114 protein-coding genes and 7 pseudogenes (2 of these 121 cut by a window edge) are annotated in these 115,343 nt (G+C 35.0%); 80 read left to right on the top strand and 41 right to left on the bottom strand.

From position 1 onward, the window contains the following. From pcrA to tpx, 10 genes are all read left to right on the top strand, one after another. A protein-coding gene (gene pcrA / locus ACVRZD_RS00880) for a DNA helicase PcrA (protein ID WP_037624661.1) crosses the window boundary here: on the top strand, nucleotides 1–1,894 show its 3' portion. Its footprint begins 401 nt before the window's first position; 1,894 of the gene's 2,295 nt are visible here — the last part of the coding sequence; its start codon lies off the left edge, out of view; the stop codon is at nucleotides 1,892–1,894. A gap of 293 nt (nucleotides 1,895–2,187) precedes the next feature. Continuing rightward, nucleotides 2,188–2,430, top strand: a complete 243-nt coding sequence (locus ACVRZD_RS00875) for a GlsB/YeaQ/YmgE family stress response membrane protein (RefSeq protein ID WP_037624659.1) — start codon at nucleotides 2,188–2,190, stop codon at nucleotides 2,428–2,430. A 64-nt stretch (nucleotides 2,431–2,494) separates the two neighbouring features. Continuing rightward, a complete protein-coding gene (locus ACVRZD_RS00870; RefSeq protein WP_037624657.1) occupies nucleotides 2,495–2,740 on the top strand; it encodes a GlsB/YeaQ/YmgE family stress response membrane protein in 246 nt (81 codons plus the stop codon). A gap of 50 nt (nucleotides 2,741–2,790) precedes the next feature. Continuing rightward, entirely contained in the window at nucleotides 2,791–3,372 is a 582-nt protein-coding gene (amaP, locus tag ACVRZD_RS00865; RefSeq protein WP_037624655.1) for an alkaline shock response membrane anchor protein AmaP, read from the top strand. A gap of 11 nt (nucleotides 3,373–3,383) precedes the next feature. After that, on the top strand, nucleotides 3,384–3,572 hold the full coding sequence (locus ACVRZD_RS00860) for a DUF2273 domain-containing protein (RefSeq protein WP_447450175.1): 189 nt from the start codon (nucleotides 3,384–3,386) through the stop codon (nucleotides 3,570–3,572). 51 nt (nucleotides 3,573–3,623) lie between these two features. Continuing rightward, nucleotides 3,624–4,148, top strand: a complete 525-nt coding sequence (locus ACVRZD_RS00855) for an Asp23/Gls24 family envelope stress response protein (protein ID WP_037624653.1) — start codon at nucleotides 3,624–3,626, stop codon at nucleotides 4,146–4,148. Nucleotides 4,149–4,175: 27 nt separating this feature from the next. Beyond that, nucleotides 4,176–4,373 carry a CsbD family protein gene (locus ACVRZD_RS00850; RefSeq protein WP_037624651.1) on the top strand — a complete coding sequence of 66 codons (198 nt, stop codon included), beginning with the start codon at nucleotides 4,176–4,178 and terminating at the stop codon, nucleotides 4,371–4,373. Nucleotides 4,374–4,431: 58 nt separating this feature from the next. Continuing rightward, entirely contained in the window at nucleotides 4,432–4,929 is a 498-nt protein-coding gene (locus ACVRZD_RS00845; protein ID WP_037624711.1) for an Asp23/Gls24 family envelope stress response protein, read from the top strand. Nucleotides 4,930–5,082: 153 nt separating this feature from the next. Beyond that, on the top strand, nucleotides 5,083–5,727 hold the full coding sequence (locus ACVRZD_RS00840; RefSeq protein WP_037624649.1) for a GntR family transcriptional regulator: 645 nt from the start codon (nucleotides 5,083–5,085) through the stop codon (nucleotides 5,725–5,727). A 121-nt stretch (nucleotides 5,728–5,848) separates the two neighbouring features. Next, nucleotides 5,849–6,340 carry a thiol peroxidase gene (gene tpx / locus ACVRZD_RS00835; protein ID WP_037624647.1) on the top strand — a complete coding sequence of 164 codons (492 nt, stop codon included), beginning with the start codon at nucleotides 5,849–5,851 and terminating at the stop codon, nucleotides 6,338–6,340. A gap of 89 nt (nucleotides 6,341–6,429) precedes the next feature. On the opposite strand, the gene ACVRZD_RS00830 is transcribed toward tpx, so the two are convergent. Next, nucleotides 6,430–6,969, bottom strand: coding sequence for a TetR/AcrR family transcriptional regulator (locus ACVRZD_RS00830; protein ID WP_037624645.1), 540 nt, complete (start codon nucleotides 6,967–6,969; stop codon nucleotides 6,430–6,432). Between the two features lie 113 nt (nucleotides 6,970–7,082). Here ACVRZD_RS00830 and ACVRZD_RS00825 point away from each other — a divergent pair, with 113 nt between their 5' ends. The 19 genes from ACVRZD_RS00825 (at nucleotide 7,083) to ACVRZD_RS00735 (ending at nucleotide 26,865) form a co-directional block, all read left to right on the top strand. Beyond that, complete coding sequence (locus ACVRZD_RS00825; protein WP_447450174.1) at nucleotides 7,083–7,784, top strand: ABC transporter ATP-binding protein; 702 nt, start codon at nucleotides 7,083–7,085, stop codon at nucleotides 7,782–7,784. 16 nt (nucleotides 7,785–7,800) lie between these two features. Continuing rightward, a complete protein-coding gene (locus ACVRZD_RS00820) occupies nucleotides 7,801–10,428 on the top strand; it encodes an FtsX-like permease family protein (protein WP_447450173.1) in 2,628 nt (875 codons plus the stop codon). A 94-nt stretch (nucleotides 10,429–10,522) separates the two neighbouring features. Further along, nucleotides 10,523–11,119: a restriction endonuclease subunit S domain-containing protein gene (locus ACVRZD_RS00815; protein WP_037624643.1), complete on the top strand. Its 597-nt coding sequence runs from the start codon at nucleotides 10,523–10,525 to the stop codon at nucleotides 11,117–11,119. A 10-nt stretch (nucleotides 11,120–11,129) separates the two neighbouring features. After that, a complete protein-coding gene (locus ACVRZD_RS00810) occupies nucleotides 11,130–12,101 on the top strand; it encodes an aromatic acid exporter family protein (protein WP_447450172.1) in 972 nt (323 codons plus the stop codon). A gap of 77 nt (nucleotides 12,102–12,178) precedes the next feature. Then, nucleotides 12,179–13,600, top strand: coding sequence for a DUF2130 domain-containing protein (locus ACVRZD_RS00805; protein WP_447450171.1), 1,422 nt, complete (start codon nucleotides 12,179–12,181; stop codon nucleotides 13,598–13,600). Nucleotides 13,601–13,695: 95 nt separating this feature from the next. Further along, nucleotides 13,696–14,577: a tRNA pseudouridine(55) synthase TruB gene (gene truB, locus ACVRZD_RS00800; protein WP_037624641.1), complete on the top strand. Its 882-nt coding sequence runs from the start codon at nucleotides 13,696–13,698 to the stop codon at nucleotides 14,575–14,577. 21 nt (nucleotides 14,578–14,598) lie between these two features. Continuing rightward, nucleotides 14,599–15,531, top strand: coding sequence for a bifunctional riboflavin kinase/FAD synthetase (locus tag ACVRZD_RS00795; protein WP_037624639.1), 933 nt, complete (start codon nucleotides 14,599–14,601; stop codon nucleotides 15,529–15,531). Between the two features lie 42 nt (nucleotides 15,532–15,573). Then, nucleotides 15,574–15,978, top strand: a complete 405-nt coding sequence (locus ACVRZD_RS00790) for a Spx/MgsR family RNA polymerase-binding regulatory protein (protein WP_037624637.1) — start codon at nucleotides 15,574–15,576, stop codon at nucleotides 15,976–15,978. A gap of 1 nt (nucleotide 15,979) precedes the next feature. After that, a complete protein-coding gene (locus tag ACVRZD_RS00785) occupies nucleotides 15,980–16,258 on the top strand; it encodes a UPF0223 family protein (protein ID WP_037624635.1) in 279 nt (92 codons plus the stop codon). Continuing rightward, the gene (locus tag ACVRZD_RS00780) at nucleotides 16,248–17,006 is read left to right on the top strand and encodes an inositol monophosphatase family protein (protein ID WP_447450170.1); all 759 of its coding nucleotides are present in this window, start codon (nucleotides 16,248–16,250) and stop codon (nucleotides 17,004–17,006) included. Before ACVRZD_RS00785 ends, ACVRZD_RS00780 begins: the two co-directional genes overlap by 11 nt. Before the next feature lie 166 nt (nucleotides 17,007–17,172). Continuing rightward, nucleotides 17,173–18,039: a phosphate ABC transporter substrate-binding protein PstS family protein gene (locus tag ACVRZD_RS00775; RefSeq protein WP_447450169.1), complete on the top strand. Its 867-nt coding sequence runs from the start codon at nucleotides 17,173–17,175 to the stop codon at nucleotides 18,037–18,039. A gap of 10 nt (nucleotides 18,040–18,049) precedes the next feature. Then, a complete protein-coding gene (gene pstC / locus ACVRZD_RS00770; protein ID WP_037624633.1) occupies nucleotides 18,050–18,985 on the top strand; it encodes a phosphate ABC transporter permease subunit PstC in 936 nt (311 codons plus the stop codon). Then, a complete protein-coding gene (gene pstA / locus ACVRZD_RS00765) occupies nucleotides 18,975–19,862 on the top strand; it encodes a phosphate ABC transporter permease PstA (RefSeq protein WP_037624630.1) in 888 nt (295 codons plus the stop codon). The genes pstC and pstA overlap by 11 nt, the downstream gene beginning before the upstream one ends. A gap of 15 nt (nucleotides 19,863–19,877) precedes the next feature. Beyond that, nucleotides 19,878–20,681 (top strand): phosphate ABC transporter ATP-binding protein PstB, encoded by an 804-nt coding sequence (gene pstB / locus ACVRZD_RS00760; RefSeq protein WP_037624628.1) that lies wholly within the window; start codon nucleotides 19,878–19,880, stop codon nucleotides 20,679–20,681. A gap of 11 nt (nucleotides 20,682–20,692) precedes the next feature. After that, nucleotides 20,693–21,451 (top strand): phosphate ABC transporter ATP-binding protein PstB, encoded by a 759-nt coding sequence (gene pstB / locus ACVRZD_RS00755; RefSeq protein ID WP_037624627.1) that lies wholly within the window; start codon nucleotides 20,693–20,695, stop codon nucleotides 21,449–21,451. A 63-nt stretch (nucleotides 21,452–21,514) separates the two neighbouring features. Continuing rightward, entirely contained in the window at nucleotides 21,515–22,168 is a 654-nt protein-coding gene (phoU, locus tag ACVRZD_RS00750) for a phosphate signaling complex protein PhoU (RefSeq protein WP_037624618.1), read from the top strand. A 65-nt stretch (nucleotides 22,169–22,233) separates the two neighbouring features. Continuing rightward, a complete protein-coding gene (locus tag ACVRZD_RS00745; protein ID WP_037624617.1) occupies nucleotides 22,234–24,771 on the top strand; it encodes a M1 family metallopeptidase in 2,538 nt (845 codons plus the stop codon). Nucleotides 24,772–24,893: 122 nt separating this feature from the next. Further along, nucleotides 24,894–25,568 (top strand): response regulator transcription factor, encoded by a 675-nt coding sequence (locus tag ACVRZD_RS00740; protein WP_037624614.1) that lies wholly within the window; start codon nucleotides 24,894–24,896, stop codon nucleotides 25,566–25,568. Beyond that, nucleotides 25,561–26,865, top strand: coding sequence for a sensor histidine kinase (locus ACVRZD_RS00735; protein ID WP_037624612.1), 1,305 nt, complete (start codon nucleotides 25,561–25,563; stop codon nucleotides 26,863–26,865). Before ACVRZD_RS00740 ends, ACVRZD_RS00735 begins: the two co-directional genes overlap by 8 nt. A gap of 155 nt (nucleotides 26,866–27,020) precedes the next feature. On the opposite strand, the gene rpsT is transcribed toward ACVRZD_RS00735, so the two are convergent. After that, nucleotides 27,021–27,269 carry a 30S ribosomal protein S20 gene (gene rpsT, locus ACVRZD_RS00730; RefSeq protein WP_080730826.1) on the bottom strand — a complete coding sequence of 83 codons (249 nt, stop codon included), beginning with the start codon at nucleotides 27,267–27,269 and terminating at the stop codon, nucleotides 27,021–27,023. A 53-nt stretch (nucleotides 27,270–27,322) separates the two neighbouring features. Continuing rightward, nucleotides 27,323–28,243 carry a type I pantothenate kinase gene (gene coaA, locus ACVRZD_RS00725; protein ID WP_447450168.1) on the bottom strand — a complete coding sequence of 307 codons (921 nt, stop codon included), beginning with the start codon at nucleotides 28,241–28,243 and terminating at the stop codon, nucleotides 27,323–27,325. 249 nt (nucleotides 28,244–28,492) lie between these two features. Here coaA and ACVRZD_RS00720 point away from each other — a divergent pair, with 249 nt between their 5' ends. From ACVRZD_RS00720 to ACVRZD_RS00685, 8 genes are all read left to right on the top strand, one after another. Further along, nucleotides 28,493–29,092, top strand: coding sequence for a class I SAM-dependent methyltransferase (locus ACVRZD_RS00720; RefSeq protein ID WP_037624609.1), 600 nt, complete (start codon nucleotides 28,493–28,495; stop codon nucleotides 29,090–29,092). After that, entirely contained in the window at nucleotides 29,079–30,356 is a 1,278-nt protein-coding gene (locus ACVRZD_RS00715; protein ID WP_037624607.1) for a pyrimidine-nucleoside phosphorylase, read from the top strand. The genes ACVRZD_RS00720 and ACVRZD_RS00715 overlap by 14 nt, the downstream gene beginning before the upstream one ends. 12 nt (nucleotides 30,357–30,368) lie before the next feature. Next, entirely contained in the window at nucleotides 30,369–31,031 is a 663-nt protein-coding gene (deoC, locus tag ACVRZD_RS00710) for a deoxyribose-phosphate aldolase (protein WP_037624604.1), read from the top strand. After that, the gene (locus ACVRZD_RS00705; RefSeq protein ID WP_037624602.1) at nucleotides 31,018–31,407 is read left to right on the top strand and encodes a cytidine deaminase; all 390 of its coding nucleotides are present in this window, start codon (nucleotides 31,018–31,020) and stop codon (nucleotides 31,405–31,407) included. The genes deoC and ACVRZD_RS00705 overlap by 14 nt, the downstream gene beginning before the upstream one ends. 87 nt (nucleotides 31,408–31,494) lie before the next feature. Continuing rightward, a complete protein-coding gene (locus tag ACVRZD_RS00700) occupies nucleotides 31,495–32,550 on the top strand; it encodes a BMP family lipoprotein (protein WP_037624600.1) in 1,056 nt (351 codons plus the stop codon). A gap of 126 nt (nucleotides 32,551–32,676) precedes the next feature. After that, on the top strand, nucleotides 32,677–34,209 hold the full coding sequence (locus ACVRZD_RS00695) for an ABC transporter ATP-binding protein (RefSeq protein ID WP_037624598.1): 1,533 nt from the start codon (nucleotides 32,677–32,679) through the stop codon (nucleotides 34,207–34,209). Next, a complete protein-coding gene (locus ACVRZD_RS00690) occupies nucleotides 34,202–35,269 on the top strand; it encodes an ABC transporter permease (RefSeq protein WP_447450167.1) in 1,068 nt (355 codons plus the stop codon). Before ACVRZD_RS00695 ends, ACVRZD_RS00690 begins: the two co-directional genes overlap by 8 nt. 1 nt (nucleotide 35,270) lies before the next feature. After that, complete coding sequence (locus ACVRZD_RS00685; RefSeq protein WP_037624596.1) at nucleotides 35,271–36,227, top strand: ABC transporter permease; 957 nt, start codon at nucleotides 35,271–35,273, stop codon at nucleotides 36,225–36,227. Between the two features lie 112 nt (nucleotides 36,228–36,339). Here the strand turns inward: ACVRZD_RS00685 and ACVRZD_RS00680 are convergent, their stop codons facing one another. From ACVRZD_RS00680 to ACVRZD_RS00665, 4 genes are all read right to left on the bottom strand, one after another. Continuing rightward, nucleotides 36,340–38,061, bottom strand: coding sequence for a phospho-sugar mutase (locus ACVRZD_RS00680; RefSeq protein ID WP_447450166.1), 1,722 nt, complete (start codon nucleotides 38,059–38,061; stop codon nucleotides 36,340–36,342). Between the two features lie 135 nt (nucleotides 38,062–38,196). Further along, nucleotides 38,197–38,766: an ECF transporter S component gene (locus tag ACVRZD_RS00675; protein ID WP_037624594.1), complete on the bottom strand. Its 570-nt coding sequence runs from the start codon at nucleotides 38,764–38,766 to the stop codon at nucleotides 38,197–38,199. Between the two features lie 36 nt (nucleotides 38,767–38,802). Continuing rightward, nucleotides 38,803–39,345, bottom strand: a complete 543-nt coding sequence (gene coaC, locus ACVRZD_RS00670; RefSeq protein WP_037624592.1) for a phosphopantothenoylcysteine decarboxylase — start codon at nucleotides 39,343–39,345, stop codon at nucleotides 38,803–38,805. Beyond that, nucleotides 39,335–40,024, bottom strand: a complete 690-nt coding sequence (locus ACVRZD_RS00665; RefSeq protein ID WP_037624590.1) for a phosphopantothenate--cysteine ligase — start codon at nucleotides 40,022–40,024, stop codon at nucleotides 39,335–39,337. The genes coaC and ACVRZD_RS00665 overlap by 11 nt, the downstream gene beginning before the upstream one ends. A 264-nt stretch (nucleotides 40,025–40,288) precedes the next feature. Here ACVRZD_RS00665 and ACVRZD_RS00660 point away from each other — a divergent pair, with 264 nt between their 5' ends. The 6 genes and pseudogenes from ACVRZD_RS00660 to ACVRZD_RS00635 all read left to right on the top strand — a co-directional run bounded on the left by ACVRZD_RS00660 (nucleotide 40,289) and on the right by ACVRZD_RS00635 (nucleotide 46,782). Continuing rightward, a complete protein-coding gene (locus tag ACVRZD_RS00660) occupies nucleotides 40,289–41,959 on the top strand; it encodes a formate--tetrahydrofolate ligase (RefSeq protein ID WP_037624588.1) in 1,671 nt (556 codons plus the stop codon). Nucleotides 41,960–42,091: 132 nt separating this feature from the next. Next, nucleotides 42,092–42,370, top strand: a complete 279-nt coding sequence (locus ACVRZD_RS00655) for a DUF1905 domain-containing protein (protein ID WP_037624586.1) — start codon at nucleotides 42,092–42,094, stop codon at nucleotides 42,368–42,370. 54 nt (nucleotides 42,371–42,424) lie between these two features. Then, the gene (gene cls, locus ACVRZD_RS00650; RefSeq protein ID WP_037624584.1) at nucleotides 42,425–44,011 is read left to right on the top strand and encodes a cardiolipin synthase; all 1,587 of its coding nucleotides are present in this window, start codon (nucleotides 42,425–42,427) and stop codon (nucleotides 44,009–44,011) included. A 268-nt stretch (nucleotides 44,012–44,279) separates the two neighbouring features. Next, a complete protein-coding gene (locus tag ACVRZD_RS00645) occupies nucleotides 44,280–45,356 on the top strand; it encodes an aspartate-semialdehyde dehydrogenase (protein ID WP_037624581.1) in 1,077 nt (358 codons plus the stop codon). 37 nt (nucleotides 45,357–45,393) lie between these two features. Then, nucleotides 45,394–46,324: pseudogene (gene dapA, locus ACVRZD_RS00640) on the top strand (4-hydroxy-tetrahydrodipicolinate synthase). Nucleotides 46,325–46,443: 119 nt separating this feature from the next. Continuing rightward, nucleotides 46,444–46,782: an ATP cone domain-containing protein gene (locus ACVRZD_RS00635; protein ID WP_447450165.1), complete on the top strand. Its 339-nt coding sequence runs from the start codon at nucleotides 46,444–46,446 to the stop codon at nucleotides 46,780–46,782. A gap of 20 nt (nucleotides 46,783–46,802) precedes the next feature. On the opposite strand, the gene ACVRZD_RS00630 is transcribed toward ACVRZD_RS00635, so the two are convergent. Beyond that, nucleotides 46,803–48,050 carry an aminotransferase-like domain-containing protein gene (locus tag ACVRZD_RS00630; protein ID WP_037624579.1) on the bottom strand — a complete coding sequence of 416 codons (1,248 nt, stop codon included), beginning with the start codon at nucleotides 48,048–48,050 and terminating at the stop codon, nucleotides 46,803–46,805. Between the two features lie 233 nt (nucleotides 48,051–48,283). Here ACVRZD_RS00630 and ACVRZD_RS00625 point away from each other — a divergent pair, with 233 nt between their 5' ends. The 3 genes from ACVRZD_RS00625 (at nucleotide 48,284) to ACVRZD_RS00615 (ending at nucleotide 50,553) form a co-directional block, all read left to right on the top strand. Then, nucleotides 48,284–49,828, top strand: coding sequence for an ABC-F family ATP-binding cassette domain-containing protein (locus ACVRZD_RS00625; RefSeq protein ID WP_037624577.1), 1,545 nt, complete (start codon nucleotides 48,284–48,286; stop codon nucleotides 49,826–49,828). 217 nt (nucleotides 49,829–50,045) lie between these two features. Further along, nucleotides 50,046–50,375, top strand: a complete 330-nt coding sequence (locus ACVRZD_RS00620; RefSeq protein WP_447450164.1) for a hypothetical protein — start codon at nucleotides 50,046–50,048, stop codon at nucleotides 50,373–50,375. A 7-nt stretch (nucleotides 50,376–50,382) separates the two neighbouring features. Next, nucleotides 50,383–50,553 (top strand): hypothetical protein, encoded by a 171-nt coding sequence (locus tag ACVRZD_RS00615; RefSeq protein ID WP_230588919.1) that lies wholly within the window; start codon nucleotides 50,383–50,385, stop codon nucleotides 50,551–50,553. A gap of 179 nt (nucleotides 50,554–50,732) precedes the next feature. On the opposite strand, the gene ACVRZD_RS00610 is transcribed toward ACVRZD_RS00615, so the two are convergent. The 3 genes from ACVRZD_RS00610 to ACVRZD_RS00600 all read right to left on the bottom strand — a co-directional run bounded on the left by ACVRZD_RS00610 (nucleotide 50,733) and on the right by ACVRZD_RS00600 (nucleotide 52,840). Next, nucleotides 50,733–51,638 (bottom strand): diacylglycerol/lipid kinase family protein, encoded by a 906-nt coding sequence (locus ACVRZD_RS00610; RefSeq protein ID WP_037624575.1) that lies wholly within the window; start codon nucleotides 51,636–51,638, stop codon nucleotides 50,733–50,735. A gap of 109 nt (nucleotides 51,639–51,747) precedes the next feature. Beyond that, nucleotides 51,748–52,398 (bottom strand): PAQR family membrane homeostasis protein TrhA, encoded by a 651-nt coding sequence (trhA, locus tag ACVRZD_RS00605; RefSeq protein WP_037624572.1) that lies wholly within the window; start codon nucleotides 52,396–52,398, stop codon nucleotides 51,748–51,750. Beyond that, on the bottom strand, nucleotides 52,382–52,840 hold the full coding sequence (locus tag ACVRZD_RS00600) for a DUF1836 domain-containing protein (protein ID WP_037624571.1): 459 nt from the start codon (nucleotides 52,838–52,840) through the stop codon (nucleotides 52,382–52,384). The genes trhA and ACVRZD_RS00600 overlap by 17 nt, the downstream gene beginning before the upstream one ends. Before the next feature lie 247 nt (nucleotides 52,841–53,087). On the opposite strand from ACVRZD_RS00600, the gene ylqF reads away from it, so the two are divergent. From ylqF to topA, 5 genes are all read left to right on the top strand, one after another. After that, complete coding sequence (gene ylqF, locus ACVRZD_RS00595) at nucleotides 53,088–53,942, top strand: ribosome biogenesis GTPase YlqF (RefSeq protein ID WP_037624569.1); 855 nt, start codon at nucleotides 53,088–53,090, stop codon at nucleotides 53,940–53,942. After that, nucleotides 53,926–54,705 carry a ribonuclease HII gene (rnhB, locus tag ACVRZD_RS00590; protein WP_447450163.1) on the top strand — a complete coding sequence of 260 codons (780 nt, stop codon included), beginning with the start codon at nucleotides 53,926–53,928 and terminating at the stop codon, nucleotides 54,703–54,705. Before ylqF ends, rnhB begins: the two co-directional genes overlap by 17 nt. A 72-nt stretch (nucleotides 54,706–54,777) precedes the next feature. Continuing rightward, entirely contained in the window at nucleotides 54,778–55,323 is a 546-nt protein-coding gene (locus ACVRZD_RS00585) for a sugar O-acetyltransferase (RefSeq protein WP_447450162.1), read from the top strand. 62 nt (nucleotides 55,324–55,385) lie between these two features. After that, nucleotides 55,386–56,231, top strand: coding sequence for a DNA-processing protein DprA (gene dprA / locus ACVRZD_RS00580; RefSeq protein WP_037624564.1), 846 nt, complete (start codon nucleotides 55,386–55,388; stop codon nucleotides 56,229–56,231). A 98-nt stretch (nucleotides 56,232–56,329) separates the two neighbouring features. Next, nucleotides 56,330–58,465 carry a type I DNA topoisomerase gene (gene topA / locus ACVRZD_RS00575; RefSeq protein WP_037624562.1) on the top strand — a complete coding sequence of 712 codons (2,136 nt, stop codon included), beginning with the start codon at nucleotides 56,330–56,332 and terminating at the stop codon, nucleotides 58,463–58,465. A gap of 32 nt (nucleotides 58,466–58,497) precedes the next feature. Here the strand turns inward: topA and ACVRZD_RS00570 are convergent, their stop codons facing one another. Continuing rightward, nucleotides 58,498–59,382 (bottom strand): LysR family transcriptional regulator, encoded by an 885-nt coding sequence (locus tag ACVRZD_RS00570; protein ID WP_037624560.1) that lies wholly within the window; start codon nucleotides 59,380–59,382, stop codon nucleotides 58,498–58,500. 192 nt (nucleotides 59,383–59,574) lie between these two features. On the opposite strand from ACVRZD_RS00570, the gene ACVRZD_RS00565 reads away from it, so the two are divergent. The 5 genes from ACVRZD_RS00565 (at nucleotide 59,575) to trmFO (ending at nucleotide 64,592) form a co-directional block, all read left to right on the top strand. Next, nucleotides 59,575–60,633 (top strand): PTS sugar transporter subunit IIC, encoded by a 1,059-nt coding sequence (locus ACVRZD_RS00565; RefSeq protein WP_037624558.1) that lies wholly within the window; start codon nucleotides 59,575–59,577, stop codon nucleotides 60,631–60,633. A gap of 13 nt (nucleotides 60,634–60,646) precedes the next feature. Continuing rightward, entirely contained in the window at nucleotides 60,647–61,639 is a 993-nt protein-coding gene (locus tag ACVRZD_RS00560) for a D-lactate dehydrogenase (RefSeq protein WP_447450161.1), read from the top strand. A 107-nt stretch (nucleotides 61,640–61,746) separates the two neighbouring features. Then, nucleotides 61,747–62,415 (top strand): SatD family protein, encoded by a 669-nt coding sequence (locus ACVRZD_RS00555; RefSeq protein ID WP_037624555.1) that lies wholly within the window; start codon nucleotides 61,747–61,749, stop codon nucleotides 62,413–62,415. Then, nucleotides 62,412–63,125 (top strand): DUF3307 domain-containing protein, encoded by a 714-nt coding sequence (locus ACVRZD_RS00550; RefSeq protein WP_037624553.1) that lies wholly within the window; start codon nucleotides 62,412–62,414, stop codon nucleotides 63,123–63,125. Before ACVRZD_RS00555 ends, ACVRZD_RS00550 begins: the two co-directional genes overlap by 4 nt. Before the next feature lie 132 nt (nucleotides 63,126–63,257). Next, on the top strand, nucleotides 63,258–64,592 hold the full coding sequence (gene trmFO / locus ACVRZD_RS00545) for a methylenetetrahydrofolate--tRNA-(uracil(54)-C(5))-methyltransferase (FADH(2)-oxidizing) TrmFO (RefSeq protein WP_037624551.1): 1,335 nt from the start codon (nucleotides 63,258–63,260) through the stop codon (nucleotides 64,590–64,592). A gap of 21 nt (nucleotides 64,593–64,613) precedes the next feature. Here the strand turns inward: trmFO and ACVRZD_RS00540 are convergent, their stop codons facing one another. After that, nucleotides 64,614–65,099 carry a PASTA domain-containing protein gene (locus ACVRZD_RS00540; RefSeq protein WP_037624549.1) on the bottom strand — a complete coding sequence of 162 codons (486 nt, stop codon included), beginning with the start codon at nucleotides 65,097–65,099 and terminating at the stop codon, nucleotides 64,614–64,616. 172 nt (nucleotides 65,100–65,271) lie between these two features. Here ACVRZD_RS00540 and ACVRZD_RS00535 point away from each other — a divergent pair, with 172 nt between their 5' ends. The 14 genes and pseudogenes from ACVRZD_RS00535 to ACVRZD_RS00470 all read left to right on the top strand — a co-directional run. Beyond that, nucleotides 65,272–66,024 (top strand): ABC transporter ATP-binding protein, encoded by a 753-nt coding sequence (locus tag ACVRZD_RS00535; protein WP_037624547.1) that lies wholly within the window; start codon nucleotides 65,272–65,274, stop codon nucleotides 66,022–66,024. Between the two features lies 1 nt (nucleotide 66,025). Next, the gene (locus ACVRZD_RS00530) at nucleotides 66,026–67,981 is read left to right on the top strand and encodes an ABC transporter permease (RefSeq protein ID WP_447450160.1); all 1,956 of its coding nucleotides are present in this window, start codon (nucleotides 66,026–66,028) and stop codon (nucleotides 67,979–67,981) included. Between the two features lie 42 nt (nucleotides 67,982–68,023). Continuing rightward, nucleotides 68,024–68,689: a response regulator transcription factor gene (locus ACVRZD_RS00525; RefSeq protein WP_037624545.1), complete on the top strand. Its 666-nt coding sequence runs from the start codon at nucleotides 68,024–68,026 to the stop codon at nucleotides 68,687–68,689. Next, nucleotides 68,686–69,633, top strand: coding sequence for a sensor histidine kinase (locus ACVRZD_RS00520; protein ID WP_037624543.1), 948 nt, complete (start codon nucleotides 68,686–68,688; stop codon nucleotides 69,631–69,633). Before ACVRZD_RS00525 ends, ACVRZD_RS00520 begins: the two co-directional genes overlap by 4 nt. Continuing rightward, nucleotides 69,633–69,983, top strand: a complete 351-nt coding sequence (locus tag ACVRZD_RS00515) for a DUF5655 domain-containing protein (RefSeq protein WP_037624541.1) — start codon at nucleotides 69,633–69,635, stop codon at nucleotides 69,981–69,983. Before ACVRZD_RS00520 ends, ACVRZD_RS00515 begins: the two co-directional genes overlap by 1 nt. 14 nt (nucleotides 69,984–69,997) lie before the next feature. After that, the gene (locus tag ACVRZD_RS00510; protein ID WP_037624539.1) at nucleotides 69,998–70,516 is read left to right on the top strand and encodes an NUDIX hydrolase; all 519 of its coding nucleotides are present in this window, start codon (nucleotides 69,998–70,000) and stop codon (nucleotides 70,514–70,516) included. Nucleotides 70,517–70,632: 116 nt separating this feature from the next. Beyond that, nucleotides 70,633–71,445 (top strand): hypothetical protein, encoded by an 813-nt coding sequence (locus ACVRZD_RS00505; RefSeq protein ID WP_037624537.1) that lies wholly within the window; start codon nucleotides 70,633–70,635, stop codon nucleotides 71,443–71,445. Nucleotides 71,446–71,597: 152 nt separating this feature from the next. Next, complete coding sequence (locus tag ACVRZD_RS00500; RefSeq protein WP_037624536.1) at nucleotides 71,598–72,383, top strand: TrmB family transcriptional regulator; 786 nt, start codon at nucleotides 71,598–71,600, stop codon at nucleotides 72,381–72,383. Nucleotides 72,384–72,394: 11 nt separating this feature from the next. Beyond that, the gene (locus ACVRZD_RS00495; protein WP_447450159.1) at nucleotides 72,395–73,249 is read left to right on the top strand and encodes a sulfite exporter TauE/SafE family protein; all 855 of its coding nucleotides are present in this window, start codon (nucleotides 72,395–72,397) and stop codon (nucleotides 73,247–73,249) included. A gap of 15 nt (nucleotides 73,250–73,264) precedes the next feature. Continuing rightward, nucleotides 73,265–74,260 (top strand): ornithine cyclodeaminase, encoded by a 996-nt coding sequence (locus ACVRZD_RS00490; protein ID WP_037624534.1) that lies wholly within the window; start codon nucleotides 73,265–73,267, stop codon nucleotides 74,258–74,260. Between the two features lie 225 nt (nucleotides 74,261–74,485). Further along, a complete protein-coding gene (locus ACVRZD_RS00485) occupies nucleotides 74,486–74,860 on the top strand; it encodes a tetratricopeptide repeat protein (protein ID WP_230588918.1) in 375 nt (124 codons plus the stop codon). Then, entirely contained in the window at nucleotides 74,853–75,191 is a 339-nt protein-coding gene (locus ACVRZD_RS00480; RefSeq protein ID WP_037624533.1) for a MazG nucleotide pyrophosphohydrolase domain-containing protein, read from the top strand. Before ACVRZD_RS00485 ends, ACVRZD_RS00480 begins: the two co-directional genes overlap by 8 nt. Continuing rightward, nucleotides 75,188–75,808, top strand: coding sequence for a hypothetical protein (locus ACVRZD_RS00475; protein WP_037624532.1), 621 nt, complete (start codon nucleotides 75,188–75,190; stop codon nucleotides 75,806–75,808). Before ACVRZD_RS00480 ends, ACVRZD_RS00475 begins: the two co-directional genes overlap by 4 nt. Before the next feature lie 65 nt (nucleotides 75,809–75,873). Further along, nucleotides 75,874–76,800 (top strand): annotated as a pseudogene (locus ACVRZD_RS00470) (oxidoreductase); the annotation flags it as partial. Between the two features lie 73 nt (nucleotides 76,801–76,873). On the opposite strand, the gene xerS reads toward ACVRZD_RS00470, so the two are convergent. The 8 genes and pseudogenes from xerS to ACVRZD_RS00430 form a co-directional block, all read right to left on the bottom strand. Next, nucleotides 76,874–77,944: a tyrosine recombinase XerS gene (gene xerS / locus ACVRZD_RS00465; protein ID WP_447450158.1), complete on the bottom strand. Its 1,071-nt coding sequence runs from the start codon at nucleotides 77,942–77,944 to the stop codon at nucleotides 76,874–76,876. Nucleotides 77,945–78,461: 517 nt separating this feature from the next. Beyond that, nucleotides 78,462–78,989, bottom strand: coding sequence for a GNAT family N-acetyltransferase (locus ACVRZD_RS00460; RefSeq protein WP_037624531.1), 528 nt, complete (start codon nucleotides 78,987–78,989; stop codon nucleotides 78,462–78,464). A gap of 228 nt (nucleotides 78,990–79,217) precedes the next feature. Next, nucleotides 79,218–79,398, bottom strand: a pseudogene (locus ACVRZD_RS00455) (helix-turn-helix transcriptional regulator). 4 nt (nucleotides 79,399–79,402) lie between these two features. Then, entirely contained in the window at nucleotides 79,403–79,831 is a 429-nt protein-coding gene (locus ACVRZD_RS00450; RefSeq protein ID WP_037624529.1) for a threonine/serine exporter family protein, read from the bottom strand. Next, a complete protein-coding gene (locus ACVRZD_RS00445; protein WP_447450157.1) occupies nucleotides 79,822–80,604 on the bottom strand; it encodes a threonine/serine exporter family protein in 783 nt (260 codons plus the stop codon). Before ACVRZD_RS00445 ends, ACVRZD_RS00450 begins: the two co-directional genes overlap by 10 nt. Then, a pseudogene (locus ACVRZD_RS00440) lies at nucleotides 80,604–80,951 on the bottom strand (amidohydrolase); the annotation flags it as partial. The gene ACVRZD_RS00445 and the pseudogene ACVRZD_RS00440, both read right to left, overlap by 1 nt. A gap of 144 nt (nucleotides 80,952–81,095) precedes the next feature. Further along, a complete protein-coding gene (locus ACVRZD_RS00435; protein WP_037624526.1) occupies nucleotides 81,096–81,518 on the bottom strand; it encodes a cupin domain-containing protein in 423 nt (140 codons plus the stop codon). Between the two features lie 155 nt (nucleotides 81,519–81,673). Next, on the bottom strand, nucleotides 81,674–82,678 hold the full coding sequence (locus ACVRZD_RS00430; RefSeq protein WP_037624524.1) for an NADP-dependent oxidoreductase: 1,005 nt from the start codon (nucleotides 82,676–82,678) through the stop codon (nucleotides 81,674–81,676). 381 nt (nucleotides 82,679–83,059) lie between these two features. On the opposite strand from ACVRZD_RS00430, the gene ACVRZD_RS00425 reads away from it, so the two are divergent. Beyond that, complete coding sequence (locus ACVRZD_RS00425) at nucleotides 83,060–83,911, top strand: MurR/RpiR family transcriptional regulator (protein WP_037624523.1); 852 nt, start codon at nucleotides 83,060–83,062, stop codon at nucleotides 83,909–83,911. 133 nt (nucleotides 83,912–84,044) lie between these two features. Here the strand turns inward: ACVRZD_RS00425 and ACVRZD_RS00420 are convergent, their stop codons facing one another. The 4 genes from ACVRZD_RS00420 to ACVRZD_RS00405 form a co-directional block, all read right to left on the bottom strand. Further along, nucleotides 84,045–84,419 (bottom strand): pyridoxamine 5'-phosphate oxidase family protein, encoded by a 375-nt coding sequence (locus tag ACVRZD_RS00420; RefSeq protein ID WP_037624521.1) that lies wholly within the window; start codon nucleotides 84,417–84,419, stop codon nucleotides 84,045–84,047. A gap of 10 nt (nucleotides 84,420–84,429) precedes the next feature. Beyond that, entirely contained in the window at nucleotides 84,430–84,828 is a 399-nt protein-coding gene (locus ACVRZD_RS00415) for a YkvA family protein (RefSeq protein WP_447450156.1), read from the bottom strand. An 8-nt stretch (nucleotides 84,829–84,836) separates the two neighbouring features. Continuing rightward, complete coding sequence (locus tag ACVRZD_RS00410; protein WP_037624519.1) at nucleotides 84,837–85,289, bottom strand: DUF1801 domain-containing protein; 453 nt, start codon at nucleotides 85,287–85,289, stop codon at nucleotides 84,837–84,839. A gap of 135 nt (nucleotides 85,290–85,424) precedes the next feature. Next, complete coding sequence (locus tag ACVRZD_RS00405; RefSeq protein ID WP_037624518.1) at nucleotides 85,425–86,447, bottom strand: Gfo/Idh/MocA family oxidoreductase; 1,023 nt, start codon at nucleotides 86,445–86,447, stop codon at nucleotides 85,425–85,427. A 203-nt stretch (nucleotides 86,448–86,650) separates the two neighbouring features. Here ACVRZD_RS00405 and ACVRZD_RS00400 point away from each other — a divergent pair, with 203 nt between their 5' ends. From ACVRZD_RS00400 to ACVRZD_RS00390, 3 genes and pseudogenes are all read left to right on the top strand, one after another. Continuing rightward, entirely contained in the window at nucleotides 86,651–87,343 is a 693-nt protein-coding gene (locus tag ACVRZD_RS00400) for a LexA family transcriptional regulator (RefSeq protein WP_037624516.1), read from the top strand. A gap of 6 nt (nucleotides 87,344–87,349) precedes the next feature. Continuing rightward, nucleotides 87,350–88,276: pseudogene (locus tag ACVRZD_RS00395) on the top strand (Y-family DNA polymerase); the annotation flags it as partial. A gap of 47 nt (nucleotides 88,277–88,323) precedes the next feature. Continuing rightward, a pseudogene (locus ACVRZD_RS00390) lies at nucleotides 88,324–88,551 on the top strand (DUF5960 family protein); the annotation flags it as partial. Nucleotides 88,552–88,603: 52 nt separating this feature from the next. Here the strand turns inward: ACVRZD_RS00390 and ACVRZD_RS00385 are convergent. The 6 genes from ACVRZD_RS00385 to ACVRZD_RS00360 form a co-directional block, all read right to left on the bottom strand. Continuing rightward, a complete protein-coding gene (locus ACVRZD_RS00385; RefSeq protein ID WP_447450155.1) occupies nucleotides 88,604–89,881 on the bottom strand; it encodes an FAD-binding oxidoreductase in 1,278 nt (425 codons plus the stop codon). Continuing rightward, on the bottom strand, nucleotides 89,874–90,386 hold the full coding sequence (locus tag ACVRZD_RS00380) for an FAD:protein FMN transferase (RefSeq protein WP_052128091.1): 513 nt from the start codon (nucleotides 90,384–90,386) through the stop codon (nucleotides 89,874–89,876). Before ACVRZD_RS00380 ends, ACVRZD_RS00385 begins: the two co-directional genes overlap by 8 nt. Nucleotides 90,387–90,655: 269 nt before the next feature. Continuing rightward, a complete protein-coding gene (gene ffh, locus ACVRZD_RS00375; RefSeq protein WP_447450154.1) occupies nucleotides 90,656–92,221 on the bottom strand; it encodes a signal recognition particle protein in 1,566 nt (521 codons plus the stop codon). 11 nt (nucleotides 92,222–92,232) lie between these two features. Next, nucleotides 92,233–92,565 carry a putative DNA-binding protein gene (locus ACVRZD_RS00370; RefSeq protein WP_037624512.1) on the bottom strand — a complete coding sequence of 111 codons (333 nt, stop codon included), beginning with the start codon at nucleotides 92,563–92,565 and terminating at the stop codon, nucleotides 92,233–92,235. A gap of 122 nt (nucleotides 92,566–92,687) precedes the next feature. Further along, nucleotides 92,688–93,386, bottom strand: a complete 699-nt coding sequence (locus ACVRZD_RS00365; RefSeq protein ID WP_037624511.1) for a GntR family transcriptional regulator — start codon at nucleotides 93,384–93,386, stop codon at nucleotides 92,688–92,690. 90 nt (nucleotides 93,387–93,476) lie between these two features. Further along, nucleotides 93,477–94,871 carry a hypothetical protein gene (locus ACVRZD_RS00360; RefSeq protein ID WP_230588914.1) on the bottom strand — a complete coding sequence of 465 codons (1,395 nt, stop codon included), beginning with the start codon at nucleotides 94,869–94,871 and terminating at the stop codon, nucleotides 93,477–93,479. Nucleotides 94,872–95,136: 265 nt separating this feature from the next. Between ACVRZD_RS00360 and guaA the strand changes: the two genes are divergently transcribed. Next, on the top strand, nucleotides 95,137–96,699 hold the full coding sequence (gene guaA, locus ACVRZD_RS00355; protein ID WP_037624509.1) for a glutamine-hydrolyzing GMP synthase: 1,563 nt from the start codon (nucleotides 95,137–95,139) through the stop codon (nucleotides 96,697–96,699). A gap of 86 nt (nucleotides 96,700–96,785) precedes the next feature. Here guaA and ACVRZD_RS00350 read toward each other — a convergent pair whose 3' ends face one another. Beyond that, entirely contained in the window at nucleotides 96,786–97,853 is a 1,068-nt protein-coding gene (locus tag ACVRZD_RS00350; protein WP_037624507.1) for a hypothetical protein, read from the bottom strand. 196 nt (nucleotides 97,854–98,049) lie between these two features. On the opposite strand from ACVRZD_RS00350, the gene ACVRZD_RS00345 reads away from it, so the two are divergent. The 3 genes from ACVRZD_RS00345 to ACVRZD_RS00335 all read left to right on the top strand — a co-directional run bounded on the left by ACVRZD_RS00345 (nucleotide 98,050) and on the right by ACVRZD_RS00335 (nucleotide 101,462). Further along, nucleotides 98,050–99,189, top strand: a complete 1,140-nt coding sequence (locus ACVRZD_RS00345; RefSeq protein WP_447450153.1) for a cation:proton antiporter — start codon at nucleotides 98,050–98,052, stop codon at nucleotides 99,187–99,189. Nucleotides 99,190–99,405: 216 nt separating this feature from the next. Beyond that, nucleotides 99,406–100,878 (top strand): peptide MFS transporter, encoded by a 1,473-nt coding sequence (locus ACVRZD_RS00340; protein ID WP_037624506.1) that lies wholly within the window; start codon nucleotides 99,406–99,408, stop codon nucleotides 100,876–100,878. Nucleotides 100,879–101,033: 155 nt separating this feature from the next. Further along, nucleotides 101,034–101,462, top strand: coding sequence for a helix-turn-helix transcriptional regulator (locus tag ACVRZD_RS00335; RefSeq protein WP_037624505.1), 429 nt, complete (start codon nucleotides 101,034–101,036; stop codon nucleotides 101,460–101,462). A 71-nt stretch (nucleotides 101,463–101,533) separates the two neighbouring features. Here ACVRZD_RS00335 and ACVRZD_RS00330 read toward each other — a convergent pair whose 3' ends face one another. From ACVRZD_RS00330 to ACVRZD_RS00320, 3 genes and pseudogenes are all read right to left on the bottom strand, one after another. Next, nucleotides 101,534–102,016 (bottom strand): glutathione peroxidase, encoded by a 483-nt coding sequence (locus ACVRZD_RS00330; RefSeq protein ID WP_037624503.1) that lies wholly within the window; start codon nucleotides 102,014–102,016, stop codon nucleotides 101,534–101,536. 210 nt (nucleotides 102,017–102,226) lie between these two features. After that, nucleotides 102,227–104,416: a leucine-rich repeat domain-containing protein gene (locus ACVRZD_RS00325; protein ID WP_052128090.1), complete on the bottom strand. Its 2,190-nt coding sequence runs from the start codon at nucleotides 104,414–104,416 to the stop codon at nucleotides 102,227–102,229. Nucleotides 104,417–104,623: 207 nt separating this feature from the next. Further along, nucleotides 104,624–104,962 (bottom strand): annotated as a pseudogene (locus ACVRZD_RS00320) (nucleotide pyrophosphohydrolase). A gap of 537 nt (nucleotides 104,963–105,499) precedes the next feature. Between ACVRZD_RS00320 and ACVRZD_RS00315 the strand changes: the two are divergent. Next, entirely contained in the window at nucleotides 105,500–106,213 is a 714-nt protein-coding gene (locus ACVRZD_RS00315; RefSeq protein WP_037624500.1) for a DUF554 domain-containing protein, read from the top strand. Between the two features lie 38 nt (nucleotides 106,214–106,251). Here the strand turns inward: ACVRZD_RS00315 and ACVRZD_RS00310 are convergent, their stop codons facing one another. The 5 genes from ACVRZD_RS00310 to gyrA all read right to left on the bottom strand — a co-directional run bounded on the left by ACVRZD_RS00310 (nucleotide 106,252) and on the right by gyrA (nucleotide 113,744). Beyond that, complete coding sequence (locus ACVRZD_RS00310) at nucleotides 106,252–108,624, bottom strand: pneumococcal-type histidine triad protein (protein WP_447450152.1); 2,373 nt, start codon at nucleotides 108,622–108,624, stop codon at nucleotides 106,252–106,254. Between the two features lie 200 nt (nucleotides 108,625–108,824). Next, on the bottom strand, nucleotides 108,825–109,781 hold the full coding sequence (locus tag ACVRZD_RS00305; protein ID WP_447450151.1) for a DUF1002 domain-containing protein: 957 nt from the start codon (nucleotides 109,779–109,781) through the stop codon (nucleotides 108,825–108,827). Nucleotides 109,782–110,032: 251 nt separating this feature from the next. Next, a complete protein-coding gene (gene gloA2, locus ACVRZD_RS00300; protein WP_037624499.1) occupies nucleotides 110,033–110,446 on the bottom strand; it encodes an SMU1112c/YaeR family gloxylase I-like metalloprotein in 414 nt (137 codons plus the stop codon). Nucleotides 110,447–110,487: 41 nt separating this feature from the next. Then, nucleotides 110,488–111,231: a class A sortase gene (locus tag ACVRZD_RS00295; RefSeq protein WP_037624497.1), complete on the bottom strand. Its 744-nt coding sequence runs from the start codon at nucleotides 111,229–111,231 to the stop codon at nucleotides 110,488–110,490. A gap of 2 nt (nucleotides 111,232–111,233) precedes the next feature. After that, complete coding sequence (gene gyrA / locus ACVRZD_RS00290) at nucleotides 111,234–113,744, bottom strand: DNA gyrase subunit A (protein WP_447450150.1); 2,511 nt, start codon at nucleotides 113,742–113,744, stop codon at nucleotides 111,234–111,236. 190 nt (nucleotides 113,745–113,934) lie between these two features. On the opposite strand from gyrA, the gene ACVRZD_RS00285 reads away from it, so the two are divergent. Next, nucleotides 113,935–114,918 (top strand): L-lactate dehydrogenase, encoded by a 984-nt coding sequence (locus tag ACVRZD_RS00285; protein ID WP_037624495.1) that lies wholly within the window; start codon nucleotides 113,935–113,937, stop codon nucleotides 114,916–114,918. An 83-nt stretch (nucleotides 114,919–115,001) separates the two neighbouring features. Here the strand turns inward: ACVRZD_RS00285 and ACVRZD_RS00280 are convergent, their stop codons facing one another. Continuing rightward, nucleotides 115,002–115,343: the 3' portion of a dihydrofolate reductase family protein gene (locus ACVRZD_RS00280; RefSeq protein ID WP_037624493.1), read on the bottom strand. The gene runs 189 nt beyond the window's last position; 342 of the gene's 531 nt are visible here — the last part of the coding sequence; its start codon lies beyond the right edge, outside the window; its stop codon occupies nucleotides 115,002–115,004.

Below are 115,343 nucleotides of genomic sequence, written 5' to 3'. Positions count from 1 at the left end.
GAGTGAGCGATCAATTCTAGGAACGATTTCAAATGCTAAAAATGATTTGTTAGATGAAAAGAGTTATGAAGCGCAAGCATCTGATATGTACAGTCAGATTGTAGCTCGTTGTTACAAAGCTTATCAGGAAGAGTTACGTCGTAGTGAGGCAATGGACTTTGATGACCTGATTATGATGACTCTCAGATTATTTGATACCAATAAAGACGTTTTGGCATATTATCAGCAACGTTATCAGTATATTCATGTTGATGAATATCAAGATACAAACCATGCACAGTACCAACTGGTTAAATTATTAGCTTCACGCTTTAAAAATATTTGTGTTGTTGGAGATGCCGACCAATCTATCTATGGTTGGCGTGGTGCTGATATGCAAAACATTTTGGACTTTGAAAAAGATTATCCATCAGCTAAGGTCGTATTATTAGAAGAGAATTATAGGTCTACCAAAACCATTCTTCAAGCTGCTAATGATGTCATCAAAAACAATCAAAATAGACGTGATAAAAAGTTATGGACTCAAAATGATGATGGTGAGCAAATTGTCTATTACCGAGCAAATGATGAACGCGATGAAGCTGTTTTCATCGCCTCAACAATTTCTGATATGTGCCAAGGCAATGATAAAAACTTTAAGGATTTTGCTGTCTTATATCGCACAAATGCACAATCTCGTACAATTGAAGAAGCTTTCCTAAAATCAAATATCCCTTATACTATGGTTGGTGGGACAAAATTCTATAGTAGAAAAGAAATTCGAGATGTTATTTCTTATCTCAATATTGTTGCCAATCCTTCTGATAATATTTCTTTTGAAAGAATTGTCAATGAGCCAAAACGTGGTGTAGGACCAGGAACAATGGATAAATTACGTCTATTTGCTTATGAAAATCAGATGTCGTTAATGGATGCTTCGTCAAACTTGCTAATGTCTCCACTTAAAGGAAAAGCTGCGCAGGCAATAATGGACTTGGCGAATTTATTGTTAGATTTTAGATTACAATTAGATACCTTATCTATCACAGAACTAACAGAAGAACTGTTAGATAAAACAGGCTATCTTGAAGCTCTGCGTATTCAAAATACACTTGAGAGTCAAGCCCGAATTGAGAATATTGAAGAGTTTCTATCTGTCACTAAAAACTTTGATGAGAATAAACAAGATGTTGATCCTGATGAGAATGGTCTTGACCGACTTGGTCGATTCTTAAATGATTTGGCTTTGATAGCAGATACTGACGATGGTGAAACAGATGTTGCTGAGGTCACATTGATGACCCTTCACGCTGCTAAGGGGCTTGAATTTCCAGTTGTTTTCTTGATTGGGATGGAAGAAGGGGTCTTTCCTTTGTCACGAGCTTCTGAAGATCCATCAGAATTAGAGGAGGAAAGACGGTTAGCATATGTCGGGATTACTCGTGCGGAACAAGTCCTATTTTTAACGAATGCTAATACAAGAACACTTTTTGGTAAGACGAACTATAACAGACCGACTAGGTTTTTACGAGAAATTTCTGATCAGTTAATAGCATACCAAGGTTTGGCACGGCCAGCAAACTCCTCTTTTGGTGTTCGATTTAGTAAAGAAAGTAAGAGTGAGTTCGGACAGGGAATGAGTTTATCTCAGGCAATACAGGCACGTAAAAGCAAAGCGCAAATCCAAACAAGAGTCACTTCACTAAGTGGTGGTCACTTACCATTTGGAACCTCTCAAGCTCAACCTGAAGCAACTGAATGGCAAATTGGTGATATTGCTCAACATAAAAAGTGGGGTGAAGGTACGGTATTAGAGGTATCCGGAAGTGGTACAACCATGGAATTAAAAATCAAATTTCCAGAAGTTGGTTTAAAAAAATTACTAGCAAGTGTTGCACCTATCACGAAAAAATAATAGAAACAACTTGTTAAAACCCTTTAAAAGTAGGGGTTTAGCAAGTTATTTTTTTATTCTCAAAAAAAATAGAAAAAACGATGCTTATTTCTTGCAATATAAAATTAGTGTTGTATAATAACAATATAAGTTAAAAAATGAATGGTCACTTCTAAAAACGTTATAATAAAAGTATTTATATAAAATTTTATTATAATTTTTATTTATAAGAACACTATTTTTATAATTTATGTTGTCACTTTAGATGGCTAAAGTTTATTAGGGTTATAACCCAAAGAAAAGGAGATGTCATTATGGCTTTATTATGGACATTAATCGTCGGCGGTTTGATTGGTTTAATCGCAGGAGCACTTACCAAAGGTGGCTCAATGGGATGGATTGCTAACATCGTAGCAGGACTAGTTGGTGCATGGATTGGTCAAGCTTTACTCGGTGCATGGGGACCATCACTCGCAGGTATGGCATTGATTCCTTCAATAATAGGTGCAGTAATTGTAGTTATTGTTGTATCATTCTTACTTGGTAAATCACGTTAATATTTAATATATTGTAATTTTTTACTATGATTTGACATAGTAATAGAAAAAAGGAGAAATTATTATGGCTTTATTATGGACATTAATCGTCGGTGGTTTGATTGGTTTAATCGCAGGAGCATTGACTAAACATGGTGGTTCAATGGGATGGATTGCTAACATTGTAGCAGGTTTAGTTGGTGCATGGGTAGGTCAATCTCTACTTGGTGCATGGGGACCATCACTTGCTGGTATGGCATTGATTCCTTCAATTATCGGAGCAGTAATTGTTGTACTTGTTACCTCATTTATCTTAAGAAAAATGAACTAGTCTTTTCTTCTTGAAAATTAGTTTAGTCGTATAGTAGAAAAGAGGTAAGTATGGCAAAATCGTTAAAAGTATTTTACACATTATTAGGTCTGATTCTATTATCCGTTTTCTTACTGGTAATTGGTCTCACGCAAGGTTATCTAGGTATGTCTCACAGTTATGACTGGATGGGATTTGATTTAGATCGTCTACCAGACTTTTTAACACCAGGACTTCAGTACGTTTTCTTCTGGACTTCTGTTACCTTAGCTATTTTAACAATTATTGGGATTTTAGCAGTTATTTTCTACCCTAGAACCTATACTGAAATAAAACTTGATAAAGCTAATGGCAGTTTATTATTAAAAAAATCTGCTATTGAAGCATATGTTAAAACGGCCTTAAAAGAAACTGGTTTGATGTTGAATCCAAATGTCACAGCTACACTTTATAAAAGAAAATTTGATATTGATGTAGCAGGGCGACTAGATTCTCGTATTGGAGTTTCAGAGCAAGTAAGTGGTATTAAAGAAGGAATTGAAACTGGGTTTAACGAGTTCTTCGGATTAAATAAACCGGTAAATTTCCAAGTTCGTGTTAAAGATATTGCTGATTCTGAGATGATATTTGGTAAGAAGAATCGAGTAGAATAGGAGAGGTTAATATGGTATTTTTTGAAAAATATAAATATCCCATTATTGGCGGTATATTAGGGCTTGTATTAGCCATATTGCTGATGACTTTTGGTTTCTTTAAAACTTTAATTGCAATTATTTTTATTGCATTAGGAGTATATGGTGGTTTGTTTGTGAAACGAACAGGTATTTTGGACAATTATATTAATCGTCGCTAATCATGTAATCGTCATTGTTAAATTTGAGATATAACACAAAGGAGAAATATTATGACTGAAACTTATATTAAAAATACTCAATCTGTAACAACTGATCTCACTTCTGTACGTGGTGAACTAACTTATGAAGATAAGGTTATTGAAAAAATCGTTGGCTTGGCAATTGAAAAAGTAGATGGGCTCTTAGCTGTTACTGGTGGTCTTTTGTCAAATATCAAAGGTAAATTGGTTAATACAGATAATGTTCGAGATGGTGTCAACGTTGAAGTTGGTAAAAAACAGGTAGCTGTTGATCTTGATATTATTGCTGAATATCAAAAACATGTTCCAACAATTTTCAACGATATAAAGGAAGTTGTTGAAACAGAAGTTAAGAAAATGACAGATTTAGATGTTGTTGAATGTAATGTTAATGTTGTGGATATAAAAACACGTGCTCAACATGAACAAGATAAAGTGACATTACAAGATAAAATGGCTGAAGCTGCGCAATCAACAAGTCAATTTACAAAAAAACAAGTTAATAATGTCAAAGAAGGTGCTGAAAATATGCAAAGTGAGCCTCGCGTAAAATAAGAAAGTTCAAGATGAAGGAGAAAGCTTATGTCAGATGAAAAAATCGATGCTAAATTACATCAAATTAGCGGTAAAGTAAAGGAAACTTTAGGTAAGGTATCCGGTGATAAGTCACTTGAGACAGAAGGAAAGGTAGAACATACTTCTGGTAAAGTTGAGGAGTTTACGACTGACGTAAAAGATTCAATTGAGGGACTTTCTAAGGGGTTAAAAGATAATAAATAAGGAGAACTTTATGACTGATATTAATTCAACTTTCAATCAAAATTCCTCTGAAAAGACAATGTCAAATGCGACAAAATCAACTATAAAAAATAAAATTACGTATGATGATAAAGTCATTGAAAAAATAGTTGGTCATGCTTTAGATGACATTGATGGACTATTAGCTGCTCAAGGTGGATTCTTCTCTAATATTAAAAACAATATGATTAATTCTAATTCAGTTACTGACGGTGTCAGTGTTGAAGTTGGAAGCGAAGAAGTAGCGGTTGATTTAGATGTTATCGTTGAGTACGGAAAAGATATTCCGAAAATCGCTGAAAATATCAAGACAATCGTTGCAGAAAATGTTGATCAAATGACACACTTAAAAGTTATTGAAGTCAATGTTAATGTTGTTGATATTCGTACCAAGGAAGAACAAGAAAAAGCAGAGATAACTGTTCAAGACAGAGTGACGAGTGCTGCTTACTCGACATCAGAATTTGTCAGTTCCCAAACTGAAAAAATAAAAAATAGTTCATCTAGCGCAAACAAAGGCGATGGATTAGTTAACTAGTTTTTCAGAGAACTCACTGTTTTTAAAAAGAAAAAGCTGGTTATTGTGCCAGCTTTTTCTACAAGTTTAAAACAACCTTAAAAAGTTGTATTGAAAAAATAGGGGAAGTATGAAATAATAGGAATGTTTTAGTTAGTTTAAAGGAGCAATATTATGGCAAAGGGGAACACGAGCGAAATTACAAGCTCAAAATATCAACAAATTGCTATTTCAGTGGCCGAAAGAATTGCCAGTGGCGAATATGAAGTTGGAGACAAGTTAAAGTCAAGAACGACAATTGCCTCGACTTTTAATGTGTCACCAGAAACTGCCAGAAAAGGGCTCAATATTTTAGCAGATTTAAAAATTTTGACCTTAAAACATGGTAGTGGAGCAATTGTATTATCAAAAGAAAAGGCAATGGCCTTTATTAATCAGTATGAATCAACGCATTCTATAGCTGTCATAAAAGAAAATATCAGAAATAACATCCATCAGCAGAAGCAAGCAATGGATGATTTAGGTATTCTTGTCAATGACTTTTTAATGCAAAGTCAGTCTATCAGCAAGCAATACCCACTAGCCCCATATGAAATTATCTGCAGTCAAGATTCTGATCATTTTGGCAAATCAATTGGTGTCTTAAATTTATGGCATCAAACAGGTGCTACGGTTGTCGCAATTGAACATGAAGGGCAATTTGTTATTTCACCAGGTCCCTATGCTGTTATTGAAAAGGGGGACCACATTTACTTTGTGGGTGATGAATCGGTATTATCACGAATGAAGAATTACTTTAATTTAAGAATGGGCTTATAGTCCTCGTTCAATAGATGTCTCTAAATCAAACGTATCATTTTCAATAGATTACTTTCTAAGATAAAATTGAAGTATAAAGTGTGCTATCTATTTAGTTTTGGACTTTCAAAGGAGGAAAGATATGACAACTTTTATTGAAAAACCGGTAACACTTGTTGGGAAACAGTTTCAAGTTGGTGAAGTCGCTCCTGATTTCACACTTATCACGCCCGATTTAGTAAAAAAATCTTTGTCAGATTTTAATGGAAAAAAAGTTATTAGTGTAGTTCCATCAATCGATACAAGTGTCTGTTCAATTCAGACCCGTACCTTTAATGAAGAATTGACCAAGTCAGATGACACCTATGTTTTAACAATCTCAGTAGACCTACCATTTGCACAAGGACGTTTTTGCGCAGCAGAAGGACTAGATAAGGTTATCATGTTATCTGATTACTATGATCATTCATTTGGTAAGGCCTACGGCTTATTAATGAAAGAATGGAATCTACTAGCTAGAGCTGTTCTTGTTTTGGATCAAGACAATAAAATTGTTTATACTCAATACTTAGAAAACGTTAATAATGAACCTGATTATATCTCAGCAATTACAGCTTTGAAAGCTATCAGATAAATGAAAAGCACCCAATTTGAACTGCGCTTCAAAAGTTAGACAAGAAAATCTAACTTTTGATATGCAGTACATTTCTAAGGTGCTTTTTTTTAAGGCATCTTAATAGTCGTTAAAATATAGTTGGTAATTTGTTTTGGGTCCTCTTGACAACCATTACTTACCCAAAGTGAAATAATGGCGATGATAGTTGAAATATAGACTTCTAAACCATAATCAAAAGGCATTTGATAGGATTCGCTGATCATTATTTGGTAGCCATCAATACTAATCAAAACACTGTAAATAAAATCTGATAGAGTCTTTCTGAAATCAAGATGACTAGACCTTGATAAGGCAGTCACTAATAAAAGATGATGCTTAAATTCCTGAAGTGTCTTTTCTAAGATACGGGTTGTATCCGTGTAAATCGTCTTATGATCTAAAATAGAAAACAATCGATTGAACAAATCTGTTTTTAATTGATCTAATAAATCATACTTATCCTGATAATGAAGATAAAAAGTGCCCCTATTGAGGTTGGCTTTTTTTGTTAATTCAGAAATACTAATAGCCTCTAGATCTTTTTCTTGCATGAGCTGAATAAAGGCTTCAACAATAGATTCTTTTGAATGTGTTTGACGAATGCTCATTTTTCTCCTTAAATCAACAGATCCATTTAATCTGTACTTGAATATGCTTTAGCATCATTATATAATAGACTTAAAATTAAATCAACAGACTGTTGATATAAGGAGACTATTATATGGCATATATAGAGGTAAAGAACTGCTCAAAATATTATCAGATAGGTGAGAATCAAGTAACAGCAAATGATAAGGTTACTTTTGAAATTGAGAAAGGTGAATTAGTTGTTATATTAGGTGCATCAGGAGCTGGAAAATCAACAGTATTAAACATTCTAGGAGGAATGGACACGAGTGACCGAGGACAAGTTATTGTTGATCATCAGATTATTTCTGACTATAGTCGTCAGCAATTAACAGCATATAGACGTAATGATATTGGTTTTGTCTTTCAGTTTTACAATTTAGTGCCCAATTTAACGGCTAAAGAGAATGTTGAACTAGCAGTAGAGATTGTAAATGATGCCCTTGATCCTGAGACAGTTTTATCAGAGGTTGGATTGTCGCATCGCTTAGATCATTTTCCAAGTCAATTGTCTGGTGGTGAACAGCAAAGAGTTTCCATTGCCAGAGCATTAGCAAAAAAGCCTAAAATACTTCTTTGCGATGAGCCTACGGGAGCATTAGACTACAAAACAGGAAAGCAAATTCTAAACTTACTAAAGGAAATGGCAGTAAAAAAGAAAACAACTGTTGTTATTGTCACTCACAATTCGGCTCTTGCCCCAATGGCTGACCGAGTCATTCATTTGCAAGATGCTAAAGTAACAACTGTCAGTATTAATGATAATCCAATTCCAATCGATCAGATAGAATACTAAAGAGGAAGATGCAATGATGAAAAAAACCTTAGGTAAAGATAGTATACGTTCCATTAGGTCAACTAAGGGTCGGTTTTTGTCACTCTTTTTATTGATGGCATTAGGGTCATTTGCCTTAGTTGGTATAAAAGTTTCGGGACCTAACCTTGAAAAAACAGCACAGAAATACATAAAGGAGCATCGCATAATGGATGTCTCCATAAAAGCTAGTCATGGTTTTTCAAAAGATGATATTGAAGAACTGCATTCAATACCAGATAGTAAGGTTGAATTGAGTCACCAAGTTGATGCAAATTTTGAAAAGGATGCTATAGCTATTCGCTTACAATCCCCAACTAAACAGCTATCGCTCAGTGATGTTAAAAAGGGGAAATTACCCCAAACAAGTCAAGAGATTGCTTTATCAAGTTGGTTTCAAAATAAGTATAAACTTGGAGACATAGTTAGAATTGGTGGGGATCAAAAAAAGCTTCTTAAAAATGACACTTATCGCCTTGTAGGTTTTTATGACAATCCAGAGATTTGGTCACGTAAAAATTTAGGTATATCACAGTCTGGTGACGGTAACCTAGAGATATATGGATTACTTGATTCAAGTGCCTTCTTGGGGAAAAAAAACTTAGCTAGAATCAGCTACAATGATTTGGAACAGCTTAATGCGTTTACGAGTCAATATGACAGGCAATTGCAAACAAAGGAAAGAAATTTAGAAAAGGTTTTTCAAGATAACAGTAATAATCAATTAAAGCAAATTCAAGAAAAGGCTTTGTCACAACTTTCTATCAATGAAGAAAAATTAGTAAAAGCTCAAGACGAGATCAGAAATAAAGAAAAAGCGTTACATTTATTGAGCGGTGAGTCTTTAAAACTAGCACAAACCCAACTAACTATTGAAAAGAAAAAACTTGAAATAGAAGCTCAAAAATTAAAACAAAGCAAAACTGATATTTTAGCACTGCCAAAGCCTATTTATCTTATTTCTAATCGACAAACCCTACCAGGAGGAGAAGGGTATCAAGTTTATCATTCTTCGACACTATCAATTGCAAATGTGGGAAATATTTTTCCTGTCGTACTCTATCTCGTTGCAGCCTTGGTTACTTTTACAACAATGACACGCTTTGTTGATGAAGAACGAACCAACTCAGGTTTATTGCTAGCAATTGGCTACGACAAAAAAGATGTCTTTAAAAAGTTTCTCTATTATGGATTTCTTTCAGGTGCTTTTGGTACCCTTCTTGGCGTTTTTGGAGGGACTTACGTTTTATCAGCTATGATCGTTAAGATTTGTACCAACAATTTGATTCTAGAAAATATCGCTCCTCGTTTTTATTGGTCTTATACCGGTATGGCATTTCTTCTAGCTACTTTATCTTCCTTATTGCCAGTATATCTGGTTGTCAAAAAAGAACTTAAACAAGCCCCTGCTCAGCTATTATTACCTAAACCACCAGGTAACGGATCAAAAGTCTTCTTAGAAAAATTCCCATTTATTTGGAAAAAGCTAAATTTCACGCAAAAAGTAACAGTGCGTAATATTTTTAGATACAAGCTACGGATGTTGATGACAATTGTTGGAGTAGCCGGGTCGGTAGCTCTGCTATTTTCTGGTTTAGGGATACAATCCTCTTTATCTAAAGTTAGTGACAAACAATTTAATCATTTAACACCCTATGACATCTTAATGGTCACTAAAGCAAATACAAACAACATGAATAATATTTCTAAATTAGTGACAAGTGAGTCAATGTCATCCTACAAAAAAGTGATGTATGCGAATTTAGATCTAGTCATTAAGGGCCAATCAACTAATCAAAAAGTTAGTATTATTAGTAGTCCAGAAAAGACTTTGAAACCGCATCTCATTCTTGAAGATAACCTGACAAAAAACAATCTAACCATCCCCAAAAAAGGGATCTTGATTTCCTCGAAGTTAGCCTCATTTTATCATGTTAAATCAGGTCAATCTGTGATATTGACAGACAAGGATAACAGAAAAAGAAAAGTAACCATTGCACATGTTATTGATATGCGGGTTGGCCATTACATAATAATGTCACAAGATTATTACCTTGAAAAATTCAAATCTCTTGAAAATAGACCAGCTTATTTCGTAAAATTAAAGAGTAATTCACCAAAAAACATCAAAAAGGTCTCACAAGAATTATTAGCTAGTCCAGAGGTATTAAGTTTATCTAAAAATCTGATGATTGTTGATTATGTCAGATCAATTGTTAGCTCTTTAAATCACGTTATGGGGTTACTAATTGTTTTATCAGTGGTATTATCATTAGTGATTTTATATAATCTGACAACTATTAATATTTCAGAACGCATCAGAGAATTATCGACCATCAAAGTATTAGGTTTTTTTGATAAAGAAGTCACATTCTATATTTTTAGAGAGACCATTTTACTTTCCAGTGTTGGAGTTGGATTAGGATTGATTCTTGGGTATTATATCCATCGTTCGCTAATGTCCTTAATGGGAGCTTCCCAGATGAATTTTGGTTGGGAGGTTGATTATTATGTTTATTTAGTACCAATTTTAGCAATTTTGCTGTTGATAATGCTACTAGGTTTTGTTGTCCACTATCATTTAAAAAAATTAGATATGTTAGAGGCACTGAAATCAGTTGATTAAACGAAATGAGTCTGTCCCAGACTCATTTTTCTTGAAATTTTTGATAAAAAGTGATAGTATTTAAATACCAAAAAATGATAGAAAGATACTATATATGGAGAGTATAATAAATGCCTATTTAAATGATGGCAGAGAGAAAAAAACACTTGGAGAAGCTGTTGATTGTTTTAAAGGAAAAGCTATTTCCGGTAAAATTGAAAAAGGAGCCTATGGCTTGATTAATCTGTCTGATATGGGTAAAGATGGTATTAATTATAATCAATTACGGACCTTTGAAATGGATCGTCGTCAACTGTTACGTTATTTCTTGGAGGACGGAGATGTGTTAATTGCATCCAAAGGGACAGTTAAAAAGGTTTGTATTTTTCATAAACAAGACAGAGAGATTGTAGCTTCTTCAAATATAACAGTCCTTAGACCAAATCATACCTTTCGAGGTTACTATATTAAGTTCTTTTTGGATTCTCCAATCGGCCAAGCCTTATTAGATAAGGCTGATCATGGCAAGGATGTTATTAATCTATCAACTAAGGATTTACTGGAGATTTCATTGCCAGTTATCCCTCTGGTTAGGCAAGATTATTTGATTTCTAATTATTTACGGGGATTAAATGATTACCACAGAAAACTCAATCGAGCCCAACAAGAGTGGCAACATATTCAAAATGACATTGAAAAATCACTATCTTAAAGGAGTTTAAATGAATATTACAGAACGTACCCTTAAGATGGTGATGGCTACTGTTTTATCAATTATAATTGCAGACCATCTCCATTTAGAATTTGCAAGTTCAGCAGGTATCATTGCTTTGCTGAGTATATTGGATACTAAGAAATCAAGTATAAAAGTGGCTGTTAGACGCTTTCTTTCATTTTTCTTAGCATTTCTCATTGCAGTTATTATTTTTAAGGTGCTGGGGTATCATTTAATAGCTTTCTCAGTTTATCTGTTTCTGACGATTCCGTTACTTTATGCCTATAAACTAGAGTCGGGTTTAGTACCAATCACAGTATTAGTCAGTCATTTATGGGCACATCAATCGACGTCTTTGAGTATATTAAGTAATGAATTGTTACTTTTTATAATAGGAACTGGTATTGCTCTTTTATTTAACAGTTATATGGGATCTAACCAACGTCAAATAGTGATTTACCATCAGAAAATAGAAGGACAGATGAAGACTATATTGTTTGAGATGGAAAAAAAATTACTTGGCAAGTCAGACGCTCCCATTATGGTGGCTATAGAAGGTTTGGATGCTGATTTGGACCAAGCCTTAAAACTGGTTTACCGTGACAGTCATAATCAGTTGTTTCACTCGACCAACTATGAAGTACATTATTTTGAAATGCGTAAACATCAAAAAAAACTATTAACTCAAATGTTTTCGACAATTTCTAAATTATCTGTTACTACCAGACAGAGTGTCCTGTTGGCCCATCTCATTCATGAAACGGCAAGTCAATTAAGTCAAGGAAATCCTGCACTAACTTTAATTGACGACATTGAACAATTATTGGCTATTTATCGGCAAGAAGATTTGCCAAAGACGCGGTTAGAATTTGAAAATAGAGCCTTGCTTTTCCAGTTGTTAAATGATTTGGAATCGTTTATCCTATCAAAAACAAATTTTTATCAGTCCTACAAAGTGATTGATATTGACAAGGCATAACTACAAAAGGTTAGAAAGACTTTTTCTAGCCTTTTTTGCTATAATAGTATCCATGAATACCAGTGATTGGAGAAATCATGAAAGAAATTAAGTGCCCAAAATGTCATACCATCTTCACGATTGATGAATCTGAATATAGTCTTTTATTATCCCAAGTAAGGGGTGAAGAATTTGACCGTGAAATTCAACAACGTTTACAAAATGAATTAGCTCTCCATGAAGAGAAAGCAAAAAGTCATTTGCAAAAAAAACTGTCAGAAAAAGACCGCTCAATTCAAGACTTAACCAATCAGTTAAGTCAATTGGAGAAAGATCAGGTTAGAAGTAAACAAGAAGCACTCGTAGCAAAAGAGAGAGAAATAACGGACTTACAAAATCAATTACAACAAATTGAAAATGAACAAGTGATTTTAAAACAAGAAGCACTAGCACAAAAAGACAAAAAGATTTATGAGTTAGAAAGTCAATTGGAAAAACTCAAATCACAAAATGCTTTGGAACTAGCCAAGTCCTTAACAGAAAAAGAAAAAGCATTGTCTCAGTTACAAAACCAACTCGAGAAAACGGAACTGGAAAATCAAAGTAAGTTACAAACTGCCATGACGGCTATTGAAAAAGAGCGTGACGCCCTTCAAAATCAAATTCTTCTTCAGGAGAAAGAAAGCCAGTTATCACTTGCTTCTTTAAAAAGGGACTATGATGCGCAACTAAAAGCTGCCAATGAACAAGTTGATTTCTATAAGAACTTTAAAGCACAGCAATCAACCAAAGCCATTGGTGAAAGTTTAGAGCTTTATGCTGAAACAGAGTTTAATAAAGTTAGATCTTACGCATTTCCAAATGCCTACTTTGCTAAGGATAATGAGTTATCAAGTCGTGGCTCTAAGGGAGATTATATCTTCAAGGAAGAGGTTGGTGGCATAGAAATTTTATCCATCATGTTTGAAATGAAAAATGAAGCTGATGCGACAAAAACAAAACATAAAAATAGTGACTTTTTGAAAGAGCTCGATAAAGATCGCAATGAAAAAGGGTGTGAGTATGCTGTACTTGTAACCATGCTAGAAGCTGATAATGATTACTATAATACAGGTATCGTTGACGTTAGTCATGAATACCCAAAGATGTATATTGTTCGACCTCAATTCTTTATTCAGTTGATTGGACTATTGCGTAACGCTGCAATGAATGCACTAACTTACAAACAGGAGCTTGCTTTAGTTCGGGAGCAAAATATAGATATCACTCATTTTGAAGAAGATTTGGATCTTTTTAAAAATGCTTTTGCAAAAAATTACCAATCCGCAAGCAATAACTTTAAAAAAGCAATAGATGAAATTGACAAGTCGATTAAACGAATGGAAGAAGTAAAACGCTTTTTAACAACTAGTGAGAATCAACTACGCTTGGCAAATAATAAATTAGACGATGTCTCAGTAAAAAAATTAACACATCAAAATCCAACGATGCGTGACAAATTTAAGGCTTTAAAAGAGTGACAATTTAGGATTGGGTCAAGTTCATTTAGTGTGCATTACGGCATAAAACAAGTATAATAACGATTGATAATAAATTCAGATAATGAAAGAAAAATATGAAAAGTGGATTAATTAATGTAAAAAAAGAGGCTGGAATGACCTCTCATGATGTTGTTTTCAAACTAAGACGTATCTTACAAGAAAAGAAAATTGGACATGGTGGAACGCTTGATCCAGATGTTGTTGGTGTTCTACCAATTGCAGTTGGAAAAGCTACACGTGTCATTGAATATATGACGGATTCAGGCAAAATCTATGAAGGGCAAGTTACTTTAGGGTTTTCAACAACAACGGAAGATGCAAGCGGTGATGTCATTGACCAATTACCGGTTAGCGCTGACTTAACCGAAGAAAAAATTGATGCATGTATGGCAACTTTTCTAGGTGACATCACCCAAATTCCACCAATGTATTCAGCAGTAAAGGTAAATGGCCGTAAGCTATATGAGTATGCTAGGGCTGGACAAAGTGTGGAACGACCGCAACGTCAGGTTACTATTTATCAATTTGAGCGAACAAGTCCATTACTTTTTGAAGAAGGTTTATGCCGATTTACCTTCAAAGTAGCCTGTAGTAAAGGAACATACGTTAGAACCTTAGCTGTTAATTTAGGTGAAAAACTTGGTTATCCAAGCCACATGTCACAGTTAATACGCACTGCTTCAGCTGGATTAACCCTAGATGAAGCATTAAATTTGTCTGAAATTGAAAATCTAGTCAAGCAAGATGATTGGTCGTTCATCCTTCCAATCAGTTATGGCGTATCAGATTTACCTAAATTAATGATTAGCGAGAGCGAAAAAGAGGAATTATCTTTCGGGAGACGCATTAGTCTTCCAAGCCAAGAAAATTTGGTTGCTGCTTTTTTTAATGACCAACTTGTTGCTGTTCTTGAAAAAAGAGAAGATGGATACAAGCCAAGAAAAGTATTGCTATAAAATCAATAGAAAAAGGGAATTATGAAAATCCAACAAATCAAATCACACGAAGATATTTTAGAAAATGAAAAGACGGTTCTAGTTTTAGGCTATTTTGATGGCTTACATCGTGGACATAAATCATTATTTGATAAAGCAAAAGACTTAGCTGAAAAAGAGGACTTGAAAATTGCGACCTTAACCTTTAATGAATCACCCAAATTAGCTTTTGCTAAATATAGCCCAGAATTATTGTTGCATATTACCTATCCTGAAAAAAGATATCAAAAATTTTCAGAGTATGGGGTTGATCACCTCTACTTAATTGACTTCACAACAGCTTTTTCAAAAGTGTCTTCTGATGACTTTATCAAAAATTATATCGGTCAACTCAATGCTAAATATATTATAGTTGGTTTTGATTACAAGTTTGGTCACAATAGGACAAATAGTGATTATTTACAACGTAACTTCGATGGAAAAGTATTTACTATAGATGAACTTTCATATGAAGGAAGAAAGGTATCTTCTACCTGGATTAGGGAAGCCATCAAATCTGGTCAAGTAGCTCTAGCAAATCAACTACTTGGTTTTGAAGTTTCAACACGTGGTATGGTTGTACATGGGGATGCGCGTGGCAGAACCTTAGGATTCCCGACAGCTAATCTAGCACCAATTGATCGAACCTATCTTCCTGCTGATGGCGTATACGTCACAGATGTACTAGTCAAGGAGCAAAAATATCGTTCCATGACAAGTATTGGAAAAAATATTACTTTTGGTGGCGATGAGTTGCGTTTAGAAGTTAATATTTTTGATTTTGATGGGGACATCTATGGGGAATCCATAGAGATCATCTGGTTAGATAAAATTAGAGACATGACAAAATTTGAAGGGATTGAAGATTTAATTGATCAATTAAATAATGATAAAGAGATTGCATTAAATTGGAAAAAAGATAGCAAAATTGTCTAAAGTTTTGTATAATGAGGTAAGTAGAAAAATTAGAGGAAAAGTATGGTTACCTTATTTTTATCACCAAGTTGTACCTCGTGTCGCAAAGCAAGGGCATGGCTATTAAAACATGAAGTTCATTTTCAAGAACATAATATTATTACAAGTCCATTAACGAGAGATGAACTACTATCAATATTATCATTTTCGGAAAATGGAACAGAAGATATTATTTCGACACGTTCTAAAGTATTTCAAAAATTAAATATAGATGTAGAAGAATTATCAATTTCTGACTTAATTGATTTAATTGCAGTAAATCCTAGCCTCTTAAGACGTCCGATTATAATGGATAGTAAAAGAATGCAAATTGGTTTCAACGAGGATGAAATCCGAGCATTTTTACCTAGAGATTACCGTAAACAAGAATTACGTCAAGCCACAATTAAAGCAGAAATCGAGGGATGACATGTCAACAAATTATAATTATCCACTTGATATAAACTGGAGCACTGACGAAATCACATCAGTGCTTCATTTTTTAAATCAAGTTGAACTAGCCTACGAAGCTAAAGTCAATGCAAAAGAGTTATTACAAGCATATGCTAACTTTAAAGTAGTTGTTCCTAGTCAAGCACAAGAAAAGAAAATTGATAGAGAATTTGAAAAGAGTAGTGGTTACTCTTCATATAAAGTTGTAAAAAAAGCTAAAGAAATTGAGAAAGGATATTTTTCACTTGATAAATAAATATGAATTTGCAAAATCCTTAATTAAAGACGCTGCTGAATTTATTAAGGAAAAAATGTCTAGTCAATTAGATATCCAAGTAAAAAGTAACCATGATGATTTAGTAACAAATGTTGATCGAGAAACTCAAGATTTTATCATTTCACAAATCAAGCAACACTACCCAAAAGATAACATTTTAGCTGAAGAAAATGATGTTCGTCACCCAATCGGTGATGGTTCAGTATGGGTTATTGATCCTCTTGATGGTACAGTAAATTTCATTGTACAGGGTGAAAATTTTGCAATTATGATTGCCTATTTTGAAGAAGGCAAAGGCCAATTCGCCCTAATTTATGACCTGATGAAAGATCAGCTTTTATCAGGTGGTGGGCAATTTGATGTTTTTTTGAATGATAAAATCGTCACGCCTTATGAGACGAAGCCCTTATCAGAGTCACTTATCATTTGCAACTCAGGAATGTACTTAGAAAATTATTGTGGTTTGAAGGATTTAATTCGTCACTCACTAGGTGTTAGGATTTATGGAGGTGCGGGTGTTTCCATAATTAAGGTCATTCGCCAACAGGTTTTTGGTTATTTTTCAGATATCCAACCGTGGGACTATGCAGCAGCGATAGTTCTAGGTGAAAAGCTTGGCTACACACTTCTAACAATTGATGGTTTAAAACCTGATTTTTCAACACGTCAAAAAGTTATGTTTGTGCCAAAATCAGAACTTTCTGTTTTAGAAAAGTATATCAAATAAGTAACATCAGCTCATTTATATTTTAGGTGTCAGAACGTCAGATTTTGCTTATTTTTTTCTTAATTTTCAGGCAAAAGTTCTTCCTTTGACATTCTAGATATGTTACTATAATGATTGAGTTGAAAAAATCAACCTCCCTAATATTTTATGAATAGGAAATAAATCAATGAATATTAAAAAGAAATTCTTTTTGTTTACTCTGTTAACGTTATCAACGGTATTTTTAACAGCTTGTTCTAGTTGGATTCAAAAAGGTGAATCCATTACAGCCGTCGGTTCGACGGCCTTACAACCCTTAGTAGAAGCTGCTGCAGATGAATTTGCAAGTACTCATCTTGGAAAAACAATTAATGTCCAAGGTGGTGGATCTGGTACTGGACTTTCTCAAATTCAATCACAATCAATACAGATAGGGAACAGTGATTTATTTGCAGAAGAAAAAGATGGTATTGATGCATCAAAACTGACTGATCACCAAGTAGCAGTAGCTGGATTGGCCATTATTACTAATAAAAAAGTTAAAGTATCAAACCTTACAACTGATCAATTACGTCGAATTTTCTCTGGAGAGTATACTAATTGGAAACAAGTTGGAGGACAAGATTTAGAGATTTCTGTGATTAACAGAGCTGCAAGTTCAGGGTCTCGAGCAACTTTTGATAAAGTTATTATGGGCGATGTTCCTGCAAAACAAAGTCAGGAACAGGATTCAAATGGTATGGTTAAATCAATTGTTTCACAAACCCCTGGTGCCATTTCATATTTAGCATTCTCTTATGTTGATAAAAGTGTTAAAGCTCCTAACTTAAATGGGTTTTCACCTAATGCAGAACATGTCAAAACAAATGATTGGCCAATTTGGTCTTACGAGCATATGTACACTTATGGAAAACCTGATGGGTTAACTGAAGAATTTCTTAAATTTATGACTTCTGATGAAGTTCAAAAGAAAGTTGTTGCTCATATGGGTTATATCCCGATGACTGAGATGAAAGTTGTTAAATCTCATGACGGAAAAGTTTCAAAAAAATAGTAGGAGAATTATGAAAGATCAGGAATTAGCTAAAAAATTAGTTTCACCATCTAAAAATTCACGATTAGAGAAATTTGGTAAAACGTTAACATTTTTGTGTTTAGCTTTAATTGTTTTTATTGTTGCAATGATTTTAATTTTTGTTGCTCAAAAAGGATTATCTACATTTTTTGTTGATAAAGTAAATATTTTTGATTTCTTATTTGGAAGAGAATGGCAACCAAGTTTGAAAGATAAAAGTGGTATGCCTTATCTAGGGGCTCTTCCAATGATTACAGGATCATTTGTGGTTACCATTTTATCTGCAATTATTGCAACGCCATTTGCAATCGGTGCAGCGGTATTTATGACTGAAATTTCACCTAAATACGGTGCAAAATTATTGCAACCAGCAGTTGAGTTACTTGTAGGTATTCCATCTGTTGTTTATGGTTTTATTGGTTTGCAAATTATCGTTCCTTTCGTTCGTAATCTTTTTGGCGGAACAGGTTTTGGAATTTTATCTGGGGTCTGTGTGCTTTTTGTTATGATACTACCAACAGTAACTTTTATGACTGTAGATAGTTTAAAGGCAGTTCCAAGGCATTACCGTGAAGCTAGTATGGCTATGGGTGCAACACGTTGGCAAACAATTTGGAGAGTCGTACTGAATGCTGCAAGACCAGGTATTTTTACAGCAGTCATTTTCGGTATGGCAAGAGCATTTGGTGAAGCACTAGCGATTCAAATGGTTGTTGGTAATTCAGCTGTCATGCCGACATCGCTTGTAACACCTGCTGCAACATTAACTTCTGTCCTAACAATGGGAATTGGAAATACGGTTATGGGTACTGTCCAAAACAATGTCCTTTGGTCACTTGCATTAGTTCTATTATTAATGAGTTTAGCATTTAACTCAATTGTTAAATTAATTACGAAAGAGAGAAAGAGAAATTATGAACGCTAAAAAGATTGATAAATTAGCAACTGGTACCTTATATACCATTGCTGGAATCATTGTAGCTATTCTAGCTTCTTTAATTCTTTATATTCTTCTCCGTGGTTTGCCACATGTTTCTTGGTCATTTTTAACTGGTCGTTCTTCTTCATATGAAGCAGGTGGTGGTATTGGAATTCAATTATATAATTCCTTTTTCCTATTAGTAGTGACTTTGATTATTTCAATCCCATTATCTACAGGTGCTGGTATTTATTTAGCTGAGTATGCTACAAAAGGGCCACTAACTAATTTTATTCGTACTTGTATTGAAATTCTTTCATCACTTCCTTCAGTTGTTGTTGGTTTGTTTGGTTATTTGATTTTTGTTGTTCAGTTTCAATACGGATTTTCGATTATTTCTGGTGCCTTAGCACTGACTGTATTTAACCTTCCACAAATGACTCGTAATGTTGAAGATAGTCTATTACACGTTCATCATACACAACGTGAAGCTGGTCTGGCACTTGGTTTATCACGTTGGGAAACTGTTTTCCACGTTGTTATTCCGGAAGCACTTCCTGGGATTGTTACAGGGATTGTTTTAGCATCAGGTCGTATCTTTGGTGAAGCTGCTGCACTTATTTATACAGCAGGACAATCTGCTCCAGCTTTAGATTGGTCAAATTGGAATCCATTAAGTGTTACAAGCCCAATCTCAATTTTCCGCCAGTCAGAAACATTAGCTGTTCACATTTGGAAAGTAAATAGTGAAGGAACTATCCCAGATGGAACTTTGGTATCAGCTGGTAGTGCAGCGGTATTATTAATCTTTATCTTAATTTTTAACTTATCAGCTCGCTTCCTCGGTAAGAGACTTCATTCACGAATGACAGCAGCTAAATAGGTTCAAGGAGAAATAATGACAGAATATAATTGGAATGAACGCCATATCATGACCTTCCCCGAAGAAAAAATTGCTTTGTCTACTAAAGATTTACATGTTTATTATGCAGGTAAAGAAGCAATCAAAGGGATCGATATGCAATTTGAAAAAAATAGAATTACAGCATTGATTGGTCCTTCTGGATGTGGAAAATCGACTTATCTTAGAAGTTTAAATCGAATGAATGATACTATCGATATTGCTAAAGTTACAGGTGAAATTAATTACCAAGGTATCAATGTCAATAGTCCAGAAATGAATGTTTTTGAAGTTAGAAAGCATATTGGGATGGTTTTCCAAAGACCAAATCCATTTGCAAAGTCCATCTATAGAAACATTACTTTTGCTCATGAACGAGCTGGTATAAAAGATAAACAAGTGTTAGATGAAATTGTTGAAACTTCTCTGAAGCAAGCTGCACTTTGGGACCAAGTTAAAGATGATTTACATAAATCAGCTTTCACCTTATCAGGTGGTCAACAACAAAGGCTTTGTATTGCTAGAGCTATATCTGTTAAACCAGATATTTTGTTAATGGATGAACCTGCCTCAGCTTTAGATCCAATTGCTACTATGCAATTGGAAGAAACAATGTTTGAATTGAAGAAAAATTATACTATTATTATTGTTACTCATAATATGCAACAAGCTGCTCGTGCCAGTGATTACACAGCGTTTTTCTATTTGGGTGACCTTATTGAATATGATAAAACACGTAATATTTTCCAAAATGCCAAATGTCAATCAACAAATGACTATGTATCTGGACACTTTGGTTAGAAAGGGCTCAAATGTCAGAACCAATATTAGAAGTAAAAGATCTTTCTGTTTACTACAATAAAAAGAAAACACTGAATAATGTTTCATTGAATTTTTACCCAAATGAAATTACAGCATTGATTGGTCCGTCAGGATCTGGAAAATCAACATTGTTACGTGCTATCAATCGAATGAGTGATTTAAACCCTGAAGTTACGGTTACAGGTACGATTGTTTATAACGGACATAATATTTATAGTCCACGAACTGACACAGTTGATTTACGCAAAGAAATAGGAATGGTTTTTCAACAACCAAATCCATTTCCAATGTCAATTTACGAAAATGTTGTCTATGGACTTCGTCTAAAAGGTGTTAAGGATAAACATATCTTAGATCAAGCCGTTGAATCATCTTTAAGAGGCGCTTCCATTTGGGATGAGGTGAAAGATAGATTACACGATTCTGCACTTGGTCTATCAGGTGGACAACAACAACGTGTTTGTATTGCTAGGGTTTTAGCAACAAGTCCAAAGATTATTCTATTAGATGAACCAACATCTGCTTTAGATCCAATTTCAGCTGGAAAAATTGAAGAAACTTTGTTTGAATTGAAAAAAGACTACACGTTAATTGTTGTAACACGTTCAATGCAACAAGCATCTCGTTTATCTGACCGAACTGGCTTTTTCTTGGCAGGAGATTTACTTGAAGTTGGAAATACTAAAACAATGTTTATGAATCCTAAAAGAAAAGAAACTGAAGATTACATTTCTGGGAAATTCGGATAACCAATTAGAAACTTATCTTATTTTTATGTTTTTGAAAATAGATATAGAAAAGAAGGAAAAATAATGCTTAGAAGTAAATTTGATGAAGAATTAGATAAATTACATAATCAATTCTATTCAATGGGAACAGAAGTATTAGCTCAAATTAATAAAACTGTTCGAGCTTTTGTTAGTCATGACCGTGATTTAGCAAAAGAGGTTATTGAAGAAGATGATACTATTAATGAGTTTGAAACAAAACTTGAGAAGAAATCATTAGAAATTATCGCCTTACAACAGCCAGTTTCAAATGATTTACGTACAGTTATCACCGTATTGAAGGCCTCTAGCGATATCGAACGTATGGGTGACCATGCTTCGTCAATTGCAAAAGCAACAATCCGTATGAAAGGCGAAGAAAGATTGCCTTTAGTTGAAGAACAAATCAACTTGATGGGTAAAGCTGTTAAACATATGGTAGAGGATGCTTTAAACGCCTATATAAATGGTGATGATAAAAAAGCTTATGAAATTGCAGCACATGATGAAGTTATTGATAACTATTTCCGTGATATCCAAGCTTTAGCAGTTGAAGAAATCAGAAAAACTCCAGATGCAGTTTATGCAGGTAAAGAATATTTCCAAGTTCTTATGTATTTGGAAAGAATTGGTGACTATGCCCGTAATATATGTGAATGGGTTGTTTATCTGAAAACTGGTAAAATTATTGAATTATAAGTTAATATGATATAATAGTGGTTAGAAAATATTTTCTAATCACTTTTTTTAGACTGAGGAGTTTTATGAACAAAGTAGAGCATTTGATCGAAAAATTTAGTCCCGAAAATTATAATCTTTTTTTGGACATTTGTCGTGACAATAAAACCTTTACAGGAAATGTAGCAATTAATGGCGAAGCCTTTGACAATCATATTTCATTTCATCAAAAAGGCTTGGATATCCATTCCATTCTTTTAGATAATGAAGACCTTGTTTTCACTGTAGATCACGAAAATGAATTAATTCATATAGAATTACCAACAACTGGTATCATGACACTTGTCATTGAATTTTCTGGTCGGATTACTGATAATATGACCGGAATTTACCCATCATATTATACTGTTGATGGTGAAAGAAAAGAAGTCATCTCAACTCAGTTCGAAAGTCATTTTGCAAGAGAGGCATTTCCTTGTATCGATGAACCACAAGCAAAAGCTACATTTGATTTAAGCATAAAATTTGATCAAAAAAATGATGGGATAGTCATTTCAAATATGCCTGAAACAAATGTCGCGTTACGTGAAGAGACTGGTATTTGGATTTTTGATACAACGCCACGAATGTCTTCTTACCTATTAGCCTTTGGGTTAGGCGATTTACATGGTATAACAGCAAAATCAAAGGGAGGAACCGAAGTAGGAGTATTTGCTACAAAAGCGCATCCAACATCATCCTTAGAATTCTCACTCGATATTGCTGTTCGCATTATTGATTTCTACGAAGATTATTTTGGGGTACCTTATCCAATCCCTCAATCATATAATTTAGCCTTGCCTGATTTTTCGTCAGGTGCTATGGAGAACTGGGGCTTAATTACGTATCGCGAGATTTATTTATTAGTTGATCAAAATTCAACTGTAGCAAGTCGTCAACAAGTGGCATTGGTAGTTGCCCACGAATTAGCTCATCAATGGTTTGGTAATTTAGTAACTATGAAATGGTGGGACGATTTATGGTTGAATGAAAGTTTTGCAAATATGATGGAATATGTATCAGTTGATGCAATTGAGCCTTCTTGGAAGATTTTTGAAGACTTCCAAACTGGTGGTGCACCACTTGCATTGAAACGTGATGCAACTGATGGCGTTCAATCTGTGCACGTGGGTGTTAATCATCCGGATGAGATCAATACACTCTTTGATCCAGCTATTGTATATGCTAAAGGAAGTCGTTTAATGCATATGCTTCGTCGTTGGATTGGAGATAAAGATTTTGCAAAGGGCTTAAAAATCTATTTTGAAAAGCACCAATATGGTAATACTGTTGGAAGAGATCTATGGAATGCATTGACAGAAGCTTCAGGAAAAGATGTTGCAGCATTTATGGATGCTTGGTTAGAGCAACCTGGTTATCCAGTATTGATGGCTAAAATAGCAAATGATTCTTTGATTTTAACACAAGAGCAATTCTTTATCGGTCAACACCAAGACCAAAACAGGTTGTGGCCAATTCCATTGAACAGTTCGTGGATTGGATTGCCTGATACATTAACAGAAGAAACACTTGTGATTCCTAACTTTAGTCAAATTGCAGCGCAAAATGACGGACCTCTTCGTTTTAATACAGAAAATACGGCACATTATATTACTAACTATCAAGGGCAATTATTTGAAGACTTGGTTGCTAACTTAGATAACTTAGACAATATCAGTTTATTACAAGTCATCCAAGAGCGTCGCTTATTAGCTGAAAGTGGTATGATTTCATATGCAGAATTGGTAGCATTCATTTCTGTATTCAAGGATAAAAAATCTTATATGGTTGCTTCAGCGCTTTCTCAAGTTATCACAGGTTTATTAAACTTTGTAGATGAGGATACGAGTGAAGAAAAAGCTTTGCATAGGTTAATTCAATCTATTTTCCAATCAGACTTCGACCGTCTTGGGTTTGAACAACATGCTGGGGAATCTGATGAGGATGAAATGGTTCGTCAGATTGTTTTAAATCTATTGATTCTAACAGGACAAGAAGATGTTTTAGAAAAGGCAAAGCAAATCTATGAAGAGCATCAAACTGACGTATCTCAGTTACCTGCAGCAATTCGTCGTTTAGTTTTAATTAGTAAAATTAAATTCTTTGAAGATGAAGAAGCTGTAGACCATCTTTTTGATACCTATATTAACACTACTAATAATAATATTCGCTTAGATATTGCGGCAGCTTTGTCAAAAACACATAAGGATTTGACGTTGAAACGTATCCAACTTAGTCTAAAAGACAAAGCAATTGTTAAACCTCAAGATTTGGCGATGTGGTATAATGTTTTGTTGAGCCAAGAATTTACGCAAGAAAGTTTGTGGGAGTGGGCACGACAAGATTGGGATTGGATTAAATCAGTTTTAGGTGGAGACATGAGTTTTGATCGTTTTGTTATTTACCCAGCAAATCAATTTAAAACTAGTCACCGTTTAGAAGAATATAAAGCATTCTTTGAACCTAAACTAGATGATATGGCAATTAGCCGTAATATTAAAATGGGGATTAATGAAATTTCCGCACGCGTACGGTTAATTGAAACTGAAAAAGAAGCGGTGTCTAAGGCTCTGTTAACATTATAAAACAAGGGGAGTCTTTAGGCTTCCCTTGTTTTTAGCTTAAATTAAGCTTTTCATGCTATTTTATTTTAAAAATGGGATAAAATAGTAAGAAGAGAAATTATTTATTGCTAGGTGGAATATAAATGATAAAAATATTATTAGTAGAAGATGATTTGAGCTTATCGAACTCAATCTTTGATTTTTTAGATGATTTTGCGGACGTGCTACAGGTTTTTGACGGGGATGAAGGCCTCTTTGAAGCTGAGAGTGGTGTCTATGATTTAATTTTACTTGACTTAATGCTACCTGAAAAAGATGGGTTCCAAGTATTGAAAGATCTACGAGAAAAAGATATAAGAACTCCTGTCTTAATTATGACAGCTAAAGAGAGTATTGATGATAAGGGGCACGGTTTCGAACTAGGAGCTGATGATTACCTAACGAAACCATTTTACCTAGAGGAATTAAAAATGCGCATTCAAGCCCTATTAAAACGTTCTGGGAAATTGGTAGATAATAGTTTAAATTATGGAGATATTAGTATTGATACTGAGCGGAATTTAGTGACTGTAAATAATAAAAAGGTGGAACTATTAGGAAAAGAATTTGAGCTTTTAGTTTATTTTTTACAAAACCAAAATGTTATCCTTCCTAAATCTCAAATCTTTGACCGCATTTGGGGATTTGACAGTGATACAACTATTTCAGTCGTTGAAGTTTACGTTTCCAAAATACGAAAAAAATTGAAAGGGTCTGACTTTGTAACCGATTTACAAACTTTACGAAGTGTCGGTTATATATTAAAAACGAATGGCTAAACTAAAGAATATTTTACAATCTGGGACGTTTGATCATTTCTTTCATTTTTTTACGGTTTTTACAAGTATTTTTGTTATCATGACTGTAATTATTCTCCAAATAATGCGTTTCGGTGTCTATTCAACAGTTGATAATAGTTTAAATTTGATTGCTAAGCATTCTGGGCTTTATGCTGATAAAGCAATGGAGAGAATTTCTTTATTTAATTTTGATAATCAAATTTTCAATGAGGGCAGTAGCCGCTATAAAACCACATTAATTGCAGACCCTGTAGGAAATACTGATATTATACTATACAGTGCGGATGGTACTATTTTAAATCCATACGATGCATTTTCTAATTTAAATTATTTCAAATTAAATAAACAAAAATTGAACACGATCGTAACTCAAAAAACAACAAATTTTTATGGGCACGAAGAAAAATTTCATACAATGACAATTAAGGTTCATTCTCATAATTATCCTGCTGTCTCTTATTTGACGGCAGTTGCCAATGTGGAACAGCTTGATCGTGCTAATGAACGCTATGAAAAAGATATCATTATGGTCATGTCATTTTTTTGGTTAATATCCATATTTGCAAGTATTTACTTAGCTTATTGGAGCCGTAAACCAATCGTCGAAAACTTTAAAAAACAGAAGACATTTGTTGAAAATGCTAGTCATGAATTAAGAACACCACTAGCTGTTTTACAAAATCGACTTGAGACATTATTTAGAAAACCAAACGAAACGATACTAGATAATAGCGAAGCTATTGCCTCGAGTCTTGAAGAAGTTCGAAACATGCGGATTTTAACGACAAATCTTTTAAATTTAGCAAGACGAGATGATGGCATTAAACTCAAAAAAGAAACTATTGATGCCACATTTTTCCATTCCCTTTTTGAAAATTATGAACTAATTGCTGAAGAAAATGGGAAAACATTACACATTGTCAATGACGTTCCACGTCCAATTGTGACCGATAAAGCCTTGCTAAAACAATTAATTACGATACTTTTTGACAATGCTGTTAAATATACAGCTGAGGATGGAAACATTTCTATTGAAGTCAAATCAACCGATAAACATTTATTAATTCGAGTAAGCGATAATGGCATAGGTATTTCTGAGTCTAATAAAGAAAAAATATTTGATCGTTTTTACCGTGTTGATAAAGCAAGAACACGTCAAAGTGGTGGTTTTGGATTAGGATTGTCACTAGCAAAACAAATTGTTACGACATTAAAGGGTGATATTACAGTTAAGGATAATCAACCAAAAGGAACAATTTTCCAAGTTAAAATTTAGTCAATAACTAAAAAAGACATAGTCAAATGCTCTTACTCTCAAAAGTTAGATAAAAATCTAAGGACAAGAGAAAGTTCATAAGTGACTAGTCTTTTTAGTTATTCAATTGTTGGCTAAAAGAAAAAACTCCGGAAGGAGTTTTCATTGGATATTGATTAGCCAAGTTTAGCAGCAAGACGTGCTTTATCGCGGCTTGCTTTATTTCTATGAATTAAACCTTTTGATTCAGCTCTATCGATGCTTGAAGAAGCAGCGCGGTAAAGTTCTTCAGTTGGGTTAGCTTCATATGCTTTGATTGCAGTACGCATAGCTGATTTTTGTGCTGAATTCTTTTCGTTTGATTTAACGTTAAGTTCAGCGCGTTTAATAGCTGATTTAATATTTGCCAATGTTTTCACCTCCAAATTAATCTAACTACACTATTATATAGAATTTATGCTTGTTTGGCAAGTCTTTCTCACCGTTTGACGAAAATTTCATCAATTTTATGATCTTTTGCTTTATGTAAGATAAGATCTGCTCTTGTCCTAGTAGGCTCTATAAACTTTTCCAAATTTTCTAAGTTAATCGTTTTCCAGACATCCTTTGCAAAAATAATGGCTTCATCACGAGGCATTTTAGCATATTTTGAGTAAAAACTAGAAGCATCATTTTTTGCCAGATCTAAAATGCGTTCAAATCTCTGGATATACCATTCTTCGATATCATTACTATCGGCATCAATATAAATCGAAAAATCAAAATAATCACTCATGTAAATTCTGTTATTTTGAGGATTTTGAAAAACATTTATACCCTCAATAATTAGAAAATCAGGATTTTCAATGACTTGGCATTGATCTGGAATGATATCATAAATTTCATGTGAATACATTGGTATTTCAGCATCTTTACCAGTTTTCATTTTATCTAAAAATTGTAGGAGTAATTCCATATCATATGACTCAGGAAAACCCTTGCGATTGAGAATATTATGCTCAATTAAATAGGAGTTGGGATATAAAAACCCGTCAGTGGTAACCATTTCAACTTTACTAGATTTAAAGGTACGAGATAGTAGGAGTTGTAAGAGTCGACTAGTAGTTGACTTACCTACGGCAACTGAGCCAGAAATACCAATAATAAATGGACGAATACTCACATCTTTTTTTAGGAAAATAGATTTTGAAAAGGACAAGTTTTCCTGATTAATTTTGTAGATTTGAATTAAATTTAAGAGAGGTAAGTAAACTTCCATGACATCTCTAATATTAATATTATCATTTAAACTTGTAATTGTTTTTAATTCTTCTTCAGTCAGTAAAGGTTTAACTTTTTGATGCAATTCTTTCCAAGATGCTCTAGAAATACTATCGAACTTTGTATAATCTTTTGTCATTTGCTTCTCCTAATTTTCGGCAATAACTTTATTATAGCATGAGAAAAATGAAAATGTAAGGAAAGGACTTTTGAAATAAAAAGTATTTGACCATTAAATAATAATATACACAAACTATCATAAAAAATAAATAGTTATTAGTTTTAGTAAATACGAACATTTTTAGGAAAAGTATTCATAACAAGCGTCTTGTAAACCGTTTCAAAGTATGGTAGAATGATAAAGCATCTTAAAAAGATAGGAATTACTATGGCAAATATGTATTATGAAGAGAATCCAGATAGTCTTCATGACATCCATGAATTAAAAGTTTCTTTATTAGGAAAACCTTTTACTTTTTATACGGATGCTGGAGTTTTCTCAAAGAAAATGATTGATTACGGTAGTCAAGTGCTCTTGACTTGCCTATTCTTTCAAGTTGGTGAAAAAGTATTAGATGTAGGATGTGGGTATGGCCCACTCGGAATTAGCTTGGCTAAAGTCCAAAATGTTGATGCCACAATGGTAGATATCAACAACAGAGCTATCGATTTAAGCAAAAAAAATGCTGAAAAAAATGGTGTTAAGGCAACAATCCAGCAGTCGAACATCTACGAAAATGTGCATGGGGCATTCGATCACATCATTAGTAATCCACCAATTCGGGCTGGAAAACAAGTTGTCCATGAAATCATCGAAAAAAGCATTGATCATTTAAATATTGGTGGTGACCTTACAATTGTTATTCAAAAAAAACAAGGCGCACCAAGTGCAAAAGATAAAATGGCATTGATTTTCGGTAATGTTGAAACCATCAAAAAAGATAAAGGGTATTACATTCTTAGGAGTATCAAGGATGAGAACAGTTGATTTAATTCAAAAAAAACGAGACGGAAAAGAGCTGACAACTGAAGAAATAGACTGGTTAATCTCAGGTTATGCTGATGGTAGTGTTCCTGATTACCAAATGTCTGCCTTTGCAATGGCAGTTTACTTTAAAGGCATGTCAACGCGTGAAACCCGAGACTTAACGATGAGTATGGTTAAGACGGGTGATCAAATTGATTTGTCAGCAATTGATGGCATTAAAACTGATAAGCACTCAACTGGAGGTGTAGGAGATAAAGTAACTCTTATATTAGCACCATTAGTAGCAAGCTTTGGCGTTCCAGTTGCAAAAATGAGTGGACGAGGCTTAGGGCATACTGGTGGCACACTTGATAAGCTCGAAGCTATCAAAGGCTACCAAATTAACCGAGGTCAAGATGAGTTCATTAAACAAGTCCAAGACATTGGTGTGGCTGTAATTGGTCAATCAGACCAACTTGTTAAAGCTGATAAATTACTTTATGCGTTAAGAGATGTGACAGCAACTGTTGACATCATTCCGCTGATTGCAAGCTCTGTAATGAGTAAAAAAATTGCTGCAGGAGCAGATAGTATACTATTAGATGTCACAGTTGGCGATGGTGCCTTTATGAAGACTATTGAGGATGCAGAAAAGCTATCGCGTTTAATGGTTGATTTAGGAAAAGAAGTCGGCCGTAAAACCGTAGCCGTCATAACAAATATGTCTCAGCCCCTAGGACAAGCAATTGGAAATAGGTTAGAAGTATTAGAAGCTATCGATATCATGAAAGGTCATGGTCGCGACGATATTACTCATTTCATCTGTGAATTAGCACAGTTGATGTTAGAATTAGCAGGTGTCGAAAAGAGTCTTGATGATATCAAAGATCAATTAGTTAATGGAAAAGCTCTCAAAAAATTCGAAGAAATGGTTGTATATCAAGGTGGAGATCTAGAGGATTTATATCGTCAATCGACATCATCAGTTGTAACTGAAATTCGAGTTAAAGAAGAAGGTTATATTACTGAACTCCCTGCTCTAGAGTTTGGATTAATTGCGATGAGACTTGGTGCTGGACGAGCTGTAAAATCAGATCAACTTGATTATGAAAGTGGAATTGTTTTCAATAAAAAAGTAGGCGATTACATTGCTTTCGGAGAAGTTGTTGCAAGGGTTTATTCTTGTAATAAATTAGATGAAAAGGTGCTTACAGATTTTGAAAAAAATGTTAAAATAAGTATGGAACCTGTTGATACAAAAGAGATTATAAAAATCATATCCTAAGGAGAATTATCTGTGAAAATTAATAAGTATATCGATCATACATTACTTAAAGCTGATTCAGTTAAAAGCCAATTTGATCAACTTCTCAAGGAGGCAAAAGAATTTGGTTTTGCCAGTGTATGTGTAAATCCTTCTTGGGTCTCTTACTGTGCTCAAGCACTAAAAGATAGTGACGTTAAAGTATGTACTGTAATTGGGTTTCCGTTAGGGGCAACAACTTCTGAAACTAAGGCATTCGAAACAAGAAATGCTATTGAAAAAGGTGCAGACGAAATTGATATGGTCATCAATATCGGGTTACTTAAACAAGGTGACTACCAATCTGTTGAAGATGACATTCGTGCAGTTGTTGAAGCTAGCGGTGATAAACTGGTAAAAGTTATTATTGAAACTTGTTTATTAACGGATGAAGAAAAAGTAAAAGCTTGCCAACTTTCTGTTGCTGCTGGAGCAGATTTTGTTAAAACCTCTACAGGATTTTCAATGTCTGGTGCTAATATTTCAGATGTTAAATTAATGAGACAGACAGTTGGCCCAGATATTGGAGTTAAAGCTGCAGGCGGTGCTAGATCTTTGGAAGATGCGCTTGCTTTTATTGATGCAGGTGCAACTAGAATTGGAACTTCTTCAGGTGTGAAAATCGTTCAAGGGGAGATTGCTAATGGTGACTACTAATCTAGTGGAATTGGCTATTGACGCAAGCGAACATGCCTATGTTCCATACTCACATTTTCCAATCGGTGCAGCATTAAAAACTAAAGATGGACATATTTTTTCTGGCTGTAATATTGAAAATGCTAGTTTTGGTCTAACAAACTGTGGTGAAAGAACAGCAATTTTCAAAGCAGTTTCGGAAGGTTATAAAGAATTGTCAGAAATTGCCATTTATGGTCAGACAAAAGATCCAGTTTCACCTTGTGGTGCATGTCGTCAAGTTATGGCTGAGTTCTTTCCATTAACTGCTAAAGTCACTCTAATTGCAAAGGACGGGCGTACTGAAGAAACGACTGTTGGTGACTTGTTGCCCTATACGTTTACAGATTTAAACTAATCTGTCTTAATATGTTATTCAGCCATAAGGCTTTATATTACTTTCAGCAAGTAATTGCTAGAAACTTTTTTAGGAGGGTTCATTTAGATGAACAAGAAATTTATTGGTCTTGGCTTAGCTTCTGTAGCTTTACTAAGCTTAGCTGCTTGTGGTAACCGTGGTGCTTCAAAATCTGATAGCAAAGATGCTAAAACAGATTTAAAAGTTGCAATGATCACAGATACTGGTGGTGTTGATGATAAATCATTTAACCAATCAGCATGGGAAGGCATGAAGGCTTGGGGGAAAGAAAACGGACTTAAAAAAGGTTCTGGTTTTGACTACTTCCAATCTGCAAGTGAATCAGATTATGCAACTAACTTAGATACAGCTGTTTCAAGTGGTTACAAATTACTTTATGGTATTGGTTTCTCACTTAAAGATGCAATTGCCAAAGCTGCAGGTGATAACAAAGATGTTAACTATGTAATCGTTGATGATATCATCGAAGGAAAAGACAATGTTGCTAGTGTAACATTTGCTGATAATGAAGCCGCTTATCTTGCAGGGATTGCTGCTGCCAAAACCACTAAAACAAAAGTAGTTGGTTTTGTTGGTGGTATGAAAGGCACTGTCATTACTCGATTTGAAAAAGGATTTTTAGCTGGTGTTAAATCGGTTGATGATAGTATCCAAGTTAAAGTTGACTATGCTGGATCTTTTGGTGATGCTGCTAAAGGTAAAACAATCGCAGCTGCACAATATGCTGGTGGTGCTGACGTTATTTATCAAGCTGCTGGTGGAACTGGTGCTGGTGTCTTCAATGAAGCCAAAAGTGTTAATGAAAAGAAAAGTGAAGCTGATAAAGTTTGGGTTATCGGTGTAGACCGTGACCAAGTTGGTGAAGGTAAGTACACTAGTCAAGATAAAAAAGAGTCTAACTTTGTTTTAGCATCTTCAATTAAGAAAGTCGGCAAATCAGTTCAATTAATTAACAAACTTGTAGCAGATAAAAAATTCCCTGGTGGAAAAACTACAGTTTATGGATTAAAAGATGGTGGTGTTGATATCGCTACTACAAATCTTAGTGAAGACGGTATAAAAGCAGTCAAAGCTGCAAAAGAAAAAATTATTTCTGGTGACGTTAAAGTTCCTGAAAAATAATAAGATTTAAGAACGACCTTTGTCGGTCGTTCTTTTTAGACTGAGATACTTTTATCTCAGTAAAGCTTGTGACCGATGACAAGCTTTACTGAAATAAAAGAGTGAATTGAAAGGAAGCACAATCCTATGACTCAATATGTCATTGAAATGAAAGACATTACTAAAAAATTTGGTGAATTCGTTGCAAATGATCATATCAATTTGCAAGTTGAAAAAGGCGAAATTCATGCCCTATTAGGTGAAAATGGCGCTGGGAAATCAACTTTAATGAATATGCTTGCCGGTTTATTAGAGCCAACTGAAGGTGAAATTGTAATCAACGGACAGTTGGTTGCAATTGATTCCCCATCTAAATCTTCTAAATTGGGAATTGGTATGGTTCACCAACACTTTATGTTAGTAGAAGCATTCACTGTTGCTGAAAATATCATTCTTGGGAATGAAACAGTAAAAAATGGTGTACTTGATTTAAAACAAGCAAGTAAAGATATTAAAGAATTATCAATGAAGTATGGTCTATCTGTTGATCCAGATGCAAGGGTAGCGGATATTTCTGTTGGCGCACAGCAACGTGTTGAAATTTTAAAAACTTTATATCGTGGAGCTGATATCTTAATCTTTGATGAGCCGACAGCAGTGCTAACACCATCAGAAATTAAAGAATTAATGTCAATTATGAAAAATCTAGTTAAAGAAGGTAAATCAATTATTTTGATTACCCATAAACTAGATGAAATTCGTGCTGTTGCTGATAAAGTTACTGTAATCAGACGTGGTAAAAGTATTGAGACAGTTCCTGTAGCCGGGGTGAGTTCAAAAGAATTGGCTGAAATGATGGTAGGTCGCTCAGTTTCATTCACTACTGAAAAAATGCCTTCACAACCTAAAGACGTTGTGTTATCTATCAAGGATTTGTATGTCGATGAAAATCGTGGCGTTCCTGCAGTGAAAGGTTTATCTTTAGATATTCGTGCTGGAGAAATTGTGGGTATTGCTGGTATCGATGGCAATGGTCAAAGTGAATTAATTCAAGCGATTACTGGACTTAGAAAGTCTAAATCTGGAAGTATTTTAATTAAAAATAAAGAAGTTACACACTGGACATCGCGACAAATCACAGAATTGTCAGTTGGTCATGTTCCAGAAGACCGCCATAGAGATGGTTTAGTTTTAGAGCTCTCATTAGCTGAAAATACAGCTCTACAAACTTATTACAAAGAACCGTTAAGTAAAAATGGTATTCTAAATTACAATAAAATTAATGAATATGCTCGCAAATTAATGGCTGAGTTTGATGTCCGCGGTGCAAGTGAATTAGTTCCTGCCAAAGGATTTTCAGGAGGGAATCAACAAAAAGCAATCATCGCTCGTGAAGTTGACCGTAACCCTGACTTATTGATTGTTAGTCAACCAACAAGAGGATTGGATGTTGGAGCAATTGAATATATTCATAGACGTTTGATTGAAGAAAGAGATAAAGGCAAAGCAGTGCTTGTTGTCAGTTTCGAATTAGATGAAATATTAAATGTGTCAGATAGAATCGCAGTAATACATGATGGAAAAATCCAAGGTATTGTAAGTCCAGAAAATACTAATAAACAAGAATTAGGTATTTTAATGGCAGGTGGTTCAATTGATAAGGAGGAAGAAGATGTCTAAAAAGGCACAACAAATTGCCGTACCAGTCATTTCCGTTTTATTAGGGTTTGTCTTGGGTGCAATTATTATGTTTATTTTTGGCTATGATCCAATATGGGGTTATGAAGGCTTATTTCAAATTGCCTTTGGTAGCGTAAAGAATATTGGTGAAATCATGAGAGCCATGGGACCACTTATTCTGATTGCTCTTGGATTCTCAGTAGCAAGTCGTGCAGGTTTTTTCAATATTGGTCTTTCTGGTCAAGCCTTAGCAGGTTGGATTTCATCAACTTGGTTTGCACTGTCACATCCTGATATGTCACGTCCTTTATTAATTCTATTTACTGTATTAATTGGTATGCTTGCAGGTGGTATAGCAGGTGCAATTCCTGGTATCTTAAGAGCTTTCTTGGGAACTAGTGAGGTAATCGTTACCATTATGATGAACTACATCATATTGTATATTGGTAATGCAGTTATCCAAAAGGGATTTGCTAAAAGTGTTAAACAGAGTATTGACTCAACCATTCAAGTTAGTAAAAATGCTACTTATCAAACAGAATGGCTTTCTAATTTGACAAGTAATTCTCGTATTAATATTGGTATTTTCTTTGCTATTATTGCTATTGTAGTTATCTGGTTCTTATTGAATAAGACAACTTTAGGATTTGAAATACGTTCAGTAGGTTTGAATCCTCACGCAAGTGAATATGCTGGGATGTCTTCAAAACGAACAATCATTTTATCAATGATTATTTCTGGTGCTCTAGCGGGTCTTGGCGGTGTCGTTGAAGGGCTTGGTACATTTGGTAATGTCTTTGTTCAGTCAAGTTCTTTGGCCATTGGATTTGATGGAATGGCTGTTAGCTTATTAGCTGCAAATAACCCAATTGGTATTTTCTTCTCTTCATTCTTATTTGGTGTCCTAAATATTGGTGCGCCAGGTATGAACATTGCAGGTATCCCACCAGAATTGGTTAAGATTGTAACTGCATCAATTATCTTCTTTGTAGGAGCACATTATTTGATTGAAAAATATATGATCCGTAACAAAAAAGTAACAGTGAAAGGTGGTAAATAAGATGTCAATAGTGACTTTATTATCTCTACTTATGTCTTCAATGCTTATTTATGCAACACCTTTAATTTTTACAAGTATCGGTGGGACATTCTCTGAACGTAGTGGTGTTGTTAACGTCGGTTTAGAGGGTATAATGGTTATTGGTGCTTTTACAGGTATTGTTTTTAACTTAGAATTCGCTCATACTCTTGGTAAAGCAACTCCATGGATTGCCATTCTTGTTGCAGGTTTTGCGGGATTGATTTTCTCACTTATCCATGCATTAGCAACAATTAATTTTAGGGCTGACCACATTGTCAGTGGTACCGTGTTGAACTTATTAGCGCCTTCGTTCGCAATTTTCCTTGTTAAAGTGCTTTATGGTAAGGGGCAAACTGATAATATTCAAACTTCTTTTGGGAAATTTGATTTCCCGATTTTATCAAAAATTCCAATCATCGGAGACATTTTCTTTAAAAATACAACTTTGATTGGTTATTTAGCTGTTGCTTTCTCATTCTTAGCTTGGTATATTTTATATAAAACAAGATTTGGTTTGAGATTAAGATCTGTAGGTGAGCACCCACAGGCAGCAGATACACTTGGAATCAATGTTTATTTGATGAAATATTACGGTGTTATGATTTCTGGTTTCCTAGGTGGTATTGGTGGAGCAGTTTATGCGCAATCAATTTCAGTTAACTTTGCAGTTACAACGATTTTAGGTCCTGGTTTCATTTCATTAGCCGCTATGATCTTTGGTAAATGGAATCCAATTGGGGCAATGTTATCAAGTTTATTCTTTGGACTCTCTCAAAGTTTAGCCGTTATTGGAAGTCAATTACCTTTGTTAAGCTCAATTCCTTCAGTTTACTTAGAAATTGCACCTTACGTCTTCACAATTATTATTTTAGCAGCTTTCTTTGGTCAATCTGTTGCTCCAAAAGCAGATGGTGTTAACTATATTAAATCAAAATAACATCAACTCTGTTGATTTAAAAAGTGAAGTCAAACTTATTTGGCTTCACTTTTTTAGAATTCATTTTACAGTCTACAAAAAGGAAGTACAATTTTTGTACTTCTTTTAAATATTAATTAACAAATGTATTGATTTCTTTTTCAATCGTTACAATTTTTTGTTCAGCTTGCTCAAGTGTTTCTCCAACTGTTGCGATATAGAATTTGATTTTTGGTTCTGTTCCTGAAGGACGAACAGCAAACCATGAATCATCTGCAAGGGTATATTTCAATACATTACTTGGTGGCGTTGTTAGACTAGTTACATTGCCTTTTTGGTGGTCTTTAGCTGTTAAATTTTGGAAGTCTTCTGAAAGTACAATTTCAGTGTTGTTAAATTGACTTGGAGCATCGTTACGGAAGTTATCCATAATTGCTTTAATTTGAGCTGCTCCATCAACACCAGATAAGGTAACTGAAATTGTTTTTTCTGCAAAGTAACCATATTCTTTATAAATTTCATCAATACCGTCTGCTAATGTTAAACCACGTGAGCGGTAGTAGGCAGCAATTTCAGCAACTAATAATACGGCTTGAATAGCGTCTTTATCACGTACAAATGGTTTAATCAGGTAACCAAAGCTTTCTTCGAAACCAAACATGTAAGTATGATTGTGTTTTTCTTCAAACTCTTGAATTTTTTCTGCAATAAACTTGAAGCCTGTTAACACATTAAACATTGTAGCGCCGTAGCTTTCAGCAATTTTTGTAACTAATTCTGTAGATACAATTGATTTAGCTAGAGCTGCATTCTCAGGTAGTGTACCGGCTTGTTTGTGCGCTTCTAGAATATATTTGGCAATTAAAGCTCCAATTTGGTTACCAGATAGATTCCAGTAAGAGCCATCTTCTTGACGGATTTCAACACCAAGTCGGTCAGCATCAGGGTCTGTTGCAACCAAAACATCAGCATCAACTTGACGACCGAGTTCTTCAGCAAGAGCAAATGCAGTTTGACTTTCTGGGTTTGGTGATTTAACAGTTGAAAAATCTGGATCTGGTTTAGCTTGTGCTTCAACAACCTCTACTGATTCAAAGCCAGCTTGTGCTAAAGCACGGCGAGCAAGCATTTCGCCTGTACCGTGAAGCGGTGTGTAGACAATTTTCATGTCTCGTCCATAATTATCGATCAAATCTTGATTGATATTCACATCCTTAACTTCTTTAAGGTATTCTTTATCAATCGCTTCGCCAATTACTTCAATAAGACCTGATTCTTTTGATGCTTCTAGATCAGCTAGCTGAATAGAGAAAGGATCCTCAATAGTTCTGATGTAGTCTGTCAGTGCATCTGCATCAGCTGGAGGCATTTGTCCACCATCTGCTCCATAAACTTTATAGCCGTTAAATGGAGCAGGATTATGGCTTGCTGTAATCATAATACCAGCAAATGCACCTAGGTGACGCACTGCAAATGATAATTCAGGTGTTGGACGTAAGCTTTCAAAAACATATGACTTAATGCCATGCGCAGCTAAGACTTGGGCTGATTCAAAGGCAAATTCTGGTGAGAAATGACGTGAATCATATGCGATAGCAATTCCTGCATCTTTTGCGACTTGTCCTTTTGACTCAACAAGCTTGGCTAAACCTTCGGTAGCTTGTCTTACAACGTAGATATTAATCCGGTTTGTTCCAGCACCAATGTAGCCACGCATTCCGGCTGTACCAAATTCTAAATTAGTATAGAAGGCATCTTCCATAGTTTTGTCATCCATTGCTACAAGCTCTTCTTTTAGGTAATCAGGAAGAGTTGTAACAGCTAACCATTTTTGATAATTTTCTTTATAAGTCATCGTTTACTCCTTTATATTTTTAAACGCTTTCATTATACCATTTTGAAAAGAAAAAATCATCCTTTTTTCTATTGATTTCACAGCTTACATCTTTAAGTTTTCAAAAAAACTTGTTCAAGCGAACAAGTTGATGATTTATTTTTTCAATTTAGTAAGTGTCGGAATGATTGCAAAGACCACTAAGGCTGATATAATCATTTCTGCGATAGCATTTGTAGAAACAATTGTTGTTAGTAAAGCTTTGATATTTCCATTGAAAACTTTCGCAAAGAAAATAAAAATTCCGCTTAAAACAAAAACAGTATTTGTTAATGACCCAATAATTCCTGATATAACAAGCCCGAATTTAGTGTTAACCATTTTGTAAATGAAATAGGGAAATACACCGATTAGAATTCTTGGAACTAAGGCAATTAGTAATGAGAAGAAATTGCCATGTGTTACAAATGGAGAGAAGAGGTAACTTGTTGGTAAAAGAACGATTGTATTTGTAATGACACTAATGACACCCATCAAACCACCTAAAATGGAGCCGATTTTTGGTCCATAAACAATCGATGCTACAATAACAGGAATATGAACAAGTGTCGGTTTTATAGGGACTGGCCAGAGATTGAAAACTAATGAACTGATAAAATGAATCAGTAACATTATGGCAAAAAAGATTGAAATGGTTGCAATGGTTGATGACTTCGAACGGTTCATGTATTAATTAACTCCTTATAGTTAAATGCTATTATTTTAATCTCTTAAGCTAGTAATTTCAGCCATGATGGTATCAATATCTGCTAAAGCTCCAGTTCCAACATCACCACAAGCCAGTAAACTAGCTTTAGGCTTAATCTCACGGTATCCAAATGTAGCTAAACGAGATAAATTTTCTTGTGTAATGGGGTTTTGATACATTTTTGTATTCATCGCTGGTGCTATCATTTTGCGAACTTCAGGTGGCAAAGCTAAAGCAACACCTGTGATAATGTTATCCGCAAAGCCATATGAAAGATGGGCAATAGTATTGGCACTAGCCGGAGCTACTAAGAATAAGTCTGTGTTTTTAGCCAAATCAATGTGATTAACTTTCATTACATCATCCTCAGCCATTATATCAATATGGACAGTATTTTTTGAAAGAACTTGTAAGGTTAATGGTGTGATAAAAGCTTGGGCAGCTTTACTCATTAAAACAGTAACCTGATAGCCTTCTTTCATTAGTCTACTGGTTAAATCTGCAGCCTTATAAGCTGAAATGCTGCCAGTAACAGCAAGTGTAATATTACTTATCATAGGAAGTCACCCTTTCAAAAATAGCTTGCGCAATTTGCTGATTAGATTCTAACTTTTCTGCCTTATCAGAGGTGACTAAAAATGCCTGGTGACGATCTTTACTGATATTGTTTAAGTCGTTTGTGATAATAGCGGAGGCTTTATTATATTCTAAACTGTCTCTTGCTACGCTAATTAATTCATCCTCTGAAACGTTAACTAACAGTTTAAATCCAATTAATTGAATGGCAGGATTCCATTGTTTGACCAATGAGATAATTTTAGGCGTTTTTTTAAGAAAGAGAACTTGATAATCTGATTGAGAAGAGATTTTGCTTTCACCATTTCTTTTCTCAAGTAAGTCTAAGGGGTTGGATGTCGCTAACAATTCTTCCATATCAGTCATATAAACAGGTGTATAGTCAGATACAGCCATTGCATGGATGAAGCAATCATGTTCCTTGACGAGAGGTTCTAGGCAAGCAGCAAGTTCAGCAACATTACTTATTATTGTCATACTTAAATGAGGATGAAGCTCGGGTTTTACTGCCGAACTTGTTGTTACAAGGGTAACCTCATGACCATGATCTAAAAATAATTGAGCAATTTCTTTGCCAGTTTGACCACTGGAATGATTTGTGATTCCTCTGACCGAATCAATTTTTTCAATGGTTCCCCCGGATGTTATTAAAATTTTCATAAATTTATTTTACACAAAAATCACAAGTTAGTAAACGTTTTTATTTTTAATAAGTAAAGCAATACTAATAGTAGGCATAATAACTATGAAATAAGGAATGAATAAAACAAACGTTCGATTGTTACCTTAAATTTGTAATATATAGAGAGTTGGTATCTTGTAAATCTTTAAAACACGAATATTAGTCTTTTAAAAACCTAAATTTGTTTGTTCAAATCACAACTGTGGTATAATTGTCATATCTAAATTACTAAGGAGTTAAATGTGAAGTCAGATATTGAAATTGCTCAAAGCATAACACTTAAACCTATTACTGAGATTGTTGAAAAAGTTGGAATTTCTTATGATGATATCGAATTGTATGGCAAGTACAAAGCAAAATTATCATTTGAAAAAATTCAATCCTTAGCAAAAAATAAAGTCGGCAAATTGATACTTGTAACTGCTATAAATCCCACACCCGCTGGTGAAGGGAAATCAACAATGAGTATTGGATTAGCAGATGCCCTGAATAAAATTGGAATGAAGACAATGCTAGCTCTTCGAGAACCTTCACTAGGTCCAGTGATGGGAATCAAAGGTGGTGCCGCTGGTGGAGGATTTGCTCAGGTATTACCAATGGAAGATATTAATCTCCATTTTACAGGGGACATGCATGCCATTACAACAGCAAACAATGCGTTATCTGCCTTGATTGATAATCATTTACAACAAGGAAATGAACTTGGGATTGACCATCGTCGGATTATCTGGAAGCGTGTTTTAGATTTAAACGATCGTGCGCTCCGTCAAGTTATTGTTGGATTAGGCAGTCCTTTAAATGGCGTTCCAAGAGAAGATGGTTTTGATATAACCGTTGCTTCTGAAATCATGGCAATTCTATGTCTTTCAACTGATTTATCAGATTTGAAAGAAAGACTAGCAAGTATTGTCATTGCTTATAATAAAGAGCGTCAACCTATTTATGTGAGAGATTTAAAAGTTGAAGGTGCCTTAACCTTAATTCTTAAAGATGCCATTAAACCGAATTTAGTTCAAACGATTTATGGTACTCCCGCATTGGTCCATGGCGGTCCCTTTGCTAATATTGCTCATGGCTGTAATTCAGTACTTGCAACAAGTACAGCGTTACGCTTAGCTGATTATACAGTTACAGAGGCTGGATTTGGGGCTGATTTAGGAGCTGAAAAATTTCTTGATATTAAAGTGCCTAATTTACCAACTACTCCCGATGCAGTTGTGATAGTTGCTACTTTACGTGCTTTAAAAATGCATGGTGGTGTCAATAAAGCTGATTTAAACCATGAAAATATTCAAGCTGTCCGTGACGGCTTTGCCAATCTTAAAAAACATGTGGAAAATATCAGAAAATATAATGTTCCAGCAGTTGTAGCTATCAATGAATTTGTAGCCGATACTGAGGCTGAAATCGCGACGCTTAAGGAATTATGTGCTCAAATAGATGTGCCTGTTGAATTAGCAAGTGTTTGGGCAGATGGAGCTGATGGTGGTGTCGAATTAGCGCAAACATTAGTCAATGTTATTGATAAAGGACAAGCAAATTACAATCGACTTTATGATGCTGAAGATGCTATTGAAGCAAAAATTGAGAAAATTGTTACTGCAATTTATGGTGGTCGTTCAGTCCAATATTCTGGTAAAGCTTTAACACAATTGAAGCAATTTAGAGAATTTGGTTGGGATAGGCTACCAGTTTGTATGGCCAAAACACAATACAGTTTCTCAGATAATCCAAATCTTCTTGGGGCACCAAGTGATTTTGATATTACAATTCGAGAATTTGTGCCAAAAACGGGAGCTGGATTTATTGTTGCTCTAACAGGTGATGTCATGACCATGCCTGGCTTACCAAAGCTACCTGCCGCACTCAATATGGACGTCCTTGAGGACGGTACAGCAATCGGTCTATTTTAATGTAAAAGAGTGGAGGACAAAAATCTATATAACAAGAGAGTCTGAGAACATTGTTCCAGACTCTTTTGTTCATGTCATATGCTATTAGGTAGTTAAAATAATTAGTGAAAGAGGAAGCAATTAAAGCCAAAAATACTATATACTTACCAATCAACAATTTATGCCGTTACTGAAAAAGGGGGCGCTTATACAATTTTTACTTTTGATATTAGAAAGGAATTTAACAAAGGACGGGTGAAAGTTCATGTTGCATTCGATGGTATGGATTATGATGGATCGATTGTTAATATGGGGATAAGAGATAATACCAATGACATCGTTTATATTATTGGAATTCGTAAAGACATACAAAAAACTATCAATAAAACAGTTGGAGAGGTTGTTCAAATTATAGTCCAAGAACGTGAATAAATCTTACTCAGACTTTTCATTAAATATGGTATAATAACTGTGATATTACACTTTATGGAGGATAAAGCAATAAGTAATAAAATTAAAGTGAAACACTTACTCCATAAGAGTAAATTAGGATTTCTCAGGGGAATATTCAGCCGAGTTACAGTCATTGCACTCTTAATCATTATCCAATTACTCTTTTTATTCCTATCCTTTGCCTGGATGGAACAATACCGTTATTGGTTGACAATTATTGAGACTATTTTTTCAATGATGATTGTTTTATATCTTGTAAACAGTGAGATGGATGTTATTTCCCGTGTTACTTGGTTGATATTGATTATGGTTACCCCTTTATTTGGTTCTTTGTTACTAGTTTATACAAAGCTTGATTGGGGATACCGAGGTTTAAAAAATCGCATTAGTGTGTTGGTTGAAGAAAGTAGTCATTTCATGAAGAATGATCATGAAATAATAGAGATATTAAAAGATAACACCTCGACTACTTATCATTTGGTTCAATATTTACAGAGAACCAGCGGAAGTTTTCCTGTTTATGATGGAACAAAAACATCTTATTTTCCTAGTGGTGAAGATTTTTTTGAAACCCTAAAAGAAGAACTTCTTAAAGCTAAAAAGTACATCTTTATGGAATTTTTCATTATTGCTGAAGGACTTATGTGGGGTGAAATTCTTACAATTATTGAAAAAAAAGTAAAAGAAGGAGTTGAGGTCAGAGTCATGTATGATGGCATGACTGAACTTTCGACGCTTTCGTTAGACTACTCAAAAAGATTGACCCGATTGGGGATTAAAGCAAAAGCTTTTCTTCCTATTTCACCAATTATTTCAACTCATTATAATTATCGTGATCACCGCAAAATTGTTGTCATTGATGGTGATATTGCCTTTACCGGAGGAATTAATCTTGCCGATGAATACATTAATGAAATTGACCGATTTGGACATTGGAAAGATGCTGGTTTAATGATTGAAGGAAAAGCAGTAGACAGTTTTCTGGTCCTATTTCTTCAAATGTGGTCCATCACAGAAGAAGATATTATTGTGGAGCCTTATTTGTCGAAACACCTAACACCAATTCCTTCAGATGGATTTGTCATACCTTATGCTGATTCGCCATTGGATACTGATAAAATTGGTGAAAATGTATATATTGATATTTTAAATCACGCTCGAGAATATGTTTATATTATGACACCTTATCTTATTTTGGACAGTGAGATGGAGCATGCTCTGAGATTTGCCGCTGAGCGTGGTGTTGATGTCAGGATTATTATGCCAGGAATACCAGATAAAAAAGTTCCTTATGCGCTAGCTAAAACTTATTATAAAGCATTGATGTCATCAGGTGTTACGATTTATGAGTATGAACCAGGCTTTATTCATTCTAAAATTTTTGTAAGCGACGGCATAAAAGCGGTAGTAGGTTCGATCAATCTTGATTACCGTAGTTTATACCATCATTTTGAATGTGCAACTTATTTGTATCGTGTATCAATCATTTCTGAAATCGTTAACGATTTCCTAGATGCTCAGTCACAATCTAAGTTTGTTACACCTGAAATGGTCAATAACCGTCCATTTCATCAAAAACTTGTTGGCTTATTAGTAAAAACAATTGCACCGCTCTTGTAATAATGACTTCTTTTTGATATCATAGGAATATGCGATGAGTCGATTGTGGTTTTTAACCACTATTGCGCAGGGGAGGTCATTAAGGCAGGAGCCGACTTTGTTAAATTGTGTGAACCTTTTTAGCACATTCTTTGAATGCCCCTAACCTCTGTCTCTTGACAGAGGTTTTTTTGCCTTTTCAAGTGACGATTTTTACGCTATAATAATAAAAAATAAATTTTTTGAAAATTAGAAATATAATAAACAATAGTTTTAGTGAGGTATTTAGATGGGTTATACAGTAGCAATAGTAGGGGCAACAGGAGCCGTTGGAACGCAAATGATTAATATGTTGGAAGAGTCTAGCTTACCAATCGAAAAAGTTAGGTTACTTGCATCAGCACGTTCTGCTGGAAAGACATTACAATTTAAAAATGAACAAATTACTATAGAAGAAACCACTGAAGATGCATTTGAAGGCGTTGATATTGCTTTGTTTTCAGCGGGAGGATCAACTTCTGCCAAATTTGCACCCTATGCTGTAAAAGCTGGGGCTGTGGTTGTTGACAATACGTCACACTTTAGACAACACCCATATGTTCCCCTTGTAGTTCCGGAAGTTAATCCGCAATCAATGGACCAACATAATGGTATTATTGCATGTCCTAATTGTTCAACGATTCAAATGATGGTTGCATTAGAACCGATTCGTCAAAAATGGGGCTTGGAACGAATCATTGTTTCCACTTACCAGGCTGTTTCTGGTGCTGGACAAACTGCTATCAATGAAACCCTTAATCAATTTAGTCAAGTGATTAATGATGGGGTTAATCCGAAGGATACGACTGCATCAATCTTACCTTGTTCAGGAGATAAGAAACATTTTCCGATTGCTTTCAACGCTATACCTCAAATTGATGTTTTCACTGATAATGATTATACTTATGAAGAAATGAAAATGACTAATGAGACTAAAAAGATTATGTCTGATGATACTATTAAAGTGTCAGCGACATGTGTTCGCATTCCAGTTCTATCAGCTCATTCCGAATCTGTATACATTGAAACAAAAGAGATTGCTCCAATTGAAGAGGTTAAGTCAGCGATTGCTAATTTCCCTGGTGCTGTCCTTGAAGATGATTTGGCTAATCAAGTCTACCCACAAGCTATTAATGCTGTAGGGTCAAAAGATACTTTTGTTGGTCGTATCAGAAAAGATTTAGATATTGAAAATGGTATTCATATGTGGGTAGTATCTGATAATCTTTTAAAAGGTGCTGCTTGGAATTCCGTGCAAATCGCTGAAACCTTACATGAGCGTGGCCTCGTTAAGGCAAGTAAAGAATTAATGTTTGATCTCCTATAAAATCCCACTGAGGTAGAAAATAGATAGAAGGTGCCTAATGTCTTATTCTCACTTAAAAAACTGTAAAATAATTACAGCGCTAGTCACACCTTTTCATGTAGATAGTCGATTAATTTTGAAGCTTTACCAAAACTAATCGACTATCTATTGGATCATCATACTGATGCAATTCTTTTAGCTGGGACAACAGCTGAAAGTCCGACTCTTACCCATCAAGAGGAGCTTGAATTATTCTCTGCTGTGCAAAAGATTGTAAAAGGTAGAGTCCCACTTATTGCTGGTATCGGTACAAATGATACGAGAGACTCAGTCGATTTTGCTAAAGAAGTTGATGCTTTTGGTGGTTTTGCTGCTAGATTGGTAATTGTTCCTTATTATAATAAACCGTCCCAAGAAGGCCTATATCAGCATTTTAAAGCGATTGCTGATGCTAGTAATCTGCCAATTGTCATTTACAATATTCCTGGCCGCGTAGTAGTTGAGCTCCATCTCGATACTTTGTTGAAATTGGCTAAGCATCCAAATATTATTGGTGTTAAAGACTGTACCAATCTGGATCATTTAGCTTATATTATTGAGAATAAATCAGAAGAATTCTTAGTTTATACTGGCGAGGACGGACAAGCTTTCCACGCTATGAACTTAGGTGCAAATGGTTTAATCAGTGTTGCTACACATACCAATGGTGATGACCTCTTTGATATGTTTCAGGCGATTGAAGCAGGCAATATTAAAGAAGCTACTAAAATTCAAAGACAGTTTTTCTTCCAAAAGTAAACGCCTTGTTTTCTGTAGCCAGTCCTGCCCCAGTAAAAGCTGTTTTAAATTACCAAGGATTCGATGTTGGGCCGCTAAGATTGCCATTAGTTGCCTGTATCAGAGAAGAAGCCGATAAAATTATTGGACTTGTTCTAAATAATGCCCCTAAAGAATATGTGACGAAAGGTGTTTTGAGACCAGATTATTAATCTTTTCAAACGCGTAAAAGCGACCACAACAGTCTTACGTGAAAACAAGAACTTGACAAATAAGCAAAAGATTTGCATAATGTAAGTAAGTTGAAAACAAGATGAAAAGAGGCGAATCAATGCAAATAATTAAACGTGATGGACAAGTTGCAGAATTTAACCCCGAAAAAATTTATCAAGCAATCATTAAAGCTGCTCAAACAGTTTATGTCATTGATGAAACTTGGCGTCAAAATTTAGCCAAAGTTACTAAAAAAGTTGTCCTAGATTTAGAAGAAGCACAAGTTGAAAGGCCAACAATTAATATGATTCAGTCCTTGGTCGAAAATAGATTAATGGATGCTGGGTTTATTAATGTGGCCGAACATTATATTTCATATCGTCTTCAAAGAGATCTTGAACGTAACGGCTATGGTGATAGCGTTATTGTTCATTTAAGGTTTGAGCAAACAAAATAAAAGAAAGCAGAAGCTTTCTTTTATTTTAGCCAATTTTTTAAGACTAAAGGTAAGGTCTTACTTAATTTAAACGTAATATAATAAGCTTTCTTTTCATTGATTAAGTGATTAGAGGCTTTTTTTACTGAATTGGGAATTATTGTCTTTTTAGGTAATTGAATAATTAAGTCTGTCGGGCTAATTCGATAATCATTACTAATGGGGTTACCTTCTAAAATAGCTTCGAGGTAACTTCTATTCGAAGAGAAATAATGAATTTGATTTTTGACATTTTTAGTAAACATTCCGTTAGATAAATAGAGCGCTAAAGCTTTTTGCATAATCAAATTGGTGTCCAAATCAATCAAAGCCTTATGGCGAATAAAATCAGTCTGGAGTTCCAAAGGTAGTGCAAGCGCAGCAATTCGTAATGATGGAAAAACAGTCATCGAGAAAGATTTGAGGTAGATAACTCGATTATTAGTGTCATAATAATGAATAGGCGCATCATTGCCTTTAGCAAAATCTCCAAGGTAATCATCTTCAATAATATAGACATTATAACGATTAGCTAAGTCAACAATCTTTTCTTTTTCTTCTTTAGAATAGGACAAGCCCATGGGATTTGAGAAACGAGAAATGGTATAAAAAAATTTAATTTCACCAGTCTTAAAGATGGTCTCTAATGCTTTTAAATCAAAGCCTGAGAAGTTTCTTTCAATACTGTGATAAGGAATAGCTAAGATTTGTAACAAGTGCTCCATTCGTGCGTAAGTCGGTTTCTCAATTAAGATAGAATGGTTACCATTTGGAAAAGGCATTTGGCTTAAAATGTATAAGGCTTGCTGACTTCCAGAAGTGACCATAATATTTTTGAGCGACGAATAAACTTGATTATTTGACAAATATAGCGAAAGTGCTTGGATGAGTTCATCTAACCCCTCTTCTTTATGATAGTAACTAAACAATTGGTTTTCCTGACGCTCTATAGCTTGCGTAAGACACTGTTTAAAATCTTCAAAGGCTTCGTGGTTAACGTCCTCAATACTTTTATTTGTTTGAGATGTCTTATCCTTAATCTTACCTAAAACATAATAGCCACTCTTAGAAACAGGGTAGATCAGGTTAGCATATTTTAATTCTAAGAGTGCTCTTTGAACAGTGTCTTTACTACAGTTGTAGTCCTTACTAATTTGTCTAATAGAAGGTAATTTATTGCCTTCCACATAACAATTGTTAGTAATAGCTTGTGTTATGTCAGTTACAATTTTTTGGTAGATACTTGTCATTATTTGTCCCCATACAGATTTGATTATATTTTATCCTAAAAAATGACGCTAAGCAACACTTAACTGATCATCATTTGACTTAAGTTCATAGATTGACAAAGCTCTGCTAATTTGCCATAATGACTATATGTAATTGCCGTAGAAACGGCTTTTTTGATGAGTTAGGGCGAAAGTTTATAGCTCTGCGATTTGTGAAAGGAAAGAACTTTGATCTAATCAGGGTTGACGAATGTATGAGTATCTTAGAAGTAAAAAATTTAAGTCACGGTTTTGGTGACCGTGCGATATTTGAAAATGTCTCTTTCAGACTATTAAAAGGTGAACATATTGGACTAGTTGGGGCTAATGGTGAAGGTAAATCGACCTTTATGAGTATTGTAACCGGTCATTTAATTCCTGATGAGGGAAAAGTTGAGTGGTCTAAATATGTCACAGCTGGTTACCTTGATCAACATACCGTCCTTGAACCAGGACAAACTGTTCGTGATGTCTTACGGACAGCATTTGATGAACTCTTTAAAACTGAAGCTAGAATCAATGATATTTATATGACGATGGCTGATGAGGGAGCTGATGTTGATGCTTTGATGGAAGAAGTTGGTGAACTTCAAGACCGCCTTGAATCTCGCGATTTTTATATTCTTGATGCAAAAATTGACGAAGTGGCTCGCGCTCTTGGTGTCATGGATTTTGGCATGGATTCTGATGTGACAGAACTATCCGGTGGTCAACGAACAAAAATTTTATTGGCTAAGTTACTTTTAGAAAAACCAGATATTTTACTATTAGATGAACCAACCAACTATTTGGATGCTGAACACATTGATTGGTTGAAACGCTATCTCCAAAACTATGAGAATGCTTTTGTTTTAATTTCTCATGATATACCATTCTTAAACGATGTGATTAACATTGTTTATCATGTGGAAAGTCAAGACCTTGTTCGTTACTCAGGTGATTATTATCAATTTAAAGATGTTTATGAAATGAAAAAATCACAATTAGAAGCTGCCTATGAGCGTCAACAAAAAGAAATTGCTGATTTACAAGATTTCGTTAATAGAAACAAAGCCCGAGTCGCCACTAGAAACATGGCTATGTCAAGGCAAAAGAAACTTGATAAAATGGATATCATTGAATTACAGGCTGAAAAACCTAAGCCAAGTTTTGAATTTAAAGAATCTAGAACACCAAGTCGATTTATTTTTCAAGCGCGTGATTTAGTTATTGGTTATGATCGCCCATTAACTAAAAATCCTTTGACATTGAACTTTGAACGTAATCAAAAAATTGCCATTACTGGAGCAAATGGTATTGGTAAGTCTACCTTGCTTAAAAGTCTTCTAGGATTAATCCAGCCCCTTTCAGGTGATGTTGAACGTGGTGACTTTATTGAATTAGGTTACTTTGAACAAGAAGTTGCTGGCGGAAATCGCCAAACCCCACTTGAAGCAGTTTGGGACGCATTCCCTGCGTTAAATCAAGCTGAAGTACGGGCTGCCTTAGCAAGATGTGGCTTAACCTCTAAACATATTGAGAGTCAGATTCAAGTCTTATCAGGTGGGGAACAAGCAAAGGTTAGATTTTGTCTATTAATGAACAGAGAAAACAATGTTTTAGTTCTAGATGAGCCAACCAATCATTTGGATGTCGATGCAAAAGATGAACTACGTCGTGCTTTACAAGCTTACAAAGGGTCAATATTAATGGTCTGTCACGAACCAGAATTCTATGAAGGTTGGGTTTCAGATGTTTGGGACTTTAATCAATTAACTTAAGAATAACTAAAAACCTAGAAAATATTTCTAGGTTTTTGTGCGTTTAACTTGACCATTAAAAAAGAAAATACTATAATGACAATATAAATTAAATAACGTGTTGTCACTTTTATGAACCAATTAAACTCTGGTCACAGAGTAATAATATGTCTTATTTAGTCTAGTATTCACTGGGCCCGATGGAGTGAATGTAAACTATTTCTAGGAGGGAAAAGTCATGTTATCTCAAGAAAAAATTGATGAAGTTGTAGATCATGTAGCTGACTATGCAAAAAAATCTCTAGGGACTTTTGCAACTATCCAAGTAGCTGAAAACAAACCATTACCTGAAAAGATTAAAGAAAAAGTTGAGCATAAAAAAGATGAGATTCGCAAAGAAGATGAAGCAAGGAGAAAAGTTATGTTTAAGAAAATGAGAACACCAGAACCAGTCAATGCAAATAAAAAAAATAAAGTTGATTTTAAAGATGTCTTTCAATTACTTATCCTATTAGTTCCAGTGGTTAAGTTATCTAAAAAAATATTAAATGATCGTAAAATGAAGTAGGGATATTATGAAAAACAAAAAGTCAGGGCTACTGATCGGTCTATTAACTGGAACGATTGCGGCAGTTGTATCCTATTTGACGCTACCACAATCTGATAAAAGACACCTTACTGAGGCTGTTAATGATCGAGTGAAAGAGTTACAGGCTAATATTGCTCGTATAAAAAAACTATTTTGATAAGACAATTCATTATATTAGTCGGTATCGCTGTTTACGGATAAATTTATCTCTTTGATAAAAAGAGTATTGACGTCTGCGAATTAGAAAGGGTGATAGTTAACAAATGACTCCTTGTTCGACTTGATAAACCGAACAAGATATATGATAAGACACAAAAAGAGGCCAGTTAGCCTCTTTTATTTTGGAATAATAACACGAATTGCCTTATTTAACACAGTTAATTGGATTGGTAGGCGGCTACTTTTATCACCATCTACTCGTGTCCGAGGATTAAATGGTCGATGTGAATTGACGGGTTCTAGTCTAAGTGTCTTGGCACTAAAATGTCTAATTTCCTTTGCTTTTGAAAAATCACCTCGATAAAACTCTTTTCGATGCCGTAAAAATTTGAAAAAAGAGACTTTTTTCATCGTATAGACTTGAAAACAACCATCATCAATTGCTGCATCAGGGGAAAAAGATGGCATCCCAGCGATGGTATTTGTCATTGTTATCAAGAGAAATTTAAGCTGGCTCTTATAGGCGGTTTTCTGATCATCAATAATGATTGAATACGTTCTATTTCGTCTAAGAATACGCCAACCATCTTTCAAAAATGCCAATGGCCCTAAGCGTCGTTTACTCTCGGATGTAACATTAGCAGCAATATCAGCTAAAAGACCTAAGGTTAAACTGCTAATCATATAATTGTTGTTTACACGACAAATATCAACAGCCTTTTCTTGCCCTTCAAATAGATTATCAATAGCTGCTTGGTAGTCTAATGGAATCCCAAGAGCTTTAGCAAAATTATTAACAGTACCAGATGGAATAAGTCCTATTGCTGAATGCGAACCACCCTCATAGACTCCGGAGATAACTTTATTAATCGTGCCATCCCCACCAAGGGGAATAATCCAATCAACACCATTTTGGGAGGCGGCTTGAGCTAATAAAAAAGATTCGTCAATTGTTCTAGGAATAACAATGCTAATGTCAGAAGATGAAATACCTTTTTCAATTAATGATTTCTTGACCTGACTAGCTAATAAATCGTTTTTTTTACCTGACTTAGGATTAAAGAATATTGCAACACTTGTCATTTGTTCCTCTTTTCTAATTGTCCTTATTATACCACTAATTGTTTTGAAAGACATTAAAGAGGTTAGCCAACTGACCAACCTTTTTAAGAAGTGATGGATTAATTCTTCCCTAGAGCATATAATAAACAATTGCTATATACTGTAAAGCGGAAGCTAGGAGGATAAACAAATGCCAAATCATATGATTGTAGGGTTTCTTTTTGGCATAGAAAGCTGCGCCAATTGTATAAGATAGACCTCCTAAAAGCATGAGAATACCAAATACTAAGCCTGTTTTTTGAATGAGGATTGGTAAGATAAAGACGATCAGCCAACCCATAATAAGGTATAAGGATAAACTAAATTTTTCGTTGATATTTTTTGCGAAAATCTTGTAGAGAATCCCAAAAATGGTAATGCCCCATTGTAAACTGATTATCGTATAGCCTAGCCAACCACCAACTAATGATAGTGCAACTGGGGTATAAGAACCAGCAATAGCGATATAAATCATACTGTGGTCAATAATACGGAGGACATATTTTTGAGGTGAGCCATAGGACATGGAATGGTAGATTGCCGATGACAAAAACATCAAAAAAAGACTTATGACAAAAATTGATGCGCCGACAGCTGCCTTCAAATGATAAGTTTGATAGGAATAAATAGCAGTGATAGGAAGAAGGACAAGCATAATAACTGAACCAACAGCATGAGTAGTGGCGTTGGCAACTTCCTCACCGAAAGTTAATTGGAGACTTTGTTTAAAGGTTTGATTCATTAGCCGTTACCTCCTGATCGCTATCAATAAGTTGCAAGGTTTGAAAATAACATTTAACAGTTTGACAGGCTGCAATGATTATTTCTGGAGTCTCATCTGTGATGTCATCATTCCAATAATCTACAAAAGTATCATACAGACTTTGTGAATTTGTCTCTGATTGTAAGCTACTTAGAACGTGAGCAATTGTTTGAATCGGAAAGGCATTTTTTAGAATGGTGACTGCTATCAGCCTTGCAACTTGTTGCCTTTGATATTTCTTTTTAATGGGTTTGGCCAAATAGCCATGTTTGACATAATTATTAATCATCGATGCAGTAATTTCTTTTTGGATACTAGAATGATTAAAATGCGTCATCTTATTGGTATAAAGTAATAATTGATCTAAGTAGAGATCAAGTTCTGGTAATTGCTCCCATTTTGGTAGTATTGGAAATTCCATTTTAAAAACTCCTTTATCTGATTTTGATAACTAGATATTAACATTATAGAAAAAATAAATCAAGAGAAAAATGTAAAGCGAGCTGTTTTTTGGGACTTGATCTCTTAAATCTGTCAACTTTGAAGCAATATCACTAAAAAAATGGTAGAATAAACTATGTATGTAGTAATTGAGGTAGCAGTATCTCACTATTTTACTCCAAAATAGATCAGAACTTAAATGCTATTTAAGTTGAAAGGAAATTATCATGGCTATCATTCAATGGTTCCCGGGACACATGTCCAAAGCCAGACGACAAGTACAAGAAAATATTAAACATGTTGATTTTGTGACCATCTTAGTTGATGCACGCTTACCTTTATCCAGTCAAAATCCGATGTTAACCAAAATTGTTGGTGATAAACCTAAACTAATGATTTTGAATAAAGCAGATTTAGCTGATAAAAGTATGACAAAAGAGTGGCGTCAATTCTACGAGAAGCAAGGCATTAAAACACTAGCCATCAATTCCAAAGAGCAATCAACAGTCAAAAAAGTGACTGATGCGGCAAAAGACTTGATGGCAGACAAAATTCAAAAATTACGCGACCGCGGTATTCAAAAAGAAACTCTAAGAACAATGATTATCGGGATTCCAAATGCTGGGAAATCAACCTTAATGAACCGTTTAGCGGGTAAGAAGATTGCCGTTGTTGGTAATAAACCAGGGGTTACTAAGGGTCAACAGTGGTTAAAATCAAATAAAGATTTAGAAATTTTGGATACGCCAGGGATACTTTGGCCAAAATTTGAAGACCAAACAGTTGGGCTTAAGTTAGCTTTAACAGGTGCAATCAAAGATCAATTGCTACCTATGGATGAAGTGACTATTTTTGGTTTAAATTACTTTAAAGAGCACTATCCAAATCGTTTGCTTGACCGTTTTAAAGGGATTAACCTCGAAGACGAGGCTCCAGAAATCATTATGACAATGACTAAAAAGCTTGGCTATAGAGATGATTATGACCGATTTTACAATCTTTTTGTTAAAGAAGTGCGTGATGGAAAATTGGGTGTCTTTACTCTTGATCAAGTAGGTGATAGTGATGGCTTTGACGATTAAAGAAATCAAACAGCAATTAGAGGACATAAATGACCTCTCTAACCCTCTCTTTGCTACTTTTGATACAGATAGCCGAGCAGGGGTCAAGAAGGCCTCTGAGGCAAGAAAAAAGGCTATTCAGGCTATACTTGATGAAGACCAGCGCCTAGAGAATATGTTACGCTATGAAAAAGCTCTATATGCTCAGGGCTATCAAGCCATTGCTGGTATCGACGAAGTTGGTCGTGGACCACTTGCTGGACCAGTTGTCGCAGCCTGTGTCATTTTACCTAAGAATTGTAAAATTACAGGATTAAATGACTCAAAAAAGATACCAAAATCTAAGCATGAAACGATTTATAATCAGGTTGTCGAGCAGGCTTTGGCAATCGGGATTGGTTTAATGACCAATGAAGTCATTGATGAGGTCAATATCTATCAAGCTACTAAATTAGCGATGCAAGCAGCTATTAATAACTTACAAGGACAAGGCGAGGTTTTGAAACCTGACTTTCTCTTGATTGATGCAATGCAACTTGATAATTCTATTCCTCAAAAATCAATTATTAAAGGGGATGCTAATTCCTTGTCTATAGCGGCAGCTTCAATTGTTGCTAAGGTTACTCGCGATCGCTTGATGGCTGATTACGATAAGGCTTATCCTGGTTACGATTTTGCCAAAAATGCAGGTTATGGAACAAAAACGCATCTAGAAGGGTTACGTAATTTGGGTGTGACTGAGATTCACCGTCAAACCTTTGAACCTGTTAAGTCCATGCTTTAGTACTAGTTTTTAAGAGGATAGCTGAAGTTGTCTAGACAGTGCTTTGGTAAACTTACTCTGAGGAGAAATCTAATGACAGAATTTGAAAAAATGATTGCCGGTCAGATGTATAATGCTGGTGATGCTGACTTGAAAGACATGCGTCAGAAAAAACGGGAATTGATGACACTTTTTAATAATGAACTTGATGGGGATAAACGGAGTCAACTTTTGAAAGGGTGGCTTGGTTCAACTGGTGAAAACATCTATATGGAAGCTAATTTTTCCTGTGATTATGGGTCAAATATTTATCTTGGTGACAATTTTTATGCTAATTTTAATACGACCATGTTGGATGTCTGTGAAATTAGAGTTGGTAAGAATGCCATGTTCGGTCCGAATTGTCAATTATTAACGCCCTTGCATCCACTTGATGCTGAGGAAAGAATTGCTGGACTTGAGTATGGTGCCCCAATAACCATTGGTGATAATGTTTGGCTTGGTGGTGGTGTAACTATTCTACCAGGCGTTACGTTAGGAGATAATGTTGTCGTTGGAGCTGGTAGTGTCGTTACTAAATCTTTCGGAGATAACATTGTTATTGCAGGTAACCCTGCTCGTATCATAAAATCATTATAATTCCTAAAAAATTTTTTAGGGATTTTTTTATTTTTTTCGAATAATATAGTGAGAGGTATTTTATGAATAATTTTGAACTATATAAATTAAAAAAAGCTGGTCTAGAAAATCACCATATTTTAAAAATAATTGCTTATCAGGAGAAGTATGGCAAAAAACTGTCTATAAGAAATATAGCCCTTGTATCTGAATGTAAACAACCAATTATTTTTATTGAAAATTATAAATCTTTGGACATTTGTTCATTAAAAAAAGAATTCAATCTTTTCCCTTCTGTTTCAATTTTTGACAAAAATTATCCTACTTCCTTAAAATCAATCTATAATCCACCTGTTCTCTTATTTTATCAAGGTGATTTGGATTTATTAAGTCATCCGATTTTAGGTGTTGTAGGGTCACGTAAAGCAAGTGATAATGGTATTAAAGCCGTTGATAAAATTATTGAAGAATTGAACAGCAAATTTGTCATTGTCAGTGGCTTAGCAAGAGGAATTGATACGGCAGCTCATTTTGCAGCTATCAAAAATGGTGGAAAGACAATTGCAGTAATTGGCTCAGGACTCTCTAATTATTATCCCAAAGAAAACCATCGTTTACAAAAGCACATTGCTAAAAACCAATTACTCTTAAGTGAGTATGGCCCCAATGAAGCACCCTTAGCTTATCATTTCCCACAACGGAATCGGATAATTGCAGGGCTATCATTAGGAATCATTGTCTGTGAAGCAAAAGTACGGTCTGGAAGTTTAATTACTTGCAAGTTTGCACTGGATGAAGGAAGAGATATTTTTGCGATACCAGGAACGATTGTCAATAATAATTCAGAAGGGTGTCACCAGATGATCAAAGACGGTGCCAAATGTCTAACAAATGGTCTAGACATCTTATCAGAATATCAAAATAGTTAAACTTTCTTCTATATAATAAATTTTTTTATTGACAGTTCCAAAAAAATGGGATATTATTCTATAAGCTTTAACCAATAAGTTATAGGAAGTGTGTCAATTTGGTAACGAAAACTACAAGTAAGGCAAAAACCGCTAGTAAAAAAGCCACCAGTAAGAAAAAAACGACTAGTCCCAAAAAGAACTTAGTCATCGTAGAATCACCTGCAAAAGCAAAAACAATTGAAAAATATTTGGGGCGTAACTATAAGGTAGTTGCATCGGTTGGACATATTCGTGATTTAAAAAAATCTTCAATGTCCATTGATTTTGAAAACAACTATGAACCAGAGTATATCAATATTCGTGGTAAAGGTCCTTTAATTAATTCTCTCAAAAAAGAAGCAAAAAATGCTAAACAAGTCTATTTGGCAAGTGACCCGGACCGTGAAGGAGAAGCTATTTCATGGCACTTATCACATATTTTAGGACTGAATCCTGAAGATAAAAACCGTGTTGTCTTTAACGAAATAACAAAAGATGCCGTGAAAAACGCCTTTGTTGAGCCTCGTCAAGTCGACATGAATTTGGTTGATTCACAACAAGCCAGACGCGTTTTAGACCGTATCGTCGGTTACTCAATCTCCCCAATTCTTTGGAAAAAAGTTAAAAAAGGGTTATCTGCAGGACGTGTTCAATCTGTTGCCTTAAAGCTCATTATTGATCGCGAAAATGAAATCAAAGCTTTCAAACCTGAAGAATATTGGACTATTGATGGATTATTCAAAAAAGGAACTAAAAAATTTCAAGCTTCATTTTATGGAGTTGATGGTAAGAAAGTCAAGTTAGAGACAAATGATGATATCAAAGAGGTTCTTTCTAGATTAAAAGATGATGATTTCTCAGTAGAAAAAGTTGAGAAAAAGGAACGACGTCGGAATGCGCCATTGCCATATACAACATCATCAATGCAACAAGATGCTGCTAATAAAATTAACTTCCGTACTCGTAAAACAATGATGGTTGCTCAACAGTTATATGAAGGAATTAATTTAGGTAGCCAAGGGACACAAGGTTTAATAACCTATATGCGTACCGATTCAACTCGTATCAGTCCTTCCGCACAAAATGATGCTGCGCAATTTATCAGTAGTCGTTTTGGTAGTCATTATTCTAAACATAGCAGTCGTGTCAAAAATGCAAGTAGTGCTCAAGATGCCCATGAAGCCATTAGACCATCTAGTGTTAATCACACACCAGAGTCTATTGCTAAATTCTTAAATAAAGATCAGCTCAAGTTATATACTTTAATCTGGAATCGTTTTGTTGCTAGTCAGATGACAGCAGCTATCTTTGATACTGTTAAAGTAACTCTTGAGCAGAATAAGGTCACCTTTATTGCCAACGGTAGTCAAATTAAGTTTGATGGTTATATGGCTGTTTACAATGACTCTGATAAAAATAAGATGTTGCCTGAAATGTCTGAGGGAGAAACTGTAAAACGAGCTTCTATTTCCCCAGAGCAACATTTTACTCAGCCTCCTGCACGCTATTCTGAAGCAACTCTAATTAAAACGCTTGAGGAAAACGGGGTTGGTCGACCATCAACCTATGCACCAACATTAGAAGTTATTCAAAGACGGTACTATGTTAAGTTAGCAGCCAAACGCTTTGAGCCAACTGAATTAGGAGAAATTGTTAACAAATTGATTGTAGAATTCTTCCCTGACATTGTTGATGTTGCGTTTACTGCAAGTATGGAATTTGAACTTGATCAGGTTGAAGAAGGTCAAGTAGAGTGGCAATCAGTTATTGACCATTTCTACAAACCATTTTCAAAGGAATTAGTAAAGGCAGAAGAAGAGATTGAAAAAATCCAAATCAAAGATGAACCAGCGGGCTTTGATTGTGACTTATGTGGTCACCCAATGGTTGTTAAATTAGGTCGATTTGGAAAATTCTATGCATGTAGTAATTTCCCTGAGTGTCGTAATACCAAAGCTATCACAAAAGAAATCGGGGTTACTTGTCCTATTTGTAAAGAAGGCCAAGTAATTGAACGGAAGACAAAGCGTAATCGTGTCTTTTATGGCTGTGATCGTTATCCAGAATGTGAGTTTACTTCTTGGGACATTCCAGTGGGCAGAAGTTGTCCAAAATCTGGAGATTATTTAGTTGAGAAGAAAATCCGTGGTGGTGGAAAGCAAGTCATTTGTAGCAATGAAAACTGTGACTATAAAGAAGAAAAAGTAAAATAAAAAGAATTTTAGTTTTTCCTAAAATTCTTTTTTTAATTCGTTTTAATCGTTGCTAGTAGCTCCTCAACCATCGGTCTAAAAGAGTAGTCATCTCTATAAGCAATCCCAATGGGGTAAAAATCATTTTTATCTTGGAAAGGTATCCAAACCAATCCTTCGATTTGACTTAGGGGTTGAAATTCACTGGCCAAGATTGCTACAGCATTTAAACTTTTTAAACTATGAATGATAACTTCCCAATCATCGTGTTTAAAGACAATATCCGGTTCAAATCCGAGTGCTCTAGCACGACGCGGTAGCATTTCACCAAGCATAAAATTTTCTGATAAAGAGGCGAATTTACAATTTTTTAAGTCACTTAAGCGTAAACTTTCCTTATTTGCTAAAGAATGACTTTCTGGAAGTACTATACTAACTTGATAGCCTTTTGTCGTTGTTTGTAAGGGCTCGATTGTAATATTGTTATAGATACTTGGAAATGAAAGTAGCCCTATGTCAATTTCTCCTAAAGACAACAGTTCTTGTAACTTGCGAGAACCATCCTGAATCATTGATACTTCAACATTTGAATGCTTTGCCATGAACGTTGAAATTTGCTTCATAAATTGAATAGCGAAGAGTCCTGTTAAACCAATTCTGATGGTCTCTTTCTTTTCCTGACCAAGTAATTGGATTTCATCTACAATTTGATTGAATTCCGTTACGAGATATTTTCCTCTTTTATAGAGAATTTTTCCAGCTTCAGTGAGGAGAAGTTGGCGCCCACTTTGAGAGAATAAAGTTGTGTTTAATTCAGATTCGAGCTTTTTGATAGATTGGGATAATGTTGGTTGGGTCACAAATAAACTCTTCGCAGCATGCGAATAGTTTTTTGTTTCAGCAACTGTAATAAAATAAGTTAATTGTCTGATATCCATGTTAATTCCTTTTCTCAATTTTAGTATAGCATATTTTATCAGTATTATGATTGCTCATATTAGAATTGTAAAGATTTATAACAGTAAAACTTATAGCACTATAAGTTTTACTTAGTTCTATTATCAAAAAAACTATGTTAGTATGTATATTGTTAGTGAAATCACAAACATAAATTATAGAGGAGACATCTTATGTCAGAAGTTATGAAAAAACAGACAGCTAGATCGTTTACAATGAATGTACTAAACGGGTTAGCTTTAGGTACCGTCATCGTTTTAATTCCTGGAGCTATATTAGGGGAATTAATGAAAGCTCTTTTACCAATGTGGTCAGGTTTTGGAACCCTAATAGCTGCAGCAGGATTAGCCACGTCGATGATGGGGCTTGTTATTGGGATGCTAGTTGGTAATAATTTTAAATTTAATCCTATTCAATCTGCTTCATTAGGTTTAGCAGTAATGTTCGCTGGTGGTGCAGCCAATTTTGTCAAAGGAGCATTTATGCTTCAAGGTACTGGTGACATCATTAATATGGGTATTACAGCAGCACTTGGCGTATTATTGATTCAATTCTTGTCAGATAAAACGAAATCATTTACATTGATTGTTGTACCAACTGTTACTTTATTATTAATAGGTGGTATGGGACGTGCCCTTTTACCATATGTTAAAATGATTACAGCGATGATTGGTCAAGCTGTGGCTTCATTACTTGGTTTACAACCAATTTTAATGTCAATCTTGATTGCGATGATTTTCTGTTTCCTTATTGTTTCACCAATTACAACTGTTGGTATTGCCTTAGCAATTAGTTTAGCAGGTATTGGCTCTGGAGCAGCCAATCTTGGTATCTGTGCAGCAAGCTTTGGTCTTTGTATGGCTGGTTGGGCAGTTAACTCAAAAGGTACAGCATTAGCTCATGTACTTGGTTCACCCAAAATTTCAATGGCTAATGTATTAGCTAAACCAATTATTATGTTACCCATGTTATCTTCAGCTGCTGTACTTGGTGTTTTAGCTGCATTATTTAACATTCAAGGTACACCTGCAAGTGCTGGATTTGGTATCAGTGGTCTGATTGGTCCAATCAATGCTTTAAACTTAGCTAAAGGTGGTTGGTCATTTACCAACATTCTTATTGTTGTTATTGTCTTTGTAGTAGCTCCAATTGTATTGAGCTTTGCATTTAACTATTTATTTATTAAAGTATTAAAAGTTATCGATCCTAACGACTATAAATTAGATATTTAGTAAGGAGAAATAGATGAAATTAAAATGTTTTAACGTCCGCGGTGAAGAAGCAGTGCTTGTTGAACAATGGGCAAAAAATAATCAAATTGAAGTATCATTAGAGGAAGGGCCATTAACTCCAGAAACAGCTAAAAATGCTGCTGGTTTTGACGGTGTTGTTAATGCCCAAATTGGCCCACTAGATGATGCTGTATACCCAATTTTAAAAGAACTCGGAATTAAACAAATTGCACAACGTAGTGCAGGTGTGGATATGTATAACTTAGATTTAGCCAAAGCTAATGATATTATTATCAGCAATGTTCCAAGTTATTCACCTGAGTCAATTGCTGAATTCACAGTAACAATTGCTTTGAATTTAATCCGCAAAGTGGAATTGATCCGTGAAAATGTTAAAAAACAAAACTTCACATGGAGCCTTCCTGTTCGTGGGCGCGTCTTAGGTGATATGACCGTTGCTATTATTGGTACGGGAAGAATTGGCCTTGCGACAGCTAAGATTTTCAATGGATTCGGATGTAAAGTTGTTGGTTTTGATATCTACCAGAGCGCTGCTGCAGAAGAAATTTTGGAATATAAGGAATCTGTCGAAGAAACAATTAAAGACGCTGATGTGATCTCACTTCATATGCCACCAACTGCTGAAAATATGCATATCTTTAATAAGGATATGTTTAGTAAGTTTAAAAAAGATGCTATCTTATTAAATATGGCACGTGGTGCTCTAATTGAAACTCAAGATTTACTTGATGCTTTAGACAATGGTCTTCTAGCTGGTGCTGGAATTGATACTTATGAATTTGAAGGGCCATACATTCCTAAGAATTTTGAAAACCAAGAAATCACTGATGCACTATTTAAACAATTGATTACTCATGATAAAGTTATTTACACACCTCACGCTGCTTATTACACAGATGAAGCTGTTAAAAACTTAGTTGAAGGAGGTTTGAATGCAGCTGTTCAAGTCATTGAAACTGGAACAACTGACACACGTGTTAACTAATTTATTTACAAGAAAAAGTCCGTTATAACGGACTTTTTTTAAAATGTCCATTATAACGGACTTTTTCTATAATGTCTGCTATAATAGACATAGTGAAGGAGAAAATTATGAACTATCTAGCAATAATAGGTGATGTGATTGATTCAAAGTCACTGGAAAATCGTTATGACGTCCAAAACAGTTTCAAAGCTTGTCTTCAATCCATTAATGAAAAGTATCAAAAAAAAGTAGTTTCAAAATTCTCATTGACATTAGGAGATGAATTCCAGGGACTTCTTTCTACCCAGGTCAATATTTTTCAAGTAATTGATGATATTAGTATGATGATGAAACCATACCAAATTCGTTTTGGTATTGGAGTAGGTCAAATATTAACGGATATTAATCCAGACATCAGTATTGGTGCTGATGGTCCTGCATATTGGAATGCCAGAAAAGCCATTAACTATATTCATGAAAAAAATGATTATGGACAAAACCATTTAGCATTTCAATCTGATAATGAATCAACAAGTAAGGTCATTAATAGTCTGTTAGCAGCAGGAGAAGCCATCAAAAACAATTGGGTGACTAGTCAACAAGAGGTTTTTGAAACTATGCTATCAGAAAATATCTATACTGAGGATTTTAATCAAGCCTTATTAGCAAAAGAAATGAGACTGGATCCAAGTGCTCTCTCCAAACGTCTCAAATCAAGTAGTGTTAAAGTTTACTTTAGGACTAGGTTAACAGCATGTGACCTCTATCAGCAAGAGCTTGAGGAGGAAAGTAAATGACTGGATTATCGACATTTTTAAAAGACAACCCACTAGTAACACTTTATTTCATAGCTCATTTTTTGTCTGATTTTCAATTGCAGAGCCAAGAAATAGCAGATAAAAAGAACAGTGATAAGAACTTTCTTATCAAGCATCTATTAGGCGTTGCTTTGCCACTAGTAGTGATTTCTATCATTGTACCATCAACTGTCAGCATTAGCTTGCTTCTATGGCTAAGCCATGCAGTTATTGATTTCAGTAAACCCTACTTAGCAAAACTGTTGAAACTTAGTCAGATTAAGAGCTTTGCTATTGACCAAATCCTCCATATCTTATGTATCCTAGGGGTTATTTTCCTATTGTGGGAAGGGCATGTTCCTAATTTTTTAAATAATCCTTATCTGAGAATAATATTATTTATGGTTTTAATTACTAAACCAAGTAATATTGCTTTTAAGATTTTTTTTGACCGCTTTCAACCGCGTTCGCAAAGTAAATTGGATACTATTAGTGGTGCAGGTGCCATGATTGGTAATTTGGAAAGAATTGTTATTGGAATCTGTATGGTAATGGGACAGTTTGCATCAGTTGGGCTAGTTTTTACAGCTAAATCAATTGCTCGTTATGATAAAATTTCTAAAGACCCAGTTTTTGCTGAGTATTATTTAATTGGTTCTTTATTTAGTATTTTATCTGTTTTTGTAGCAGCTTGGATTTGTTTCTTTTAAAAAAGATGACATAACTATAGTTATGTAGAAAATGTGATACTTTTGATTTTAACGTAAATTTGCTATAATGTAACAAGTAAAAATTTTAGAAAGATTTGTGGAGGTCATAAGCTCCAAAGAGGTATTAGTCTATTGTCTCAATCTTATATTAATGTAATTGGTGCTGGTTTAGCCGGCTCAGAAGCGGCTTATCAAATTGCTAAGCGTGGTATTCCTGTAAAATTATATGAAATGCGTGGTGTTAAACCAACACCTCAGCATAAAACCTCAAATTTTGCTGAATTGGTTTGTTCTAACTCTTTCCGTGGTGATAGCCTTACAAATGCTGTCGGATTACTGAAGGAAGAAATGCGTCGTTTAGACTCAATTATCATGCGGGCTGGTGAAGAACACCGCGTTCCTGCTGGTGGAGCAATGGCTGTTGACCGTGAGGGCTATGCAGAAGCAGTTACTGCAGAGTTGGAAAATAATCCACTAATTGAAGTAATTCGTGGTGAAATCACAGAGATTCCTGATGATGCAATTACTGTTATTGCAACTGGTCCTTTGACGTCAGATGCCTTAGCTGAGAAAATCCATGATTTAAATGGCGGAGACGGCTTCTATTTTTATGATGCAGCAGCTCCGATCATTGATAAGTCAACAATTGACATGAACAAGGTTTATCTCAAATCACGCTATGACAAAGGAGAAGCTGCTTATCTCAACTGTCCAATGACTAAAGAGGAGTTCATGGCATTTCATGAGGCGCTGACAACAGCTGAAGAAGCACCGCTTAATTCTTTTGAAAAAGAAAAATACTTCGAAGCTTGTATGCCGATTGAAGTTATGGCTAAACGTGGCATTAAAACAATGCTCTACGGGCCGATGAAACCAGTTGGGTTAGAATATCCAGAAGATTACACCGGACCACGTGACGGCGAATTTAAGACGCCTTATGCAGTCGTTCAATTACGTCAGGATAATGCTGCGGGAAGTCTTTATAACATGGTTGGTTTCCAAACCCATTTGAAATGGGGCGAGCAAAAACGTGTTTTCCAAATGATTCCTGGTTTAGAAAATGCTGAATTTGTAAGATATGGTGTGATGCACCGTAACTCATATATGGATTCTCCAAATTTATTAGAGGAAACATTCCAATCACGCGCCAACCAAAATCTCTTCTTTGCTGGTCAAATGACGGGTGTTGAAGGTTATGTAGAGTCTGCAGCTTCTGGTTTAATTGCGGGTATTAATGCAGCTCGTCTCTTTAAAGGTGAAGAAAAAGCAGTCTTCCCAAATACAACAGCAATTGGTAGCCTGCCATATTATGTTACACATGCAGAAAGCAAGCATTTCCAACCAATGAATGTGAACTTCGGTATTATCAAAGAACTAGAAGGCAAACGAATCCGTGATAAAAAAGAACGTTATGAAGCTATTGCTAATCGTGCATTAGCAGATTTAGAACCATTTTTATGTTTATAAAAAAGAACCCTGAGGTTCTTTTTATTTTCTGTTAAATGGAAATCTAATATGTTTAACGTTGTCAATTGTATCAGCAACTTTTTGATTAAATTCAACCGTGCGAAGGGTATCTTTATCTCTTAATTCTGTGCTTTTTTCTAAGACATTAATATCAGCAAAGTACAACTTTATGAGACTACCTTGTGGGTATTTGCCACTTTTAGGCGACATTGCAACAACTTCATTAAGTCGAAAGTCAGCTAAATGCTTATCCGGACGCGCTGGAATAGAAGCCACAATAAAACCTTGTTTCTCAAGATGCGCTTTAGCATCCTCTAGTGGGATATTGATAACATCATCTAGACGTCTTAAATTTTCTTGACGTTGGTGACGTTGATCCATATATTTTTCGACAATTGGTCGTGTATTATCCATTCCTTTGCCTATTAACTCGGTTGTATCTGGAATAACTGAAATTAATTTACCAAGAGCACCTAAAGAATTTGTAAGTCGTCTTTTTTTAACCATATTTTTCTCCCATCCAAGGATTGATAAGTTTATTATACCAAAATGCCCGAGTAATCCTAACAATAAAACTTACAAAACTGTAAGTTTCTTGATAGAAATTGTAAGATTGGGAGATTATCTTTCTCTTATAATAGTTAGTGTAAAAGGTTATAATAGAACAAGGAGATATGACATGTTATTAGAAATCAATCACTTACAAAAAAATTATCGAACACGCTTTTCAAAGGAAGTTACCCATGCCTTACAAGATATTGATTTTAAAGTAGATAATGGTGAATTTATTGCTATTATGGGGGAATCAGGATCAGGGAAAACTACACTACTAAATATTTTGGCAACCTTAGAAAAACCAACAAATGGAAGCGTTCTCTTGAATCAAGAAGATATTACGAAAATCAGAGAAAATCAACTTGCACAATTTCGCCTTCAAAATTTAGGATTTGTCTTTCAAGATTTTAATCTACTAGATACCTTATCTATAAAAGATAATATAGTTTTACCATTGGTTCTTGATCGTAAGCCGCACCAGGAAATGGAAAAACGCTTAAGCTCCATTGCTTCCAAACTGCGAATTGATAATCTGCTTAACAAACGTCCTTTTGAAATTTCAGGAGGACAGAAACAACGGGTTGCCATAGCTAGAAGTTTGATTACACAGCCTAAAATTTTACTTGCTGATGAACCAACTGCTGCATTAGATTACCGCAATTCAGAGGACTTACTTGATTTATTTGAAGAGATTAATATGGATGGACAAACAATCCTGATGGTGACACACTCTTCAAATGCCGCAAGTCATGCCAAACGAGTTCTCTTTATTAAAGATGGACGTATTTTCCATCAAATGTATCGTGGTAATAAATCTAACGCAGAATTTAGTAAATCCATATCATTGGCAATGACTGGCTTATTAGGAGGTGAATAAGATGTTCTACCTTAAATTAGCCTGGAATAATTTAAAGAAATCGAAAGAAGTAGTTGCACCATTCCTATTAGCAAGCACCGTTTTATTTGTCTTATGTGCTATCGTATCAATTATCTTATTTAGCCCTATCTCTTCAGATATGTCATATGGAAAAACCTTATTGACCTTGTCTATAGTTATTCTCAATATCTTTACCTTAATAATAGAAATCTATAGTTATAACTTCTATTTAAAGCAAAGGAGTCGGGAATTTGGTCTTTATAATATACTTGGAATGAATAAGAAACAAGTCGGTTTAGTAGCAAGTATCGAATTAATAATTATTCTAGTTTTTACTGTTGTATTAGGAAGTATTTTTTCTTACATCTTTTCAAAACTCTTTTATCTCATTTTTGTAAACTTATCTCATTTGAAGCAATTAACATTACCATTTGATATTAAGGGGTATCTAGTATCAACACTACTATTTATTATATTTTTCCTAGTATTAGAAATTGTCGGACTTCTAAAAATTAGAAAAACGTCGCCCCTATTACTTTTCCAAGATCAACAGCAAGGAGAATTGGAACCCAAAGGAAATATCATATTTGCCTTTTTGTCTCTCTTATCAATTGGATTTGGCTATTACTTATCAATCAGTTCAGCAAAAATTGCAGCATTAGCAGTATTATTTAGATTCTTTATAGCAGTAATCTGTGTCATTATTGGAACTTATCTTTTTTATATCTCATTTATGACCTGGTATTTAAAAGGTAAAAAAGCCAATAAAAACTATTTTTATAAACCTCAACATTTTGTCTCAACATCACAATTAATTTTTCGAATGAAACAAAATGCTCTTGGCTTAGCCAACATCACTTTACTAGCTTGTATGGCCTTCGTAACAATTGCAACATCAACAGCACTTTATACAAATACTGAAAGTTCAATTGATAAATTATTTCCTAAAAATACCTCATTTGGCTTTGTATCTGAGAAAGCAGAAGTAGCAAAGAAGAACTTTCAGAACTATGTTCAAAAGCCACTCCATTTAAACAAGGAAAATTATATAGATAGTAGTACCCTTATGTTAGGGATGCCTGGTGCTAAAGGTAGAGAAATAAAGGTTACAGCAGAATCTCTAAATCATCCCACCCCAACCAAAACTAGCTATACCTATATCTTAACAATTGAAGATTTGGAAAAATTTGGAAATAAAATACCAAATTTGAACTCAGACCAAGTTGCCTATTTCACACAAAAAGGGGACAGCCAGCTGAAGTCCATTAATTTCCTCGGGAAAAAATACCAGGTAATAAAAAACTACAAAAAAGTCTATTACCCTGACCTAACAAATACCTACTACCCATCATTAATTGTAGTCAAAGATCAGAAAGTTCTAAATCAGTTACTTAAAGCCGCTAACAGCAAACTGACCCATCAATTAACAGTTAAATATAAGGTCTATGCTGATTTAAAAGAATCACAATTACATCAAATCACTGATAAGACTGGTAATCTTAGTGATGGTGACAAGTTTCTTGCTCAAGTTGTTCCAAAAGAAAGCTTTAGAGATGAATCTTATGCACTCTTTGGTGGATTCCTCTTTACAGGTTTTCTACTGGGTCTAACATTTATTATGGGTGCTGCCTTAATCATCTACTATAAACAGTATACAGAAGGCCATCAGGACAAAAAATCTTATCAAATTTTACAAGAAGTTGGCATGAGTAAAAAACAAGTTAAGAAAACAATTAATTCACAAATTTTACTTGTCTTCTTTATGCCAATTACCATGGCAATCATCCACTTTTGTCTTGCTTTAGTAATGATTAAACAAATGCTTTTACTCTTTGGCGTTATTGATACAAATCTAATCTATATGGTTTGTGCAAGTACAATCGCAGTCATCATTGTGATTTACTTTATTATTTATAGCATCACCAGCCGCACTTATTACAAAATAATAGAAAGATAGAAAGAGGGCGATTTTTCGCCCCTTTTTTGTTAGAATAGTCATATGAAAACGCTAAAAAAACTATTTATTATCGAAGATGATGCCACAATAAAGAATATGCTAACGCAGCATTTAGCACAAGAATACCTAATAGCAAGTGTTCTAAATTTTAGGGATATTAAACGTGAAGTCATGGACTTTGCCCCAGATTTAATTCTAATGGATATTACCTTGCCCTACTATAATGGATTTTATTGGACCACCGAAATCAGAAAAGATTTAACTGTACCTATTATCTTTATTTCTAGTTCCTCTGATGAGATGGATGCGGTCATGGCCCTAAATATGGGTGGTGATGATTTCATCAGTAAACCTTTCTCACTGACAATACTAGATGCTAAGATTGCCGCCTTTCTAAGGCGTGCAAACCAGTTTGCCAAATCTGACCTGACTTTTCAATCCTTTACACTGACCTTCGATGGCAATTTGGCAACTAGTCAAGACCAAATTGCTTTGTCTCCGACTGAGCACAAGATTTTAGCTTTGCTATTTTCAAAACAAGGACAGGTAGTAACCAAGGAAGAAATTTTGACACATTTATGGGAAAACGATCAGTTCATTGATCAAAACACTCTGAATGTCAATATGACCAGACTTAGGAAAAGAGTTGCAGAGATTGGAATGAATCACATTCACACGGTGAGAGGAGTAGGATACGTACTGAAATGATTAGATTATTTATTAAAGAGTATAAATCATGGTATATTATATACTTTATCTTGTTTTTTCTTAATTTCTTAGTTTTTTATCTCTTCCACTTGCCACTGGATTATTTTATAACTGCTGGATGGGTTTCCTTAGGATTCTTAGTACTTTATACAGTTCCTAGTTACTTAAAATTCAAAAGTAAAATAGAAATTTTACAAAATTTTATTTATGTAAATGAATTAAATGAATTAAAGTCACCCAGCGAGCTAGCCTACTTGTCTGTCATCCAGAAGCAAATCAGTCAACATGAATTGTCACAACAGGACTTAATCAAACAAAAGGATAGCTTGAATCAAATGATTAAAATGTGGGTCCACCAAATGAAAATTCCACTGTCTGTTCTCTCACTAATGGATCAGACAAAGAGTTATGACATGGTAGAAGCCAAGATTCAGCTCTTTAAAATGGAAAATTATCTGAAGCAATTATTAACTTATTTGAAGTTTTCGGATTACAATGATGATTACATTTTTGAACAAGTAGAAGTAGCAGATCTAATTAAACAAATCATCAAAAGTTATGCTTATCTATGTATCTCTAAGGAAATTAGTATTAGCGTCACTGGTCAAAGTAAACTTAAAACAGATAAAAAATGGCTTAGTTTTGCTTTAGAACAAATAATTGATAATGCAATTAAGTATTCGAGGCATGGTGGAAGTATTGTAATTGAAATCCGAGATGATAGTATTAAAATATCAGATACAGGTATTGGAATACTTAATTCTGATTTAAATCGTATATTTGAAGATGGCTTCACTGGATATAACGGGCATGAACATCAAAAAGCCTCAGGTTTAGGGCTTTATATGACAAAAAGAGTCTTAAATAATCTGGAATTGGATATTGCCATTAAAAGTAAAGTTGAAAAAGGAACAAACGTTTTAATCACAAGGAGATCTAGGTAATGATAAAGAATAGTGACTATTCTCTCGACTCTTTATTTCAAAATAAAGAGGAACATGTATTAAAAATATACGAAATGCTTATTAAAGATATTCAGACATATGCTGAGCCAATGATTGAAGTGAAAAAAACAAGTTTACATATTGTTAAGAAACGAGCATTTTTAGGTGTTCATCCTAAGAAGAAATGGATAGATTTAAATATCGTAAGTGATCATCCACTGACCCATGAGCAGTTGACAAAAACAGAACAAATTTCAAAGAATCGTTACCACAATTCAATTCGAATACATCATGTTGATGATATTGATCAAGAATTATTAGACTTAATCAAAGAAGCATACCAAATGTAAAGAGGAGATTACTTATGCCAGAAATTTGGGATATATATGATAACCAACGGGTCAAAACCGGTCGTACAATGATTCGCGGGAATCAATTTAAAGAAGGTGACCTTCACTTAGTAGTTCATCTTTGTATTTTTAATACCAAAGGTGACATGTTGATTCAGCAACGCCAAAAAAATAAAGAAGGTTTTCCAAACATGTGGGATGTTTCCGTAGGTGGCAGTGCCTTAGCAGGCGAAACACCACAGCAAGCCATCATGAGAGAAGCTCAGGAAGAATTAGGAATCTCCATTGATTTATCTAAATCGAGACCGCAGTTTACTATAAATTTCGAGCAAGGCTTCGATGATACCTTTTTAGTTATTGCTGATGTCGATTTAAATAATCTGACCTTACAAGAAGAAGAAGTACAAGCTGTTAAGTGGGCTAGTCGTCAGGAAATTTTTCAAATGATGGCAGATGGAACATTTATCCCATACCACTTAGGTAAGGTTCAATTATGTTTTGATATGTTAGGTAGGTATGGAGCATTTAAATAAAATAGTAACTTGGAAAAGATTGAAGGGGAGTCGATGAGTTATATAAACAATAAAGAAAATGATCATCTCTATGAGCAGAATTTAGATCATGTATTACATGTTCTAAATCATTTTTTATGAAATGGGAGGAGGAAGCTGCCCAAGGCTTTACCAGTCTTGAACAAGTTATTAATCCATTCATTTACATCTATCCCTTTGAAAGTATTGCAGCAGTCAAAGCAAGTCCTAGAAAAGTAAAATTCCAAACATATAACATGCCCCTGCAAACTTATCATATTGGACATTTTGATTTTTTTGAATCAGCCCAGTATGATCATCAGTATGCTAAAAATAATCTCATAACTCAGCTAAATAATCTAGGCAAAACAAACGCTAGTGATTTTAGAAAAGTAAACTATAAAGAAGGCAATAGATTTGTTGACTGGGTAGTTGCATTAATCGGCATGACCATTCTCTTTTATATTATGGAAAAATATAGTTCAATTCTATTAGGAATAGGATTCTGTTTACTGTATTTATTGATTTATTTTACAAGTCGATATGTCATTGTAAACAATTTTCGCAAAGCCTCTGATAAAGACTTTCTTAAAGCCTATAATAAACTATTAACTGATACTGCACGAACAGTTGGCTATCAGGTGCAGCAAAATAAAATTATTTGGACTGATGACCCAAGTCAATTTAAAGAATTCTCAAAAGCACTTGTAGCAAAGTTAGAGGAAGGTGATGGACTAGCAAGAACTAATTTTTATAAAATAAAGTTTTTAATGGATAAAGCAAAGTGTTTATATACTTTAAAGCAATTTGATCAACTCAACCAATTGTTAGTAGATATGCATAGTCCTGAGTTACTTAAAAATAATGATGCAACGTCATTAATAATAGCTATTAAACAAATGGCATATTATTTTGATAAAAAAACATTATAAAAATGTAAAGAGCCTATTTCATAGGCTTTTTTTGACTTCGTGAAATATTTTTCAAAAAAACGTTAAAAAGTTCACAAAATCTATTGACAAAAATCGCTTACAAGAATATAGTAGTTACTATAAGTAGCTACTATATAAAACGAGGAGTAAATATGTTGGTTAAAAAAATGAAACAATTCGGCTATACCGAGTCTGAAACCAATATATACCTTAGTCTAGTGGAAAATGGTTCCATGACAGGGTATGAGGTCAGTAAAAAATCTGGTGTTCCTAGGTCTAAAGTTTATAATAATTTAGAAACTTTAGTGAAAAAGGGAGTCGTTTTAGTTAATAAAAGTGAACCAAAGATATACTCAGCCATTTCGCCAGAAGAATTTGTTAGCATGCTCAAACAAACGACACTTGGCGATATTCAATATTTAGATGATCACTTATCTGTTATTAAAGAAAAAGAAGACGATACCTTACTGTGGCAATTAGAAAATAAAGATGCAGTCCAACATAAAATGTTATATATGATTGAACATGCCAAAGAAAGTCTTTATATCCAAATATGGGAAGAGAGTTTAACTCCCACTATTATTAATGCTTTAAAAGAAGCAGAAGCCAGACTAGAAGTATTCGTTTGTATTTTATTTAGTCCCAGTGGTCATTATACTCTACCTTTTAAACGTTTTTACCCTCATGGATTCGAGACAGATAAACTTGAAGATATGGGTGGGCGTTGGGTTAACTTGATCTGCGATGATGATATTGTATTATTTGGGACCTTAGATCAAACATGTGATGTGATTTGGTCTCACAATAAAGCAATGCGTCTCTTAGCAAAAGAATATGTTAAACACGATGCATATACATTAAAGATCATTCAAGAACATGGTCAAGAATTGGCACGCGCCTATGGAAACGATTTTGAAGGTATCCGGAAAATATTCTAATGGAGAATACCATGACTTTCAAAAATCTATTATTATTTCTCGTTATCGTTGTCAATGCTTATTTTGCTTTTATTTTTATCAAAGACTTAATAAGCCATAAAAAAGAAGTAATGGCTGAACCTGCTAAAACAGGTGTGCTACCTATCAGTAGTGCTATTATTTTCTTCCTTTCAACTGTTGGTATTTCAGACTTCGCCATCAGTACCAGCTTGTATCCAAAACTTAATTGGACAAGTGTTAAAAAATTACCAGGAACTCTTAATACACAATGTACCATTCCTGTTGCTGTTATGGCACTTGCCTATATCACAAGCATCCAAGTTTCAATTGTGACATTAGTTGTTTGTATTATCAGCCAAATGGTTGGGTCATACTTTGGTGCAAAATTCGCTGTTAAGCTTCCAGCTGAAAAACTGAAATATTCTATTGGGATAGGTATGATTATTGCTGCCTTGATTATCTTCGGTGGTAAGTTTGGATGGTTACCTGGTGGTGGTAATGCTACTGAACTAACTGGCTTAAAACTTGTCATTGCGGCTATCGCGCTAGCCATTTTCGGAGCCTTAAACAACATCGGAATTGGATCATATGCCCTTACCATGATTACTGTTTACTTACTTGGCTTAAATCCAGCAGTCGCTTTCCCAATTATGATGGGTGCAGCAACTTTCTCAGTACCTGTTGGAAGTGTTCAATTTGTGAAATCAGGTGAGTACAGCCGTAAAATTACCCTTTTCACCTCGACTTTTGGTGTACTAGGCGTTCTCTGTGCAGTATTTGTTGTAACAAGCTTAAATGTCTCAATTCTTCAATGGTTTGTTGCCTTTATCTTGCTCTATAGTGCTTATGGCATGTTGAAAAAATAAGGAAAGAGGATTATTATGTTAATTTTAACTAAAAATGATATTCAAAAATGCTTTTCAATGACTGATGCTATTAAAGCAGCCAAAGAAGCCAGCAAATTATACACTAGTGGAAATGCAACTGTACCTCTACGCACTAACTTAGATGTAACTGATTTTAAAGGTCAAAGTCTTTATATGCCAGCTGTGACTAAAGGTGATCAAAATGCCCTAGGTGTGAAAATTGTTTCCGTCTATCCTGGTAATATTGACAAAGGGTTACCTTCTGTTCCAGCAACTATGGTTGCTTTGGATCCAGAAACAGGGATTGTCTCAGCTATCTTAGATGGTACTTATTTAACACAATTACGCACAGCTGCCATCCAAGGCGCTGCGACAGAAGAATTTTCAAATCCAGATGCAAAAATTGCTGGCTTAATTGGAACCGGTGGCCAAGGCTACCAACAAGCCATCGCCATGATGACCGCACGACAACTGGAAGGATTAAAAGTCTTTGATATTGATTTTGACCGTGCAAAAGCTTTTGCACAACAATTATCAGCAGATATGAAAGATACCTTTACTACAAAAATCTATGCTGTCCAAACAGCAAAAGAAGCAGTAGCAGATTCTGATATTGTCACAACAGTTACAACCTCAAAAGTTAATACCTTTAATGCTGAGGACGTGAAAGCTGGTGCCCATATCAATGGTATTGGTGCTTATACACCAGAAATGTTAGAGTTACCTAAAGAATTACTAGTCAAAGCTGATGCAGTTATCTTTGATACTAGTGATGGGGTCTTAGCAGAAGCAGGAGACATTCAAACACCTATCAAAGAAGGATTGCTTGAACTAACTGACTATACTGGAGAAATTGGCCAATTCTTATTAGGACAAATTCAGGGACGCCAATCAGCAAGTGATATCACAGTCTTTAAGAGTGTCGGTTCAGCAGTCTTAGATATCGTAACAGCTCAATTAATTGTCGAAAAAGCACAAGAAATAGGTATTGGAACCCAATTTGACATATAAAGAAAAAAACAAGCTCAGGCTTGTTTTTTGGTATAATAAATTTAAGATTGGATTTAGCATCCAAAATAACTTGAAAAAGGAGATTGGTATGACGGATAATATAAGCAAATCTTGGGATTATTTTTTTAAAGGCCAGTATGAAGAAGCTTACCAATTAGTAAAAATGATTTTCAACTAGAAAATTGCAAGAATTATAATTTTTTAAATCTAATGGGTTACCTCAATTTGCAATTTGAAAATTATGAGCAAGCTATCGAACTAATTCAAGAAGAAAAACAGATTATTGATAAATATTTTAAGGATGATTTGTTAAAAAATGCTGTTAATAATTATGAACAAGGCTTTTTGAGATTAAAGTTAGGTAATCATTACAAAGCTATGCTTTATATGCAATTATCACTTGAGCAGGCTTTGAAAACAGATGACCTTATTGCACAAGCATGTGCTTACAGGGGGGTGGGTGATATTTATCAAAGTAAAGGAAAAATAGAAGATGCAAGAATAGTATATAACCATGCCTATAAACTATTTGAAAAAGTAGGAGAAGACATTGGTCTTAAAGAAATTGAAATTAAATTAGGAGAATTACCATTTGAGTAAGTTAACCATTAAGAAGTATCAAAACTATTTAACAGAAGTCTACCAATTTCATAAAGGTGACCAAGGTCTATTTATGAAATTAGTTGAAGAAGTAGGAGAAGTTGCACAAGTATTAAATATAAAAAATGGACGTAAAAGTTCAGATATAAATCCTGCTGAAGCACTAGCCAAAGAATTATCAGACATTATTCACTATAGTATTGCAATTGCAGCTATAAATAATATTGATTTAGAAGCTGTCATTCTTGAAAAAGACAAAATGGCATCATTAAAATACGGAAGAAAAGAAAATTTACTAAATTATTTACAAAAAGAAAAGACAGCACTATGACCAATATTTTAGAAGTTTCCAGAATAAACACCTATGCTGATTCACGATTTTCTAAAGAAGCTCTAAATCAACACGGTTGCTTTTTAGTTAATCAAGAATTCCCATATGAAGTCAAAATTATCTCAAGCAAAAGTGCCATTATAACTGGACCAAATCCGGACCATTACTTAGCAGTTATTAACGAATTCCGTTTTAATGCAGAACATATTAATGAATTCTATGATAAGGAACATCAGCTTATTGTTCAGTTTAAACCTAAAGTTGTCCATCGCATTCCCATCCTAGAGATTCAGCCATCACAATTCTATATCAATCAAGAAAAATATCAGGCAGTAGCCTCATTTATCAATACAGCAGAAGATGTCATTGTTCCAGTTACTAAGGATAATCATGGACGATTCATTTCATTAGATGGACACAGTCGTTTAAAAGTTGCTTTGGATAAAGGCATTCAAGATGTTTATATATATGACAGCCAAGCTGATGCTTATATTTTCGATTTTGTCCAAGAAGCTAAGAAACGGCAGATAGAATCAATTTCTGATATGTCAGTTCTAAGCCATGCAGAATATCAAACCAAATGGATTGACTATTGCAATCATTACTTTAATAAGTAATCCCAATACGGATTGCTTTTTTATTACTCTGACCTTGTCCAATATGTTAAAATATAAGAAAATTACCTGAACAATTAGGTATTTATGATGATGAACACCTTAACTCTATTACACAAATTGCCAAAGCTCTCAAAAAAGATGGCAATAAAGCAATTCTCCAAATTCACCATGGCGGACGTGAAGCAATGGGCCGTGCTGCTAAAGGTAAAGAAGTCTTAGCACCTTCAGCAATTGATTATGATTTCCTAAATTATCCTGTTCGTGAAATGACTAATGAGGAAATTGAAGAGATTATCAAAGATTTCGGTCGTTCAACCAAGCGAGCAATCGATGCTGGATTTGATGGTGTTGAAATTCATGGAGCTAACCATTATGGCATTCAACAATTTTTCTCTGAATTTTCAAACCATAGAGAAGATAAATGGGGCGGCAGTCTCCAAAAACGAATGACTTTTCCATTAGCTGTAGTTGACGAAGTAAAACGTGTCATCGCTGAATACGCACCTGACAATTTCATCGTCGGTTATCGTTTTAGTCCAGAAGAAATTCATGATGAAACAGTTGGCTATACCTATCTTGAAGGCCTAGAACTAATCAAAGAAGTCATCAAACGCGAATTGGATTATATCCATCTTTCCTTATGGAATGGCTACGCTTCAACACCAATTGGTGGAGAGAAGAGCTTCGGTGAGTATTATCAAGAGATTCTAGATGCTCAGACAAAATTAATTTTGGTTGGTGGTGTTTTTGATCATGAAAGTGCACAAAACGCAGTTGAAACATACTGTGATTTAATTGCTGTTGGCCGCGGAACTCTAATAGATCCAGAATTTGGTAAGAAAATTTCCGAAGGCAAAGGCGATACCATTATCCATGAAATCACTCCAGAACAAGTAAAAAATGTTCATTGGACTTCAGGATTAAAAAATGTCTACACCGCACCAGAAGGAACAAGTTTACCACCATTATCAAATGGGGAAAGTATCAAATAAATACAACAAAAAAAGTGGACTATTGACAGTTCACTTTTTTAAAGTTATAATAATTTACATAAATATAGTTATGTCATAATTTATCTAGAGCATTTTTTTGTTCGTCATTGACGATATGGGTATAGAGGTCAGTAACCTGTGTAGAGGCATGGCCTAATTGGTGGCTGACTAAGACTTGGGACTTAGTTGCATCATACAGCCTGGTTGCCAGTGTATGGCGTAGTTTATGGGGCGTCACTCGGATTTTGAAGTCTTGTGAGTACTTAGCAACCAGTTTTTCTATAGAAGAGGCATCAATTCGATTAGGAACACCACGATACTCCGTTAGAAAGAAAGCAAGGTCTTGTTTTTCCGCCTTGTAACGGTTCTTGCGGATAGCCAAGTAGTTCTCGAGGTATGGTTTAGCAAAGCCAGCAACGTTAACTGAGTCACGTTTGCCACCCTTACGGGTTACTTCGATGACCATCATTTTCAAGTTTAGGTCCTTCATGTCAAGGTTTACAGCTTCTGAAAGTCGAACGCCGGATGCAAGAAGTAGTGCAATAATAGCAAGATCACGTTCCTTATTTTTTCGGAAAGATGATTTAGCCCTGTTTGACAGCAAATTCTCGTATTCATTATCGACGTACTCCAGAAATTCCATGGTTTCATCGCCTAAAAAGAGTTTTTGCTTGATATTTTCCGCACGTGAGGCTAAGGTTTCTTTTTTCTTCTTTGTAGAGACCTTTTTCATAACATTTCGGTAGAAATAAGGTTCTCCTTGGTCATTTTCAACCTCCTCAGTCAAATACTTGTAGAGACTAGATAAGGCTGACAAAGTTCTGTTAATGGTTGTTTGCGAAACACCAGACTTAGTTGAGTAAGTATTAAGAGAAGGACGTTCCCGTAAGTAGAGAACAAAAGCCTCCATATCTTTCTTAGTCAGATGTTCTAAAGTAGATAAATCAATATCAGCAATTTTAGCAGCATTTGAGATATCAGCATCAATTAACCAATCAAAGAAACGTTTATATTCCTTAAGATATTCATATAAAGTTGTAAAACTGTAAGGCACTGATAATTTGGACTGATAATATTCCAAAACATACCAAGGCATAATCGTTTTATATTCTTCAATTTTTTCTAAAAGTAAGTCACGTCTCATATATATTTTCCTTAGATAGCCTTTTTCATAAGGCTTTTTCTGTATTGTTTATAATAGAAGTATATCACACCCTTATATTTTTTTCAAGAAAATTACAGTTTTTCGGAAAGATGTTATGAGGGATATATGGGAATATCTTCATTCCCAATCCCTTGTTATTATTGAACAAATCAGCAAACAGATAAGTTTCTTAAAAAAATTCTACTCTTTCTTTTTTCGGAATGGCATGCGCATCGTTCTTTGGTTCTTTGACCCAACTTGAATATGAATTCTACATCGTCAATTGTCTTGAGCTGAGATGCTCTTTACTAATGAAATAAATTTCTTGCTAAAATGCTCAATTGAATCTCCACTCTTTAGTTGACTTTATTATATAGCACTATTTTATCTGGTTTACCTTTATAACATGATGTAATTATTTGTGATTACTGATAGGTAAAATGATTTGAAATTGTCTTAGGATGGCAATCTCAGCATTAATTGTTTATTACTAAACAGAATACAATTTCTTTTTAAACTACAATTCTAACTTATAAAGATATTCTGAACTTGTTTCTTTTGCATTTTTGTTCAAACGATTGTCAGAAACAGATTGTTTTATCATTCCTAATTGTTCCATCAACTGATATGAGGCCTGATTTTGGCTGTCACAATGAGCAATAAAAGTTGTTATATGAAAATGTTTTAAAAAATAATTTATGGCATATTTTGCTGCTTCAAGCGCAAATCCTTTTCCCCAATACTCTCTACTTAGTATCCAACCAATTTCAACAAATGGCTCATCAACATCTTTTGATAAACTTAAACCACCAATATGCTGTTTATTAATTAGTATTGCAAAGTCGAGTTCAAAATTCTCTTCAGTATAGTGTTTCCAGTTGGATTCACATTTCTCGATAAAGCGCTTTGTCTCTTCGAGTCTATTATTAGGTAAATTTAACATATATTGATTTGCATCTCTATCTGACGCATAGTTATGAGTAGACATAAGAAATTCACTAGTCATAGGTACCAGTAATAGTCTATCTGTAGTTATAGTAAACATTTTTTCACCTCCATTATGAGTTGAGCAATAAGTGATTATTGTAGTTTATTCAACTCTTTAATATAACTTCTAACTATGGTACCACAATTCTTACAAATATCATGATATATCTGAATACTGCTAGTTGTTAGTATCTTATCAGTTGGTAGCAAACCAGCATAACCTTTATTTTGTCTAAACGTTACAAACTCTTCCTCTTGACAGTAATTACAATTTATATTTTCCACGCTATTTCTCATTTCTTAATTGAAACAGTTCTTCTACTTTTAAATTAAATATTTTTGCTATTTTTAGAGCCATTTCTAGGGAGGGGTTATACTTATTATTTTCTAGATGACTTATTATTTTCTAGATGACCTATTGTTTCTCGTCTAACACCTATCAAATTAGCAAGTTCTAGTTGTGTCATATTTTTATTTTGTAAGATAATTGTATATCTCTAAAAGGGAATCTACCAAGAACACCGATAAGGCTATAGCCCCAGCTACAAAAATTGATTCAATAAAATATTTTCCTGACAGACCAGGATTTCCTTGGATATAATAATATGCAATGCGATAAACCCCTGCTCCAGGAACTAAAGGAAAATAGCTTGGTATATAGAAGACTGTGACAGGTGACTTCAGGACACGCGCAGCAATTTGTGACAAAAAAGCTATTACAATCCCACCACACAGGGTGGCTAAACCAATTTGTGTATAGGATAAGGCTAGAAGATAAACCAGATAGCCAGCAGCTCCTATAAAACCAGTCTGATATGCCACGTGACGAGGAGTCTCAAGTAGTACACCTGATGTAACTGTGGCAACATAGGCACCAATTATCTGTAAAATCATACCCATGTGATAATTCCTTTCGCAATAAAGAGACCTAAGGCAACACCCACACCTAAACTAACCGCAATAATTAAAGCTTCAACAATTTTAGTGATACCCGATCCGTAATCACCTTTAAATGAATCACGAAATCCATTGGTAAAGGCCGTCCCAGGAAATAAAGGCATCAGAACTGAAATAACCACAATATCAAATGATGGATTTGGCATTTTGAGCAAATAAATAATAATCGGAATAACTGTTGCTACTAAAAGGGTTGCTACTGTTCCAAAAATAAAATCATTTAAGGCTAAAAATTCCTTTAATTTATAGGAAAAGAGTAAAAGAAAGGCCGCAATCACTGAAAGGAAGATTTCGTTCATATCTCCACCAAGCAAGACGGCAAATGAAATCACCAAGAGAATTGTTGAAACACCAACAACTCTACTAGAGTAATTTTTCTTATCCATGCGCATTAGTTTGGCATAGGCTTCTTCAAACGTGATTTTATTGGAAGTCAAATCACGTGAAATCTGATTAACGATGTGAATTTTTCGTAAATTGGTATCACGCTTAGTTATCCGTTTGATCAGTGTAATTGGCTCATCCAAGTCTGGGCCATCTAAGGTGATAAAGAGACCTGTTGTATTGGCGAAGACCTCAGTTATTGGTTGTTGACTCACTTGCAGCATGCGCTGAACGGTACTTTCCACGCGGTAGCACTCGGCGTTGGATTCTAACATCTCAATACCTGCCTGCATAGCAACCTTTACTATGTATTTGTTATAATTTTCTGTCATTAATTTTCATTACCTAAGTATGTTAGTATTGCAACTACTGCTGCTTGGGTACCTGTTGTTAGGCTTGGCTGAATGGCTGGCGCAAACTTGGGATTATGATTGACATAAACCATTTGATCCTCTGTAAAGCCACCGAATTCCCAGTAAAAATACGGAATACCAAATTCTCTTGGGATATATGAATAATCCTCGGAGGCAGTCATTGGCTTGTAAGAATTAGTGCCTTCTTCCCCTAAATAGATTTTAAAGGAGTGGCTTACCTACTTTTCTATTTTATCATCATTATCAGTCAAAGGAAAGAGGTCGTAAACTTCTATTTCGGGATTCTCTAGACAGTTTTCTGCTTGGCTGTCTAATCTACTTATTTATATTTTTTCTGAAATGGGTCTTGACTCGTTTATTCTAACAGCTCAAAGCTTGCTATTCTTACTCTCTTGGCTAAGAATAAAAAGGCTGAAATCATTTTTTCAACCTTTTTATTTTGGCATCTATTAATCTTCGTTAGGGTCATTTTTGGCATCTTCATGTGTTTTATGAATGGTTCCTGGAATGTGATCAGGACCTGCATAGATTGAATATAGTTTAAGAGTTGTATCTCCAGTATTAGTAACATTGTGCCAAGTATCAGCTGGAACGAGAATAACATCATCAGCTGAAACCTCTTGTTCAACTGTGAGATTATCTTTCGCATCTCCCATTTGACATAATCCTTTACCCTCTTCAATGCGTAAAAATTGATCAATTCCCATATGAACCTCTAAGCCGATATCATCACCTGGTTCGATTGCCATTAAAGTAACTTGAAGCTTTTCACCTGTCCAAATTGTCGTACGATAATTATCGTTTTCTTTAGTGTAATCTTCAATATTGACAATAAACTTTTCTTTTCCATGATCCTTATAATCAAATGTCATCTGAAAGACCTCCCTTTTTATAATTAGATTAATTCTAATTAATCTATACTATAGTAATACCACAAAAACGCTTACAAATCAAAAGAAAAGATTTTTTGAGTTGTCACAGTCCTCTTGTAATGTAACTATTAAAAAATCTCCATTTAAAAGCGAGGTTAAGAATTTAGTTTAACTAAGGTTTTTCCAATTGAGTTCCCATTTTTTACTTTTTTTAGAGCTTCATTAATATCTTCAAAATCATAAACACGATCTATAGCAATTGGAAATGGCTGCTGCTGATAAATTTCATTTACTTCTCTTAACTGTTTTCCGTTGGCACTGACAAAGATAAAATCATAAGTTTGATTATTTTTGGCTGCTAAACGATCCAATCGGTAACCAATTAAGGTAAAAAGGAAGAGTTTGATAGGTGATAAGAACATACTCTTAGCGAATGCTCTATTTGGCAATCCTTTTAAACTGACTAATTTTCCCCCTTTTTTCAAAATAGAAAATTGCCTTAGTGTTTCTTCCCCTCCAAGAGTATCAATAACATAATCAACTTCTGAAACTAACTTAGTATAATCTTCTTTTTTGTAATCAATAAAATAATCCACCCCAAGAGCTTTTAATCTTTCTTCACTCTTCCCATTGCCACTCGCAATAACGGTTAGACCTTTTGATTTTGCCAGGGGAATCGCTAGCGCACCAAAGCTACCACTTGCTCCAGAGATGAAAATTGTTTTACCTTTTTTCACTTGACATTTTTCAAAGGCTTGCAAAGCTGTCAGAGCAGCTAAGGGAATAGTTGCCGCTTCTTTTAAGGTTAAATTCTCAGGTATCAAGGCTAAATCAATTTCTGATAAGGCAATATAGTCAGCAAATGCTCCTGCTTGATCTAAAGGAGTTTTGGTATAAACGTGATCACCAACTGCAAATGCCTTGACTTTTTCGCCTACAGCTTCTACTACACCGGAAAGCTCTTGTCCTGCAGTAATTGGTAATTTGTAAGGGAGAATAGCTTTAACTTTCCCTTGGGCAATCATATAATCAACTGGATTGATACCTGCATAAGCAACTTTTACTAGAACTTCACAATCTTTAATGATTGGTTTTTCAATGTGAGTAATTTGTAAAACCGGTCCTTGTTTAGAATAGGACAGTAATTGTGCTGCTTTCATTTCCTCTCTCTTTCTATGTGAACAATTCTCCATATGTCTCTTTAATATAGGCTAATTCTAATTTTTACAATTATATCATTTTTCACATAACAATCAAACTATCTGACTATTAAAAATGGGATTTAAGCCATTCAGACACTGTTTTTAATGAAAATCTAAGATTCTCTTCATTAGAATTCACTATTTTTCATTTCATCAATAAGATACCTTAAATTAGTGTTTTAAATGACTATTTTTCTTTGTCTTTTATGACTCTACACTTATTATACGCGGTGAATTCTAGACAAATATTAAATTTTCAGATACACTTGCTATAAGGTGTCATCGTTAGCTTGCTCTAATCATTGAAACTAAAAAAAGTTTTAAAAGGATAGGAAATATATGCTCAATAAGATTAAAGAATTTGCACAGCGAGAAAAGTCCTCTAAGGCGAGCATTGCTCAGGCTATTTTAGAGCATCTAGGAACGATTGAACAACTGTCTCTTGAGGATTTAGCCTGCTTAAGTTTTACTTCCAAGTCTAGTGTCGTTCGGTTTGCGCAAGCTTTAGGCTATAAAGGTTGGACTGACTTTTTACCTGTTCTTCTGTCAGAACGCTATTATTCTGAAACGCATTATTCTGCTATAGATCATAGTCTTCCATTTAATGAGAAAGATAGCCTCAGTGATGTTATTCAAAAGATAGCCACTATTGAAAAAGAAAGTATCCAAGATACAGCAGATAAATTATCCGAAGTAGAGCTAAATAAAGCGACTACTTTTCTAAAAAAATCCAATCGTGTTCTTGTTTTTGGATTGAGTCCCAATGACTATATTGCCCACCTTTTTAAACGCAATATGTTGACTATTGGCAAAAATATTGAGATTGCAAATAGTAGTGAATTTGGACTAATGGCACATTCTTTAACAGCTAATGATTTAGCTATTATCATCTCTTATTCAGGCAATTCTAAACATAATGAATCACTGCGTCACCTTGACCATTTACGAGAGCAAAAGGTTCCTGTTATTGGTTTGACCAGTGAAAATGGGAGTTACCTGAAAGAACGCACGGATGCCTGTTTCATTATTTGTACCAAAGAAGATAAACAAAAGAAAATCGGAAATTTTTCTACGGAAGAATCTATTCTGTTTATTTTAAACACTCTCTATGCCGTCTACTTCAAACAAGATTACTTTAGAAATTATGTTCGAAAACTAAATCTAGCTTCTTCCTTAGAACATGATCGTTAAAAAATAGAGTCTGAGAATTTATGATATACTCTCCTTATAGTAGACAGTGAACAAACAAAAATTCACTAGAAACTATAAGGAGAGTATATCATTTATGTCCCAAACTCTATTAATATCTCTAAACTATCATTGATTACAATAATTGTTTGGCTTCAGTCACTGTAACTTGAAGCACTTCTCTTATAAATGGGTATTTTTCTTTCATTTCATCGAACCAAGCTCCTTCAGATAGGAAGCTAGCACTACCGTGAATTCTAAAACCTGTCCCTTGATAACCATTGAAACCTTCAACCTGACGCGCAGCTAACGTCAAAATCAACTGATTATTGACAATGATATCTTCTTGCGTTGAATGCATACCAGCCACTGGAATTAGAATAATATTGTCATCTTTTAAAACTAGGTAAGAATTCCATGTACATGTTACATGTGGTTCAACATTCCCCCAACTTGTAATTGAAACTGGACCTTCGTATTTTAATACGTCATAAAACGTCTTTGTAAACATATCTTCTCCTTTAGTGTTGTGCACGAATAAAATGACTAATAAAAAGAATAATCAAAATCCCAAAAATGATGATTGGAAGGGCATAATACCATTTTTTAGGCTTGCCATTTAGCCACATCGTTTCAGATTGCTTTTGTGAGTCAGACCAAATACCTTCAGGAATAAGTTTAATTAAGAAATACATGAGTAGCGGCAAGATCACAATATCATCTAAATACCCTATAAAAGGAATAAAGTCTGGTATGAGATCAATTGGAGACAAAGCATAGGCAACAATGACTAGTGCTAAAAGTTTTGCCAAAAGAGGTGTACCTGGGTTTTTCATCGCTAAAAAGACAGCTGGTAAATCCTTTTTCAAGTGCTTAAAGCGTCTCACTAATTTGAACTTACTACGTTTTTTCTTAACCAACTGTTCTCCTATTTCACTGTTGCTTGGTTGGCTTTTAAAAAAGCCTCTTGACTTACTTGTTGGCAAAGTTTACCAATTAAGTCATAAGGGATGGTTTTCATATTTTTAAACCGAATACATGATTTACCAATATCTGGCTTTGTCTTCATATATAAGGGATATTGCATCACAAACCATTCCCTAATATGCTCAAACATATAAATGCCATTATGATAGATGGCGATATGATTCTTTTGTGAACCAATCGTAATAAAAGCCAGATCATCCTCTGGATGACAATGATAGCCTTCTGGAAAAAGATCACGAGGGACTACATAAGAAATCATCTGATATTGTAACTTTTCATCATATCGATCTGGCAAATGCTCTTTGATTACTTGTCTCAACTTATTGATAACCTCTCTTCGATCATCAGGCAAGGCCTCTAGGTACTCTTCAATACTGTCTACTTGGTATTGCATGGTCTTGTCTCCTTTTCTCTGGTAAACATATTATAACGGTAAGCAGGTAAAATGTCCTGAAAAAAGATTATCTGTGATGCTCAATTAACAAAAAAGCCCATAAGATTATAGACCTTTTGTATTGGCTAATTTTTCTTATTTTTGCCATTCTTCCATCTGACGGATGCCTTCTTCAATGATTTCGATTTGGCGAATTGTCTCTTCGTCTTTAACAACTTTTTCTTTACCTAAGATAATAGTGTCATGAACGGCTTGGTACATACGGGCATAGCTACCTGTTTCAGAAATAACTTTTTCTTCATGGTATTGGCCATTATCATCCATATAAGTAAGCGTGCCATAATGTTCTGGGCTGTCTAGACCAAAGTCAGCATTATCCGGCATATAAAAACGTTTCAAGTCATCTTCTTGACGGTCTTTCGTTGCTTTTACGAACATCCCTTTCTTACCATAAACGACAAAACTTGGGCGTTCTTTGATACGGAAATAACTGGATTTGATCGAAACTTTCTTAGCACCATAATAGAAGTCAAGGTCAAAATAGTCATTCATTCTTCCTTTGCCTAATAGCTGGCGCACGTCATAGTGAACTGATTCTGGCATACCAAAATAGGAAATCACTTGGTCAATAGTGTGACAAGCATGGCCGTAGAGATAACTGGTATTTATAGAAAATGCTTGTGTATTTTCAGGAATTTCCGGACGGAAATAATCAAAATGCATTTCCACTTCTAGAATATCCCCTAAAACACCACTGTTAATCACTTTTTGAACGGTTAGGAAGTCTGAATCAAAGCGACGGTTTTGGTAGGCTTGAACAAAAATGCCTTTTTCTTTGGCAATCGCGAATAATTCTTTGGCTTGCGCTGCTGTTTCCGTGAAGGGTTTTTCAACCAAGGTATTTTTCCCAGCTAGTAAACATTGTTTTGCGACAGTGTAATGTGCTGAAGGAGGGATTGATAAAATAACTAACTGAATTTCTGGATCTTCTAAAACATCTTCAATTTTATCGGTGTACTTAACGCCTTCAATTGGTTCCCAAGGACTTGCTACTGGTGAGTAGATGGTTTTGATTGTGATGTCATCTAATTGGTTAACAAATGGAATATGGTAACGATTGGCACTTTTTCCATTTCCTATATAAGCAATAGTTAGCATGGTGAAGTCTCCTATTTTTTTATAATTGATTTGATAGCTTATTTAAAAAAGAATTTTTTCACAAAATTAAGCTAAATTAATGATACGCCATCTAATGAAAAATGTCAAAAAATCTAATACTTTTTTACGACAAAAGTCTTGAATTTGCCAAATGAATTTGTTATACTTTGGTAAAGTTATAACTTTACCAAAGGAGTTGCAATATGTTTTCAGGTAAACTGTTAAAGAAAATTCGGCAAGAACATAAAATGAGCCAAGAACAATTAGGTCACCATTTAGGTGTTAATAAAATGACCATCTCTAATTGGGAAAAAGATAAGAATAGTCCCAATCAAAAGCATTTAACTGAGTTAGTGACACTATTTAAGGTAGATCAAGACTACTTTCAGCATTACCAAGAAATCATCATCCCCTATAAACAGTTAAGCCAACAAAATCAAGCTAAGGTTGTTACCTATTCAGAAAAATTATTAGCACAAGAAAACAAGATTATTACCTTACCAAGTAAAGAAAAAGAACTCTTCTCTTACCGTGTTTATGAAAGTTTATCAGCCGGTACTGGTTACTCATACTTCGGAGATGGCAATTACGACGTTGTTTTCTATGATGAACAAATGGACTATGATTTTGCTTCTTGGGTATTTGGTGATTCTATGGAACCAACCTACCTTAACGGCGAGGTCGTACTGATCAAACAAGAAGGCTTTGATTATGACGGTGCTATTTATGCTGTCGAGTGGGATGGACAAACTTATGTCAAAAAAGTCTACCGTGAAGAAGAGGGCTTACGTTTAGTTTCGCTCAATAAAAAATATTCTGATAAATTCGCACCATTTGATGAAAACCCTCGTATCATTGGTAAAATTATTGCTAACTTTATGCCTTTAGAGGTATAGGATGTGATGCCCCTAATTGATTACACACGAGAGCCACATTCTGATATTGCTTTTGTGGATATGAAATCTTTCTATGCCAGCCTTGAATGTGTAGAAAGAGGGTTAAATCCACTGACAACATCTCTTTGCGTGATGAGCCGTTCAGCTAATAGTAATGGATTAATCTTAGCGTCTTCTCCTACTTTTAAGCGTATCTTTGGGCAGGAAAATGTTGGACGCTCTTATGATCTTCCTTTCGATATCCATACCAGACGCTTTAATTATCACGTCGCTAAACGCAATGGTTGGCAAGTAACGGAAGAGTTCGTTCGTTATATTGAAACCTGGGCGAAACATACCTATATCGTTTCGCCTAGGATGGCTCTTTATATTGAGAAGAATATTGCTATTCAGCATATCTTTCAAGAGTTCGCTGCTCCTTCTGATATCTTGCCTTATTCCATCGATGAAGCCTTCCTTGATTTGAGCTCATCACTTAATTATTTCATAACTGATCACCGGTTGTCCCGTAAAGAAAAACTCGAATCACTAGCCAAGTGGATTCAATATCGGATTTGGAAAGACTTGCAGTTAATTTCGACTATTGGCCTTAGCAATGCTAATCCCTTACTGGCTAAATTAGCTTTAGATAATGAGGCTAAACATACTCAAAATATGTTGGCTAATTGGTCTTATCAAGATGTTCCTAGCAAAGTGTGGCAAATTAAAAAGATGACTGATTTTTGGGGAATTGGCTCGCGCACTGAAAAAAGACTTTTAGCAATGGGGATTCCTAGCATCAAAGCCTTAGCTAATAGCAATCCAGATTATTTAAAAAAAGAATTAGGAGTCATGGGCTTGCAACTCTGGTTTCATGCTAATGGCGTTGATGAAAGTAATGTTCATCAACCCTATCACCCTCATTCAAACGGCACAGCTATCAATTTGATTATTTCAGTCGAAACTACCGATGTTTTGAGGAAGATTTCTATAAATGCTCAGCCTTACGGATTCCTCTGACTTTCTTAACAGATGATATCCTATCTAGTATGTCCTCTTCTAAGCAAAGCTATTTTAAATTAAATAAAGAAAATGCTTCAGATAAAAAAGATCACTACTTCTATTTCCAAGAAATCCCTAGTCCTGATAACCCGAATAATATCTTGTACCACTATCTTGAAACTAGCCTAGAACTCAAAGAGCTAGAAAATCGAGATAAAGTTGGTTAAAAAAACACACTTTCTTTAAAGAAGGTGTGTTTCATTGTTTATAGAGGCTTATTTACCATGAAAATTCTTCAAAGTAAACGCGCTCTGGGTCAATATCATTAGCTGCCAAAACCTTTTGCCAATGCCTACCCATTGCAATTGGTCCACCAATTAAAATAACAAAGTTTGATGAGGTGTCTGGTAATTGTGACACAATATAATCATCTGAATAGCGTCCAACCTGGTAATTCACTTTAAAGTTAGGACGTTTCTGCCAATCGGCTAACCTGTCTTGATAAAGCAGTTTACCATCCGTTTTGACGGTATAAAAGAATTGCGTGGCAAGATTGGGGTTTCCTTCGATAATTGAAAATAAAGGAACAACACCAATCCCACCACCAATAATAAAGAGCTGATCAGCCTTATATTTATCAATCAAAGACTGATAAAGGCCAAAACCACCATCAACTCGAATCAAACTATCTACCGGAACATTGACAAGATTTTTGGTAAAATCACCATCGCCACGAATAGCAAATTCTAAAGTATCTGAGTTAACAGGGTTATTGAGTACTGAAAATGGATGTGGTTCACTCATGCCAGCTATCTCAGGAAAAGAAATAAAGGCATAATCACCAGCTTTTAGGCGCAAATGAGGTCGTCTTGGCAATTTAACAGTTAACTGTCTGACGTTTGACAAAACTTCATCATTGGCTACTAGCTGTGCTTTAATCCCATGAGCTTTAGGTTTAAAATGAAACCATAGGTAAGAGAAAAAAACAAAAACAGTTGATAACCATATCAGAATCATAAATGGTTTAATCAAAACAATGTAAGCAATTAGTTGAATATGAATAAAAACTAATAAAGTAGCAATTAGATTCAAACGGTGTAGCCAAAGAGTTAATTCATGTTTGAAAAATTTTTCTAGTCCCTCTTTAATGACTTGTAACACAGGAATTCGAGTTGTCAGCCAACCTGCTAAAAAAATTAAGGAATAAGCAGCTAAACCAAGAAAGATAATGAAGGCTGTATCCCCAGTCCATTTAATAAGACCTTGAGAATTGTCTAACTCTTTATGAAAAAAAGCTAGTATCAGAGCTATCAGACTCAACATCCCGTGAATCATGTAGGCTTTTGGAAGACCAATCAAATGGTCTAACCATTTAGGTTTTATACTGATATAAATAGCAACTAACATCCAAAGGTAGGCTAAAGCACCAATTTGAATGCCAAAGCTATTTGCCCCTGTAGGTAGGCCAGCTTTTAAGGTGTATAAGGTGGGTAAAGGTAAGATAAATAAAATGACCAACCAGATGAGGACTGTATTGTTTAATAATTTTTTAGCCATGGTGAAATTCTCCTAATTGAAAGATTGTCTTAGCTTGACCCGAAAGATAAAGTCCTGAGAGACGATGCTTTGAAATAATCTGATTAAAATGATACTCATTAGACGCTAAACCGACAGTAGCCCAAATATCAACCATTCCAAGATTATCTCCTAAAATGGTGACTTGTTTAATCTTTGATCCTTCTTCTTGAAAGGTATGGTGTCCGCGCTTTGAAAATCCGGAGGTTGCTAAAGCCCCGTTAGCAAGTTGATAAATAGCAATAACTTTGTTTAAATGATCTGGGTCTTCAATAGCGAGTGTCCATCTGAATTCTGATTTAGGATCCGTAAAAAATTGCATATCACCACCTCCATTTAAACAGACGGCAATGATTTCTGGTACATCAAGCAAGGTTTGAAGGTAAGTTGTTACAATCTTTTCAATTGCCCAGCCTTTGATATAGCCTGTTGGATCATAATCACCTTTATAGAATGGATCAAAACGGCCATCCGTTTCAAGTGTCACCCGTTCTAAACGACTGTAAATGGATTGAAACTCCAGATGATCTAGTAAAATGGATTCTTGACCAGCATTAAAACGGTTAACTAGGCTATCACTAATAAAAGGTTACAGTCTTTTTCATAGAGTTCTCTTCAAATTATTCTAAATTTTTAATGATTAAAGCATATAGAATAGGACTTAAATAAGTCTTAAATAGAATAATTCTAATCAAAATTTAGCAAATTTTAAGGAAAGTAGCCAAAAAAATCTAAGCATACGCCTAGATTTTTCTATTATTTACGCTTTTTCTTAGCTTTTTTAATTTTGTTGGCTTGGCGTTTCAAAGCTTGCTTCATGGCGAACTGTCCAACTTTACCTTTTAAACCACCGCCCATGAGTTGACTCATATCCATATCTGCTCCAAAAGCAGATAAATCGGGCATGCCACCTTGCCCCATCATATTATCAAAAGCTGACATATCTGCTCCACCCATGTTAGGCATATTGTTAGGAAGTTTGTTAGGATCAATCCCCATTTGCTTCATAGCTTTATTCATATCGCCAGACATAACACCTTGCATCATACTCTTAGCTTGGTTGAAGTCTTTAATAAATTTATTAACTTCGACAAAGCTGTTGCCTGAACCAGCGGCAATCCGACGACGACGACTTGGGTTCAATAGTTCAGGATTTTCACGCTCAGCAGGTGTCATTGAAGAGACAATAGCACGTTTTCTAGCAATTTGCTTTTCATCTACTTTAATATTAGCTAAAGCAGGATTTCCAGCCATACCAGGAATCATCTTTAAGAGATCTTCCATAGGTCCCATATTTTGAACTTGGTCTAATTGATCAATAAAGTCATTGAAATCAAATGTGTTTTCACGCATTTTCTCTGCCAACTCTAATGACTTTTGCTGGTCATATTCTTGACTAGCTTTTTCAATTAAGGTTAAGAGATCACCCATCCCCAAGATACGACTTGACATACGATCTGGGTGGAAAGTTTCAATATCTGTGATTTTTTCACCAGTACCCGTAAATTTGATTGGTCGACCAGTAATTTCACGAACAGATAAAGCTGCTCCACCACGGGTATCACCATCGATTTTAGTAAGTACAACACCGGTGATTTCTAATTGCTTATTGAATTCATCCGCAACGTTAGCCGCTTCTTGACCGATCATACTATCAACGACAAGAAGGATTTCGTTTGGATTAGCCAATGCTTTAACATCACGTAATTCAGCCATTAACTTCTCATCAATTTGAAGACGACCAGCCGTATCAATTAAGACATAATCATTACGGTTTTCACGCGCTTGTTCCAATCCCTTTGTAACAATCTCGATAGCTGAATGATCTGTTCCCATGTCAAAGACAGGAACATTAATTTGCTGTCCAAGAGTTTTCAATTGGTCAATTGCAGCTGGACGATAAATATCAGCAGCAATCATTAATGGACGTGCATTTTCTTCTTTAATTAATTTGTTAGCTAATTTACCAGCAAAGGTCGTTTTACCTGCCCCTTGCAAACCAACCATCATAATAATCGTTGGAATTTTTGGTGATTTAATTATTTCTGAAGTTTCAGACCCTAGAATTTCAGTCAATTCTTCATTTACAATTTTGAGGATTTGTTGGGTTGGGTCCAATGTATCAATTATTTCATGTCCGACAGCACGTTCACGAATACGTTTGATAAAAGTCTTAACAACAGGTAAAGCAACGTCGGCTTCAAGTAAAGCCATCCGAATCTCTTTTGTAACCTCTTGAACATCCTTCTCAGATAACTTTTTCTTACCTCTGATATTTTTAAAGACACCCTGTAGGCGTTCCGTTAAGCTCTCAAATGCCATAATTACTCCTCTTAATCTCTATTATCTATACTTGTTAAAATGGAAACTTGCTCTTGTAAGAAGGTATCTTGGGGATACTTATCTGTTATCGCTTCAAAAATCTCACTACGAACAATATAGTCTGAGTACATATGTAACTTCATTTCATAGGTTTCAAGAATTTTCTCAGTCCGTTTGATATTATCATAAACAGCTTGACGACTAACCCCAAATTCCTCAGCAATTTCAGCAAGGCTATAGTCATCTGCGTAATACAATTCAATATAGTTCATTTGCTTGTCAGTCAAGAGCGCAGCATAAAACTCAAAAAGAGCATTCATTCGATTTGTTTTTTCAATTTCCATAAGCTTAATTTTACCATACAATCAGGGATAATAACAATAGTTAATCATTATTGTGGCCTTAAAGTCAACTTTCTCAAAAAAAGAAAAAAGGTTGCCACTTAAAAGCAAACCTCTTTATCATTTCAGTTATTTTCCAAATAGAATTCAAAACGGTCACCAACATACTGGCTACGCACATACTCAAATGGATTCCCGTTGGTAAAATAGGATACTTGGGTCAAAGCTAATATGGCGTGGCCTCTGCTAACAGCTAAATACGATGCCACCCGTTCACTTGCAGCCTTTGCATAAATCGTTTGCCGGCTTTTGCCAATTTCAAAACCATTGGATTCTAAAGTCTTAAAGAAATGTTCTGTAATATCTTCACGCAGAAAGTTTTTGATGTACTTTTCTGGAATAGAAGCCACTTCAAAAACAAGCGGGATGTTGTCGGCAAAGCGAATCCGTTCCATTCGAATCACGTAGTCTGAGGCTTGTAACTGTAGTTCTTTAATCTCTGTATCACTGGCTAATTGCTTTTGGTAAGAAATCAGTTTAGATGATGGTGACTTGCCTTGTGAATTAACAATTTCTGTAAAACTTGTCGTGCCACGCATTTTTTCCTGGATCCGTTGACTAGCTACATAAGTGCCACTACCAATTCGTCTTTCTAGTATCCCTTCTTCCACTAATAAGGTAATAGCCTGCCTCAAAGTCATACGACTAACTTCAAAGCGTTCAGCTAATGTCCGCTCACTCGGTAGACGATTACCAATCGGCCAAATCCCATCATCAATATCTTTCTTTATAGCATCATGGATTTTAATATAAGCTGGTAGCATTTCCCACTCTCCTCAAGACTTTTAATGACTCTATTTTAACATAATTCTACTCCTTTTGGCGAAGAAAATAAGGGAATGACAAAGCTAAATCTAATCAAAAACGTTGTTAGTAACCAAAACATTGGTAGAGGGTGGAAAATGGATTGTCTTCAGTACCCATGATGGTTTATGCGGAAAACTATTAACTAAACTATTTTGGAAATAGTTGCCATCAATCGTTACTTGACCAACTTTTGAGGAGTGTTGCCCAATCGATGCCCCATAAGCAACCAATTGACCAGTTTTATCAACATATGGTACAAATTGATTGTTTTTAATAACAATACGATCACTAAGGTATCTGAAATTATTATAAATGGTATAATTGGGATCGATAGCCTTTATTAATCCTGCATCCCAAATGCCATTTTTTTCAGCAGCATCTAGCTGAATAGCTTCCGCATAAAAATTGTGAAGATTTTTATCTTGCTTTCTTTCTGAGATAGGCGTTAACTCTGGAGCAAATCCTTCAAAGCGATTCTCTTCAAAGTTTGACTCTTGCAAGGAACCTAAATCAAAAATATGGTTGCCTTTCATTTGAAGTAATGTAAATGTATTATGATGAATATACCAATTACTTCCATGATTAGCCATAATTAGTAGCTGTCCCCCACGCTTCAAATCTTTGGCTCTAAATTGAATATGTGAGAGCTCAAAATTACTGACACCATCTTGGGGTAAGGGGCCAGTCGCTAACCCAAACCAGTAGGAAGAGTGATTAATGATGAGTTGCGTATCATTGCCTACTAAAGAGGTGTGGGATGGTAAAATGAAGTAATCCTTCCTTGGATACTTACTGCCAATCATATAGTTACCTTTGGGTAAAAATATATCTGTTTGTTTTTGTTTACTAGCAAAAGCAAATGCCTTCATCAACTCTTTATTGTTCGATTGGCTATTATTTTTTGATTTAAAATGCACAAAGTAGGTCTTGCGAAGTTGCCCCTCATCTTTTATGAGACTTTTACCTTTATCTCTTCCAGTTGCTAGTAGTTGATAAGATGATTGAATCTTACCTTCTCTCTGGTACACTTGGACCTTCTGTATTTTATACAGTTTATGAGAGCTAACGTATCTGGTTCTCCCATGATTGATTACTAGCTTATCCAAAATAGTCACAATATCATTTTGTTTGAAAGCTGCCTGTTTTGTCACTTTCTTTATATGAGCGTGTTTAACAGTATCTTCAACAATCTGACTTCCATTGAAATGAAGGATTGCGTAATAACTGTTACCGTGTTTCCTTGTTATGTTGGAAATTATCCCAGACCTAGGAGAGCCATTTGTCCCCTCAAATTCAACTTTATCATTAAGGGAATAGCTTTGCTTTAAGCTAGAAGATACCTGAGTTGACTTAACTGCAAGGTGAGACTGCATGATGCTATATAAAGAAACAATTACAACTAGTAAAAGTAAAAAAATGTTTACTTTTTTAACTTTAATCATACAGATACCTCATTATCAAAACATTAAACTAATAGAGTTAGAGAATATAGAAAATTCTCAAACAAGTATCTTCTCTTTAGCTTACAATTACCTTAAAATAAGAAATTTCTCTCATAAACACACACGTACATACCTAACTAAAATAAAAGTAATGTTTGGATTTAAGACAAAATAATAAGAAATTAATAATGAATATTTGTTCAAAGTATGCTACAATGGGAGGGAAAAATCTCAACCAGTTGTTGAGATAAATGAAAGGATTACAATGACTGAAATTTCAATGTTGAAAGACATTCAAAAAATTATCGTTCTTGATTATGGTAGTCAGTATAACCAATTAATTGCACGACGTATTCGTGAATTCGGTGTATTTTCTGAATTAAAGAGCCATAAAATCACTGCAAAAGAACTTAAAGAGATCAATCCAATTGGGATTGTCTTGTCTGGTGGACCAAACTCTGTCTACGCTGACAATGCTTTTGCTATTGACCCAGAAATTTTTGAACTTGGTATTCCAATCCTTGGAATCTGTTATGGCATGCAACTCATTACACACACACTTGGTGGTAAAGTTGTTCCTGCTGGTCAAGCAGGTAACCGTGAATATGGTCAATCAACACTGCACCTACGCTCAGAATCTAAATTGTTTGCTGGTACGCCAGAAGAACAATTAGTATTAATGAGTCATGGTGATGCTGTTACTGAAATTCCTGAAGGTTTCCACCTTGTTGGTGATTCAAATGATTGCCCTTACGCTGCAATGGAAAATACGGAACGTAACTTCTACGGAATCCAATTCCACCCAGAAGTAAGACATTCAGTATATGGTAATGATATTCTTAAAAACTTCGCTGTTTCTATCTGTGGCGCGCGTGGTGACTGGTCAATGGATAACTTCATTGATATGCAAATTGATAACATCCAAAAACAAGTTGGTGACAAAAAAGTCCTTCTTGGTTTATCAGGTGGTGTTGACTCTTCAGTTGTTGGTGTCCTTTTACAAAAAGCTATCGGCGACCAATTAACCTGTATCTTCGTTGACCACGGTCTTCTTCGTAAAGATGAAGGTGACCAAGTTATGGGCATGCTTGGTGGTAAATTCGGTCTTAACATCATCCGTGTGGATGCAAAAGATAGATTCTTAGATCTACTTGCTAGTGTCGATGATCCAGAGAAAAAACGTAAGATCATCGGTAATGAATTTGTTTACGTCTTTGACGATGAAGCTAGTAAACTGAAAGGTGTAGACTTCCTGGCACAAGGAACACTCTATACTGATATCATCGAATCAGGCACAGAAACAGCTCAAACTATTAAATCACACCATAACGTTGGTGGTCTTCCAGAGGACATGCAATTTGAATTGATTGAGCCTTTAAACACTCTTTTCAAAGATGAAGTGCGTGCGCTTGGTATCGCACTTGGTATGCCAGAAAATATCGTTTGGCGTCAGCCATTCCCAGGCCCAGGCCTAGCCATCCGCGTCATGGGTGCCATCACTGAAGAAAAATTGGAAACGGTCCGTGAATCAGATGCCATCTTGCGCGAAGAAATTGCAAAAGCTGGTTTAGATCGCGACGTATGGCAATACTTCACTGTCAATACTGGCGTTCGCTCCGTTGGGGTTATGGGAGACGGCCGTACATACGACTACACCATTGCCATCCGTGCTATCACTTCTATCGACGGTATGACAGCAGACTTTGCACAACTACCATGGGACGTCCTTAAAAAGATCTCAGTCCGCATCGTAAACGAAGTTGACCACGTCAACCGCATCGTCTACGACATCACAAGCAAACCACCAGCAACAGTTGAGTGGGAGTAAACAAGTATAGTATACTTGTTTAGCCTGAGCCCTGAAACTGAAAAGCGAGGGGAATATTAAAAGGAAACAGAAATGTTTCCTTTTTGTTATTTCTTATTTTTAGATTCAATGCTAATTTTAATCACACGGTCCATGTGAATGACATTCTTTTTCATATATGTTGGCGACGCAGATTCAAAAATTAAATAAACTAAATCATTTCTCCCAACAATTTGTTCTAAATAAGGTGGTAATGTAATGCTTGAAATGGCATTGTCACTTCCTAGTTCACTTGTATTATCTGATAACTTATTTTTAAAAATATATAATTTTGAATTCTTTGTCCCAAATGATTGTGATAGCAAAATATTGTCTTCAAAAAATGAAATTCCCTGAACTCTAGGTATTGTCTCATAAATTTTCCTAGGCTTTACAGTAGCAATTGTATTAGCCTGAAATTGTAGAGAACTAATTGGAATTTCAGCCAGCTTGCCTGATTGTGCTTTATTAAAATATCCAACATACAGCGTGTTTTTATAATACGTCATATAGGAAGCTAACTTTATACCAACAATATCTATTTTTTCTCTAAATTGAATAGGTCTTTTCGTTTGATTAACATCATAACTTTCAATATCATGAAGAGAAAGAGATTCGATTTGTGCTTGATTTTTATTGTTTATTGTTGAAACCCAAAGTTTATCATGGTCATCATCATATGTTAGTGCACCAACATGGTCGATATCATCTAAACACAGAGTCTTTAAATACGTACCAGTGTCAATATCAATTACCCAAATGACTGAATTATAGGTTTTACTTTTACTGTATGCTGATATTAACATATATTTATCTTCTACAATCGAAAGTCCTTGTGGATCCATGTCTGTTGCCGTTTTTAATTTACCTTTGTCAGCCCCACCATGAACAAATGAAAGAGTCTTTTTCAAACCAGGTATAACATAAAATGGTTGATCTGTTCCAGCAACCAATGTTTCTGTAACTTCAGGGTAATGTTTTTTAAGTAATTTTTTAAATTGTTTTTCCGAATAAGCTGCTGGATTAGTATTTGTTCCATTAGACATGACAACTTTGGGTGGCAATTGATTAACGTAAATAAGCACCATAAAAAGTAATAAACTAACTGACAAACTGACAAAAAATCTTTTCTTCATAATTATCTCCCAGTCTCATTGTAACATAATTTACAACTTGATTTCTTAGTGTATTCCTATTTGTAATTAAATAATATGATAAAATCACACCCAAATCTATTAAACGTGTTAAAATATCAGTCCATTCTTCTACAAAAGTTAAGCAAATCATGTTATACTATTATAGATTCTCAAAATTTTTATTCTCGGAGGAATGATGTTAGAACTTTTACACATTACAATTATCTTAGTTGCCAGTCTTTTAGCTGTTCAATTTTCTAATCGCATTGGTATACCTGCTGTTGTTGGGCAATTGCTTGTTGGTATTTTAATCGGACCTGCCGTTCTCAACTTTGTTCATCAGGGAGAATTAATCTCCTTTTTATCTGAACTTGGCGTTATTCTTCTCATGTTTCTTGCCGGCATGGAAGCCAATTTAGGACTACTTAAGAAATATCTCAAACCTAGTCTTATTGTTGCTATCTCAGGGGTAGTCATACCAGTTGCAGCATTTTATCTCATCACATTAGCCATGGGCTATCAAATAAATACAGCTATTTTTTATGGCATCGTTTTTGCAGCAACAAGTGTATCTATTACTGTAGAAGTTTTGCAAGAATATAACAAAGTTAAAACTAATACTGGTGCTGTCATCTTAGGCGCAGCTGTTGCAGATGACATCATCGCCGTTTTACTCTTAAGTTTCTTCATTTCAAGAAGTAAATCATCAGGTGGGTCATCAAGTCAGCTTATCTTTGAAGTACTCGCGCAACTACTCTTTTTACTCTTCTTGATCGCTCTCGTCAAATACATTGTTCCAACACTATTTGCACTCGTTAACAAATTTGATGATTTTGAAAAAAATACGTTTTTGGCATTATTACTTTGTTTCGGAACAGCACTTCTAGCTCATAGCGTAGGTATGTCTGCTGTTATTGGCTCATTCTTCGCTGGACTTGCGATCGGTCAAACCAAATATGCAACGGCCATAGAACATGAAATTTCAATCTTTGCCTACATCTTCTTTATCCCAATTTTCTTTGCCTCAATAGCTTTGCCATTAAAACTAGATGGAATCTTCAACAATTTACCAATGATTACCCTCTTCACCGTTTTAGCAGTTGCAACTAAATTGATCCCTGGCTACCTTGTTGGTCGTTCCTTTAAGTTTTCGAAAATGGATTCTCTAACAATTGGTGGCGGCATGGTTAGCCGTGGTGAGATGGCCCTGATTATTGTACAGATTGGCTTAGCGGATAAACTTATTTCCAGCCATACCTATTCAGAACTGGTCATTGTTGTTATCCTATCAACTATCATTGCACCATTTATACTGAAACAATCCTTTAAAAAGTAAGAAAGCCCCTTGGGCTTTTTTTAGCGGCATTTTCTCAGTAAGCATCCTCAATCGCTCTATACCAGTTTCTTATTAGATACTTTGATATCATTTATACATGTATTAATTAAATTTATACATCAATTATGGTATTATTATCCGATTTAGTCTCCTCATTTTATTGACATGTCTGATATATTCATGTATTCTAATATTTAGTTATAAAAAGGAGACGTCATGAATAAATCGGATACAAAAACATTCTTTGGACACCCTCGTGGCTTGTCCACTCTCTTTTTCACTGAGATGTGGGAAAGATTTTCATACTATGGCATGCGCGCCATTTTACTATATTATATGTACTATAGTGTTACGGCTGGTGGGTTAGGATTTGATAAAGCTACCGCAGCTTCCATTATGGCTATTTATGGCTCATTGGTTTACCTATCTTCCGTTTTGGGCGGCTATATTAGTGACCGTATTTTAGGTAGTCGTAAAACTGTTTTGTACGGTGGTATCTTAATTATGCTTGGACACATAGCCCTAGCAACGCCATTTGGCAAAACAGCACTTTTCCTTTCAATCGGCCTCATCATCTTGGGGACTGGGCTTTTAAAACCAAATGTTTCTGATATGGTTGGTAGTCTTTACGATGAGAAAGATTTGCGTCGTGATGCCGGTTTCAGCATTTTTGTTTTTGGGATTAATTTAGGGGCATTCATTGCACCGGCACTTGTTGGTTACCTTGGGCAAGAAATCAATTTTCATCTTGGGTTTTCACTGGCTGCTTTTGGGATGTTTATTGGTTTAATTCAGTATGTTCGTGATGGTAATAAATACCTGTCTGCTTCTAGTCTCGTTCCTAATGATCCCTTATCAGATACTGAAAAATCAGTCTTACTAAAAAGAACGACCCTTACTTTGGTGGCAATTATCCTGTCACTGATCCTCTTGCAAGTCACTGGCCACTTATCTATTGGTTTGGTCATTAACTTCTTCACACTAGTTGCTATTATTATTCCCATTTATTACTTTATGACCATTATCAGAAGTGATAAGATTACTAGCGAAGAGCGCTCGCATGTGTATGCTTATATCCCTCTCTTTATTGCTTCAATTCTTTTTTGGTCAATTGAAGAACAAGGGTCGGTTATCTTAGCCTTATTTGCTGACGAACAGACACGCCTTTACTTCACTTTCTTTGGCCATCATATTAATTTCCCATCATCTTACTTCCAAAGTATTAACCCTCTTTTCATTATGCTTTATGTGCCAATTTTTGCATGGTTATGGGCTAAACTTGGAAGTAAACAGCCTTCTTCAGCTAAAAAGTTCTCTTATGGCTTAATGGCCTCAGGTTTGTCATTCTTATGGATGATGTTACCAGTCATCTTCTTTGGAACAAATGCAAAAGTTAGTCCCATGTGGTTAATTATGAGTTGGGCTATTGTTATTGTGGGTGAAATGTTGATTTCTCCAATCGGCTTATCAGTGACTAATAAGTTAGCCCCTAAAGCCTTTAAAGCACAAATGATGTCGATTTGGTTCTTGAGTAATGCTGCTGCGCAAGCACTCAATGCGCAATTTGTTAAATTCTACACTGTTCACACAGAAGTAGCCTACTTTGGGATTGTTGGTGGGATAACGATTCTATTTGGTATCTTACTACTCTTTTATGTTCCAAAAATTGATAAGCTCATTAACGACTAAACCTGAAAAACAAGCTAAATTACATAGCTTGTTTTTTTGTTAGCTTATGATGGTGTCATCACTTTTTATAGGATTGATGACACTTTCACTTGAAAAGATTAGTGATTTACGATATAGTTAATGTGAACTATCAGAAAAATTAGGAGGATATGAAGATGCCAAGACATAGCACGTCAGCTCAAACTAAATCTCGTGACATAACCGTTTTAGGAAAATCATATCCTAATTTCACCGTAGCCTGTCGAGAGTTTGGCATACGTCCTAAAAAAGTCACTACCGTTGCCAGTCGCCTATCCATCTCACGAGAAGAGGCCCTTGAAAAAGTCATTAACGGCTTTGAATTAAGCACAGGCCCTATTTTTGAAATCAAAGAAAATCGAGACCCTTCCAAATTAAACAACAGAATCTTTAATTTAAGAATGGCCTTAGGCGAAACAGACAAAGAATTTGCAGACCGATTTAACATTTCCCTGTCCTCTGTTAGCCACTGGGAAGTCGGACGCTCAAAACCTAACATTACAATCTTAAAAGAAATGGCAGAATTAGCAGACCAAAGTTTTGAAGAATTTTATTTCGGGAAGTAAGAAAAACACTTAGTATGAGAATACTAGGTGTTTTTCTGTTATCTATTGGTCATAATCAAGAATTTATAGCTTCATTCTCCTAACAAATCATCCAATTTTGGAATAATCTCCTTAGGATCTGTTTTGGGTGAGAACCGTTCAATAACTCGCCCATTTTGATCAATCAGAAATTTGGCGAAATTCCATTCAATAGTTTTACCAAGTAATCCCTTCTTCTCTGATTTCAACCATATAAATAAAGGGGCTGCTTCTTTACCATTAACTTTCACTTTAGCAAACCTTGGAAAGGTGGTTTGATAATTAAGAGTGCAAAAATTATTAATCTCCTCAACAGATCCAGGTGCTTGACCAGCAAATTGATTACAAGGAAAGTCCAGAATGACAAATCCCTTAGATTTATAGTGATCATAGATTTCTTGAAGAGCCTCATATTGAGGTGTCAAGCCACAACCAGTTGCTGTGTTCACAACAAGGACTACCTTGCCTTGAAACTGTGCCAAAGACACGTTTTCTCCATTTTGGGCCTTAACTGTAAAATCATAGAGTGATGTCATACTAATTTCCTTTCAATCATGGTTTGTTAGAATTAGAATATCACTAAGTGACACAAAGTTAAAATATAAGGTCTTATCCATATAGAATAAATGTAATTGCATGAAAACCCAAATTGTTCTTACCATTTTATCAGAAATGCTCTCTAACAGATAAGGTGTTTTCAAATAGACGATCATAAAATCTTAAAGTGAATACATTAAGTTAACCTTTTATTTCTTTTTTGCTTTGGAACTAAAGAGGTATAAAAATGAACCTAGTGTACCTAGAATACTTAGTAAAATCCAATGAATCATAGGAATAAAACTATCTCCTGTTTGAGGAAGAACTTGACTATTATGATGATTTAACTTCGCTTCTTTCACTTTTGACTCTTTGTGATCCGACAGTTCAAGATTTGGATTAAGGTCCGTATCCATATTTTTGGGTTTTTCAACCAATTGGTTTTGAGTCATATCTCCTAACGCATTAGCTTTTGAAACATTTGCTGATTCTATTGGCACAGAAAGGGGGCCATTGATGTCTGTTTGCGTATGATGTTTACCTTCTTTTTCTTGTATTTCCTCAGCTTTTGTTTTCTTTAACTCAAATGGTTGCTCTGAATCTTTTGTATCAGCAACTACTTTACTTGCTTCTTGACTTGTTTCTTTAGTTTTCTCTACACTTGAATCTGCTAAAGGGACCTCTTCTCCAATTTGAGTCAGATCAGTATCAATGGTTGAGCTAGTAATAGTATGATTTGCTTCAGTTTGAATGGTTTCTGAATTACTATCAATTTCTTCTGCTTTTTCATCAATTGTAGGATTATCAAGATTTGAATCATTACTTGCATTCTCTTTTAGATTATTAACAGGAACACCACTAGACTCTGTAGGATTTTCACCTATCGTATCCGTAGACTTGTCCCTTTCTGGGGATACTTCTTTTGTTAAGCTATTTAAAGCATCACTTTTAGAATCCTCCTGACTAATTGGACGTATAGACTCATTAGATTCTTCAGAATGATTTGAATTTTCTTTGGAAGTTCCCTTAGTTGTTCCTTCTGTTGAACTAGCTTTATTGTTAATTGATTCCACACTAACCCCACCCCCTTCTTCTACTTTGGGATTATTGGATGGTGTCACTTCATGGGTAATTGTAACATTTTCCAGATTCCCATGAAATTGTTGGTTTGGATTTTTAAAAACCAGATTTAATTTTTTAGGTTTTGCTTCTCCAGCAAGAAAATCTTCTGATAAAGACTCCATTTTAGAACCAAGACTTAATTTTTCTAGGTTAGGAAGGTTAAAAAAGGTATATTTTCCAAGCTTAGTTACATTCTCTGGAAGATTTAACTCTTTCAATTCGTAATTATTATAAAAAGCTAATTTACCAATAGTCGATAAGGATTTTGGTAAATTGATTTTTTCAAGATCTGTTAAACCTCTAAAAGCAAAATCTCCAATTGTTTTTAATCCCTCATTCAGTACAATTTCTTTTAAATTATTTGAACCTTCTTTTTCATAAGAAAATGCGTCAGCTTCGATATGTTTTAAGCTTTCAGGTGCCTTATAAATTGCTGATTTCTTAGAAATAGGATACTTAATGAGCTTTTCTTTCCTAATATCATATAAACTGCCATCTTCAGAACTATATTCAGTATTTCCTTTTTCTACCGTAATATCTGACACTTTAGATTTTTGGAAAACATTTTTCCCTAAGTAAGTGACTGATTTTGGAATGGTAATCTTTTCTAAATAATCTGTTGAAGCAAAAGCTTTATCACGGATTGTTCGCAATTGACTGTCCGTCGGAATTAACATTTCTTTTAAATATGAAAAATCAAAAGCCCCTTTTCCTAAAGAAACGACGGTTTTAGGAAGATTAAATTTTTCCAAATGTGAAAAGTTAAAGGCATTATCATCAATGATCATTAATTGACTATCCTTATCAAAAACGATCTCCTTTAGTTTTGTTGTGCCTTTAAACGCTTTTGTTTGTATTTTTGTTACTGATTTTGGAATAGTTACTTTAACAGGATTGACAGAACCAGAGATTTCTCCACCTTCTCCCTCTGAAACTTCAAAAGCGGATTCGCCGATTTCTGTGACTTTGAAAGTAAAGCCTTGATGCTTCACTTCTTCTGGAATAACAATCTCAGCTTTATCATTTGTGATAGGACTTGAGCCATCTCCAACTTGTAAAGTTCCAATTTTTTTATCATTATCAAGGGTAATGATTTTGTAAGTAATCTTTTCAGAAGTAAAAGACTTCCCTACTTCAATAGGCCTTGATACTTGATTTGCCTGTACAACCGAATGATTATTGTTTGCTGTGAAAACATTTGGACAAACAATAGAGACTCCACAGGTAAGGCTACAAATAAGAAGTGCTTTATTTATCTTCTTTTTATTCACTGACATATTTTACTCTTTTACTAAATTAAACGCGTTTAATAATATTATTAAGTATACTTAATAATATTATGATAGGTCAATTTTAAGGAGAAGTCAAGCATGAAATTCAAATTATTTTCTAAAGAAATGAATCGTCTTGTTTAATTTTGATTGATACCATTAAAATCATCACTTTTAAATAGATGATTTTCAAAAACTAATTGATCTTGACTATTATTCTTCATCTTCTAACTCTGTATATTTTTTTGACAAACCCTTACTTTTTGATATTGGGTATTTTAGTTCATTACTTTTAATTTTATTTTCGATAATTTCATCAATATTTAAATTTAAGTTATCAGCCATCATGTATGAGTAAATCAAGACATCTGCTAATTCTTCTTTTATTCTATCAATTGAATTTTGCGTGACTTCTTTACTATCTTTCTATTGAAATAATTCCAATAGTTCGTTCGCTTCTAATGATATTGAAATAGCTAAATCCTTTTCATTATGAAATTGACGCCATTCCCGATCATCTCTAAATTTATTTATTAAAGAAACTGTATCCATGTTTTTTCTTCCTATATTATAGTTTTACATAAATCCTTCTCCATTATATCATAGATAGCAGTTAGAAATTCTAATAGATTATAGTTTTTCTAAGCTTGTATTGCTAAACAATCAGACTTGTCTTAATAGGCCCAGTCAAATAAAAATGAAGAGACACACAATAGCAAAAAATTTATTTTATCTAAACAGATTTTCGTGTTCTTTCTTATTTTTTCATAAATATTTTTTCATTTTTTTGTATAAGGGGCTTATACATTTGAGACTATTTGAAATAGTCTGATAAATTGACTGAAAGTTTTTGACAATTCACTATTAACAGTGCTTTTGATGGCTTTATCTTTGATTTGTCTGTTAATTTACATCACTGTCACTTCTCATTTTTTAATGTCAAATTGTATAATTGCATACTTATTATAGTATATTTAATAGTCTGAATTTTCTCTATCCTAACACTTTGCTAAAAAGGGCTTTCTTCTATTGACAGAGATTTCTGTGTGGCTATAATTAATCTTGGGGATGCCCATAGAAGGAGAAAGTATGTTTGCCTTAGGGACTTTAATTGATGCTTCTGCTATTTTATTAGCAGGGCTTATTGGTAAATATTTTGGACAGCAACTAAATGAACGTCATCAAGAAAGTTTAAGTATGGCAACTGGTGTCAGTGTTCTTTTCATTGGTATATCCGGTGCTATGTCTGGTATGTTGCAGATGTCCCACAAAAGTTTAATAAGTGGCGGTAGCATGTTAGTTGTTGCCTGTTTAGCTTTAGGTGCACTTGTTGGCGAAGTGATTAATATTGAGGGCTCTTTTGAAGCATTCGGGCAATGGCTAAAAGTAAAAAGTGGCAACAATAAAGATCCTGACTTTGTGAATGCCTTTGTCATTGCCACGCTCACTGTTTGTATTGGTGCCATGGCAGTTATTGGCCCACTCCAGGATGGGCTGAAAGGGGATATCAGTCTCCTCTTAACCAAGAGCGTTCTTGATTTCATTATTATCATTATTTTATCCTCATCACACGGCAAGGGAGCGGTCTTCTCTGCATTTCCAGTCCTAATTATTCAAGGCACTATCACTGCTTTTGCTCAGATTTTAAAGCCTATTATGACAACTGCTGCTCTAGCTAATGTGTCACTCGTTGGTTCCATTCTTATCTTCTGTGTCGGCTTAAACATTATCTTTGACAAGCGCATCCGTGTAGCAAATATACTACCGGCCCTTGTCTTTGCTGCCATAGTCGCTTACTTTTAACTATCAAAAAGCACTCCGCGTGGAGTGCTTTTAGCTGTTTATGGGTTAACCAGTTGATTGGTTACTAAATTAAAGGAGATGTTTTTCCCGTTTGCTTGAAATGAGACGTTAGGACCAAAGGTCATCTGATCGATACTTATGTTATATTTAAGAGAAATAGCAATTAAACGATTTTGAGCAGTAGTCTTATCTAAACCATATTGCTTAGCAATTTGTGCCATTTTTGCATCATAATGATCAACTTCTTCCACCTCATCTTCTTGCTCAGCAACTTCTTCTTTAGCTGGCACATCAGCCTTCTCGTCAGCCACATCTGCTGGTTTTTCTTCCTCTTTTGGAATAGCTGGCGCCTCAGGTTTCTTATCAACATTGACAGCATTTCCTGATTTCAAGGTATAAAGAACTGGGTCATTGACGTTAACTAATCTCAAGTCAACACTTGGTTTACCATCTGTATAAACGATATGTTCGATACGCATGAGACGTGTCCGTGGGACTTGGTAGTGACGAGCAATATAATCTAATTTATCATCATCAGCTGTGCGATAGCTCTTTTCTTTAGAAAAATCTAATTCATCATAATCTAAAGGCAGTTTAATTGCATTTAATGCAACTCGTCTAGTAGATCCATCCTCAGCATAGATAACTAATTCTCTACCATCTCGAATAATATCATTAGTATGGTATGCCATTTTGGCTTGACTCATTTTTAACTGAATAATAATATCACGATAGTCCTCCTGTGAGCCAAAGAAGTCGCTTGTCAACTTAGTTGGAATATCATTTAGCTCCATTGTGTGGCTATGATTACCATGAGGAATAATAACTTTATCACCTGTAACTTTTAATTGATCAACAGAAAGGTTATTTTGCAAAGCAATATATTGTAATTTCTTAGCCAGTTCTTCCTTTGTATACGAAGAGTCAGTCACCTTGGAAATCTTGCTACCTTCTTTGTTAATAGCATCTTCTAATTCTTTAAGTTCTGAATCCTCTAATTCACTATAAGGGATGTAATGTTCATGACCTTCGTGCGATGCAGTTACCCCATCTTTATCATAACTTAAAATGGAGTCAATATTAAAATGGTAACCATCACTTGTATTGTATACCTTACCGTCCTTACCTTGTTTAGTTTTAACAATTGACCCATCTGTTAACACAATGGTTTTTGTTGCTGGTTTAGTATCAACGGGTTTCGGTACTGTAGGACGGCTTTCTTTGGGGGCATCAGTATAGGCTTGACCTGATAAATGCATATCAGCCAATTCAATTTCTAAAGCACTTAATTGAGATGTTGGAACGACATGCCAATGATCACCATGGGGAATAACATAACCTCGATCAATTTTCTTGGTCACTTGATTGGGATCAAAGAGTAAGCCGTCGTCTTCTTGATGGCGTTGATTTTTAGGTAAGGCATACAGTTGGTTCAGTAGGTCTTTGTAAGCAATTTTACCTTTAGGTATTACTTGTTTAGAACCAGGTTGTGGTTTTACTGACTGATTAGGAGGAGTAACTTCGACTGTCGGATGACTTGGTAGGAATTGACCTGGTATCATTGGTTGGTAAACAGGTCCATAGCTAGGTATGTTACCTGAATGATTTACAATTGGCTGCGCTACAGCTATCTGAGATCCTGTCTGGCCTTTTCCATGTTTACTGTCCCAAATTGCTTGTGCTGCATTGCGTTCGCTAGCAGATAAATCTGATTTAGGAATGTAATGGAAATGATTACCATGTGGTACTAAAAAGGCATCACCAGTATCCTCAATCACATCACCAGGGTTAAAGATATAACCATCATCAGTCGTGTAGCGCCCATCTTGCTTGGCTAATGAAATTGCTTGTTTTGAAGCGAATCCTTGTTTTAGGTCAGATTGATAACTAGAATGCTTCCGATTGGACTTGGCCTCTTCAGAACCCTTCTCAGCTTGTTTAGCAATTTGTTCCTTTGTTCTAATGTTCTTTTTCTTGCTACCTTCTTTCAAGTATAGATAGTACTTACCATCCACTTTGATAATGTACCCATCACTTACTTCATTAATAACATCACTTTTATTGAAGACATAATTCGGATCCTTCATAATCAACTCTTCACTGATGAGCGAATCATATGGAACTTTACCATTGTAATAATGATAATGGTCTCCATGTGAGGTGACATAGCCTTTATCAGTAATCTTGACAACAATTTGTTCAGCTGAAATGCCTTCTTCCTTATTGATATCATCTTGTGTCTTATTTGAGACAGCATGTGCTTTTGTATTTTTGTCTGATTTGCTACCAGTAACATAAGCAACAGCACTCTCATTTGAGTGTTTAGCTTGATATTGACCTAAAGCATATCCTGCTCCACCGAAAATAAGGGCTAAGCTAGCACCAGCACCTAATAATTTTTTGTGTTTCATTAATTCCTCCTACTTTCTATCTTTTGATAACCCACCCATAAACTTAACTGGTTAAGTTTATGGGTGACACTTGTCCTTGGTTTAAGTTAAATCAACTATTTCGTTAACCAGTTAAGTATAATACGGTTTTTTACACTTGTCAAGTTTATTCTAATAATATGAGACAACATTAAAAAGGCAGAGAAGCTGCCTTTTTAGGATTATCCAATTAAACTCTTAAAGAAATCAACGATTTGTTGCCAAATGCCTTTACCAGTTTCGACTGCCTTTGTGGTATCAAGATTAATTCCTTTGAAGGCATTGCCAGATTTAGCAACGATTGACTCTTTTAAAGAATTCAAGGTCTTAGTAAAATCACCACTTGTGATGATACCAGAATTAGACAAATTAAATGCAAAATTATTAATCATTGTGATTTGATCCTGCGAAATGACTTGGTCTAATTTATATTTTGCGATAGTATCAGTTACAATTTTTTCAACATCTTCTTTGGTTAATTGCGATCCACCTTTTGCCACTTGTGATTTGATATCTGTTAAGGCTACATTCAATTTGTCAGCATCATAGCCGTTTTTACCTTGGTTGTTAGCATTAATATCAGATAAGGCTTTCAATTCTTCTTGCGCCAGCTCTTTATTTTTTTGAGGTATCTGTGCCCCCTTTTCTTCTAGCGAGTAATAGATTCCCGCTAGAGCCGATTCACCTGTAACAGCTATAGGTGCAGCGATACTAATATCAGCATGCTCAATACCAAGTGTTACTGCTGCATTTCGGTACATATCTTGTGTCACTTTAGTGATCTTATCAGGTGTCACAATCTCAACCGTCAACACTTCTTTGGCACCCAATTTCTTAATCTTTACAGAAGAGTAGAGTTGGATACCTGGATCATCAGCAACATTCATTATCTTAGCATAAGCCGATGTGGTCAGTGTTTTGATTTGAGTATCATTAGCAGCATTATAGCCTAACAGATTTAAGGTGGTTTGTCTTTGGGCGTCATCTAATGAATAGCCAAGCACATAATCAGGCTGAACATACCCTTCATTAATAACCTTTTGAACATCACTAGTAGCAGCAGAGGCTGGCGTAGCAATGATTGCTGAGGCAAAAGCAAGACCTAGTCCTGCAAGCATAAATTTTTTTCTTATTGTCATTAGTTGTCTCCTTTGGAGTATTTCCCTATTTTTCAAAATCTCATGTGTCTATTATAACATCTTCGCATTTAGAAGACGATTAAAAACTTGAAACTAATAGAAGACAAATGACACCGACACCACAATCCTACGAGTCTGGGACAACTATTCTCAAACTCTCTTTTTTATAGATTTATGTATGTAAGACAGTGGTTGAGTGGGCGGGACGACAAAATTAAATTTCTACGAAATTACTAATTTTTGTCACACTCTCATTCATGTAATTCCAAAGGTAGACCATCAGGATCAAAGAAAAAAGTCATTTTTTTGCCCGTATAGTCATCAAACCGTAAAGGCTCGACTGGAATTGCTAACGCCTTTAGTTCATCAATATAGGACTCAATATCCTCAACATAAAAAGCAAGGTGTCTTAAGCCACAGGCTTCACGGTCAAATTCTGGACGCCCAACCCGTTTTGGTGGCGCCGTGAATTGAGGATCAGTTGTAGAGTTCCCAAAAATTTCAAGTTCAATCTCACCACATTTTAAGTCTAATTTATAATCATGACGCTCAGGGCGATGATTTTCTCTAATTATCTCAAAGCCCAGCTTATTAACATAAAAGTCTTTTGATTTGTCATAATCAGAAACAATAATGGCTACATGATGAATAGCTGTTAATTTCATTTGTCTTCCTTTCTAGCAAAAAACAGGATTGCTCCTGTTTTTTATTCTATAGCAACTTGATTGTAAGATTTACTAAAGTAATTGAGGATTTTTTCAGGTGCCCCCTTATAAGACATTTCTTCTTTTAGAAGACCCTTAACAACAATTCTTTCAGTTGCTTCTGCATCTGTACATGTAATTAAAGTAATATCCTTTACTCCTGGAGTATCATTTAGAACATCAACACGATCAGGTGTCACTCGATTTACTGAATTAATATCGTAACGGTAAATCTTTTCCTTATCTGTGACATAGATTGGCATTCCAATTTTGGCATTTTCTAAAGGCGAAAATAACATTTTTGAGGAACCAACCATACCAAAGATGTGATGACTAGCTAATGAGTAGTTATTGTCACCACCCATAACTTGACCCTCTTTCATTGTCCCTGCGCCATAAAGCAATTCAACATTGCCAAGACCTTTAAATATCGGTAGGTTAATACTAACATCTGGTATGGCAATACCACCAATTACTGGAAGCTTTTGTGCTGCCATCTGAGCTTCTACAACTGTTTGTGTATCTACAGCTTTAACGCCTGCAAAGTCAAAACTTGTTTTAGCTGTTTTATTTTTCTCAATGGTCTTTTTGCTAACACGACTGACTTGATATTTGTTAGAATTCCAAGCAATCATAGTATTGCGAATTGATTTATTAAAGAGCAATCCCAGTCCTACAACTAATAAAATGAGAGATAAAATTATCCGAATTTTATTACCAAGACTTGCTTTCTTTTTTGGGGCCATTTTTAATCCTCACTTGCTACTTGTTCACTTGAATCAGTGGTTAGTTGAGAGCTTACATTTGCGTCACTAGCTTCAGCAATTTCCTCTTCTGCTTCTGGTTCAACTAAAGCAAAGGTAACAATTTTAGCATCCTGATCTAATCTCATGACTCTAACACCAAGTGTTGCTCGACTAGTTTGAGAAACATTTGCAATTGATGTTCGGATAATAACACCTTTATTAGTGATAACCATCATGTCCTCATCACCAGATACTGTTGTTAAACCTGCTAGTGGGCCATTCTTAGCGGTGATATTAGCTGTCTTGATACCTTTACCACCACGACCCTTAGTTGGATACTCAGAGGCTGCTGTACGTTTACCATAACCATTTTCAGTAATGATTAGGACTTCTTGGTCATCAGTGATACGTGATGCTCCGACAACCATGTCTTCGTCACGGAGTTTAACCCCACGGACACCAGTTGCTGAACGTCCCATGTTACGGATAGATGATTCATTGAAGCGTACAGAGTAGCCTGAACGGGTACCAATGATAATGTCTTCAGTGCCATCTGTTAATAGGACATTGATTAACTCATCGTCTTCTTTCAAGTTCAGAGCTCTCAAGCCATTTTGACGAATGTTATTAAATTCTGAAGCACTTGTCCGTTTTACCACTCCGCCTTTAGTTGTGAAGAAGAAATACTTATCTGCTGCTTCAACTTTACGAGCATTGATAATGGTTTGAATGGTTTCCCCTTCGTCAAGCTTCAAGAGGTTGACAATTGGTAGTCCCTTAGCAGTTCTTCCATATTCAGGGATTTCATATGCTTTCAATCGATAAACACGTCCCTTATTGGTAAAGAAGAGCAAAGTATCATGAGTACTTGTTGACACTAATTCACGAACGAAGTCGTCATCGTTAACACCGGTACCTTGTACACCTCGGCCACCACGTTTTTGGGCTCTAAATTCATCTTGAGCTAAGCGTTTGATATAACCGTTGTTAGATAATGTAATCAGTACATCTTCTTCTTCAATCAGATCTTCATCCTCTAAAGAAAGAACCTCACCTACCATTAATTCCGTACGACGAGCATCTGCATACTTGCGCTTAATCTCATCCATTTCTTCAATAATGATAGCTTTGACACGTTCTGGCTTAGCCAATATATCCGCCAAATCAGCAATTAAGGCAATTAAAGCATCGTATTCAGATTGAATCTTATCACGTTCCAAACCAGTTAAACGGCGAAGACGCATATCTAAGATAGCCTGACTTTGACGTTCAGAAAGCTCAAAACGTTGCATTAACTCGGCTTGGGCAATAACATCAGTCTTACTATTACGGATAATGGCAATAACTTCATCCAAGTGATCTAATGCAATAAGTAAACCTTCTAAGATATGAGCACGCGCTTCGGCTTTATCTTTATCAAATTGTGTACGACGTGTAATAACTTCCTTTTGGTGGCTGATATAATTGTCGATGATTTGACGAAGCGATAAAATCTTCGGAACACCGTTTTCAATAGCAAGCATATTGAAACTAAAATTAGTTTGTAAACTTGTTAATTTGAAAAGATTATTTAAAATGACATTAGCTGACGCATCTCGACGTACTTCAATGACAAAACGAACGCCCTCACGACTAGATTCATCGCGTACTGCTGTGATTCCTTCAATTCGTTTTTCTTGTGCCAAACGGACAATATGCTCATGAACTTTTGTTTTATTTACAGTATATGGAAATTCTGTTACTACAATACGTTCACGACCAGTTTTAGTCGTTTCAATTTCTGTTCGTGATCGCAACACAATTGAACCACGTCCAGTATCATAAGCTCTATGAATACCAGAACGCCCCATAACCAATGCGCCAGTTGGGAAATCTGGTCCAGGAATGACTTCCATCAAGTCTCGTGTTGTCGCTTCTGGTTTTTCCATTACCAATTTAACAGCATCAATCGATTCGCCTAAATTATGTGGCGGAATATTAGTTGCCATCCCAACGGCAATACCAGTTGCTCCATTAACCAATAAGTTTGGAAAACGCGCTGGTAAAACAAGTGGTTCTCTTTCACTGCCATCGTAGTTTTCTTGGAAATCAACTGTGTTTTTATTGATATCACGGAGCATTTCTAGAGCAATTTTACTCATTCTTGCTTCGGTATAACGCTGTGCAGCGGCACCATCACCATCCATTGAACCAAAGTTTCCGTGCCCGTCAACAAGCATATGACGGTATGACCACCACTGTGCCATCCTAACCATAGCTTCATAAATAGACGAATCTCCGTGTGGGTGGTATTTCCCCATAACATCCCCGGTAATACGGGCAGACTTCTTATGAGCTTTATCAGGTGTTACACCCAATTCATTCATCCCATATAAAATACGACGATGAACTGGTTTTAACCCATCACGTACATCTGGTAAGGCTCTGGCTACGATAACACTCATTGCATAGTCAATGAATGATGTCTTCATTTCCTTTGTCAGATTAACGTCAATTAAATTTTTATCTTGCATCTAAGGAATGCTCCTTTTCTAGTCCATACTCTATTTAATTATACCATAAATACAAGATTTTTGTGCTTTGGGAGCGCTATCAGAAAACTATTTTCATTTTTTTCGTGAATTTAGTGACAAACTTTTTTCAAAATGCTAAAATTGAATTGTATGGGGCTTCCCTCTAAAAAAATTAAGGAGATGTTTAGAAATGACTTTAACTAAACAACACAAAAAAGTTATCTTGGTCGGTGATGGTGCCGTTGGTTCATCTTATGCCTTTGCATTAGTTACTCAAAATATCGCTCAAGAACTTGGTATCATAGATATTTTTAAAGAAAAAACGCAAGGGGATGCTGAAGACCTAAGTCACGCACTTGCTTTTACTTCACCAAAAAAGATCTACTCCGCCGATTATTCAGACTGTCATGATGCTGATCTAGTTGTATTGACAGCTGGTGCTCCACAAAAACCAGGGGAAACTCGTCTTGACTTAGTTGAAAAGAACTTACGTATTAACAAAGAAGTTGTTACGGCAATTGTCAATTCCGGTTTTAATGGTATTTTCTTAGTTGCGGCTAACCCAGTTGATGTCTTAACTTATTCAACATGGAAGTTCTCAGGATTCCCTAAAGAACGTGTTATTGGTTCAGGTACATCTCTTGACTCAGCTCGTTTCCGTCAAGCACTTTCAGATAAAATCGGTGTTGATGCCCGTTCCGTTCACGCTTATATCATGGGTGAGCACGGTGACTCAGAATTTGCGGTTTGGTCACATGCTAACGTTGCTGGTGTTAAATTAGAGCAATGGTTACAAGATAATCGTGATATTGACGAAGCTGGTCTTATTGATATTTTTGTATCTGTACGTGACGCTGCTTACTCAATCATCAACAAAAAAGGTGCAACTTTCTACGGTATTGCTGTAGCTCTTGCACGTATTACAAAAGCTATTCTTGATGATGAAAATGCTGTACTTCCACTTTCAGTTTTCCAAGAAGGTCAATATGAAGGCGTAACAGATTGTTACATTGGTCAACCAGCTATCATTGGTGCTTACGGAATTGTACGTCCAGTAAACATCCCATTGAACGATGCTGAATTACAAAAAATGCAAGCTTCTGCTAAACAATTAAAAGAAATTATTGATGAAGCTTTCAAAAAAGAAGAATTTGCGGCAGCAGCTAAAAACTAATCTTAACCATAAAAGACGACTTATCAGTGTCGTCTTTTTCTGTCAATTTATAACAATAAGAAAAGGTCCCTATGGACCTTTTCTTATCTCTTGATATACCGTAGCATGGCAATGCCATCAGTAATTGTTGATTCTATCAGTTGTAACTTGTGTTCTTGGTCATTTCCTTTGAATAAAGGTCGACCTTGTCCAAGGATTGTTGGGATGATGCCAATAATGTACTGATCTATCATATCGTTATCGATCATCAATTGGACCAAATCTGCTCCACCGAACAACCAAATCGGCCCACCTTCTTCTGCTTTAAGGGCTTTGATATCATCTAACACCGTTGAGGTAAAGTGAAGATTTGGTCTGTCCGAAAGTCTGTCCTGATGGGTTGCCACGTAAAATTGTTTCTGTTCATGGCCATCAATCATTTCTAG

The sequence above is a fragment of the Streptococcus hongkongensis genome (assembly GCF_053206145.1).
The sequence above is the reverse complement of the archived record's forward strand: the minus strand, read 5'-3'. Positions and strand labels throughout refer to the sequence as shown.

Bases quoted from the DNA above. Each gene is read 5' to 3' on its own strand.
- ACVRZD_RS00875 (WP_037624659.1), top strand. From the start codon at position 2,188: ATGGCTTTATTATGGACATTAATCGTCGGCGGTTTGATTGGTTTAATC.
- ACVRZD_RS00870 (WP_037624657.1), top strand. From the start codon at position 2,495: ATGGCTTTATTATGGACATTAATCGTCGGTGGTTTGATTGGTTTAATC.
- amaP (WP_037624655.1), top strand. From the start codon at position 2,791: ATGGCAAAATCGTTAAAAGTATTTTACACATTATTAGGTCTGATTCTA.
- ACVRZD_RS00860 (WP_447450175.1), top strand. From the start codon at position 3,384: ATGGTATTTTTTGAAAAATATAAATATCCCATTATTGGCGGTATATTA.
- ACVRZD_RS00855 (WP_037624653.1), top strand. From the start codon at position 3,624: ATGACTGAAACTTATATTAAAAATACTCAATCTGTAACAACTGATCTC.
- ACVRZD_RS00850 (WP_037624651.1), top strand. From the start codon at position 4,176: ATGTCAGATGAAAAAATCGATGCTAAATTACATCAAATTAGCGGTAAA.
- ACVRZD_RS00845 (WP_037624711.1), top strand. From the start codon at position 4,432: ATGTCAAATGCGACAAAATCAACTATAAAAAATAAAATTACGTATGAT.
- ACVRZD_RS00840 (WP_037624649.1), top strand. From the start codon at position 5,083: ATGGCAAAGGGGAACACGAGCGAAATTACAAGCTCAAAATATCAACAA.
- tpx (WP_037624647.1), top strand. From the start codon at position 5,849: ATGACAACTTTTATTGAAAAACCGGTAACACTTGTTGGGAAACAGTTT.
- ACVRZD_RS00830 (WP_037624645.1), bottom strand. From the start codon at position 6,969: ATGAGCATTCGTCAAACACATTCAAAAGAATCTATTGTTGAAGCCTTT.
- ACVRZD_RS00825 (WP_447450174.1), top strand. From the start codon at position 7,083: ATGGCATATATAGAGGTAAAGAACTGCTCAAAATATTATCAGATAGGT.
- ACVRZD_RS00820 (WP_447450173.1), top strand. From the start codon at position 7,801: ATGAAAAAAACCTTAGGTAAAGATAGTATACGTTCCATTAGGTCAACT.
- ACVRZD_RS00815 (WP_037624643.1), top strand. From the start codon at position 10,523: ATGGAGAGTATAATAAATGCCTATTTAAATGATGGCAGAGAGAAAAAA.
- ACVRZD_RS00810 (WP_447450172.1), top strand. From the start codon at position 11,130: ATGAATATTACAGAACGTACCCTTAAGATGGTGATGGCTACTGTTTTA.
- ACVRZD_RS00805 (WP_447450171.1), top strand. From the start codon at position 12,179: ATGAAAGAAATTAAGTGCCCAAAATGTCATACCATCTTCACGATTGAT.
- truB (WP_037624641.1), top strand. From the start codon at position 13,696: ATGAAAAGTGGATTAATTAATGTAAAAAAAGAGGCTGGAATGACCTCT.
- ACVRZD_RS00795 (WP_037624639.1), top strand. From the start codon at position 14,599: ATGAAAATCCAACAAATCAAATCACACGAAGATATTTTAGAAAATGAA.
- ACVRZD_RS00790 (WP_037624637.1), top strand. From the start codon at position 15,574: ATGGTTACCTTATTTTTATCACCAAGTTGTACCTCGTGTCGCAAAGCA.
- ACVRZD_RS00785 (WP_037624635.1), top strand. From the start codon at position 15,980: ATGTCAACAAATTATAATTATCCACTTGATATAAACTGGAGCACTGAC.
- ACVRZD_RS00775 (WP_447450169.1), top strand. From the start codon at position 17,173: ATGAATATTAAAAAGAAATTCTTTTTGTTTACTCTGTTAACGTTATCA.
- pstC (WP_037624633.1), top strand. From the start codon at position 18,050: ATGAAAGATCAGGAATTAGCTAAAAAATTAGTTTCACCATCTAAAAAT.
- pstA (WP_037624630.1), top strand. From the start codon at position 18,975: ATGAACGCTAAAAAGATTGATAAATTAGCAACTGGTACCTTATATACC.
- pstB (WP_037624628.1), top strand. From the start codon at position 19,878: ATGACAGAATATAATTGGAATGAACGCCATATCATGACCTTCCCCGAA.
- pstB (WP_037624627.1), top strand. From the start codon at position 20,693: ATGTCAGAACCAATATTAGAAGTAAAAGATCTTTCTGTTTACTACAAT.
- phoU (WP_037624618.1), top strand. From the start codon at position 21,515: ATGCTTAGAAGTAAATTTGATGAAGAATTAGATAAATTACATAATCAA.
- ACVRZD_RS00745 (WP_037624617.1), top strand. From the start codon at position 22,234: ATGAACAAAGTAGAGCATTTGATCGAAAAATTTAGTCCCGAAAATTAT.
- ACVRZD_RS00740 (WP_037624614.1), top strand. From the start codon at position 24,894: ATGATAAAAATATTATTAGTAGAAGATGATTTGAGCTTATCGAACTCA.
- ACVRZD_RS00735 (WP_037624612.1), top strand. From the start codon at position 25,561: ATGGCTAAACTAAAGAATATTTTACAATCTGGGACGTTTGATCATTTC.
- coaA (WP_447450168.1), bottom strand. From the start codon at position 28,243: ATGACAAAAGATTATACAAAGTTCGATAGTATTTCTAGAGCATCTTGG.
- ACVRZD_RS00720 (WP_037624609.1), top strand. From the start codon at position 28,493: ATGGCAAATATGTATTATGAAGAGAATCCAGATAGTCTTCATGACATC.
- ACVRZD_RS00715 (WP_037624607.1), top strand. From the start codon at position 29,079: ATGAGAACAGTTGATTTAATTCAAAAAAAACGAGACGGAAAAGAGCTG.
- ACVRZD_RS00705 (WP_037624602.1), top strand. From the start codon at position 31,018: ATGGTGACTACTAATCTAGTGGAATTGGCTATTGACGCAAGCGAACAT.
- ACVRZD_RS00700 (WP_037624600.1), top strand. From the start codon at position 31,495: ATGAACAAGAAATTTATTGGTCTTGGCTTAGCTTCTGTAGCTTTACTA.
- ACVRZD_RS00695 (WP_037624598.1), top strand. From the start codon at position 32,677: ATGACTCAATATGTCATTGAAATGAAAGACATTACTAAAAAATTTGGT.
- ACVRZD_RS00690 (WP_447450167.1), top strand. From the start codon at position 34,202: ATGTCTAAAAAGGCACAACAAATTGCCGTACCAGTCATTTCCGTTTTA.
- ACVRZD_RS00685 (WP_037624596.1), top strand. From the start codon at position 35,271: ATGTCAATAGTGACTTTATTATCTCTACTTATGTCTTCAATGCTTATT.
- ACVRZD_RS00680 (WP_447450166.1), bottom strand. From the start codon at position 38,061: ATGACTTATAAAGAAAATTATCAAAAATGGTTAGCTGTTACAACTCTT.
- ACVRZD_RS00675 (WP_037624594.1), bottom strand. From the start codon at position 38,766: ATGAACCGTTCGAAGTCATCAACCATTGCAACCATTTCAATCTTTTTT.
- coaC (WP_037624592.1), bottom strand. From the start codon at position 39,345: ATGATAAGTAATATTACACTTGCTGTTACTGGCAGCATTTCAGCTTAT.
- ACVRZD_RS00665 (WP_037624590.1), bottom strand. From the start codon at position 40,024: ATGAAAATTTTAATAACATCCGGGGGAACCATTGAAAAAATTGATTCG.
- cls (WP_037624584.1), top strand. From the start codon at position 42,425: ATGGAGGATAAAGCAATAAGTAATAAAATTAAAGTGAAACACTTACTC.
- ACVRZD_RS00645 (WP_037624581.1), top strand. From the start codon at position 44,280: ATGGGTTATACAGTAGCAATAGTAGGGGCAACAGGAGCCGTTGGAACG.
- ACVRZD_RS00635 (WP_447450165.1), top strand. From the start codon at position 46,444: ATGCAAATAATTAAACGTGATGGACAAGTTGCAGAATTTAACCCCGAA.
- ACVRZD_RS00630 (WP_037624579.1), bottom strand. From the start codon at position 48,050: ATGACAAGTATCTACCAAAAAATTGTAACTGACATAACACAAGCTATT.
- ACVRZD_RS00625 (WP_037624577.1), top strand. From the start codon at position 48,284: ATGAGTATCTTAGAAGTAAAAAATTTAAGTCACGGTTTTGGTGACCGT.
- ACVRZD_RS00620 (WP_447450164.1), top strand. From the start codon at position 50,046: ATGTTATCTCAAGAAAAAATTGATGAAGTTGTAGATCATGTAGCTGAC.
- ACVRZD_RS00615 (WP_230588919.1), top strand. From the start codon at position 50,383: ATGAAAAACAAAAAGTCAGGGCTACTGATCGGTCTATTAACTGGAACG.
- ACVRZD_RS00610 (WP_037624575.1), bottom strand. From the start codon at position 51,638: ATGACAAGTGTTGCAATATTCTTTAATCCTAAGTCAGGTAAAAAAAAC.
- trhA (WP_037624572.1), bottom strand. From the start codon at position 52,398: ATGAATCAAACCTTTAAACAAAGTCTCCAATTAACTTTCGGTGAGGAA.
- ACVRZD_RS00600 (WP_037624571.1), bottom strand. From the start codon at position 52,840: ATGGAATTTCCAATACTACCAAAATGGGAGCAATTACCAGAACTTGAT.
- ylqF (WP_037624569.1), top strand. From the start codon at position 53,088: ATGGCTATCATTCAATGGTTCCCGGGACACATGTCCAAAGCCAGACGA.
- rnhB (WP_447450163.1), top strand. From the start codon at position 53,926: ATGGCTTTGACGATTAAAGAAATCAAACAGCAATTAGAGGACATAAAT.
- ACVRZD_RS00585 (WP_447450162.1), top strand. From the start codon at position 54,778: ATGACAGAATTTGAAAAAATGATTGCCGGTCAGATGTATAATGCTGGT.
- dprA (WP_037624564.1), top strand. From the start codon at position 55,386: ATGAATAATTTTGAACTATATAAATTAAAAAAAGCTGGTCTAGAAAAT.
- ACVRZD_RS00570 (WP_037624560.1), bottom strand. From the start codon at position 59,382: ATGGATATCAGACAATTAACTTATTTTATTACAGTTGCTGAAACAAAA.
- ACVRZD_RS00565 (WP_037624558.1), top strand. From the start codon at position 59,575: ATGTCAGAAGTTATGAAAAAACAGACAGCTAGATCGTTTACAATGAAT.
- ACVRZD_RS00560 (WP_447450161.1), top strand. From the start codon at position 60,647: ATGAAATTAAAATGTTTTAACGTCCGCGGTGAAGAAGCAGTGCTTGTT.
- ACVRZD_RS00555 (WP_037624555.1), top strand. From the start codon at position 61,747: ATGAACTATCTAGCAATAATAGGTGATGTGATTGATTCAAAGTCACTG.
- ACVRZD_RS00550 (WP_037624553.1), top strand. From the start codon at position 62,412: ATGACTGGATTATCGACATTTTTAAAAGACAACCCACTAGTAACACTT.
- ACVRZD_RS00540 (WP_037624549.1), bottom strand. From the start codon at position 65,099: ATGGTTAAAAAAAGACGACTTACAAATTCTTTAGGTGCTCTTGGTAAA.
- ACVRZD_RS00535 (WP_037624547.1), top strand. From the start codon at position 65,272: ATGTTATTAGAAATCAATCACTTACAAAAAAATTATCGAACACGCTTT.
- ACVRZD_RS00530 (WP_447450160.1), top strand. From the start codon at position 66,026: ATGTTCTACCTTAAATTAGCCTGGAATAATTTAAAGAAATCGAAAGAA.
- ACVRZD_RS00525 (WP_037624545.1), top strand. From the start codon at position 68,024: ATGAAAACGCTAAAAAAACTATTTATTATCGAAGATGATGCCACAATA.
- ACVRZD_RS00520 (WP_037624543.1), top strand. From the start codon at position 68,686: ATGATTAGATTATTTATTAAAGAGTATAAATCATGGTATATTATATAC.
- ACVRZD_RS00515 (WP_037624541.1), top strand. From the start codon at position 69,633: ATGATAAAGAATAGTGACTATTCTCTCGACTCTTTATTTCAAAATAAA.
- ACVRZD_RS00510 (WP_037624539.1), top strand. From the start codon at position 69,998: ATGCCAGAAATTTGGGATATATATGATAACCAACGGGTCAAAACCGGT.
- ACVRZD_RS00505 (WP_037624537.1), top strand. From the start codon at position 70,633: ATGAAATGGGAGGAGGAAGCTGCCCAAGGCTTTACCAGTCTTGAACAA.
- ACVRZD_RS00500 (WP_037624536.1), top strand. From the start codon at position 71,598: ATGTTGGTTAAAAAAATGAAACAATTCGGCTATACCGAGTCTGAAACC.
- ACVRZD_RS00495 (WP_447450159.1), top strand. From the start codon at position 72,395: ATGACTTTCAAAAATCTATTATTATTTCTCGTTATCGTTGTCAATGCT.
- ACVRZD_RS00490 (WP_037624534.1), top strand. From the start codon at position 73,265: ATGTTAATTTTAACTAAAAATGATATTCAAAAATGCTTTTCAATGACT.
- ACVRZD_RS00475 (WP_037624532.1), top strand. From the start codon at position 75,188: ATGACCAATATTTTAGAAGTTTCCAGAATAAACACCTATGCTGATTCA.
- xerS (WP_447450158.1), bottom strand. From the start codon at position 77,944: ATGAGACGTGACTTACTTTTAGAAAAAATTGAAGAATATAAAACGATT.
- ACVRZD_RS00460 (WP_037624531.1), bottom strand. From the start codon at position 78,989: ATGTTTACTATAACTACAGATAGACTATTACTGGTACCTATGACTAGT.
- ACVRZD_RS00450 (WP_037624529.1), bottom strand. From the start codon at position 79,831: ATGGGTATGATTTTACAGATAATTGGTGCCTATGTTGCCACAGTTACA.
- ACVRZD_RS00445 (WP_447450157.1), bottom strand. From the start codon at position 80,604: ATGACAGAAAATTATAACAAATACATAGTAAAGGTTGCTATGCAGGCA.
- ACVRZD_RS00435 (WP_037624526.1), bottom strand. From the start codon at position 81,518: ATGACATTTGATTATAAGGATCATGGAAAAGAAAAGTTTATTGTCAAT.
- ACVRZD_RS00430 (WP_037624524.1), bottom strand. From the start codon at position 82,678: ATGAAAGCAGCACAATTACTGTCCTATTCTAAACAAGGACCGGTTTTA.
- ACVRZD_RS00425 (WP_037624523.1), top strand. From the start codon at position 83,060: ATGCTCAATAAGATTAAAGAATTTGCACAGCGAGAAAAGTCCTCTAAG.
- ACVRZD_RS00420 (WP_037624521.1), bottom strand. From the start codon at position 84,419: ATGTTTACAAAGACGTTTTATGACGTATTAAAATACGAAGGTCCAGTT.
- ACVRZD_RS00410 (WP_037624519.1), bottom strand. From the start codon at position 85,289: ATGCAATACCAAGTAGACAGTATTGAAGAGTACCTAGAGGCCTTGCCT.
- ACVRZD_RS00405 (WP_037624518.1), bottom strand. From the start codon at position 86,447: ATGCTAACTATTGCTTATATAGGAAATGGAAAAAGTGCCAATCGTTAC.
- ACVRZD_RS00400 (WP_037624516.1), top strand. From the start codon at position 86,651: ATGTTTTCAGGTAAACTGTTAAAGAAAATTCGGCAAGAACATAAAATG.
- ACVRZD_RS00385 (WP_447450155.1), bottom strand. From the start codon at position 89,881: ATGGCTAAAAAATTATTAAACAATACAGTCCTCATCTGGTTGGTCATT.
- ffh (WP_447450154.1), bottom strand. From the start codon at position 92,221: ATGGCATTTGAGAGCTTAACGGAACGCCTACAGGGTGTCTTTAAAAAT.
- ACVRZD_RS00370 (WP_037624512.1), bottom strand. From the start codon at position 92,565: ATGGAAATTGAAAAAACAAATCGAATGAATGCTCTTTTTGAGTTTTAT.
- ACVRZD_RS00365 (WP_037624511.1), bottom strand. From the start codon at position 93,386: ATGCTACCAGCTTATATTAAAATCCATGATGCTATAAAGAAAGATATT.
- ACVRZD_RS00360 (WP_230588914.1), bottom strand. From the start codon at position 94,871: ATGATTAAAGTTAAAAAAGTAAACATTTTTTTACTTTTACTAGTTGTA.
- guaA (WP_037624509.1), top strand. From the start codon at position 95,137: ATGACTGAAATTTCAATGTTGAAAGACATTCAAAAAATTATCGTTCTT.
- ACVRZD_RS00350 (WP_037624507.1), bottom strand. From the start codon at position 97,853: ATGAAGAAAAGATTTTTTGTCAGTTTGTCAGTTAGTTTATTACTTTTT.
- ACVRZD_RS00345 (WP_447450153.1), top strand. From the start codon at position 98,050: ATGTTAGAACTTTTACACATTACAATTATCTTAGTTGCCAGTCTTTTA.
- ACVRZD_RS00340 (WP_037624506.1), top strand. From the start codon at position 99,406: ATGAATAAATCGGATACAAAAACATTCTTTGGACACCCTCGTGGCTTG.
- ACVRZD_RS00335 (WP_037624505.1), top strand. From the start codon at position 101,034: ATGCCAAGACATAGCACGTCAGCTCAAACTAAATCTCGTGACATAACC.
- ACVRZD_RS00330 (WP_037624503.1), bottom strand. From the start codon at position 102,016: ATGACATCACTCTATGATTTTACAGTTAAGGCCCAAAATGGAGAAAAC.
- ACVRZD_RS00325 (WP_052128090.1), bottom strand. From the start codon at position 104,416: ATGTCAGTGAATAAAAAGAAGATAAATAAAGCACTTCTTATTTGTAGC.
- ACVRZD_RS00315 (WP_037624500.1), top strand. From the start codon at position 105,500: ATGTTTGCCTTAGGGACTTTAATTGATGCTTCTGCTATTTTATTAGCA.
- ACVRZD_RS00310 (WP_447450152.1), bottom strand. From the start codon at position 108,624: ATGAAACACAAAAAATTATTAGGTGCTGGTGCTAGCTTAGCCCTTATT.
- ACVRZD_RS00305 (WP_447450151.1), bottom strand. From the start codon at position 109,781: ATGACAATAAGAAAAAAATTTATGCTTGCAGGACTAGGTCTTGCTTTT.
- gloA2 (WP_037624499.1), bottom strand. From the start codon at position 110,446: ATGAAATTAACAGCTATTCATCATGTAGCCATTATTGTTTCTGATTAT.
- ACVRZD_RS00295 (WP_037624497.1), bottom strand. From the start codon at position 111,231: ATGGCCCCAAAAAAGAAAGCAAGTCTTGGTAATAAAATTCGGATAATT.
- gyrA (WP_447450150.1), bottom strand. From the start codon at position 113,744: ATGCAAGATAAAAATTTAATTGACGTTAATCTGACAAAGGAAATGAAG.
- ACVRZD_RS00285 (WP_037624495.1), top strand. From the start codon at position 113,935: ATGACTTTAACTAAACAACACAAAAAAGTTATCTTGGTCGGTGATGGT.